Genomic DNA, 112,861 nt, shown 5'->3' with positions numbered 1-112,861 from the left:
TGCGGGTCGACGGGCCAGCCCATGGTGGTGTGCCGTACATCGTCGCGGGGGCACTCGGCGACGCGGATGTCGGTGGCCGTACGGGTTGCCGGGTCCGGGTCACGGTAGGGCGCGTCGGCGACGGTGATCGGGCGGTAGTAGTTGATGCCGACGAAGTCCGACGGGGTGCCGATCAGCGCCAGGTCGCCGTCCAGGCGCCAGGAGCCGTCGGCCTGCGGCCCCCAGGTCTCCGCCGCACCGCGCGGATAGCGCCCGGCGAACAGCGGGTCGAGCCAGGTCTCGTTGTGCAGCGTCTCGGCCCGCCGCAGGGCAGCGTGGTCGGCCGCCGAGTCGGTGGCGGGCAGCAGCCGGTCGGGGTTGAGGGTGATGCCGGCCTCGGCCACTCCTGCCGCGCGCAGGGCACGCACGGCCAGCCCGTGCCCGACCAGCAGATGGTGTGCGGCGGCGAGGGCGCCGCGGCCCTCCCGCGCGCCGGGTGCGTGCCGGCCGGTGGCGTAGCCGAGGAAGGCGCTGCAGAACGGCTCGTTGAGGGTGATCCAGCGGGGTATCCGGTCGCCGAGCCGGGCGGCGACCAGCGCCGCGTACTCGGCGAAGCGCTGCGCCGTCTCCCGCACCCGCCAGCCGCCCCGGTCCTCCAGCGGCTGCGGCAGATCCCAGTGGTAGAGGGTGGCGGCCGGACTGATGCCCGCGGCGAGCAGTTCGTCGGTGAGCCGGTCGTAGAAGTCCAGGCCACGCCGGTTGGCGGGCCCGGTGCCGGTGGGCTGGACACGCGGCCAGGCGACGGAGAAGCGGTAGCTGCCGGCGCCCAGCTCGCGCAGCAGCGCGACGTCCTCGCGGTAGCGGTGGTAGTGGTCACAGGCCACGTCACCGCTGGCAGCTCCCTCGATCCGGCCGGGCTCGCGGCAGTAGGTGTCCCAGATGGACGGCCCACGCCCGTCCTCGTCGTGGGCCCCCTCGATCTGGTAGGCGGCGGTGGCGGCCCCGAAGACGAAGTCCGCCGGAAGCGCGGGGAAGGCGTTGCTCATTTGACCGACCCACCGGTGATCCCGGCGGCGATGTACTTCTGTGCGACGACCAGCAGCACCGCCGCGGGCACCGCGGACAGCACGGCGGTGGCCATGACGGCGCCCCAGTCGCTGACGTGGGCGCCGACGAACTGGTAGATGCCGAGTGTCACCGGCTTGACGTCGTCGGTGGTGTTGAGGGTCAGCGCGAACATGAAGTCCGACCAGGCGAACAGGAAGGTGAACAGCCCTGCCGTGATGAGGGCGTTGCGGCTCATCGGCAGGACGACGCGGACGAACGCGGTGAACCGGTTGGCACCGTCCACCAGCGCCGCCTCCACCACTTCGCCGGGGATGGAGACCATGAAGGCGCGCAGCAGCACGATGGAGAACGGCAGTCCGAGCGAGGCGTCGGCCAGGATCAGTCCGAGGTAGGAGTTGACCAACCGCAGCTCCGCGTAGGCGCTGTAGAGGGCGTTGGCGATGACGATGCCCGGCACCATCTGGGTGATGAGCGTGGTGAAGACGACGGCCTGTCCGCCGCGCAGCGAGAACTGCGCCAGCCCGTAGGCCGCGGGAGCCGCCAGAGCGAGGCACACCGCCACGGCACCCAGCGCGACGCCGAGGCTGGTGAGCAGGGACCGGCCCTGGCTGTCCAGCGCGGCGCGGAAGCTGTCGAGCCCCGGCGAGGTGGGGAACCAGTCCGCTTCGATGCCCGAGGACGGCTGCAGCGCGGTGACCAGCATCCAGTAGACGGGGAAGAGCAGCACGGCGAGGATCAGCAGCGCCGCTGCGGTGTTCCAGGCTCCGCGCATCCTGCGGGCGGTCCCGGGGCCGGTGGTGCGGGCGGTTGTCGGAGGTCTCGTGCTCACTTCGCTCACTTCCCGGTGCCGAAGTCGGCGCGGTTGGCACGCAGATAGAGCACCGCGAAGACCGCGCTGATCAGGATGAGGACATTGCCGACGACGGCACCCTGGCCGAAGTCGAGGCGCAGGAACGACATCTGGTAGGTGACGGTGCCCAGGGTCTGGGTGGCGTCGGCGGGGCCGCCCGAGGTGAGGGCGAGGATCAGGTCGAGGATCTTCACCGTCGACATGAAGCCCAGTACGAGGACGACCGTGATCACGGGCCGGAGCAGCGGCAGCGTGACGGAGCGGAACACCCGCCACGGCCCGGCGCCGTCCAGCGAAGCCGCCTCGTACAACTCGCGGGGGATCTCCTGGAGTCCGCCGTAGAGGATGACCATGTTGAACGGGATGCCGATCCAGATGTTGACGAGCACGGCCGCCAGCAGTGCCACATCGGGGCTGCTCAGCCAGGGCACGCCACCGTCGGTCAGACCCAGTGTCTGCAGGGCCGCGTTGAGGACGCCGTGCTCCTGGTCGAGGATGCGCCGCCACACCACGGCGGCCACGACCATCGGCACCAGCCACGGCAGCAGCAGCACCGCCCGTACGAAGCGGGAGAGGCGGAAGCGGCGGGAGAAGAAGACGGCCAGCGCCAGCCCGAGGGTGAACTGTCCCAGCAGCGAACCCGCCGTGAACAGCGCCGTGTGCCACAGCGCGTCGGTGAACAGCGGGTCGGAGAAGACGGCCCGCCAGTTGTCGAGGCCGTTGAACGGTGCCTCGCCGGTGAAGTAGGTGGTGGGCGTGTAGTGCTGGAAACTCATCAGCACGTTGCGCACCAGCGGGTAGCCGAAGAAGGCGGCCATGTAGAGCAGCGCGGGCGCGATGAAGAGCCAGCGCAGCAGTGTGGTGCGACGGCCGCCGGCCCGGCCGCGGGCGACCGCTCCGGAGTCGCCTGCGGCCGGTGCGGAGACGGACGGGGCTGTGACGGTACTCATGCTGGGCTCCTCACTCCCCCGCCGTCGCCTGCCGCTGGGCACGGCGCAGGGCCGCCTCCGGGCTGCTGCCGCCGGTGAGTACGGACTGGAAGGCGCCGGCCAGCGCGTCGCTCACCGCCGGCCAGCGGGTGCCGACCTTCGCGGTGCGGGAGCGCGCCGTGGTCACCAGGTCGGCGAACGGGGCGAGCTTGGGGTTCTGTCGGGCGTACGTGCGCGCGGCGGCGGCACGCGTGGGGACGTTGTTGACGGCCTCGCCCCAGTCGAGCTGGTTTCCCGGTGTGTTGAGGCAGTTGAGAATCTTGGCGGCGTTCTTCTCACGCTCGCTGTCGTCGCTCTTGGGGACGGTCATCACGGTGCCGCCGACCGGGGTGACGGCCTTGCCGCCCGCTTCGGGGACGGGGAACCTGGCGACGGCCCAGTCCACCTTGTGCTGCGCTTCCAGCACCGGCACCTGCCAGGGCCCGTTGACCATCATCGCGGTGCGGCCCGCGACGAACTGGTCGTTGACGTCCTGCTGGTTCCAGTTGACGACGGCCTTGGAGACGGACTTGTCCGCCACCATGTCCTTCCACAGCCGCAGCGCCGCCTCGCCCTTGCCGCTGTTCAGCCGCGCCTCGTCGCCGCCCGCCGACCAGAAGAACGGCAGGAACTGGTAGACGCCGTCGGCGTTCGGGCTGGCGCTGAAGGCGAGCCCGTAGGTGCCGTTGCCGGACAGCTTCTTCGCCGCCGACCGGAGCTCCTCCCAGGTCCGGGGCACCTCGACGCCTGCCTTCTTCAGCAGGTCCGGGTTGTAGTACAGCGCCAGGGAGTTGACGGAGCGGGCGATGCCGTAGCGGGTCCCCTCGAAGGAACCGAGGGAGACCCCGCTGCGGGACAGCCCGGAGGTGCGCACCCCGAGGTCCCGCAGGCTGCGCAGCCCACCGGTCTCCGCGAACTGCGGCAGCTCGGACCCGTCGAGTTCGAGAATGTCGGGCAGCGAGTGCGAGGAAGCCATCCGCAGCGCCTTGGAGGACACCTGGTCGGCGGGCACGCTGTTCTGCTCCACGCGCAGCCCGAACTTCTTCGCACAGCGGTCGAAGAACTTCTGGTTCTTGGTGTGCTCGGCGGTATCGGTGGCCGAGTTGAGCACGGTGACGGTACCGGGCTCCGGAACGGCAGCACACCCGGTGAGCCCAAGAGCGACCACCGTGCTCGCCGTGAGCACGGAAAGTACGGGACGGAATTGCATAGCGGACAAATCTCCATTTCGGTACGAGACCCGAAGGGGGGCGCCCCGAAGGGGCGCGGGGCTGTGTTCATGTGCGGCTCCGCCGCGTGGGCGCGACCAGCCACAACGCACCTGAGCCGCCAAACAACAGCTCCACCCGAGCTCTCAACGCAGCGAAAAGGTGCTCAGCCGCATCGCATCCGAGAAGACCAGGTACACGTCGTGCCGACCGTGCGCACCCCGCAACCGCGCGGTGACGCTCTCGTACGCGTAGCGATCACCGGTACTCGGCACCGAAGCCGTACCGACCACACGCCCCCGCGGCGAGCCGAGCCGCACGGTGAGGCTCCCGCCGCCCCGCTCCTCCCGGGCGACCCGCGCGGTGAACTTCCGCGCACCGGACCCCAGCTCGACATCGCGGAAGACCACCCATGCGCCGTCCGCGACAGCGCCCACCGCCTCGCCGCGCGCCCTGCTCTCGTCCACCAGCCGAACGCCCCGGTAGTCATCGAAGTCAGCGGCCCGAGTGGTCCGGGACAGATCCCGCGGCGGAATCTCCGCACCGCGCACCCGCAGTGTCGTACGCCCCCGGATATCGCCGCAGGAAGCGCCCACCCGCAGCTCGATCTCCCCACTCTCCACGACCTCGTGCCCACGGGTGACGTCCCAGTGGGCGAGGTCGGCGGCGCGCAGCTTGAACCGCACGGTGGTGGAGCGGCCGGCCTTCACCCGGACACGTTCGAAGCCGCGCAACTGCTGCAACGGCTGCTTGTCGCGGGAGCCGCGTCGGCGGACGTAGAGCTGGACGACCTCGTCGCCGTCACGGCGGCCGGTGTTGGTGACCCGCACGGAGACGGTCACGGTGCCGTCAGGCCCCAGCGTGCGGGTGGAGAGCTGCGGTTCGCCGTACCGGAACGTGGTGTAGGAGAGCCCGTGCCCGAAGGGGTAGAGCACATCGCCGCGGAAGTAGAGATAGGTGCGGTCGGCCTTGATGACGTCGTATTCGAGGAGGTCCGGCAGGTCGTCCGCGGAGCGGTACCAGGTCTGGGTGAGCCGCCCGGCCGGGTTGTGCTCGCCGAACAGCACGTCGGCGAGGGCGTTCCCGGTCTCCTGGCCCGCGTGGGTGGTCCAGACGAGCGCGGGTATGTGTGCCTGCTCCCAGGTGATCGTCTCGGGGTAGCTGGTCTCCAGCACGACGACCGTTCGCGGGTTGGCCCGGTGGACGGCCTTGACCAGCGCGGCCTGCCCCTCGGCGAGCGCCATGTCCGTACGGTCGTGGTCCTCGCGGCCGTTGATGGCGGGCATGGTGCCGACCACGACGACGGCCACGTCCGCATCGCGTGCGGCCTCGACCGCCTCGGCCACGCCGTCGCGTACGGTCTCCACCTCGTACCGGGTGGCGTCCGCCTCGGCGACCAGTGTGACGGTCCCCTCGTCGCCTGCCTTGAGGTACTTCTTGGGGCCGAACCAGTCCGTGAGGGTGTCGTATCCGGCGTAGCGCACAAGCCATGTGCCCTCGCCGCGCTTCTCCAGCGCGAACTGCTGCTGGACGAACCAGCCGCCGGGCTGTTCCTGGTCGTTGCGGAAGACCTTGCCGTCGTAGCCGACGTACTTGGCGTTGGCGGCGCTGCGCAGGGTGACGATGCCCTGGCCCCAGTCGAAGACGTCGAACTGCGCAGTGCTGCCCGCACCTGTGCCGCTCTCGGTGAGGACGGCGCCGTCCGCGCCGCTGCCGGCGGTGAGATACGCACCCGTGGTGGCGTTTTTCACCGCGATCCGGTCGACGCCCTCTCCCCCGGTGACCTTTCCGGCCGAGCCGAGCCGCTCCTTGATGCCCTCGCGTGGGGTGACCTCGTACGGCAGGGAGCCCGAGTACCAGTCGGTGTAGAGCGTGTCGGCGAGCGGGCCGACGACGGCGACCTTCTTCAGTCTCTCGCCGTCCAGTGGAAGCAGCGCGCTGTCGCCCTCCAGCGGGGCGTTCTTCAGCAGCACGATCGCCTCCCGCGCCGTCTCGCGGGCGAGGGCGCGGTGTTCGGGGCTGTCGACGACGGACTTGGAGATCTTGCCGTACGGCCCGCCGTCGGGGTCGAACTCGCCGAGCCGGCAGCGGATGCCGAGGATGTGCCGTACGGCGGTGTCGATGTCGGACTCGCTGATCAGCCCCTTCTCCAGTGCTGTGGTGAGGGCCTTGACGGTCTTGCCGGGCTCCTTGCCGTCGGAGGTGAAGCTGTCGATGCCCGCCTTGAGCGCCGCGGCGTCCGCCTCCGCGAGGGTGGGGTAGTAGTCCTGTCCTCCGGTGAGGTTGTTGGGCGCGTCCGCGTCGGTGACATTGAGCAGGTCCTTGTCCGCCCACTTCCGTACGGCGTCGTCGAGGTCCGGGTTGACGGTGGCGGGGCGCCCGTTGACGAGGTTGTAGGAGGTCATCACGCCGGTGACGGCGTCGGCGGTCAACGCGGGCCTGAACGCGGCCTCGTAGTACTCGTGGCGGACCCGCGGGGGCAGCACCGAGTCGGAGGTGGAGCGGTTCCGCTCGGTGTTGTTGGCGAGGTAGTGCTTGATGGTGGGTGCTGTCTTCAGATAGCGCGGATGCTCGCCCTGGAGGCCGGTGCCGTAGGCGACGGAGATGGCAGCGGTCAGATACGGGTCCTCGGAGTAGCCCTCCTCGTTGCGCCCCCAGCGCGGGTCACGCAGCAGATTCACCACCGGTGCCCACAGGTTGAGGCCCCAGCCTTCGGGCCGCTCGTGCTGGAAGCCGCGCGCCTCGTCGCCGACGGCCGCTCCTACGCGCTTGATCAGCGCGGGGTTCCAGGTGCTGGCCAGGCCGAGCGCCTGTGGGAAGACGGTGGCCTTGCCGAGCCAGGCAAGTCCGTGCAGGGCCTCGGTGCCGGTGCGGAAGGAGCGGAGGCCGAGCCGGGGAACGGCGGGCTGTTGCTGGTGGAGCAGAGAGATCTTCTCGCCCCGGGTCAGCCTGCCCAGCAGGTCCTCCACCCGGTCCTCGAAGGGCAGTCCGGGGTCCTGGAACGGGTGGCCGGCGCGGGCGCCGACGCGGGCGGCCCGGCGAGAGCGCGCGGTGGCGGGCGCGGCTGCCACCAGACCCGTACCGGCCGCCGCCAGCGGGGCGGTGAGACCGAGGGCGAGGAGATGGCGTCTGGGGGTGCCCGGTTCCTGCATGGGGCTCTCCTTCGAGTGGGACGAGTCGAAGCGTTTCGACGAACGGCGCGGAAGTGAGCGGGCGGAGCAATTGGAACTGATGGCTCGTCAGTTCGGTGGCACTGGCGGGAGGGGGCAGGTGCGGTGGGGAGGAGCGACAGTCGGTCGACGGAATGGCCGGAGGGCGCGGGTCAGGATGGCGCTGTACGAGCGAGGGTCATGAGGCGGTCCCGCACGGTGCGGTGCTGGCACGCCGGGTCAGCCGCGGGGGCAGCAGCGTGGCGTCCGGTACGGACCGGCCGTTCAACTTGGCCATCAGCAGTTCCACGGCCCGCTCCCCCACCTCGTCGGCGGGGATGGCGACGGAGGTGACCGGCACCGCTGCGTTCTCCGCCAGCTCGTCCGGGCAGAGGGCGACCACCGAGAGGTCCTGCGGAATGCGCATTCCTGCCTGCTGGAACGCCTCCAGCAGCAGGGGCAGCGCGGGCTCGTTGTGCACGACGACCCCGGTCAGTCCGGGATGGTCGCGCAGCAGCCGCTCGACGGTCTCCCGTACAGCGGGCCTGGTGGGCTCGCACGGGAGCACGGTCGAGGTGATGCCGAAGCGGTGCGCCGCCGCCGTGAAGCCCGCCGCCGTGCGCTGCGCGAAGCCGGTGCCGCGCACATACACCTCGGGCGGGGAGCCCAGCAGTGCCACACACCGGTGCCCGAGCTGGGCGAGGTGGCCGACACAACTCTCACCGGTGGCGGTGAAGTCCAGGTCGATACAGGTCAGCCCGTCGGCCTCGGCAGGGAAGCCGATGAGGACCGAGGGCAGCGGGAGCGAGCGGAGCAGCGGGGTACGTGCGTCGCGCAGCTGGACGTCCATCACGATCAGCGCGTCCACGAGGGCACTGTCGGTCACCCGCCGCAGCCCGTCCTCGCCCTCCTCCTGGGTGAGCAGCAGGACATCGTGGTCGTGGCTGCGCGCGGCCGTCACCACGGCCCCGGCGAACTGCATCTGTACCGGCACATGGACGCCGCTGCGCAACGGCATCACCAGGGCCAGCACGTTGGAACGGCTGCTCGCCAGCGCCCGGGCCCCGGCGTGCGGGCGGTAGCCGAGTTCGCGGATGCTCGCCTCGACGCGGCGCTGGGTCGCGGCCGAGATCGAGCGCTTGCCGCTCAGTACGTAGGAGACGGTGCTGGGCGAGACACCGGCACGCCGGGCCACGTCCGTGATCTTGACCAACGCCCCCTCCTCACTGTTTCCGCGGGATTGTCGAATCGTTTCGACTGCGTACGTCGAAGCGATTCGGCGCGGAACAGTAAGGAGGGCGCCGGAGCCTGTCAACGGTTGTGACGGAAGATCTCCGCTGCCCTGCCGGCTGCCGGGCCGCCGACCACCGGCCGGGAATCAGTGCTGCGGCCTGCTCTCGTAGTGGGACGGATCAGGCTCCTCCGCGCCCTGCGGCTCGGTCGCGAGGTGAGGGGCCGTCACCAGCACGGTGGCGGCGGTTGACCAGCGCGTGCGGATGGCGTCTGGGCCGGCGGATCTTGCATACCCCCCGCCGCCTGGAGTCGGTCATTGAGCGCCGGCCGTGCCGGTGCTGCCGGAGAAGAGGATCGAGGCGAGCTCGTCGTCCAGGGACTCCCTGATGTGCTCGGTCAGCGCGCCCTGAGTCGCCTCCTCCAGGAGCTCGACCACGGTCCGGGCCTCGTGGACGGCCTTCGGGGGATCGGCTCCGGCACGCTGCGCGACGCGGTCGAAGAATTCCTTGCGGGTCATCCGGACCCCGGTCTGCGGAACGTCCGGCGCGTATTCGACGCGGCGCAGATGTTCTCCCAGCTCGGTCGGCAGCTGCGCGGCCAGGTGGTCGGCCAGTGGGGCCGGGATGCGTTCGGCCAGCGTCTCCAGCGTGGCGCGCGTTCCGCGCTCGGCCGCGCCCCGGCTGGGGAGGTGGGCCCGCGCCTGCATCTGTCCGATGAACTCGTCGTGTTGCATGGTGCTTCTCCTCACTAGAGCAGTGACGACACGGGACCCCTTCCAGCATGCGCGCCGCTCGTGCGGGTCGCACATTCGGGCGAGCCGCGCTTGCCGGTCGGTCCTGCCCGATCGCCCGGCGTACCCCTCAGCTCGCTGTTTACGCACCCGTCTCAGGGGTCACCCCGCAGCGCAGTCGTTCAGCGGTGTCGTTCAGGGAGGTCCGTGTGTCCACTGGGAGCGGCGCGAGCCGGGTCGCGGTCATCACCGGCTCGGACTCGGGCATCGGACGGTCGGCAGCCGTACGGCTGGCCGAGGACGGTCTGGACATCGGCGTCACCTGGCACACCGACCGGGACGGGGCCGAGGAGACCGCCGCGCTGGTACGGGAGGCCGGGCGGCGGGCGGCGGTCCGGCATCTGGATCTGACGCGGCTGCCGGAGGCGGCCGACGTGGTGGACCAGCTCGCCGACGAGCTGGGGCGCATCGACGTACTCGTCAACAACGCCGGCACCGGCACCCGCACCCCCTTTCTCGACCTGGACTTTCCCACCGTCCGGGACGTGCTCGACATCGATCTGCTGGGCCCGTTCCTGTGCTCCCAGCGCGCCGCGCGCCGGATGATCGAGCAGGGCGACGGCGGAACCGTCGTCAACATCACCAGCGTGCACGAGCACCAGCCACGGGTCGGCGCCGCGCCCTACTGCGCGGCCAAGGGCGGCCTCGGGCTGCTCACCCAGGTCATGGCGCTGGAGCTGGCTGAGCACGGGATCCGCGTCAACGCCGTGGCACCCGGCGAGATCGCCACCCCCATGACGGGCCAGGAGGACGAGGACGTACGCACCGCGCCCCGGCCCGGCGTGCCGCTGCGGCGGCCCGGGGACGCCCGCGAGGTCGCCGCCGTCATCGCCTTCCTGGCCGGCGACGATTCCACGTACGTCACCGGCGCCTCCTGGGCGGTCGACGGCGGCATGCTGCGGATGGGACCGCAGGCGGGCTCGCACCTGCCGGACGACTCCTGGCGCCGCGTCTAGGGCTGGTCCGGCCGGATCTTGCCCCGCCGTCGCCTGCTCCGGGCAGGGGCTGCCCCTGTCTGCCGCCCGCGGGCTGCGGCTTGGTTGTGATTGGGCGCGCAATCCCCGCGCCTCTTCGGAGCGCAGCGATGCCATTCCGGGTACGGGGTTACAGCTCGCGCACTACGCGTGCCGGGTTGCCCACGGCCAGGACGCCTGCCGGGAGGTCCTTGGTGACGACCGCTCCGGCGCCGACGACCGTGTCGGGGCCGATGGTGACTCCCGGGCAGACGATCACGCCGCCGCCGAGCCACACATTGTCGCCGAGGGTGATGGGCACGCCTTTCTCCCAGCCCGCGCGCCGCCGTTCGGCATCCATCTCGTGTGCCGGGGTCAGCAGCTGCACGTTGGGGCCGATCTGTACATCGCGGCCGATGGTGATGGGCGCCGCGTCCAGGAAGACGGCGCCGAAGTTGATGAACGTACCGGCACCGATCGAAATGTAAGTGCCGTAGTCGCAGCGGAACGGCGGGCGGATGTTGACGTCCTCGCCCAGGTCGCCGATCAGTTGCTCAAGTATCTTGCGCCGTTCGCCGGGGGCTGCGGGGTCGGCCGCGTTGTAGGCCGCGCACAGCTCGGCTCTGCGCACGGTGTCCGCCAACAGTTCGTCGTCATCGGGGAGATACCACTCCCCCGCCAGCATGCGCTGCTTGTTCTCGCCCATGCGAACACTCTCGCAGGCCGACGGGCGGCGGGGGCACCGAAGGGTGCCCGATCTGTGGCGACGGCCGGCCGTTCCGGGCGGCGTCGAGCACAAGCGAGCGCGGAGGCGCCCGACCGGGTCCCGCCCGGCGCCTCCCGTGGGTGGACTCCGGTGGCCCCTCCCTCAGCTCTCGGAGCCGGGACGCTCTCCCCTGGGGCCCCGGCCGCGTTCCGTCCGCGGCCCGGAGGGGCGCCAGTTCGGGTCGCGTTCCATCTCGCGCTTGGCCTCTTCGTTGGCCTCCTGCGCGTCGGCCGCGCCGCTCTTCTCCAGGTCCTTGCGACGCCGCGCACGGTGCTTGTCGTAGCTCTTGCTGCCGGGCTCCGGCACTGCGCTCACCTCACTCGCATCGACGCCCGCCGGTGCGGGCCGCCTGTGATCGCTCGCGCCCCGGGGTTCCCGGCGGGCCGAGGGGAAAACGCGGTGCTCGTCGGTCCGGCGCTCAGGCCACGTAGACGCCCGCTATATGCGCCCGGGCCGCCCGTAGTGCGTCACGGATGTCCCGGGTTCCCGTGGATACGCAGAGCGTGTACGAGACGTCCTCCAGCTCCTGCCGCCGCTCCGGCCGGGCACGGAGTGCCTCGTAGCGGGTGAGCAGCTCTCGCAGGGTGTCGGGGTGGGCCATCATGGCGACTCCTCGGTGGCGCGCGGCGGCGCTCGACGGGTGCGGGGACACTGCCGACGGGGCCCGTGGCGGGGGCCACGGAATCGGCGCAATCCGCCCGGTACCCCTCGCCAAAACGGGCAAAACAGCAGAAGCCGAGCACTTTCCCCGCACGTCACCTCTCGTTTCGTCTCCGCAGGCAGTGGGCACCCCGGCACGCAGGGACGGAAAAAAGAACCGAGCGAGCAAGCGCGAAAGGAACACGCAGGAGGCTTGAGGTGACGTGATGGATTCCGTACCCGGGGTGCCATGCTGGGTCAGTCTCACTGTCCGCGACCGGCGGGCCACCGAGGAGTTCTACAGCGCCGTACTGGGCTGGTCCTTCACCGACAGCTCTCTCGGCCCCGGATTCCGCACGGCCACCAGGGAAGGCGAACCGGTGGCGGGCTTCAACGAGGCCGCCGTCACCTGGCAGCTGCCCGTCCGCTGGACCGTTTTCTTCGCCGTCGAGAGCGCCGACCTCGCGTGTGAACGCGTCCGCGAAAGAGGCGCCACGGTCGCCGTGGGCCCACTCCGCGTGGGTGACGGCCGCGCCGCCATGGCCGCCGACCCCTCCGGGGCGGCGTTCGGTATGTGGCAGGGCGAACTGCCACGGGGCTGGGCGGTCGGCGCGGGGCACGCGCCCGCCTGGCTGGAGCTGCGCACCGGCGACGCCTTCGCGGCGGCGCTGTTCTACGGCGAAGTGCTCGAGTGGACGAAGAACCCCAGCCATGGGGTCAGCTACGAGGAGCAGAACGACGAGGTGCACATCCTGGTGGACGGCGAGACCGTCGCCGGACTGCGCGGCGGCGGCGTCGAGGCCGCTCCCGACCCCCAGGTGCGTACCCGCTGGGACGTGCACTTCCGCGCGACCGACATCGACGCGGCACTCGCCGCCGCCGAGAAGACGGGCGGCACGGTGGTCTCGCCCGTCCAGCATGCCTCGCACGGCCGGGTCGCCACGGTCCGCGATCCGGACGGCGGTCTCTTCTGCTTGCTGGGCCCCTGACGCCCCACCCGGAGGTGACCGTGACCGTCGCGGGTACCCGGGCGCGCGTACGCGGCATACGGCGTACCCGTACATGTCGTAGTCGCCGTGATCGGCGAGCAGGCCCGCACAGACAGCGGAGGTGTGGCGATGAGCCGGCAGCAGTCCAGGCGCGCGGGAGCAGAAGGTCAGGTCGTCGTGGTCACCGGCGCAAGCGGCGGGGTGGGCCGCGCGACAGCGCACGCCTTCGGAGCACGCGGCGCCGCCGTCGCACTGATCGCACGCGGCGAGGAGGGCCTGGCCCGCGCCGCGGACGACGTACGGGACGCGGGCGGCACGGCGCTGCCGCTGAACGTCGACGTCAGCGACCACACGGCGGTGGACGCGGCCGCCGACCGCATCGAGCGGGATCTGGGCCCGGTCTCGGTATGGGTGAACACCGCGTTCTCCAGCGTCTTCGCGCCGGTCACCGAGGTGAGCGCCGAAGAGTTCCGCAGGGCGACCGAGGTCACCTATCTCGGCTATGTCCACGGGACCCTGGCCGCGCTCCGCCATATGAAGCCGCGCGACGCGGGGACCGTCGTCCAGGTCGGCTCGGCGCTCGCCTACCGGGGCATCCCGCTCCAGGCGCCGTACTGCGCGGCCAAGCACGCCATCCAGGGCTTCCACGAGTCGCTGCGCTGCGAGCTGCTGCACGACAAGAGCGGTGTGCGGGTCACGATGGTGCAGCTGCCCGGCGTGAACACCCCGCAGTTCACCTGGGTCAAGTCACGACTGCCGCTCAACCCGCGCCCGATCGCGCCGGTCTACCAGCCCGAGGTGGCCGCGCGCGGCATCCTGTTCGCGGCCGACCACCCCGAGCGCAGGGAGCACTGGGTCGGCGGCTCGACGGTCGCCACCCTGCTCGGCGACAAGTTCGTGCCCGGCCTCCTCGACCGCTATCTGGCCAGGGCCGGCTTCAAGGGCCAGCAGACCGACCATGAGCGCTCACCCGCGCAGCCGGACAACCTGTGGAAGCCCGCGGACGCCCGCCACGACTACGGCGCACACGGCGAGTTCGACGACGAGGCGTCCGCGCGCAGCTACCAGCTGTGGGCCTCGCACCACCACGGCCTGCTCGCAGCCCTGGGCACTGCGGCAGCCGCAGCTGCGGGTGCCACGGCGGTGCGCCGGGCGCTGGACAGGGCGTAGGGCTTGCCCAGCGGCTTCTGGGTGGCCGCGCCCCGAGGAGGCGCGGGGCCCCCGGCTCAGGATGCTGCGCTGGACTGGAGCGACTGATGACAGACGGCACAGATCATCCGCCGCGCCTCACGCGAGGACCAGACCTGTCCGGTGCTCGTCGAGCGCCGTAGGGGTTCGGTTTCGCTGTGCAGATGGCCCCGGGCACACACCGGCGCCTTCCGTGGAGCAGTCGAAGCAGTACATGACGCCCCCTCTCTCGGTAACGGTGCGGGGCCGAGGTCAGTAGCCCAACGTGGTGCGAACGGCGAGGGTGGGGAGTCGGCCGGTGCGGAGGGTGTGCCAGGCGGTGCCGAAATCGGCGGTGATGTCGGTGGCGGTCGTCGGGCCGGCCGAGTGGGAGGTGAGGGTGGTGCGGGGGAGGTCCCAGACCGGGGAGCCGGGTGGTGCGGGCTCCTCCGGCAGCACGTCCAACACCGCCCGCGCCACCTGACCCAGCTCCAGCGCCTGGGCGAGCGCATCGGTGCGGACGGTCGCGCCGCGGCCGACGTTGAAGAAGGTCGTGCCGGACATCGCCCCGAACAGCCCGGGGCCGAACAGCCCGGCCGTCTCAGGGGTGAGCGGCAGCGCGTCGACGACCCAGCGCGCTGCGCCCAGTGCTGAGACCAGTTCGCCGGACGGGCCACCCGCACCGTCCGGGGTGCCGAGCGCGACGACCTCGTCGAAGCCGGGAGTCGGGCGCGGGGTACGGGCCACACCGACCGTACGGACGCCGCAGCGCTGGAGCGCGGCACCGATCCCCGCACCGATGCTGCCGGTGCCGAAGACGACGGCGAGGGTGCCGTCGGCCAGCTCGCTGGGCAGCCGGTTCCAGGTGCGGGACGCCTGCTGGTGCAGGAAGCCGGGGATGTTCTGGAGCTCGGCCAGCGCCCAGGCCAGCACGTACTGGCCGATCCGCTCGCCCATCCGGCCGACCGTGCGGGTCAGCAGCGTCTCGCGCGGCCACGGCGTATGCGCCTTGAGCAGCGCGTCGACCCCTGCGCTGGTGCTGTGCATCCACAACATCCGGTCGCCGACGGCGAGTTCCGGCATGGCGGGGCCCACATGCACCCGCGGCCCGGCGCCGGTGCCCACCGGCCGGCCGGTGATCTCCTCGACGCCCTCGCGCACCGCCGAGGGCAGGTCGGGGTCGACGGTGACGACGGCACCGTCGAGTTCCTGGCCGATCCGGTGGGGGTCCACGCCCGCGGTCGCCATCGGTTCTCCTCTCCGCTTCCCGGTCTGTGCCTCTGTCACGATGACGCGGTGATACGCCAGTTGCCGACCTCGCGGTACTGCGAGTCGTAGATGACCGAACCGTCGCCCGGCTCCAGCGCGTAGTGGCGCAGGTTGCCGCCCCAGTACCGCAGCACCCGGCCCAGCTCGGCCGCGGCCTCGCCCTCGCCGCGCATGTCGCTGGTGTCGACCTCGAGCACGAACTTCACGATCTCGTCTCCTTCTTCCGTGCCGGACGGGGCACACGCCCCGGGGGGCCGTGCCCCTGGCACCTTCCATCATTTCATTGAAGTCCTTTTGGGGACTTGCGACCGAAGACCTGCTGCCCCAGGGCCGGATGAGGGCAGCCGAACCCTCAAATGCCGTCGCGCCCCACGGGCCTGCCGGGGCGATCCCAGCTGCGACGAGGAATGACGCAGGGCCCCACCGCCGAGGGCGAGGCGGAGGGGCCCTATGTTCGGTCCGGCGAGGGTGGGGCAACCGTCACGGCCGAGCCTTTGCGGACTCGTGCCCGGTCTCGGGAGAAGGGACCGACGGGGTGTCAGGGCCGGGCCAGACCGCCGAGGCGTCGTCGCGGTGCGGCTCGGGCAGGCGGACGGGCCGGACGGGGACGGTGCGTGTGCGGCCCTCCGTGACCGCGGTCCACCGGGCGGGGTGGCCGGAGTAGCACAGGGTGGTGAGGACGAAGACGTCGTCGGCGTAGACCTCGACGTACTCGCCGACGGTGAGGATGCGCAAGGTGGCGGCGGGTGCGGTCAGGACCGTTTCCTCGAGCGGGGTGCCGTCGGGTCCGGTGACCCGGAGGTTCTTGCCGTCGCAGCCGACGGTGAGGGCGGGTCGGTCGCTGCCGGGGGCGGTGGTGCGCAGGGTGATCTCGACGGGTCCGGATATCTCGACGTCGCCGACCGCGTGCAGCGCCGGCTTGTCGGTCTCCTCGCCGAGCCAGGCGTTCAGGACGGGCCACCATTCCAGCCGGGGCGCCGCGTCCGGAGGTGTGACGAGGAGCTTGGGCTGGGCGATCACGCCCCGGCAGCGTGCGCCGGTGTCGGTGAGGCCGACGCGTCGCGGAGTGGTGTGCACGACGACGCGGGAGCCGTCCGGCGCCCCGATGATCCGGGGAGCGTACGAGCCGGTCGGACCGAGAGGCCCGCGCCGGGTCCAAGGTCCGCGCAGCCGGGGCGCGGTCCACGCCTCGAAGTTGCGCGTGGCGCCGATGGAGCCGATCAGCAGCCAACTGCCGTCGTCGAGGCGTTCCAGGACCGGGCATTCCAGTTCGTCGACGTCGCCGGGCGAGATGAGCGGCGGATGGACGGTCCAGTGCTCCAGGTCGTCGGAGGTGGCCCAGGCGACGCAGCCGCTGACCTCGACGGGGAGGGAGGCGTCGGCGGCGCAGACGGCCATCACCCAGCCGTCGCCCTCGTCGTCGCGGACGACGAAGGGGTCCCGCCAGCCCATACGCGCGCCGGTGCGGTACCAGCGCGGGTCCGCTTCGACGACCGGGGCGGTGCCGTGGCGGCGCCAGCCGGTGCCGTCGGTGCGGTCGGAGTACGCCAGGCCGACCGACTGGAGAGGCCAGCCGTCGTCGGTGAGGCCGCGGACGCCCGTGTAGAACATGGCCATTCCGTCGCCGTGCCGAATCGGGTGCATCGTCCACACGGCCTGCTCGTCGAAGCGGCCGGGCAGGCCGGTGCCGAAAGCGGTGCCCGCGGGCTGCCAGTGCACCAGGTCCGTGGAGGTGGCCCGGCCGTAGGAGGTCTCCATCCGCAGATGGTCGAACTCCGGTGTCCAGGGCCCCTGCAGGTGCAGCACCGCATACGTGCCGTCCTCGTCGCGCAGGAGGGCGAAGTCGTTCACCACGAGGCCGGGTGGGGCGTATCGCATGCACAGTTCCTGTCGGCTCACAGCGCCCAAACGTGTGCGCTGACCATTGACCATGAAGGTATCGCTTGAGAATCGGCCCAAGTAAATATGAACGCAAACGCTTGCGCAACAATCTGGCCGGGGTCTACGGTCTCGTCACCCACAGATCACACCGACGTGAAATCAACGGGAGGATGTGCGCCGTGACGGTCAGCATCACCGATGTCGCCCGTGCCGCCGGAGTCTCGGCGTCCACCGTGTCCCGCGCACTGCGCGGCCGTCCGGGCGTGTCGGACGAGGTGCGGGAGCAGATCGCGGCCGTCGCCGCCTCGCTGGGCTACACCGCTTCACGTTCGGCGTCCAGCCTGGCCAGCGGGCGCACCTTGACCATCGGGGTGGTCGTCCCGTACGTGGGCCGCTGGTTCTTCAGCACCGTCCTGGACGCCGCGGAACAGGTGTTCAGCAAGGCCGGGTACGACGTACTGCTCTACAACCTGGGCTCACCGGAGGCACGCAAGCGCTTCTTCACCAAGCTGCCGCTGCGCAAGCGTGTGGACGCGGTGCTGTCGCTGCTGATCCCCGAAGAAGAGGAGATCGCCGCACTGCGCTCGCTCGGGGTGCCGCTGGCCTCCACCGTGGGTGGGCCGCTGCCCGGCTTCACGGTGGTGGGCATCGACGACCGGGGCGGCGCCGAGAGCGCCGTACGGCATCTGGCCAATCTCGGCCATCGCAGGATCGGCATGATCTCCGGGAGCAGCGGGCCGCTGCACTGGACCACCCCCGTGCATCGGAGGCAGGCATATCTGGACGTCCTCGCCGACGCCGGGATAGAGCACGATCCCGCCTTGGAAGTGGACGGCGACTACACCGTCAAGGGCGGCGAGCGGGCCATGACCCGGCTGCTGGCCGCGTCCCGTCCGCCGACCGCCGTGTTCGCGCAGTCCGACGAGATGGCGATGGGGGCGCTGCGCGCCCTGCGACGGCACCGGCTGAAGGCGCCGGACGACGTGTCCGTCATCGGCTTCGACGACCACGAACTGGCCGATGTGATCGGGCTGACCACGGTCGCCCAGCCCGTCGCGGGCCAGGGCGCCGAAGCTGCCGGGCTGTTGCTCCAGCAGCTCGACGAGCCGGACTCCGAACCGCCCGGCCACGTGCAGATGCCCATTCATCTCGTACTGCGCGACACCACCGCCCCACCGAACCCGCACCGACGTCAGTAACGCCCTGGAAGTCCCGGGCCTGCGCTTCCCCTACGCCAGAGAACTCCCGAGCACTTCGAACGTCACCTCGCACCCACGCACGGAGGCACCAACCATGTTCCCCAGAACCAGAAAACCCCGGCACGCGGTCTGTACGGTCCTGGCCCTCGCCCTGCCGTTGGCGGCGCTGGCCGCCTGCGGTGGAGGCGCCACCACCGACGCCTCCGCGGAGGCGGGCAGCGGAAAGGGCACGATCAGCGTCTGGGCCCATCAGGGGCAGAAGAGCGAGGCCACCGCGATGCAGAACGCGGTGAAGTCCTTCAACTCCTCGCAGAACAAGATCAAGGCCAAGCTGAAGCTGATACCCGACAAGGACTACACCAAGACCATCACCACCACCGACGCCGCCAAGCTGCCGGACGTCATGGAGTTCGACGGCCCGACCATGGCGAACTTCGTCTACAACAAGAAGCTCGCCCCCCTCGACACATACGTCTCCGCCAAGACGATGAGCAACGCCACCAAGGCGAGCAAGGCCCAGGGCGAGATCAAGGGGAAGCACTACGGGCTGGGCATGTACGACTCCGGGCTCGGCATCTACGGCAACAAGAAGCTGCTGGACGCGGCCGGGGTGAAGTATCCCAAGGGGAAGTCCGACGACTGGACGGCGAAGGAGTTCACCGCCGCGCTCAAGGCACTGAAGGCCAAGGACTCCGACGGCAAGACCCTCGACCTGCAGGAGAGCGTCGGCTATGGCAGCGAGTGGGGCACCTACGGCTTCTCGCCGATCGTCTGGTCGGCCGGCGGTTCGCTGCTGAAGAACGGTAAGGCAGCCGGCGCCCTCGACACCCCCGCCGTGGTCGACGCCATGAAAACCTTCCAGTCCTGGAAGACCTACGTCGACGCCAACACCGACAGCAAGGCCTTCGCCAAGGGCCGCGTCGCGCTGAGCTGGGTCGGCCACTGGATGTACCCCGACTACAGCAAGGCCCTCGGTGACGATCTGGTCGTGCTGCCGCTGCCCGATTTCGGCAACGGGCCCAAGACCGGTCAGGGCTCCTGGGCCTGGGGCATCGGCGCCGACACCAAGAACGCCAAGGCGTCCGGCGCCTTCCTCGACTACCTCATGGGCGACACCAGCGTCACCGCGATGACGAAGGCCAACGGAGCGGTGCCGGCCACCAGGACCGCACTCGCCAAGAGCCCGCTGTACAAGACCGGCGGCCCGCTCCAGCTCTTCGCCGACCAGCTCGCGAAGCCGTGCGGTGACACCCGTATCACCAAGTCCTGCATCGCCGTCACCCGCCCGGTGACCGCCGGGTACCCCGTGATCACGTCGAAGTTCAGCGGGGCTCTGAACTCCATCTACGGCGGTGCCGACCCCAAGAGCGCGCTGGCCAAGGCCGCCCGCTCCATCGACCGGGACTTCTCGGACAACGCCGGCTACAAGATCCCGTAGACCGGAGGACGCATCGGCCGGGACGGGCACAGGCGAAGCGTGCCCGTCCCGGCCGGGAAAAGGACCCACCCCCGTGAAATCCGTGGAACCCGCGCAGTCCGCGCCCCCAGACCCGGAGCAGGCCCCACCCATGACCTCCGAGAAGCCCACGCGACCCGGGCCCTCGGCGCGCCCTAGGCGGAAGAACCGCGACTGGGTGCACGGCCTGGCGATGTCGGCCCCAGCTGTCGTCGGACTCATCGCCTTCGTCGGTGTGCCGTTCGGCTACGCCGTGGTGCTCTCCTTCTACAACGTGCGGCTCGGCTCTCCGCTGGCGCCGTCGTTCTTCGGCCTGGAGCAGTACCGGCGGCTGTTCACCGATCCCGACCTGTCGGGCCCGTTCCTGCGGGCGCTGCTCAACAATCTGACCTTCGCCGGGATCGTCGTACCGCTGCAGACCGCCCTCGCCCTGGCGCTGGCGATCCTGCTGAACCGCAAGCTCAAGGCCATCGGCCTCTTCCGGTCCTTCTTCTTCATGCCGGTGGTCTTCCCCATGGCGCTGGTTGCCGTGATCTGGCGGCTGATTCTTGCCCGCAGCGACCAGGGCATGCTCAACTCCGTCCTGGACGTGGTGAGTTTCGGCAACTGGGGGGCCTTCAACTGGCTCGGCGACGCCGCCACGGCCATGGCCTCGATCATCGTGCTCTCCGTCTGGCAAGGCGTCGGCTTCCAGATGGTCATTCTGCTCGCCGGGCTCCAGCAGATACCCACCGAGCTCTACGAAGCCGCCCGGCTCGACCGCGCCTCCCGCTGGCAGCAGTTCCGCCACGTCACCCTGCCCGGCATCCGCGGCACCCTCGTCTTCGTCGCCATGCTCACCTCGGTCCTGTCCTTCCGGGTCTTCGACCAGGTGTACATCCTCATCCGCGGCGGCGGCCTGGACGAGGAATCCACCCGCACCGTGATGTACCAGGCCGTCACCACCGCCTTCGACCAGAACAACGTCGGCCAGGCGTCGGCGATCACCGTCGTCTTCTTCGTGATCGTCGTCGTCCTGACGCTCATCCAGCGCCGCGTCGTCCGGCCCGGAAAGGAGGACTGACCCATGGGCACGAACCGCACGCATCTGCGCCGCTTCATGGATTACGCCGTACTCAGCGTGCTGGCGTTCGTCTTCACGCTGCCCGTGCTCTACCTGTTCATGGGCAGCCTCAAGCCGTCCGGCGAGGTACTCAACGGCCTGTCCGGCTTCCTGCCCACCCACCTGTCCTTCGACAACTACTTCGCCGTCCTCGACACTCTCAACTCAGAAAGCACGGGCTATTTCTGGCGCTTCATGGGCGTCTCGCTGCTGTTGGCCTTCGTGGTGGTGACGGGGGGCCTGTTCGTCAACTCGATGGCGGCGTACGGGCTGTCGCGGCTGAAGTGGCGCGGCCGGGAAGCAGTCATGACCCTCATCCTGCTGCTGATGCTGATCCCGTTCGAGTCGGTGGCCGTGCCGCTGTTCTACATGTTCAACGACCAACGCAATACGCTCCTCATCCAGGCGCTTCCGTTCGTCGCCAACGCCTTCTCCGTCTACCAGTTCCACACCTTCTTCCGCTCGATTCCGCCGAGCATCGAGGAAGCGGCCCGCATCGACGGCGCCGGCCCCTGGCGCACCTTCTTCGCCATCATCGTCCCGATGAGCAAGCCCGCGTTCGCGTCCGTCGCCATCCTCACCTTCCTCATCCAGTGGGGCTCCTTCCTGTGGCCGGTCCTGATGGTGTCCGACCCCTCGGTACGCCCCCTCCCCCTGGAAATGAGCGTCTTCCAGGGTCAAGAACCCCTTGACTGGGGTCAGACCCTCGCCTTCGGCGTCCTCCTGGTCCTTCCCGTCCTCGTGGTCTTCGCCTTCTTCCAGCGGTGGTTCGTCCAGGGCGTCGCCAGCTCCGCCGTCAAAGGCTGAACCAGCGGCACGGAATGTATGGAAGGAGCCACGGATTCCGGGGGAACATAGGCACCATGCAAAGTGATCTCTTCGCTACGAAGAACATGGCGCAGCCCAGTCCCACACCGGGGATGGAGCTGCAGAACGAGAAGTGCGTGAAGTACACGGTGAACGGCGAGTGCTACGCGCGGCAGGGGGCCATGGTGGCCTTCCGGGGGAACCTCCGGTTCGAGAAGAAGGGCCAGGGGGTCGGCAACTTCCTCAAGCGTCAGGTCACCGGGGAGGGGCTGGCGCTGATGTCGGTCAGCGGCCAGGGCGAGGCGTGGTTCGCGCACGAGGCGGAGAACTGCTTCATCATCGACATAGCGCCCGGCGACTCGCTCACCGTCAACGGCCGCAACGTGCTGGTCTTCGACGCCGGTCTGCACTACGAGATCGGCATCGTCAAAGGCGCGGGCATGGCCGGTGGCGGCCTGTTCAACAGCGTCTTCTCGGGCCAGGGCAGGCTCGGTGTCATCTGTGAGGGCACGCCGATCGTCATCCCCGTGTCGCAGCAGGCGCCGGTGTTCGTGGACACCGACGCGGTGGTGGGCTGGAGCGCCCAGCTGCAGACCTCACTGCACCGCTCGCAGAGCTTCGGTTCCATGATCCGCGGCGGTTCGGGCGAGGCGGTGCAGCTCAGACTGGACGGGGAGGGCTTCGTCATCGTCCGCCCCAGCGAGAAGCAGCCGGCTACCGCCGGTAATTGATGCCGGACGTTGTGGTTGCAGCCGCCCCCTGTTCCTCCCCCAGAATCCGGACCCGTGGAGGGGGCCAGGGGGCGAAGCCCGCTGAACCTTCTCCCGCCGCAACGGCGCGACCGGCAACGGCGCGAGTCCGGCGGCTGGAGGACGGCCGCAACCACAAGGCCGACTGCCGAACAACGGCTCCGCGAGCTCAGACCGCCGCCATTCCGGCGCGAGCCAGCTCGCGCCGGGCCCGCATGAAGGGCCGGGGCCGGTTGGCCGCGAGGACTGCCGTGGTGGTGCCGTCCCGCTCGTAGACGGCGAGGAAGCTGCGGTCCTCCGGCGAGCCCTCCACCACCCGCACGGTGTCGTCCGGGCCACGGCGGCCCGCGAGCTGGAGCCGGATGCCGTACTGGTCGGACCAGAAGTACGGCAGCGCCGAGTACGTCTCCACCGTCGTACCGGCCAGCAGATTGCGCGCGGCGACGGCCGGGGCTTCCATGGCGCTGGTCCAGTGCTCGGCCCGGTGCCCGGCGCTGCGGGCCACGTCACCCACGGCCACCACGCCCGGTACCGGGGTGACGCCGCCCGCGTCGCAGACGACGCCGTCGTCCAGCGGCAGGCCGGAGCCCTCCAGCCAGCCGGTGGCGGGGCGTACGCCGATTCCGACGACGACCACGTCGGCCGGAAGGAACCGGCCGTCGGCCAGCTCCACCCAGCCGACCCGGCGCTGTCCGCCACCGGCCGCGGCGGACCGGCCGCCGTCCGGGTGCAGTGCGCGCACCCCGGTGCCGGTGAGCAGGGTGACCCCGTGGTCGGTGTGCAGGTCGGCGCAGAACTCGGCCATGCGGGCGCCGAGTTGGGGCAGCAGCGGCTGTGCGGCGGCCTCGACGACGGTGACGCTGTGGCCGAGGGTGGCACAGGACGAGGCGACCTCGGCACCGATGAAGCCGGCGCCGATCACGACGACCCGTACCTGTCCCCGGCTGAGCTCCTCGCGGAGCGCGGCGGCGTCGTCCAGGGTGCGCAGGGTGTGCACTCCCGCCAGCGGCTCACCGGGCAGGGTGCGGGGAACCGCGCCGGTGGCCAGGACGACGCCGTCGGTGGACAGCCTGCGGCCGTCCGTGAGCGTGACCGTACGGGAGGGCGGGTCGAGGCCCTCGGCCCGGGTGCCCAGCAGCCAGTCGGCGTCCAGTTCCCCGATCTCCTCGGCGTCGGCGAGGGCCAGCCGTTCGGCGGTCAGCGCGCCGGTCAGGAATTCCTTGGAGAGTGGAGGGCGATCGTAGGGTCGATGGTGCTCTTCCCCTACGATCACCAGCCTGCCGTCGTAGCCCTCGGCGCGCAGCGCGAGTGCGGCATGGAGTCCTGCCAGGGAGGCGCCGATCACGGTGATGGTGTTCATGCGGCGCTCCCTTGTCCGGCTGCGGCGGTGTGCGGTGCTTGTGTGGTCCGGTCGGACTCGACATGTACCCATACGGTGCCGTCCAGCACGCTCACCGGGTGGGTACGCACGGGCTTGCGAGCGGGGAGGCAGGTGGGACGGCCGGTGCGCAGGTCGAATGAAGCGGCGTGCAGCGGGCATTCGACCAGACAGCCCTCGAGCCAGCCTTCCGACAGGGACGCGTCCTGATGGGTGCAGGTGTCGTCGATTGCGTAGAGCTCGCCGTCGGCGTTGAAGACGGCGATGGGAGGTTCGAGGTCGAGACGGACGGACTCACCTGCGGGCAGGTCCTCAATGCGGCAGACGGGTATCACTGTGATTCACCTCGCGAGCACGTTCGAGTGAGCATGGTCAGCCGGCCCCGGTGCCGGTTGGCCGGGAAGGTGCGGGGGAGACACTTCGCTACTATCCGAGTTCCGTATCGCGCACGATAGAGCGTGATGCGCAACAGAATCCAAGCGGGGAGGCTTCACGTCAAGCACCCGCCGACGACCTCCGCAGATAGTGGAGAGGAACGGCAGCCTCCGGAGAACGGCGCGCGGCCACGCACCGGCAACCGGGAACCACAACCAGGCCAGCAGGCGGTGACGTTGAGCAGATGAGTGAAAAGACGGAGGACACAGCGACAGGCAGGCAGCCCAGAGGCGCGGCTGCCTCGGTCCAGTCGGTCGACCGCGCGGTGAGCGTGCTGGAGATCCTGGCCCGGCACGGCGATGCGGGTGTGACCGAGATCGCCGAGGAACTGGGCGTCCACAAATCGACGGCATTCCGGCTGCTGGGCGTCCTGGAGGCCCGAGGGCTGGTCTCCCAGGAGCAGGACCGCGGCAAGTACTACCTGGGCCCGGGCGTGCTGAGGCTGGCCGGAGCCGCGGCGTCCCGGCTGGACATCTCGCAGGAGGGCGCGCCCGTCTGCCGTGAGCTGGCCGAGGACGCCGGGGAGACGGCGAACATCGCCGTTCTGGACGACGACGCCGCGGTCAACATCATGCAGGCGCGCGGCTCGTCCTCGGTCACCGCACAGAACTGGCTGGGCAGACGGACTCCGCTGCACGCCACCTCCAGCGGCAAGGCGCTGCTGGCGCACCAGCCGAAATCGGTGCAGGAGAGCGTGCTGTCGCGGAAGCTGCCACGGCTGACGGAGTCGACCGTGGTCTCGCCGGCGGAGCTGCGCTCGGAGCTGAAGTCGGTGGTCAAAACCGGTTTCGCCATGGCGAGGGACGAGCTGGAGCTCGGGCTGCACGCGGTGGCGGCTCCGGTGCGGGCGCACGACGGGAAGGTCATCGGCGCGATCAGCGTCTCCGGGCCCTCCTACCGGCTGGAGGAGGAGCGGCTCCAGGAGGTGGCCAAGCGCACGATGGCGGCGGCGCAGGACCTCTCGCGCCGGATGGGTTATGCCTACTGAGTCCACCGAAGCCGGCGACGGCCGTCCGAGGGCCGCTGTGGAACCGGCTCGAAACCGCCGCGGAACAGCCGTCGAAAAGTACAAATTTCTGATGGGGCGTCAGCGCTAGCACCGCTCCGACCTCCCATAACTGCGGGTCCGGCATCGGCCGGGCCCGCAGTGTCTTTTTCTGATGCCCTGTCATGAACCACTGATCCACAACTCTTGACGGGCGAGGTTCGGCGTTCTCAATATGTCTCCCATAGCGCAACCAGTCGTGCACTACGCAACAACTGCGAGGTCTGGGAATGCCATACGAGGTCCGCGCTGTCGTCGCGATGAAGAAGGACGCCCCGGCCGAGGTGCAGACGGTCCTGGTACCGGACCCCGGCCCGGGCGAGGTCCTCGTCTCCATCCAGGCATGCGGTGTCTGCCACACCGATCTGCACTACCGGGAAGGCGCCGTCGGCGACGACTTCCCGTTCCTCCTCGGCCACGAGGCCGCGGGCGTCGTCGAACAGACGGGCCCCGGCGTCACCGATCTGCGCCCCGGCGACTTCGTCGTGCTCGCCTGGCGCGCACCGTGCGGAAGCTGCCGCTCCTGCCGCAAGGGGCGGCCCTGGTACTGCTTCGACTCGCGCAACGCCCGGCAGCCGATGACGCTGCTGGACGGCACCCCGCTCAGCCCGGCGCTCGGCATCGGCGCTTTCGCCGAAAAGACGCTGGTCGCCGCGGGGCAGGCCGTCAAGGTCGACCCGGCAGCGCGGCCCGAGGCAGCCGGACTCATCGGCTGCGGGGTGATGGCCGGCTGGGGCGCCGCCGTGCACACCGGGGGCGTCTCCTACGGGGACACCGTCGCCGTCATCGGCTGCGGTGGTGTCGGCAACGCGGCCATCGCGGCGGCCTCGCTGGCCGGGGCCCGCCGGATCATCGCCGTCGACATCGACGACAACAAGCTGGATGTGGCCACCCAGTTCGGAGCCACGCACAGCGTCAACTCGCGCGGCACCGACCCCGTCGAGGCCGTCCGCGAGCTGACCGGCGGCCACGGTGCGGACGTCGTCATCGAGGCGGTCGGCCGCCCGGAGACCTATCTGCAGGGCTTCGCGATGCGGGACCTGGCGGGCGTGCTCGTCCAGGCCGGCGTCCCGGCTCCGGATGTGACGATCGAGCTTCCGTTCCAGGAGCTGTTCTCGCGGGGCGGCGCCCTCAAGTCGTCCTGGTACGGGGACTGCCTGCCCAGCAGGGACTTCCCGGTCCTGATCGACCTCTATCTCAGCGGCAAGCTCGACCTGGGCGCCTTCGTCACCGAGACGATCGCGCTGGACGAGGTCGAGGTCGCCTTCGAGCGGATGCAGCGCGGCAAGGTGCTGCGATCGGTGGTGGTCCTGTGAACAACACTCCTGACCCGGCTGTGCACTCCCCCACTCCGGAAGAAGCCCGGCCGCGCGACGAGCGCGTCGTCATCGTCGGCGCCGGAATCGTGGGCTGCTCGCTGGCCGACGAGCTGACGGCGCGCGGCTGGACCGACGTCACCGTCCTCGAACAGGGCCCGCTGGCGGCTCCCGGCGGTTCCACTTCCCACGCGCCCGGCCTCGTCTTCCGTACCAGCCCCTCCAGGGCACTCACGCAGTACGCGCGCTACACCGTGGAGAAGTTCAGCTCCTTGCGCAATGCGGGGCGGCCGTGCTTCCTGCCGGTGGGCGGTCTCGAGGTGGCCACGACCGAGGCCCGCCTGCTGGATCTGCACCGCAAGGCCGGGCTCGCCGCCTCTTGGGGCGTGGAAGGCGAACTCGTCTCTCCCGCGCGGTGCGCCGAGCTCTTCCCGATGCTCGACCCGGACACCGTGCTCGGCGGCTTCCACACCCCCGGCGACGGGCTGGCCCGCGCCATCGACGCCTGTCTGGCCCAGATCGAGCGTGCCTCGCAGCGCGGGGCCCGCTTCCTGGACCGGCACACCGTCACCGGCATCGAACGCGAGGGCGGCAGGGTTACCGGTGTCGTCACCGACCGGGGCACCTTCCCGGCCGACCACGTGGTCTCCGCCGCCGGATTCTGGGGGCCGGTCATCGGCGCCATGGCCGGGGTGGACGTACCGCTGCTGCCGCTCGCCCACCAGTACGCCAGGACGGCGCCGCTGCCTCAGCTGGCGGGCGCCGGGGCCGGTGGTGACGAGGCGGTCCGGCCCATCCTGCGCCACCAGGACCACGACCTCTACTACCGCGAACACCTCGACCCGACGGGCGGCCCCGGCCGGATCGGCATCGGTACCTACGCACACCGTCCGCTGCCCGTCGACCCGCACACGATCCTGCCCTACGACGAAGCCCCCAAGATGCCGTCGTCGCTGCCCTTCACGGCGGAGGACTTCGCACCCAGCTGGGACGAGACCGGACGGCTGCTGCCCGCGCTGGGCGACTCCCAGGTGGAGGAGGGCTTCAACGGCGTCTTCTCCTTCACCCCCGACGGGATGCCGCTGCTGGGCGAGTCCAACACGGTGCGCGGCTTCTGGCTGGCCGAAGCCGTCTGGGTCACGCACTCGGCCGGCGCCGCGCGGGCCGTCGCCGAGCTGATGACGGACGGCCGCACCACGGTCGACGTCCACGAGTGCGATCCGCACCGCTTCGAGAAGGCCCAGCGCTCCCCCGCGTATGTGCGCGAGCGGGGCGAACGCAGCTTCGTCGAGGTGTACGACGTGATCCACCCGCTCCAGCCGCCCGGCCCGGGCCGGCCCCTGCGCACCAGCCCCTTCTACCCCCGGCAGCAGGAACTGGGCGCCTACTTCCTGGAGTCGGGCGGCTGGGAGCGGCCCCACTGGTACGAGGCGAACGCGCCGCTGGTGGCCGGGCTCGGCCTCGAGCTGCCGGAGCGCGACAGCTGGTCGGCCCAGCACTGGTCGCCGATCGCCGCTGCCGAGGCCAAGCTGACCCGCGAGAAGGTCGCGCTGTACGACATGACGCCGCTGCGGCGGCTGGAGGTCACCGGGCCCGGCTCACTCGCCTTCCTCCAGCGGATGACCAGCAACAACCTCAAGAAGCGCACCGGCTCGGTCACCTACACGCTGCTGCTCGACGAGAACGGCGGCATACGCAGCGACCTGACCGCCGCCCGGCTGGGCCCGGACCGCTGGCAGCTCGGCGCCAACAGCCCGGCCGACCTGGAGTGGCTGCTCAGCCACGCTCCCGAGGACGTACAGGTCCGGGACATCACCTCCGGCACCTGCTGCATCGGGGTGTGGGGCCCGCTGGCCCGGGAGCTGGTGCAGCCGCTCACCCCCGCGGACTTCTCGCACGAGGCGTTCGGCTACTTCAAGGCACGTCAGACCTATGTGGGCCACGTTCCGGTGACCGCGCTGCGGGTCAGTTACGTCGGCGAGCTGGGCTGGGAGCTGTACACGGATGCCGACGTGGGACTGCGGCTGTGGGACACCCTGTGGGAGGCCGGACAGCGGCTCGGCGTCATCGCCGCGGGCCGCAGCGCCTTCAACAGCCTCCGGCTGGAGAAGGGGTACCGCGCCTGGGGCGCCGACATGACCACCGAGCACACCCCCGAGGAGGCCGGCGTGGGCTTCGCCGTCCGTCCCGCGAAGGGCGACTTCGTCGGGCGGGACGCGCTGGCCGAACGCGGCGACCCCACCCGGAAGCTGGTGTGCCTCACCCTCGACGACCCCGCCGCGGTCGTCATGGGCAGCGAGCCCGTGCAGGTCGACGGGGTCGTCGCCGGATATGTGACCAGCGCTTCGTACGGCTACAGCGTGGGGCGGTGCGTCGCCTACGCGTGGGTGCCGGCCGACGCTGCCGTGCCGGGTACCTCGGTCGCCGTCGAGTACTTCGGCGAAAAGGTGGCGGCAACGGTCGCCGCGGAGCCGCTGTTCGACCCCGAGATGGCCCGTATCCGCCGCTGACCCCCGAGGAGGCCCGCAGTGTCGCAATCCCGCGATGTCATCGTCATCGGTCTCGGCGGTATGGGCAGTGCCGCTGCCTGTCACCTGGCAGCCCGCGGCCACCGGGTCCTCGGGCTGGAGCGCTTCGGCCCGGCCCACAACCGCGGCTCCAGTCACGGCGGTTCCCGCATCATCCGCCAGTCCTACTTCGAGGACCCCGCCTACGTCCCCCTCCTCCTCCGCTCCTACGAACTGTTCGCCAAGCTGGAACGCGACACCGGCCGTACCCTCGCCACCCTGTGCGGCGGCGTGATGATGGGCCGCCCGGACAGCCGCACCGTCTCCGGCAGCCTGCACTCGGCCCGGCAGTGGGGCCTCCCCCATGAGCTGCTGGACGCGGCGGAGGTACGGCGCCGCTTCCCGACCCTCACACCGGCGGACGACGAGGTGGCCCTCTACGAGGAGCACGCCGGTTTCGTCCGCCCCGAGGCGACCGTCACCGCCCATGTGCAGCTTGCCCAGCGGGCCGGTGCCGAGCTGCGGTTCGAGGAGCCGGTGACCCGCTGGGAGGTGCTGCCGGGCGGCAGAGGCGTACGGGTGCACACGGCGGACGACGTCTACACCGCCGGGCATCTGGTGGTATGCCCCGGCGCGTGGGCACCGCGCCTGCTCGCCGATCTCGGCGTCGGCTTCGCCATCGAGCGGCAGGTCATGTACTGGTTCCACCCCCAGGGTGGCACCGCCCCGTTCGCGCCGGAGCAGCATCCCGTCTATGTGTGGGAGGACTCAGACGGCGTGCAGATCTACGGGTTCCCGGCGATCGAGGGGCCGGACGGAGGGGCGAAGGTCGCTTTCTTCCGCAAGGGCTCGCTGTGCGACCCGGAGACCGTCGACCGCACGGTGTCCGAGGCGGAGGCCGAGGCGATGGCGGCGCAGTTGCGGCCCCGTATCCCCGATCTGCCGGGGCGGCTGCGCAAGGCCGTCACCTGTATGTACACCACCACCCCCGACGAGCACTTCGTGCTGGCCCGGCACCCGGAGCACCCGGACGCGGTGACCGTGGCCTGCGGATTCTCCGGGCACGGCTTCAAGTTCGTACCCGTCGTCGGGGAGATCGTCGCCGACCTGGCGCTCACCGGCACCACCGAGCACCCGATCGCTCTGTTCGACCCGCTCAGGGAGCCCCTGAGGGCTCCGCACCGCCAGTTCGCCACTCCCGAGGGAGAAACCACGACATGACGACCGTTGTCGGCAGCCTGCTGGCGACCCTGCCAGGAGACCGCTACACCGATCCGGAGAACTTCCGGCGCGAGCAGGAGCGCATCTTCGAGACCGAGTGGTTCTGCGCGGTCCGCTCGGCAGACCTGGACAAGCCCGGTGCCTACCGCACTGTTCAAGTGGGCCGGGAAAGCGTGCTGATCACCCGCAACCGGCGCGGCGAGCTGCGGGCCTTCCTCAACGTGTGCCGGCACCGCGGCGCCCGGCTGTGCACCCAGCAGGCGGGCGAGGTACGGCGCAGCCTGCAGTGCCCGTACCACGCGTGGACCTACGACCTGGACGGCAAGCTGACCGCGGCCCCCAATCTGACCCGGATGCCGGATGTGGACCGTACCGAGTACGGGCTGCACACGGTGCAGCTGCGCGAGTGGCTGGGCTATGCGTGGGTGTGCCTGGCCGCCGAGCCGCCCTCGTTCGAGGACTCGGTGATGGGGGATGTCGTCGACCGGCTGGGCGGCACCGATGTGATCGGGCACTACGCGATCGAGTCGCTGGCACTCGGCCGACGGCACACCTACGACGTGGCGGCCAACTGGAAGCTCATCATCGAGAACTTCATGGAGTGCTACCACTGCGCCACCATTCACCCCGAACTCACCGAAGTGCTCCCGGAGTTCGCCGACGGATTCGCCGCACAGTACTACGTGGGACACGGTCCCGAGTTCGCCGCCGAGGCCGAAGGCTTCACGGTGGACGGCAGCGCCGGCTTCGAGCGGCTTCCCGGCGTCCCGGACACGCACGACCGCCGCTACTACGCCATCACCATCCGGCCGCAGGTGTTCGTGAACCTGGTGCCCGACCATGTGATCGTCCACCGGATGTTCCCGATGGCCGAGGACCGCACGGTGATCGAGTGCGACTGGCTTTACGCACCGGAGGTGATCGCCTCCGGCGCCGATGTCTCACACTCGGTGGAACTGTTCCACCGGGTCAACGTCCAGGACTTCGACGCCTGCGAACGCACCCAGCCCGCGATGGCCTCCCGCGCCTACCGGAACGGCGGGGTCCTGGTCCCCAGCGAACACCACATCGGTGAGTTCCACACCTGGGTCACCGACCGGCTGACCGACCCGGGCTGAGCGCCCACGCGGCGGCGTGATGGGGTGGGGCGTATGGACAGTACGCCCCACCCCTCCCCCGCTGCCCGGGCGCTCGCGGCGGCGCGGCTCGTCGTCTTCGACTGTGACGGGGTGCTGGTCGACACGGAGCGGATCGGACCCGAGGTGATCGCCGCGATGGCGACGGCGGCGGGATGGCCGCTGACCCCGGCCGACGTGCTGGAGAAGTTTCTGGGCACCCCTGAGCCGTATCTGCTGGCGCAGGTGCGGGCGCACGCCACGGTGCCCGTGGACGACAGCTGGCTCGTGGAGTACCGCTCCCGGGTCGCCGCCGCCTTCGACGCGGCTCCGCACACGATGCCGGGCGTCCCTGCGCTGCTGGACGCGCTGGATACGCGTGCCCTCCCGTACTGCGTCGCCAGCAGCGGCAGCCACCCGCGCATCCGCCACTCGCTGACGGCAACCGGCCTGTGGGAGCGCTTCACGGGCCGCGTCTTCAGCGCGGACGACGTACGCGAGGGCAAGCCGGCACCCGATCTGTTCCTGCACGCGGCAGCCGCCTGCGGGATACCACCCGCGGAGTGCCTGGTGATCGAGGACAGCCCGGCAGGCATTCGTGCAGCGCGCGCCGCCGGCATGCCGGTGCTCGGCTACACGGGCGGCCCCACCCCGGCGGCCTGGCTCGCGGATGCGACAGCGGGCACTCTGGAGGACCTTCGCGACCTGCTGGCGGAACCCATCCAGGAGAGTCGCTCCTGAGCGGGGCGCGCCTCAGTTGAAGGCGCCCGCGCGGGCCGCTCGGGAGGCCACCTCCGCCAACCGGTGCGCGAGGGAGGGGTCGACCGGCTGCTGGGTGACGAGCAGCCGGTAGTAGACCGGTGCGCTCACCGCCTCGATGACCTCCAGCGGGTTCGTCCTCCCGGGCACCTCTCCGCGGGCGATGGCACGCTCCACGATGCCGGCCACCTGCCGGGTCCGTGCCGCGAAAAAGTCGCGCATCACCTGGGTGCTGTCGGGGTGTTCACCGACCGCGGCGACCATGCGGGTGAGCAGGTTGCGGTTCCGTGTGGAGGTGTAGAGGGTCAGGACGCCCTCGGCCAGCAGCCGGAGATCCTCCTCCAGGCTGCCGGTGTCCGGGACCGCGATGTCCTGGGCCACGTACTCGAAGAGGTCCATCACCACCCCCTGCACCGAGCCCCAGCGGCGGCGGATCGTCGTGGCGTGCACCCCCGCGCGAGCCGACAGCTTCTCCACGCTGAGCCCCCCGTACTCCCCCCTTCCCAGTTCCTCAAGTGCTGCCTCCAGCACTGCTGCCCGCGTCCGGGCCGTCCGGCCGCCGGGCCGTACCGATCCGTGAGCCGGCCGTTGCTGCACAAATCCACCCCGCACGCTTCCTCTGGTCCACCAGACCTGCCGCGGTCCCACGGCCTGGCCCGGACGCTGCCGTTCCGCGGCACCGCGGGAGCCAGTGTCCCGCACTCGGCGAGTCAGCTGTGTGCTAGCGTCCACAGCCATTAACGCACTATTCCACGCGTTAAGTTCGCAGCCACGCCGCGCTGTCCCCTGCCCCCCTGTTCATGAATGAGACTCACCGATGCGTACCAAGCTCACGCTCGCCCTCGTTGCGGCGCTCGTCTCCCCTCAGCGTCGTCACCGGCTGCGGCCCGGACTCGGAAAGCGACGCGGAGACCTCCGCCAAAGGGCCGGCGGGAGACCCGTCGAAGCGTGAGAAGGACGGTGCGGCGAAGCCTGCGACCGGGCTGCCGCGCGTCGGGTCCCTCAAGGAGGTGGAGACCTTCATGGGAAAGACCCAACTGCCGTGCTACGGAATGAGCACCGACCAGATGGACGACCGGCTCCCCGCCGACGGCTTCGTCGACGACGTCTCCGAGAGTGCTCCGCCTTCCGAACAGCAGGAGGCAGCAGCCTGGAGCATCAAGGAGGAGGGCGTCTGCGGCGAGGACTGGACCAACAGCTACATGGTCTACCTCACCAAGAACATGAAGGCCTTCCAGCAGCGCTACAAGGAGTACGTCCTGGACAACGACAGGTCGGGCGGCAGCAGTTCGCTCACCTCAGGACGCTTCCTGGTCGGGGACAACTTCGCCGTCGACCCCGCCGCGAAGATCAGGGACAGCGGACTGCTCTCCACGAAGCTGCTCCTGCTGAACTGCGACCCGGAGCTGAAGGTCCCCAGCGGCTACACCAAGCGGCCCGCCCTCGTCGAAGGCTGCGTCCTGACCAACTACGTCGCCACCTGACCCTCACACCACACCGACCCGGCAGGAGGAAGGACGCGGCGCCGGACCACCAGGTCATGACGTTCCCCAGCTCGTCGCCTGTCCGACGACCGGCTTCGCTGTGGCGTACGTGGCCGGCCCGGCGCTGTGGACGTACGCGAGTCGGCAACGGCTGCTGTCAATGGCGGACATGGCCGAACGCCGCTTCCGCTCCTGGCCGGTGGGGATATTGGTGGCGGTCACGGCGACCGTTTTCATCGTTCCCTACGCACAGGTGCAGATCCGGGGATGCTGGTGGGGCTCGGGGGCGACCGCCCGTTCCCGGAGCAGAAATCGGTGAACCCCAGGAGGAGCAAGCGTGGACGTGACCAGGTTCGAGGTTCCCGGACTGACGCAGCCCGTCGAGATCCTGGTGGACCGCTGGGGCGTTCCGCATCTGTACGCCGCCTCGCGGGCCGACCTGTTCCTCGCGCAGGGCTTCAACGCGGCCCGCGAGCGGCTCTTCCAGCTCGACCTGTGGCGGCGGCGGGGGCTGGGGCTGCTGGCCGAGGTGTTCGGCGAGAGCTACGTCGAGCATGACCGGGCGGCCCGGCTGTTCCTGTACCGCGGCGACATGGCCGAGGAGTGGGCGGCGTACGGGCCGGGGACGGAGGAGATGGCACGCTCCTTCGTCGCGGGGATCAACGCGTATGTCGCGGCAGTGCGCGGAGCCGACTCCCTCCCGCCCGAGTTCGCGGCCCTCGACTATGCACCGTCCTACTGGCACCACGACGATCTGGCCCGCATCCGCACACACGGCCTCTTTTACAACCTCCGCGAAGAGGTGGCCCGGGTCCGTACGCTCCGCGACTTCGGCCCCGAGGTGGAGGAACTGCGCAAGGTCCGCGAGCCGGAGGGCCACGAGCTCCGCGTTCCCGAGGGCCTGGATCCGGACGTCATCCCGGACGACGTGCTCCGCGTCTACGATCTGGCCACCACCCCGCCCTGGGCCACCGACACCCCGCCCCGCCAGGGTCTGGACGGCAGCAACAACTGGGTGCTGGCGCCCTCCCGCACCGCCACCGGGCGACCGCTGCTGGCCAACGATCCGCACCGGGCCGTCACCCTCCCCTCGCTCCGCTACCTCGCCCATCTGTCCGCACCCGGGCTGGATGTGATCGGTGCAGGCGAACCGGCCCTGCCGGGGATCTCCATAGGGCACAACGGCCACATCGCGTTCGGCCTGACGATCTTCCCGATCGATCAGGAGGACCTGTACGTCTACCGGACCCGTTCCGACGACCCGCGCTCCTACGCGTACCGGGACGGCTGGGAGCGGATGACGTGCGTCACCGAACAGATCCCGGTCCGGGACGCGGAGCCGGTGCCCGCCCGGATGTGGTTCACCCGGCACGGCCCCGTCATCCGGGAACACCCCGAGAAGCAGGCCGCCTTCGCGGTGCGCGCCGCGTGGCTGGGGCCCGGGATGGCGCCGTATCTGGGCAGCGCGAGCTATATGGGCGCCGAGAGCCCGGACGCGTTCACTGCGGCAATGCGGCGCTGGGGCGCACCGGGCGAGAACCAGGTGTACGCGGCACCCGACGGGACGATCGGCTGGCGCCCGGCCGGGCGCGTCCCGCGGCGGCGCGGCTGGGACGGCACGCTGCCGGTGCCGGGCGACGGGCGCTTCGAGTGGGACGGCTTCCTGGCAGCGGACGAGCTGCCCAGCGAACGCGACCCGGCCCAGGGCTGGTTCGCCACCGCCAACCAGCTCAATCTGCCGCCTGACTATCCGCACGCCGAGCGGCCCGTCACCCACGACTGGTACGCGCCCTTCCGCTACCAGCGGTGCGCCGAGGCCCTCGCGGCACGGGACGACTGGAGCACCGAGGACTGCGTACGGCTGCAGACCGACTACGTCAGTCTGCCCGCGCGTCAGGTCCTGCCGCTGCTCGCGGAGCTGGAGAGCGCCGACCCCCGGGTACGGACGGGGCTGAGACTGCTCCGCGGCTGGGACGGCACGCTGCGCGCCGACTCGGCCGCGGCAGCGCTGTTCGAGGTGTGGTTCCGCCACCATCTGCGGCCCGCGCTGCTGCGGCGGGCGCTGCGTGGACTGGTGCCGGCGGCGCGGCTGGAGGAGGCGCTGGCGCGGGTGCAGCCCGTGGAGAGCGACTCGGGCGATCCGCGGGTGGAGTTGCGGCTGCTGGCCGCGCCCGATCCGGACGGCACACGCGGGCAGCTGCTGTCGGCGAGCCTCGGGGAGGCGGTGACGGCGGTCGCCGGGCTGCTGGGTGAGGACCCGGCCGGCTGGTCCTGGGGCGCCCTGCACCGCGCCGAGCTGCGCCACCCGGTGGCCCAACTGCTGGCCCACCAGGGGGTGACGGAGGCTCCCGGCTGGTGCGGCCTCGGTCCGCTCCCGCGCGGCGGCAGCGGCGACACGGTGGGCGCCGCTGCGTATCTGCCGGACTTCCGGCAGAACGGCGGGGCGAGCTTCCGGATGGTGGTGGACGTCGGCGCGTGGGACAACTCCCTCGCCATGAACTCCCCCGGCCAGTCCGGCGATCCCCGCTCCCCGCACTACGGGGATCTGTTCGCCGCGTGGGCCGCGGACGGCGCCTTCCCTCTCGTCTACTCCCGCTCTCGCGTCGAGGAGGAGACGACGCAGCGGCTTCTCCTCCACCCCGGTGCCGGGTAGGGCTGCCCCTGCCTGATGCTCGCGGGCTGCGGGTGCGTTTGTGGCTGAGCGCGCAGTTCCCCGCGCCCCTTACGGGGCGCGTCTACCTGCTGTGCTTGGGCAGTCTGCGCCAGGGGCGCAGGGTGGGCAAGCGCAGCCCTCTATGCCGGGGATCACTCCTTCGCGGAGCCGGTCAGCATGCCCTGGATGAAACGGCGCTGCAGCAGCAGATAGACCAGGACGACGGGCAGCGCGATCAGCGTCGCGGAGGCGGCCAACAGGGCCGTATCCGAAGCGTGCTGCCCCTGGAAGAAGGCGAGGCCGAGCGGGACCGTACGGTGCGCCTCGTCGCTCACCATGACCAGCGCCATCAGAAACTCGTTCCAGGTCCACATGAAGACGATGACGGTCAGCGTGGAGAATGCAGGCCGCCCCATCGGCACCAGGATGCGGGTGAGCGTCGACCAGGGGGTGGCCCCGTCGAGGCGGGCCGCCTCCAGCAGGGAGCGCGGGGTGTTGCGGAAGTACGTCCGCATCCAGAAGACGCCGAAGGCGAGGGACTGGGCGGTCTGCGGCAGGATCAGGCCCCAGTAGGTGTTGGTGAGGCCCCAGTGCCGCAGGTCGAAGTAGAGCGGGACGATCACCGCTTCCTGCGGCAGGGTGAGCCCCGTCACGAACAGGTAGAACACCCAGTTGGAGCCGGGGAAGCGCATGGTGCCGAAGGCGTAGGCCGCCAGCGTGGCCAGCACCGTGGTGGCGGCCACCACCGCGACGGCCACCAGTACGGAACTGAGCAGATAGCTGCCGAAGTGGCCGCGGGTCCAGGCGTCTGCGAAGTTGTGCCAGTTGAGGCCGTCCGGCAGGGCGAAGCCGGTGTCCAGCGAGTCCTGGCCGGCCAGCGCGGTGGAGAGGATTCCGGCGACGGGGGTCAGGGCGATCAGCGCGAACAGGCCGAGGATGCCGTAGGTGACGCCGCGTTCGGTACGGGAAGTGTTCATCGGCTCCGGCCCTCCACGAGCCTGGTGACCACGATGGTCAGCGTGAAGATCACGGCGGTGAGGGCGATGCCCATGGCCGACGCCGAGCCGACCTCGCCGCTCTCGAAGGCGCGGCGGTAGACCTCGTACGCCGGCACGGAGGTGGCATTGCCCGGGCCGCCGCTGGTGGTGATGTAGATCAGGTCGAAGTTGCGCAGCGCCGCGACCATGGTCAGCGTGAGCGCGACGGCGACCTCGGCCCGCAGCCCCGGCAGGGTGACGGTGAAGAACTCCCGTACCGGGCCCGCGCCGTCGATGCGGGCCGCCTCGTACAGCTCGCGCGGGATGCGCTGGGCTCCGGCGAGGAACAGCACCAGACACAACCCCGTCTCCACCCAGGTGCCGACTGCGCCCACGGCGGGCAGCGCCCAGGTGTCGTCGCCGAGCCAGGACCGGGCCAGGCCGCCGAGGCCCAGGGCACCGAGAATGTCGTTCAGCAGCCCGTCGGGAGCCAGCACCGCGCGCCAGGCGACGCCGACCACGACCATGGCCAGCACCTGTGGCAGGAACAGCACGGTGCGGAAGAAGGTCATACCGCGGATGCGGAAGCGGGTCAGCGCCGCGGTGAGCAACAGCCCGATCGACACGGGCAGTACGGCATAGAACAGCAGCAGCACCGCGGCGTGCGCGAACGGGGCGCGCAGCTCGGGGTCGGTGAGCAGGTCCCGGTAGTTGTCGAGACCTGCCCAGCTCGCGCGGGTCAGCCCGTCCCAGTGCAGCAGCGACAGCCAGGCGGTCTGGCCGAGCGGCCACAACAGGAACACCCCGAACACGGCGAGCGCGGGCAGGACGTACAGATAGCCCACCGCCCTGGGCTCGCCGGGTGCCTGCCGCCGGTAGCGGGCGGCGACACGGCGCAGCACGGCGGGTCTCTCCTGGGTCCCCGTGCTCATTTCTCGTCCTCGCCGTCAGCACGCTGCTGGGCGCGGAAGTCCGCGTATTCCTTCTGCATCCGCCCGGCGAATCCGTCGGGGCTGAGTTTGCCGCTGAGGACGCCTTGGAGGTCGGCGGAGAGGGTGTCGTAGAAGGTGGGCGTGGTGTAGTCGAGGTAGGGCACCAGCCCGTCGGCGGCGTTCAGCTTTCCCCAGCCGGCGAACATCTGGCCGCTCGCGGTGTCCGGGTCGAGCTTCTCGGCGGCCTTGCCGGGCACGACGGGCAGCACGCCCTCCTCGGTCATCACCTTCGAGGCGTGTGCGTTCGTGAGGAAGTCGAGGTAGGCGGCGGCGACTTCGGGGTGGTCGGACTTGGAGGTGATGGACCAGGGCAGGCCCTCCCCGCCGGTGGTGACCGGCTGCTGCCCGGCGGCCGGGGGCGGTGGCATGAAGCCGAGGTCCTCGCCCATGGGCTTGCGCAGGTCGGCGAGCTGCCAGGTGCCGGTGATCAGGAAGGCGCCCTTGCCGTCGGCGAACTGCTTGGCGGCGTCGTCGTAGCCCTTGCCGTTGGCGCCCTTGGGGAAGTAGCCCTTCTCTGCCCAGTCGGCGAGGGTGCGGGCCGCGTTGCGGGTGGCGTCGGTGTCGAAGCCCCCGCCACGGCCGAAGACCGTCTCGCGGACCGGCTCGGCGCTGCCCGCCGCCTGGCCCTGGAGCACGCCGAAGGTGTGGATGGCGGGGTACTTGTCGAGGTTGCCGAACTGCACCGGCAGCTCACCGTCCCGCTTCAGCTTCGGCAGCGCGCCGGTGAGGTCCTGCCAGGTCTTCGGCGGCTCGACGCCCACCTTCCGCAGCACCTTCTTGTTGTAGTAGACGCCGATGTACTCGCCTTCCTGGGAGATCCCGTACAGCTGGCCGGTGCCGAACCGCTTGCCGTCGGGCGAGACCCGGTTGAGGTTGAGCAGGGTCTGCGGGAAGCGGGTGTTCCAGCTGTAGAGGCCGGCGTAGCTGTCCAGCGGGGCGAGCATCCCGGCGCGGGCGAAGGCCACCATGTCGGAGTAGCCCTGGTTGGCCTGGACGACGTCGGGCGGATTGTCGCCGCTCAGGGCAAGCTTGAGGGTCTTCTTCAGGTCGTTGAAGCTGCGTGCCACGCGCTTGATGGTGACGTTGGGGTACTTCTTCTCGAACTCCTTGTTGAGGCGCTCGATCTCGGCGTTCGACCCGCCGCGTACCTGCTGGTCCCACACCGTGAGGGTGACCTTGCCGGCCTTGCCCGGGTCGGGTATGGCGGTGGCTGCCGCGCCGCCGGAGCCTGCGGCGCCGGAACCGTCCGTCCCCGGCACGCAGGCGGCGGCCAGCAGCAGGGCGCCGAGCGCGGTGATGGAGCGGCGCAGTCGCCCCCTCCTGTGGTGCTGGTGCGCGTTCATCGTTGTACCCCCTCCTTGATGCTTCGCCTGCTGGGTTGGGGCTGTCCCTGACTGTTCGTCGCAGACTGCGGCTTTCGTAGTGGCTGAGCGCGCAGTTCCCCGCGCCCCTTCGGGGCGCTTTGCCCTCTCATGAACGGAAGCCGATGGTGGGGGTGGCGCGCAGCGGCCAGTCGCTGCTGCCGCCGGGCAACAGGTCGTCCAGGAAGGAATAGCGCCGCATCACTTCCTGGCTCTGGCCGCCGATCCGCCGCGCGTACTGCCACCAGGCGGCCACCTCGCTCCAGCCGGGCGCTGAGAGGGAGCCGCCGAAGTGCTGTACGGACAGCGCCGCGGTCAGATTGGCGAAGGCCAGCCGGTCGGCGAGCGGCCAGCCGGCCAGCGTCGCGGTGGTGAATCCGGCCATGAACACATCCCCGGCGCCGGTGGGATCGAGCGCGTCGACCTCCAGCGCGGGTACGTCGGCGTGTTCGCCGGTGGTCCCGTCGACGGCGACCGCGCCGCCGGAGCCCTTGGTCACCACGGCGACGGGCACCAGTTCGGCCAGCGCCCGCACGGCCGCCTCGGGGCTGTCGGTGCGGGTGTAGTGCATGGCCTCGGTGGCGTTCGGCAGGAACGCGTGGCACAGCGACAGATCGGCCAGGGTGTCCGGGTCCCAGGCGCCGGTCTCGTCCCAGCCGGTGTCGGCGAAGAGCAGGCTGCCTTCGGAGTGCGCCTGCCGCACCCAGTCCCCCACCCGGCCGGGCGACAGCGAGGTGACGCAGGCCCGGGACCGTGGCCGGGAGGCGACGCTGACGCACGGTTTGGGCGCCGCGTGGCCGTGGCTGACCATGGTGCGCTCGCCGTCGTACGCCATCGAGACGGTGACCGGCGAGTGCCAGCCCTTCGCCCGGTGGGAGGGCGCCAGGTCGATGCCCTCGCTGCCGGAGAGGGCCTCCCAGCAGTAGTCGCCGTACATGTCGTCGCCGAAGGCCGCCGCGAGCGCGGTGCGCAGCCCGAGCCTGCGCAGCGCGGTCGCCATGTTGGCGACTCCGCCCGGGCTGGAGCCCATGCCGCGGGCCCAGGTCTCGGTGCCGCGCACGGGGGCGTGGTCGAGGCCGGTGAAGACGATGTCGAGGAAGACCGTTCCGGTGAGGAACACATCGGTCTCGGGGCCGCCGTCCGAGCGGAGGGCGGCGAGCGGGTCCAACCAGCTCCCGGTCGGTGCAGGTTGGGCGCTCCCAGTGGTACTCAAGGCCGCTCGCCCCTCTCAGCTATGGCCAGAATTCAGCTTTTCCGTGATTGGTTTGAGCGATACCTTGCACGCTTTCCGGCCCGGATTGCAAGAGGTCGGTCACACTCGCGCAAAGACGCTCAAGCGCGCTAGGGTGCTGGTCATGTTGCGCGAAACCCGGCACGAGAAGCTGCTGCGGATCCTCCGCGAAGAGGGAGTGCTGCCCGTCGTCGAGATCGCCCGGCGGCTCCAGGTCAGCGAGGCCACCGCGCGGCGCGACGTGTCCGACCTCTCCGGGGCCGGACGGCTGCGCCGGGTGTACGGCGGCGCCATCGCCCGCGAACCCGTCGAGCGGCCCTTCGCTGAGGAGGAGGTGGACGACCTTCCGGCCAAGGAGGCCGTCGCAGCCGGCGCCGCACAGCTGATCCAGAACGGCGAGACGGTGCTGCTCGACATCGGCACCACCACCCTGCAGCTCGCGCGGCTGCTGCACGGCCGGAAGATCACCGTCGTCACCTCCAGCCTCGCCGTCTACGAGGAGCTCCGCTCCGACGCCGAGGTGTCCCTCGTCCTGCTGGGCGGCGAAGTGCGGCGCAACTACCGCTCCCTGGTCGGCCAGCTGACCCAGGCCGCGCTGCGCGAGATCTACGCCGACCGCGTCTTCCTCGGCACCAGCGGAGTGCTGGCCGACGGCCGGGTGCTGGACACCACCGAGGTCGAGGTCCCCGTCAAACGGGCCATGCTGAGCTCGGCCCGCCAGGCGGTGCTGCTGGCCACCCCGCGCAAGTTCCCCGGCACCGGCAGCGCCCGCGTCTGCCAGGCCGGGGACATCGACATGCTGATCACCGGCCAGGAGACCGACCCGGCCACCCTCGCCACGTTCCGCGAGGCCGATGTGGAGGTAGTACAGGTATGACGGGAATGACGGGTGCCACGGGCACGGCCGGTGCCGACGGGATGCGGCTCACCGTGCTCGGCGGTGGCGGGTTCCGGGTTCCGCTGGTCCACCGTGCGCTGCTGGAGGACGCCCAGGGGCCCGACACCGCCGGGCGCTGCACCGAGCTGGTCCTCCACGACACCGATCCCGGCCGGCTGAACGCCATCGGCGCCGTCCTCGCCGAGCAGACAGCGCAGCACGCGGGCCCGGCGCCCGCCGTACGCACCACCACCGATCTGGACGAGGCGCTGGCAGGCACCGACTTCGTCTTCAGCGCCATCCGCGTCGGCGGCCTCGCCGGACGGGTGCGCGATGAGCAACTCCCGCTGGCCGAAGGGCTGCTGGGCCAGGAGACCGTCGGCGCCGGCGGAGTACTCTACGGGCTGCGTACCGTGCCGGTGGCCACCCACATCGCCGAACGCGTCGCAGCGGTCGCCCCGCAGGCGTGGGTCATCAACTTCACCAACCCGGCCGGCATGGTCACCGAGGCCATGAGCCGCGTGCTGGGCGACCGCGTCATCGGCATCTGCGACTCGCCTGTCGGACTGTGCCGCCGCGCAGCACGTGCCGTCGGCGCCGACCCGGACCGCGCCGACTACGACTACGTGGGCCTCAATCACCTCGGCTGGCTGCGCCGCATCGTGGTCGACGGCACCGACCGGATGCCCGCGCTGCTGGAGGACGCCCCGGCGCTGGAGTCGTTCGAGGAGGGCAAGCTCTTCGGCGCCGAGTGGCTGCGCGCGCTGGGCGCCCTGCCCAACGAATATCTGCACTACTACTACCACCACCGCGAGGCCCTCACCGCGATCCGCGAAGCGGACGCCACCCGGGGCGAGTTCCTCGCCCGCCAGCAGCAGAGCTTCTACGCGAAGCTGTCCGGCGGAAACGGCGGAAACGGCGAAAACAGTGGAAACGGCAAAACCGGTGGAAGTGCCGGGAGCAGCACCGGCAGCGCCTTCCAGGCGTGGGACGAGACCCGCCGCGAACGCGAGGAGACGTACATGGCCGAGAGCCGCCAGGCGTCCGGCGGCTGGCAGCGCGACAGCTGCGACCTCGACGGCGGGGGCTACGACCGCGTCGCCCTCGCCCTGATGCGGGCCATCGCACGTAACCAGCGCACCACCCTGATCCTCAACGTCCGCAACCGCGGCGCCGTGCCCGGCGTCGACGCCGACGCCGTGGTGGAGGTGCCGTGTCTGGTCGATGCCGGCGGGGCCCGCCCACTGGCGACCGGCCCGGTCGCCCCGGACCAGCTGGGGCTGATGCTCCAGCTCAAGGCCGTGGAACGCAGCGCGATCGAGGCGGCGACCGGCAACTCCCGCCGGGCCGCCCTGCGCGCCCTGGCCCTCCACCCCCTGGTCGACTCCGTGCACGCCGCGGGGCGCCTGCTGGACGCGGCAGGTCCGCTGCGGGCTTAGAACCGGATGCCCAGGCATATGCCGACTTGCCTCCGCAATCACTCTCCGCGCTCGTTTTGCCCACCGACCACCTCCGGTCCCACTAGGCTCACCGGTCGGATCGGGGCACGTGCTTGGCCGTCGACGCGGAGGAGAAGAAGGTGCGCAGGGCAGTCTCGGGAGTGGCCTTGGTCATGGCTGGTGTTCTGCTGACCGGCTGCGGCAGTGTTTCGGGGGACGGAAAGGGCGGTGGCGACAAACCGGCCTCGGCCGCGAAGTCGAAGAAGAAGGCCGGGCCGCCCGAGACCCACGAGGTGACCCTCGAGGTGCAGGGCACCGGCTCCTCGCAGATCGGCTGGGCAGCGGGCTCCAGCCACTTCGAGACGGCCACGCTGCCCTGGAAGAAGACGACCGAAGTCACGCTCAAAGGGGCCGAGTTGAAGGTCGGCGTACAGCTGTACGTCACCCCGCAGGCGGTGAAGGGGGCCGGCGGCAAGTTCGTCTTCCCCCCGTGCGTTCTCAAGGTCGACGGCAAGAAGGTGAATGCGAACGCCGGTGGTAAGAGCTCGCAGGGCTGCAAGTACACATTGAAGGGTTCCTGAGCCTCTGAGAGCGCATGTGCGCTACTTGGAGCGGGCCCGATGCCCACCGCCCGGCTTGAGGGACGAGATCCGGGCCCCGCCCGGTTTGCGGCCGGGAGCGGTGTGCCGGGGATGCAGCGGGCAGTGCCCCGCCTTGTGCTTCTTGGCACGGGTCCGCATCACATGGGCCATCGCCTGGTGGTTGGCGTCGCTGATGACGGCCAGCAGGCCGCCCATGATGGCGGTGTTCTTGCCGAAGTGGATCCGCTGGGCGGCGCGCTGCCCGGGATCCTCCTCCTCCCAGAACGAGTGCCCGGCCAGGGTGGTGGGCAGCAGTGAGGCCGCCAGCGCCAGCGCGGCGGTCCGCGGGATGCGCCCCGTGGTGAGCAGCGCACCGGCCACCACCTGTACGGCAGCGTTCACCCGTACGAGCGTCACATCGTCGCCCGGCAGCGGGACCTTCTCACGCAGCTTGTCCAGGAAGGGCGCCGCCATCCCGGCCGGGGGCTCGGGATCGCTCAGCGTTCCCACTCCCGCATTGACGAAGAACACGCCGAGAAGCGGGCGGGAGACCAGTTGCAGAGGTGTCATGCGGGGTCCCTTGGGTGCGGGCGGACGGAGGGGCGGCGGAGGTGCCGTCATCGCCATGTCACGCGTACCACGGCCAACCCGCAACCCGGAACCCTCCGTACGGCGCACGGCTCACTCCCGCGGGCCGCCCGGCGCCCGCCCGCGCAGGCCGTCGAGGGGCCCGCGGGGTGCTCACCCGGATGCCGGTGGTGGCGGTGCGGCCCGGGGTGCCGGGGTGGAGGGTGGCCGGGAGCGGACAGTGAGCGGGAGGTCGAACGGATGGGCGGCGAGTTCGAGGGCATGGCCGCGCTGGTCACCGGCGCCGCCTCCGGTATCGGACTGGCCGTGGCCCGTCGGCTCGCGCAGGCGGGTGCCTCGGTCCTCGTCGCGGACTACGACGAGGACGGCGCCCAGCTGGCGGCGGGCGAGCTGGAGACCGCGGGGGCGCGCGCCGAGGCGCTGGTCGTCGATGTCACCGAGCCGGACTCGGTACGCGACGCCGTGCGGTTCACCACCGAGACCTTCGGCTCGCTCGATCTGGCGGTGAACAACGCGGGCGTGTGCGGTCCTTCGTTGCCGACCGGCGAGTACGAGGTCACCGCCTGGGACCGGATCATCGCCACCAACCTCAGCGGCGTCTTCTACGGGCTGCGGTACCAGCTGCCCGTGATGTCCGCGGCGGGCCGGGGCGCGATCGTCAACATGTCGTCCGTCCTGGGCAGCAACGGCTTCGCCGGCAGCCCCGCCGAGTCGGCCGCCAAGCACGGCATCGTCGGCCTCACCAAGACGGCTGCGCTCGAATACGCCGACAAGGGCGTACGCATCAACGCCGTCGGCCCGGGCTTCATCGACTCGCCACTGCTGCGGGAGACGGACAACCCGATGCGCGAGCGTCTGGTCTCCCTGCATCCGCAGGGGCGCCTCGGCACGGCGGAGGAGGTGGCGGAGCTGACGGCTTTCCTCCTCTCGGACCGCGCCTCCTTCATCCAGGGCAGCTACCACCTCGCGGACGGCGGATACGCGGCGCAGTGACGGCCCGGGGTCTCACACCGGCCCCAGGCCGGCCTCCGCGAGGTGGCGGGCCACTTCGGCGCGGTCCTCGTCGGTGAGGGGGCGCATGGGCAACGGGGTGGTGGCCGTGGCGATGACGCCGCGTCGGCGCAGGGCCTCCTTGAAGGCGCCGATGGCCGCCGAGTAGTTGCCGATCCGGGCGGGATCGCCCACCCGGGTCAGCCCGAACAGCCGCCGCAGCCGGGCCTGTTCCGCCGCGACGTCCTTGGCGTCACCGCGCCGCGCCGCCCGGTGGAGGGCGAGATAGCCGTGCGGGTCGACGTTGCCGAGGCCCGGCACGATGCCGTCGGCGCCCAGCGCGAGGCCCGTGTCGGCCATCGTCTCGGAGCCGGTGAGCACCGCAAAGCCGTTGCCGCGTGCGCCGTTGGCCTCGGTGAGTTCGAGGAGGGTACGCAGTTCGTCGAGGTCGCCGCTGCTGTCCTTGAGGCCGGCGAGCACCCCGTCGGCGGCGAGCTCGGCCGCGACCTGGGCGGGCAGCTTGCGCTGCACGTTGCCGGGGATGTCGTAGGCCCACAGCGGCAGTTCGACGGCGTCCCGCACGGCGCGGAAATGGTCGGCCATCTCGCCCGGATGGGTGGGCGAGTAGAAGGGCACGGTGGCAACGACGGCGTCCGCACCCGCGTCCCGCGCGGCGCGCGCCTGTGCGATGACCCGGTTGGTGGTCATGTCGACAGCCCCCGCCAGTACGGGAACGGAGCCGTCGGCCACCCGCCGTACGACGCGCAGCGCCGCCAGTCTCGTCTCGTCCGTGTGGTAGGCGAGTTCGCCGGTCGACCCGTTGACGAACAGCCCGTCGACCCCGGCATCCAGCAGGAACCCGCACAACCGCTCCAGCGAGCCCACATCCAGCTCACGGGTCTCGGTCAGCGGCGTACACAGCGGCGGGATCACCCCGCTGAGGGCCGTACGGTCCGCAGTCCCGGATCCGGGCGAGGGCTGGACGCTCATGGGTCAGTGCCTCCTCAGTCGTGTTCGGCAAGATTCTTCCCGCCGTCACGGCGGGAACCCCGACGGCGAGGGTGTGGCGGCACCGCCCGGCCGGAAGCCGGGGGAGGTGGTTCGACGGCAGCAACCGGAACGTCCGCCCGGACCAACCGCTGCATCCGCAGCGGTGCGTCGACCGCGATCAACACGATCACCACCAGGGTGAGGGAGAACGTCAGCCAGGCGAGGGAGGGACCGAGGCTGTGTCCGCCCGCCAGCGAGGCGCCCAGCACGGGCGCCACCGCACCGCCGAGCGAGCCGACGTTGTAGGTGAAGCCGAGCCCGGCCGCGCGCTCCGTGGTACCGAAGTAGCCGCCGATCAGCTTCGGCAGCAGACCGGAGATGCCCTGCGCGAACATCTGCTGGAAGAACAGCAGCAGCGCGAGCCACACCGTCTGGCCGCGGTCCATGGCGAAGACCGGCAGCACGAAGAGCATCGACACGCACAGCGAGGCCACATAGGTGCGCCGGGTGCCCCATCGGTCGCCGAGGAATCCCACCAGCACACAGCCGGCCACGTTCCCGAACCCGGCGAAGAACAGCATGTCGCTGACGGTTCCCGGGGAGAAGTCCAGGTCCTTCTTGAGGTAGGTGGGCAGCAGCGCCTGGATGGGCCAGGAGTACAGGAAGGCGCAGAAGACGGTGACCATCAGCATCACCATCATCGGCGTACGCCCCCGGGCGAACTGCGCGGCGAACAGCACGAATCCGACGGCGGCGAGCAGGGCGAGCGGCCAGGCGAAACCCCCGGCGCGCTCGGTGAACAGCAGGAACAGACCGAGTCCGACGGCAACGGTGAGGGCGTGGTTCAGCGGGGCGCGGCGGCCGCGGTAGAGGATGGTGACGAAGTCCCGCCGCGTTCCCGGCCGGTTCGCCGCGCTCGCCGTCTCCGTTCCGGCGGCGGCCGTGGCGCGGGCCTGCTCCCAGTCGTGGGACTCCTTCAGCCCGCGCCGCATCCACAGGGCCAGCGCGATGGGGACGACGCCGAGGATGAACATCGCCCGCCAGCCCCAGGCGGGCACCACGAAGCGGTAGACCTGCCCGGCGATGATGGCCCCGACCGCGTACCCGGAAATGAGCAGCGCGCTCGCGCGGTTGCGGGCCGCGGCGGGCCAGCTCTCGATGACATAGGTGGCGCTCGCGGAGTACTCACCCGCCATGCCGAGGCCGAGCAACAGCCGCGCGGCGAACATCGACCAGTAGCCCCAGGAGAGTCCGCAGGCCAGCGAACCGACGGAGTACAGCAGGATGCTGAGGATCATCGCCGGCTTGCGGCCGTACCTGTCCCCCACCGCGCCGATGGCCAGCCCGCCGAACCAGCGGGAGATGAAGGCGGCGGAGACGAGCGTCGCCGCGGTGACGGTCGACAGCTCGAAGGCGTCGGCAACTTCCGTGAGCACCAGGGTGATCAGGACGAAGTCGAAGCCGTCCATGAGGTAGCCGAGCCAGGCGGCGAAGAGCGTCTTGCCGTCACGTCTCGTCAGTCTCGCCATCGCGGGGCGCCCTCCTCGGCGGCCGGAAAGGATCAGACGTAGGACATGGGATGTCCTGTCGTTGCGGGACGCTACATGCGCCTGCCGGACGGGGACAAGGGGTTGTTCCGGCCCCCGGGGCACGGGAGTTGGCCCGACGGGACCGCGGGAACGGCTCAGCCGGTCGTGGCCGGCGCCACCGCCTCCGCCTTTCTGGTCCGCCACAGTTGAGCGCCGACGCCGGACGCGAGCACCACGACGCAGGCGGAGAAGACCAGCCCCGCGTTACGCAGCCCGAGCCCGGTGCTGAGCGCACCCACCCCGACGACCGGCAGCGAGATTCCCAGATACGCGACGACGAACAGCGCCGAGATGGTGCCGCCCCGGTGTTCCTCGGGCGCCCGGGTGCTGACCGCCGCCATGGCCGACCGGAACGCGAGCCCTTGCCCGACTCCCCCGGTGACCGCCCCCGTCACCAGCAGCACCAGCGAGCCGAGCAACAACGACAGCCCCACCTGCGCCATGCCGACGACCAGCCCCAGACAGCCGAGCGGCAGCGCCACCGGGGCGCCGATCCGGCCCGTCAGCGACTGCCCGAGCAGCGAGGCGCAGAAGACGGAGAAGACGACAGCACCGGATGCCGCCAGATTGCCGATGTGCAGGGTTCCGGTCATGAAGCCCGGCGAGACCGCGGTGAACAGGCCGAAGACGGCGAAGCCGGTGAAGCAGGCCAGCCCGGCGGGGACGAACACCGGCCGCACCTCGCGCGGCACTTCCATCCCGCGTGGCCGCAGCCGGGGCCGGGGACTGCGCGTACGTACGGTCTCGGGCAGCGCCAGGGTCAGCGCGAACCCGATGGCCAGCAGCGCCAGATGAGTGACGAAGGGCAGGGTGAGCGGGCGGGGCGCGTACTGCGCGAGAAGGCCCGCCAGCAGCGGTCCGCAGCCGAGCCCTCCCATGTTCGCGGCGGTCGCGGCGAAGCCCCGGCTGCTGCTGGGCGCCAGTTCGAGGACGGCCGCGGTCGCCGCTCCGCTGAACAGCCCGGCGGCGAACCCGGACAGCAGCCGTCCGGAGAACAGCAGCGGCAGCCCGCCCTCCAGCAGGAAGCACCCGGCGCTGGCCGCCGAGAGGACGAGCGCCGCGAACAGCACGGGCCGGCGCCCGAGTTTGTCGGAGAAGTCGCCGGCGACCAGCAGCGAGGCGATCACGCCGACGGCGTAGACGGCGAAGACGATCGTCACCATCAGTTCGCCGAATCCGAGCTCCTGCCGGTAGAGGCCGTAGAGCGGGGTCGGCAGCGTGGTGCCTGCCATTCCGACGGCGAAGACGAAGGTCGCCGCCGCGTACCACAACAGGCCACGCCGGGGCTCGTTGTCGTGTTCAGCGCTGTGCGATGTCACAGCCGTGCCCCTGAAAGATCACTGCCGCCGCTCCGGCGGCCCCCTACCCGGCCCAGGTGTAGCGGACCACGCCCGCGATCCTGCGGTGCTCGGCCAGCGCACCGTCGGCCACGAAGACCACCTCGGCCTCGGTGGACAGCGCCGACTCCACCGTCTCGTCCACGATGTCGTCGCGTACCTCGCCCGACTCGTCACTCACCGCGTCGTCGGCGACGGGTGAGAGGTGACCGCCGGTCAGCCGCACCTTCTGCCGGTACGGTTCCTCGACGGCCAGCAGCGCCAGCCGGCCCTCCTGGGCCGCCCGCCACACCTCGTCGATCCCCGCGGCGAACTCCTTGCGGCCGATCGCGTCGCCGAGCCGGCGGAGCGCCTCGTCGGCCCGGCCCTGCACCAACTCGGCGCGCGCAGGAGCGACGGCGTCGTACACCACCGAGGCCCGCGCATTGGCCAGCCCGCCCTTGGGCACGGTGGCCAGCGCGTTACGGGACGCGTGCGCACCCACATCGGCCAGCGCCGTCAGCCCGTGCTGGAGCCCGGCTACGAGCAAGGGCCTGGGCTCGGTCTCCAGCACCTTGGCCACGCCGGCATCCACGTCCCGCAGATGCTGCAGCTCGGCCTCGTCGCGGTAGCCGGTGGTGAAGTCGCCGGTGCGGGAAGCGCGCTCCCGTTCGGAGACGTTGGGCTCATGTTCGACGGGGAAGCCGTAGCGGTGCTCCTCGGTGAGCTGTTCGCCCATCCCGTTCCACAGCCTGGCCTTCTCCTCGTCGAAGGTGAGCACCCAGTACGGGCGGTTCTGGGCCCGGGCAGCGACGAGGTTGCGGGTGAGGAACGTGTCGTTGATGACGATGCGTTCGGTGTCGGCACGCCGGGTCAGATGCCAGAACTGGTGCTCTCCCTGAGCGGCGAAGACGACCAGCGTGTCGAGCGCGTACATCAGGTCCAGCTCGTTCTCGGCCTGCTCCAGCTGCTTGATCACATCGGCCCGCACCGCCGCCGGGACCTGCGGGTCCTCGGCGAGCCGCCGCCCGGTCTCGGCGATGAGATTGCGCAGCCGCACCGGGTCCTGCAGCTTGTCCGGCTTGGTGCGGTGAGTGGGAAGCACCAGGGTGACCGCGGGGTAGGGGCGCGGCTTCCGCAGATTGGCGAGGACCTCGTTGGTCAGGTCGTTGGTGCGCATCCGTACCTCGTTCCGGAAGGGGACGACGACCGCACCCTCCAGCATCTCTCCGGACCCCGCGCTCCGCACCTCGGAGCCCGCCGCGAGGCCGGGCCACCAGGCAGGATGCCGCGCCGGGAGTACGGACGTAACCTGGATGGGGCGCCCTGTACGTGGGGGAAGGAGCGACTTGTGAAGTCTGATACTCACCCCGACTACCACGAGGTGGTCTTCCGTGACCGGGCGGCCGGTTTCGCGTTTCTGACGCGTTCGACGGCCACCAGCGACACCACGATCGAGTGGGACGACGGGCACATATACCCCCTCGTCGACGTGGAGATCTCCTCCGAAAGCCATCCGTTCCACACCGGTAAGGCGCGAGTCGTGGACTCCGAAGGCCGGATCGCCAGGTTCCGCCAGCGCTACGAGGGAACGACGCCGGACAACATCCTGCACGCCGCTCCCGACAGCGAGCCCACCCCCGAGGACCTCGTCCTCGCCACCGGCCGCGATCTGTCGGAGGAGAACCTCCGGTGGGCCCGCGAGCGCATTGCGGCCGAGGGCAGGGCCGCGCTGGATCGGCGCTTGCCCTGACCCTCATGGGCTTACCCGGCATCGGGGGCTGCGCTTGCCCCTGCGCCCTGGGTATCCCCTGCTCGAAGAGCTCGGGGGAGCACCCGCAGCCCGCGTACATCGGGCAGGGGCACCCCGCGTCGGGAACTCAGTCGGCGACGGTGAAGCGCTCCCTCACGTGCCTCGGGTTCTCGATCTCGTCGAGGACGGCGACGGCGTAGTCCTCCATGGAGATGTGGCTCTCGCCGTTCTCGTCCACCACGAGGTCGTCCTTGCCGATGCGGTAGGTGCCGGTGCGGGCGCCGGGTTCGATGGTTGCGGCGGGGCTGATGTTGGTCCAGCGGATGTCGTGGACGCCGCGCAGATAGTCGAGGGCCTCACCGTGCGCGTGCATGATCTGGAGGATCGTGTCGGGCAGTCCCTCGGTGTCCCACACCCGGGAGCCGTCGGGCTTGCGCAGCGACCCGGCGCCGCCGACGAACACCAGCGACGGCGCTCCGGCACCGAGCGAACGCAGCCCGGTGACCAGCGACTCGGCGGCGGGCCCGATGGTGGCCAGATGACCGGGGCCGTTCTTGCCGCCTACCGCGCTGACCACGACGTCCGCGTTCCCGCCGACAGCCGCAACGGACTCGGGCGAGAGCACATCGCCGGTGAGGACGGTGACGGCCTCCCTGGAGGCGACGAACTTGCTGGGGTCGCGGACGACGGCGACGACCTGGTGGCCACGGTCCAGCGCCTCGCGGACGATCCTGCTGCCGATGTTGCCGTTGGCCCCGAAGACGGCGATGTTCGCCATGGTGGTACTCCTGTTGCGCTGTGCGGACGAGGGTGGGGGGAGCGCCGAACGGGTGGCATATTTCCGCCACTGTTCGCACCGGGTTCTCCCTGCCGGGAGGCCGACACCTCGAAGCTAACCGGGCAGCGAGCACCCCGCGAGGTAAGGTCACGACCAGCCATGGTGAGAACCGGACACTCCACCGCATCCGCGTCCGCCGCTGTCCCCGAGCTCCCGTACGCCCCGCCGCCGGGCGTCGCGACCACAGGGCTGGAGGTGATGACGCTGTCCGAGCTGCGCGACCGCGCGGCGCGCGCCGGCCAGCGGCTGGCCGACCCGCAGCGGCCCGGCTTCCACCAGCTCTTCGCCGTGGAGTCGGGGAGGCTGCGCCAGTTCGTCGACTTCACCGAGCACACCACCCCGGCCGGCGGATGGCTGTGGGTCCGCCCCGGGCAGGTGCAGCAGTACGACGACCTGGACGACGCCGAGGGCACGCTGATCCTCTTCCAGCCCACCTTCCCCGACCCAACGACGGCGGCGTTCGTGGGCCTGGACGAGGCGTCGGGCGCGGTGGCCCGGCACCCGTACGACGAGTACGCCCGCGCGGTCCGGATCGCCCTGGATCATCTGCGCTTCGAGTTCGCCGCGGAACGCCGCCCGGCCGCGCAGGGTGCCCACACGGAGGTGCCCGCGCAGGGTGCCCACACAGAGGTGCTGCGGCATCTGCTGGCGGTCCTGCTGCTGCGGCTGGTCCGGCTGGTGGAGCCGGACGGCCGGGCGGCGGACGCGGTCCCCTCGGAGACCTTCCGCCGGTTCCGCGCCGCCGTCGAGCAGGACTTCGCCCGCACCCGCCGGGTCGCCGACTACGCGCATGCCCTCGGCTACTCGCCCCGTACCCTCTCCCGGGCCACCCGCGCCGCGGTCGGGCTGGGCGCCAAGGAGTTCGTGGACCGCCGCGTCGTTCTGGAGGCCAAGCGGCTGCTGGCCCACACCGACCGCTCCGCGGCGCGGATCGCCGCCGCCCTCGGCTTCGCCGACGCCACCAACTTCGCCAAGTTCTTCCATCAGCGCGCCGGCACCGCCCCGGGCGCCTTCCGCGCCTCGGTACGGCGCTGAGGAAGGAGCCCCTGCTCGATGCCCGCAGACTGCGGGTGCTTCGTGGCTGGGCGCGCCGTTCCCCGCGCCCCTTCGGGGCGCACACGTTCCCCTGCGCGCGGACCAGCTCTACGCCGGGAGCTTCAGCTCCAGTTCGGCCGTCAGCCGGATGTCGGCCGCGCTGCGGCCGACGGCGAAGTGCTGCGGGCCCGGGCACGGGTGCCAGGTCAGATGGGTGTCGTCCCAGGTCTGGACGACGCGCAGCGGGACCTGGAGGTGTGCTTCGACCGCGCCGCCTGCCGGGGCCTCGACCACCGCGAAGGACGCCAGCCTGCGGTCCGGGCCCTCGGGACCGAGGTAGAGCTGGACGACCTCGCGGCCTGCGCGGGGGCCGATGTTGCGGACGCGGACGGTGGTCCGGGCGACCGGCCGGTACGGATCGCCGTCGGCGGCGGCCTCCAGCGCGGTGATGTTCAGGGACTCGTACTCCCACCGGGTGTAGCCCAGCCCGTGCCCGAACCAGTAGGCGGGCTCGGGCCCTGCCGCATGCCTCCAGGCGCGGTAGCCGATGTACGGGCCTTCGGCGTACGGCAGTTGGCCGTCGCTGTCCGGCACGACCTGGCGTACCGGCACATCGTCCTCCGCGTCCGGCCAGGTCGTCGGCAACCGCCCGCCCGGCTCGGCGGCACCCAGCAGCACGTCGGCAAGGGCTTCGCCGCCCGCCTCGCCCGGGAACCAGCACAGCAGTAGGGCCGCCACGTCCTCGCGCCACGGCATCAGTACGGGGGCGCCCGCGTTGACCACCACCACGGTGCGGGGGTTGGCATGGGCGACGCGCGCCACCAGTTCGTCCTGGCTGCCCGGCAGGGCGAGGGTTTCGCGGTCGACGCCCTCGCTCTCGGTCTCGTCCGTGGTGCCGACGAACACCACCGCGCAGTCCGCCTCGGCCGCCGTACGCGCCGCCCGCTCGATCAGCTCCTCCTCGGACACGGCGGGCGCGCCGTAGCCGAGTTCGAAGGAGACCAGCCCGAACAGGCCGCCCACGCCATGCGCGGGGACGGAGTGCAGCAGGCGGACGGGCAGCGGGGCTTGTTCCGCCTCCGCGTCCAGCATGAACGTCCGCTGCGGCGGGTGGAGGAAAGCGGCGGCCGGGTCCTCGCTCTCGGCCTGGAGCTCCGCGTCGTACAGCACCCGGTTCCCCGCCTCCAGCCTGAAGTGGCCCACGCCGCGCACCGCGAGCCGGTGGGTGCCGCTCTCGCGTGGTGTGAACTCGCCGACCAGTTCGACGCGGCCCAGGTCGGCGAAGGAGACCCCGCCGGGCAGGCTGCCCATCCACCGCACGCTGCCGTCGCGCTGCTCCGCGCGGGCGAGTTCGGCGTCGTCCAGGCCGTGCAGGACGGCGGTCAGCCGGAAGCCGTCGGCGTCCGACGCCGGGGCCAGCCGCGAGCGGGGGTCGGGGCCCGGTTCGTAGGTGACCTCGGTACCGGCCGGGACCGCGGCGCGCAACGCGTCCAGCGGGGTGCTGACCTGTTCGGGGAAGACCTGCGAGCTGCCTCCGCCGCCGAACCGGGGTGCGGAGGCGTGCAGTCCGCTGACGGCGATCCGGCGTACGGCACCGTCGGGAGACTCCGCGGAGCCGCCCGTTCCGAGCGGGAGCACAGCGTTTCCCGCGTACTCGTTGCGCAGCAGGACGAAGGAGCGCGCGGCCAGGTCGCGTACGGTGGCGGGGCCGTCGAGCGGTGCGGGCAGCGCGGGGCCGGGGACGGCGGGCGGCGCACCGTCCAGGAGGCCGACGCGGGCGGCGAGCAGCAGCACCCGGCGGGCGAGCACATCCACCGTCTTCTCGGCCACCCGGCCCTCGCGGACGGCTGCGACCAGATGTTCGCCGTAGACGGTGTCCGGGCCCGGCATGGCCAGGTCGAGGCCGCCGCGTACGCAGCCGAGGGTGGAGCGGGCGCCGGTCCAGTCGGAGACCAGCGCCCCGTCGAAGCCCCACTCGCCGCGCAGCACCCCGTTGTTGAGCACATCGTGCTCGCTCATCGTCACGCCGTTGACGCTGTTGTACGCCGCCATCAGGAGCCAGGGCCGGGTGGAGCGCACAATGCGCTCGAAGGGTTCGAGATACAGCTCGCGCAGGGTGCGGCCGTCGGCGCGTACGTCGACGGAGAAGCGGTCGGTCTCCGCGTCGTTGGCCACATAGTGCTTGGGGGTCGCGGCGACGCCGCCCTGCTGGAGGCCCGCGACGAGTGCGGCGCCCAGCACGCCGGTCAGCTGCGGGTCCTCGGAGTACGCCTCGAAGTGCCGCCCGGCGTAGGGCGTGCGGTGCAGATTGACGGTGGGGGCCAGCACCGCGTGGGCGCCCTTGCGGCGGGCCTCCTGAGCGAGCAGCAGCCCGACGGTGCGGGCGGCCTCGGTGTCCCAGGTGGCGCCGATCGCGGTGGGCGACGGCAGCGCGATGCTGGGATCCTCGGGCGTCCAGTTCTCGCCGCGCACCCCGGCCGGACCGTCCGAGAGGACGAGCCTGCCGAAACCCGTCGCCGACCCGGCCCCGACCGGGCCGACCGACCACATGTCCGCGCCCCCGAGCAGCGCCACCTTCGTCGGCAGGTCCAGCGCGGCGAGCGCGGCCTCGACGGCGGCAGCACGCTGGAGGTCGGCATCCCGGGAATCGGCGGCATGCCGGGGAGCACAGTCCATACGACTCACATCGCTCATGTCGCTCTTGTCGATCACTGGTTGCCAGCCTCTCAGATCCGGTGCTCCGGAGCCCTGCGAAAGCAGTCGGAGTCGTCACGACGCAGGACGGGTCGGCAGCCGCGCGGACCGTATGGCACAGCCCGGTCCCAGCCGGTCGTGACGACAACGGAAATCATGAAGAATCCGCAGGTCACAGCGGTGTTATCGGTTTTGACAACGGTCACCGATGCAGCCTTTGCACCCCCGGGGTGCGGTGGGTTTCACTGCACTCAGCCCGGCACCGCGAGGGGGCGGCGCACCTCGGTCGGCGCGGAGCGGTGGGACCCCCGACCGGGGGCCGGGGAATCACGAAGGGTGACCGATGGGGAGGACTGACGTGGACGCGAGAGACCAGCACGACAGCGCGCAGCCGGGCCATGCGCACGGGCACAGCGGGCACGGGCACGCGCACGCCGGGCACACGCACGGCATCTCGGTCGGGGCCGACCGCCGCTGGCTGTCGATGGCGCTGGCGCTGATCCTCGCGTTCATCGTCGTCGAGGCGGCCATCGCCGTGCTGGCGGGCTCCCTCGCGCTGCTGTCGGACGCGGCACACATGCTCACCGACGCGGTCTCGATCGTGCTGGCACTGGTCGCGATGCGGCTGTCGGCCCGGCCCGCACGCGGCGGTTACACCTTCGGGCTCAAGCGGGCCGAGATCCTCTCCGCCCATGCGAACGGGCTCACCCTGATACTGGCCGGCGGCTGGCTGGGCTACGAGGCCGTACGCAGGCTGATCAGCCCGCCGGAGGTGACCGGCTGGCTGGTGGTGAGCACGGCGCTGGTGGGCATCGCGGTGAACCTCCTGGCCACCTGGTTCCTGTCGCGGGCGAACCGCTCCTCGCTCAATATCGAGGGCGCCTACCAGCACATACTCAACGACCTGTTCGCCTTCATCGGCACCGCGGTGGCCGGTCTCGTGATCCTGGTCACCGGCTATGCGCGGGCCGACGCCATCGCCACGCTGCTCGTCGTCGGGCTGATGCTGAAGGCCGGCTACGGGCTGCTGCGCGACTCGGGCCGCATCTTCCTGGAGGCGGCACCGGTCGGCCTCGACCCGGACGAGGTGGGCGACGAACTGGCCGCTGCCGAGTCGGTGACCGAGGTGCACGACCTGCACATCTGGACGATCACCTCGGGGGAGCCCGCGCTGTCGGCGCACGTTCTGGTGGAGCCGGGCGGCGACTGTCACCGGGTCCGCCGCGACCTGGACCGCATGCTGGCCGAGCGGCACGGACTGACCCACACCACGCTCCAGATCGACCACGCGGACCGGCTGCCGGCCGGCGCCCACGCGCTGTCCGCCGCCCCGGCCGCTGCGGGGCACTGCGCGGCCCCGCACGGCCCCGTGCACCACGACGGGCCGCACGAGCACTGAGGCGGCGAGGGCCGCGCGCACCGAGGCCGCGCGGAGAGGGCCGTTCGGCCCCTGCTGGGCGGGGCGGGCGTGGGGCACTCTGAGGAAGTCCCCGGGCGTCTCCCCGTCAGACGCCCGGGCCTGTGCCACCGCTGGGCAGCCGCCCGCGGCCTGTGGGGGGTCCGCGGGCGGCATTCAGCGGCCCGATCCTCGGCGGGCCTGCTCCCAGCAGCGGCGCATCTTGCACGGGCCTCGCTGCCAGTGGGGGCTCGGCGTGGATGACGGCGATCCGGAGTCGGGGGGCTCGGGCCACCGGATCGCCGGTCCGCGTCCGCCGTTGCGGCCCTCAGATCCTGCGCACCCGGCATGGGTGCCGCGCTCCGAAGGGGCGCGGGGAACTGCGCGACAAGCCACAAACACAGCCGCAGCCTGCAGGCATCGGACAGGGGCACCCCCTTCCCAGCACCAGGCGAAGGGGCACCCTCTCCGCGGCTCGGCGGCACCCCTGCGCATCTCCCTTTGCCGCGGGCATTGATTTCTCCTTACGCGTGAGTAAGTTGACTGTCCTGTCACCAAGCGCGGCGCACGCAGCGCATCGGCACCACACCCGCACCCGCGAACAGGAGCCGAAGAGATGGGCGTCTGGAAGGACCTCAGGACAGCGAAACGGCGCGGCGACCTGGCGTCACGTGGCCCGGTGAAGGTGATCAAGGAGGACGGCACCGTACGCGAGGCACGCGCCGAGCCCCTGGTCCCGCCCGTCACCTCCGGAAGCCTCGCCGACCTCCCCTTCACCAACGCCGAAGAAGCACCCGACACGGTCGTCATCCGCCGCAAAGCCGGGGAGGCATGGCTCCCGGTGTCCGCCGCCGAGTTCGCCCGCGAGGTCGCCCGGACGGCGAAGGGTCTGGTCGCGGCGGGGCTGGAGCCCGGGGACCGGGTCGGGCTGATGTGCCGTACGCGGTACGAGTGGTGTGTGCTGGACTTCGCCGTCTGGGCGTCCGGCGGCCAGACGGTGCCGATCTACGCCACCTCCTCCACCGAGCAGATCGAGTGGATCCTGCGCGACTCGGACGCCGCCTTCCTGTTCGTCGAGACGGCCGAGCACGCCGCCACCGCCGAACCCGCGCTGGCGGCGCAGCCGCGGCGGCCACGGCTGTGGCAGATCGACCCGGTCGCGGGCTCCCGGCCCGCGCTCGCCCAACTCGCCGACGACGGGCGGCAGATACCCGACACCGAGCTCACCGAGCGCCGCGCCGCCCTCGGCCCCGACACCGTCGCCACCCTCTGCTACACCTCCGGCACCACCGGCAAGCCCAAGGGCTGTGTGCTCAGCCACGGCAATCTGCACGCCGAGGCCGCCAACACCGTCGAACTGCTGCACCCGGTCTTCAAAGAGGTCACCGGCCAGACGGCTTCCACCCTGCTCTTCCTGCCCCTCGCGCACATCCTGGGCCGCACGATCCAGCTCGCCTGTCTGTACGCCCGGATCGAGTTCGGGCACTTCCCCAGCATCAAGCCTGACGAACTCCGCCCCGAACTGCGCTCCTACCGGCCGACGTTCGTCGTCGGCGTGCCCTACCTCTTCGAGAAGATCCACGACACGGGGCGGGAGACGGCGGAGAAGCTGGGGCGCGGCTCCTCCTTCGACCGTGCCGACCGGATCGCGGTGCGCTTCGGCGAGGCGTATCTGCACAAGTTCCTGGGCACCGGCAACGGGCCTTCGCCGGGGCTGTATCTGGCCTGGGGCCTGTACGACCTGCTGGTCTACCGGCGTATCCGCAAGGAGTTGGGCGGCAGACTGCGCTATGCCATCAGCGGCGGCTCACCGCTGGACCGCCGTCTCAACCTGTTCTTCTACGCGGCCGGCATCGTCATCTACGAGGGCTACGGGCTCACCGAGACGACTGCCGCCGCCACCGTCACGCCTCCGCTCGGCCCGCGCCCGGGCACCGTCGGCCGTCCGGTACCGGGCACGGCGGTACGCATCGCCGACGACGGCGAAGTACTCATCAAGGGCGGCATCGTCTTCGGCTCGTACCGGAACCGGCCGGAGGCGAGCGCCGAGGTGCTGTCCGACGGCTGGTTCGCCACCGGTGACCTCGGGGAGCTGGACGAGGACGGGTATCTGACCATCGTCGGCCGCAAGAAGGACATTCTCATCACCAGCGGTGGCAAGAACGTCTCCCCCGCTCCGCTGGAGGACCGGCTGCGCAGCCGTCCACCGGTGGCGCAGTGCATGGTCGTCGGCGACGGCCGCCGTTACGTGAGCGCGCTGGTCACCCTCGACCCGGAGGCGGTCGCACACTGGCTCCGGGTGCGCAAGCGGCCCGCCGACACCCCGCTCGCCGAGCTGCGCGACGACCCGGAGCTGGTCGCCGCGGTGCAGCGTGCCGTCGACTACGCGAACGAGGCGGTCTCCACCGCCGAGTCCATCCGCCGATTCCGCATCATCGACGGCGAGTTCACCGAGGAGAACGGGCTGCTGACCCCGTCCCTGAAGGTGAAACGGCAGGCCGTGGCCGAGGCGTACGCGGCCGAGATCGACGCCCTCTACAGCGAACGGGGTCCCGAGCAGTAGGGCGCGCGCGTTCCCGGGTCACGGACCGAGGAAGGGATGGGCATGCGTGCTCGGATGCGGCTACGTCCACGTGTACGTTCCCTGCGTCCCGTACGTCCGGCACCATGGCTGGTCCCCGCGCCGGCGACGGCAACCACTCTCGCGGTTCCAGGACGAGTCGCCGCCCGGCCGGTGAGATGCCGTGCGCGGGCCTCACTCCGGGAGGGGCGGCATCGGTGTGCTCAGCGGGAGGCCGAGGCTCGCCCGATGGGTGAGCCAGGGGGTGGGGCGGTAGCGAGGGTCGCCCGTTTCGGTGTGGAGGGCCCGCAAGAGGGAGCACATGCGGGCCCCTCCCACCGTGTCGGCCCAGGCCAGCGGACCCCGCGGATAGCCGAGGCCGAGGGTGACGGCCACGTCGATATCGGCAGGCGCGGCGATTCCGCGCTCGGCGATACCGGTGGCGACATTCACGATCGACGCCAACAGCCGCTGAGCGACGGAGCCGGCGGTGTCCCGTACGACGGACACCGCATGACCGTCCCGGGCGAGCACGGCGACGGCGTCCCGTACGGCGTCCTCCCGCGTGGCGGCCGTCACCGCCAGTACCCGGCGCGGGGTGCCGAGCGACAGCGGGTCCACCCCCAGGGTGCGTTCCGCGGGCAGTCCGTTCTCGGCGATCGTGGTCGCCACCGAGGTGCCCCAGGCCGGCACCAGGACCAGGGCATCGTTCGGCGAAGCCGCCGCGGAGGCGAGGTCGGCGAGTTCGGCGCCGGTGACGCGAACGGCCCGCGCGGGGTCGCCGCCCTCGATCCGGGGTTCGGGGAGCGAGGGCCCCGCCTCTCCCTCGCCGTACGCGTAGAAACCCCGCAGGGACTTGCGCCCGTACCGCCCGGCCGCGACCCGGTTGGCCGGCAGATAGGAGGGGCGCAACCGGTCGGCGTGGCGGAAGCCGTCCCAGACGGTGTCCATCACGGAGGCCGTCACATCCAGCCCCGTCAGGTCCATCAGCTCGAACGGCCCCATGCGCAGCCCGAGCACGTCACGCGCGATCCGGTCGATCGCCGCGTGCCCCGCGACGGACTCCTCCAGCAGCGCGAACGCCTCGGTCACCAGTCCGCGCCCCGCGTGGTTGACGAGGAAGCCAGGGGTGTCGGCCACTGTGACCGGCCGGTGCCCCGAGTCCGCCACGAGTGCGGCCAGCAACTCGGGCACGCCCTCGCGGGTGGCGGCACCGGGCACCACCTCGACCAGCTTCATCAGAGGCACGGGATTGAAGAAGTGCAGTCCGGCCAGCCGCCCCGGGTCGGCGAGCCGGGCGCCGATCCGGGTGACGGACAGCGACGAGGTGTTGGTGGCGAAGACGGTCGCGTCGGGCAGCACCCGCTCCAGGCCGGTGAACAGCTCCGCCTTGACCTCCAGGTCCTCCAGCACGGCCTCGATCACCAGCTCCGGAGCCTCGCCGTCCGCGGCGGAGTCGGACGCGGAGTCGTAGGGCGAGTCCAGTGCCACCAGCGCTGCCGCCGCGCGGTCGGCCGCCGCGCGGCTCGTCCGGCCCTTCTCCACCGCCCGCTCCAGCATGGCGCGGGTGAACGAGACGGCGTCGGCCACCGCTTCGGGCCGCGCGTCGGCAAGTTCCACCGTGTGTCCGGCCGTCACCGCCCACTGTGCGATGCCGCGCCCCATGGTGCCGGCTCCGACCACCCTGATCCGCATGAACGGCTCCCTCTCCTCACTGCGCGCGGTCCCACGTCGGCAGCGACCATTGATCTGCATTCAGGGCCAAATTAGAGTCTTTTCAAGACGAGCAACAGATGAGTGGCCTCCGGGCCGCCCTCTCCGGAAAGTGAGCCCGCCGTGGAGCTGCGCTACCTCGCCGCGTTCGTCGCCGTGGCCGAGGAGCTGCACTTCGGCCGGGCCGCCATGCGGCTGAACATGGCTCAGCCGCCGCTCAGCCAGCAGATCCGCCAGCTGGAGAAGGAGCTCGGGGTGCAGCTGTTCGAGCGCAGCACCCGCTCGGTGCGGCTGACCAGCGCGGGCGATTCCTTTCTGGCGCCGGTCCGCAAGGTGCTGGCCGATCTGGATGCCGCCACCCGGGTCGCCAAGGCCGCGGGGCGCGGTGAGTTCGGCCGGGTGAGCGTGGGCTTCGCAGGGGCCTCCAGCCACACCGCCCTTCCCCTGCTGACCCGTGCGGTCCGCACCGCGCACCCCGGTATCGAGCTGGTGATGCAGGGCCAGAACTATGCGAACCGGGCCCTAGCCCGGGTCGCCGAGGGCTCCCTCGATCTCGGTTTCGTACGGCTTCCGGTGGCCCGGCCGGGCGTGGAGACCCGGGTGATCGCCGAGGAGGAACTGCTCTGCGCGCTCGCCTCCGACCATCCGCTGGCCCGCCAGGAGCGGGTCGACGTCGCAGACCTGGCAGGCGAGCCGTTCGTCAGCTTCCCGGCCGACACCGGCTCCAGCCTGCGCGATGTGACGTTCCAGACCTGCGAGCGCGCGGGGCACATCCCCCGCGTCGTGCAGGAGGCGCCGGACTCGTACACGATTCTCGCGCTGGTCGCGATGGGCGTCGGGGTGACCCTCACGCTCACCTCCTGCACCCACATCCAGCAGACCGGCCTGGTCTACCGCCCGCTCGCGGGGCCGCCCGTGGTGCTCCGTCCGGCGCTCGCCTGGCGCCCTGACAACCCGTCCGCCGCGCTGCGCAGCGTGCTCGATGTGGCCCGCGAGGTCCTGCCCACCCCTCCCGCGCGCTCCAGGGACCAGCGACGGGGGACCGAGTGACCGACGCAGCCCGCCCCTTCATCGAAGCCGGAAAGGCCCCAGCATGTCCGTCAGCTCCGACAGCCCCGACATCGTCATCTGCTCACCCCTGCGCACCCCCATCGGCCGGTTCGGCGGCGCACTGGCGGGGCAGCGCCCGCAGACGCTGGCAGCCCTGCTGATCTCCGAGATCGTGTCGCGTACGGGCATCGATCCGGCCCGGGTCGACGAGGTGATCCTCGGCCACGCCTACCCCACCTCGGAGGCTCCGGCCCTGGGCCGGGTGGCGGCGCTGGACGCGGGCCTGCCGGAGTCGGTGACGGGCACTCAGGTCGACCGGCGCTGCGGTTCAGGGCTCCAGGCGGTGCTGGACGCCGCGATGCAGATACGGGCCGGGTTCAGTCAGGTCGTCATCGCGGGCGGCGCCGAGGTGATGAGCGCGGCGCCGTACTACACGCACGAAGGCCGCTGGGGCATCCAGGGCCCGGGGCTGACACTGCACGACTCCCTCGCCCGCGGCCGGATCACCGCGGGCGGCGAGAACCATCCGGTGCCCGGCGGGATGATCGAGACGGCCGAGAACCTGCGCCGGGAGTTCTCCGTCAGCCGCGAGGAGCAGGACGCGCTGGCGCTCCGCTCCCAGCAGCGCGCCGGACGGGCCCTGGCCGAGGGCAGGTTCGAGGCGGAGACGGTGCCGGTGACCGTACGGACCCGCAAGGGCGAGACGCGGGTCGGGACGGACGAGCACCCCCGCCCGGACACCACCGCCGAACAGCTCGCCGCGCTGCGGCCCGTACGGCTCAGGGAGGACCCGGAGGCCACCGTGACCGCGGGCAACGCCAGCGGCCAGAACGACGCAGCGGCCGGCTGCCTGGTCACCGGCGCGGAGACCGCCGAGCGGCTCGGGCTGCGGCCGCTGGTGCGGCTGGTCTCCTTCGCCCGGGCAGGCGTGCCCGCCGCGACGATGGGCCTGGGCCCGGTACAGGCCACCCGGGACGCGCTGGCCAAGGCCGGGCTCGGACTGGCGGACATGGACCTCATCGAGCTGAACGAGGCGTTCGCCGCGCAAGTCCTCGCCTGCACCCGCGCTCTCGGGCTGACCGAGCGGGACCACGAGCAGCGGATCAACGTCAACGGCTCCGGGATCTCCCTCGGCCACCCGGTGGGCGCCACCGGCGCGCGCATCCTGACGACTCTGGCCCATGAGATGCGGCGCGGTGGCGCCCGCTACGGCCTGGAGACGATGTGCATCGGCGGCGGCCAGGGCCTCGCCGCGATCTTCGAGCGCGTCGCCGCTCCAAACTGACTCCGAGAACCCTGCGTACCCCGCGTGGGGGCTGCGCTTGCCAGCCCTGCGCCCTGGGGGTACCCCCTGCTCGAAGAGCTTGGGGGAGCAGACCTCCCAAGCGCAAGAGCTGGCCCTGAAAGGGGCGCGGGGAACTGCGCGACCAGCCACAACTCACCCGCAGTCTGCGGATGTCAGCAAGGGGCAGCCCCTCCCCAGCACCGGAGAGGGCGAACAAGCGCTAGCGCGAGGCGAGGCGGCGCACGGCTGGCTCCGCGGACCCATCGCCCGGCAGCTCGTCGGCGATCTGCCGCAGCATGTCGCGCGTCTGCGACGGCGGCATCGAGCGGGTCACCAGGCGATCGGTGACGCGGCGATACGCCTCGATGTCGGCGTCGTCCTCGAGGTAGGTGGCGCTGTGCAGCTGCTCCAGGTAAACGATGTCGGGCAGTTCGCTCTCGGGCAGCCGCAGCAGCGTGACGGGGCCACCCGCTGCTGCGTGTCCGCCCGCGCTGAACGGCATGATCTGCACCGTCACATGCGGCAGCTCGCTCATCGCGCTCAGGTGCCGCAGCTGGGCCCGCATCGTGGCGGCTCCGCCGACGGGGCGGCGCAGCGCGGCCTCGTCGATGACGGCCCATACATGCGGGGCGCGGGGACCGTAGAGGATCTGCTGGCGCCGCATCCGCAGGTCGACACGGCGCTGGATGCCCGCCTCGGGCTCCTCCCCGTGGGCCAGTTCGATGACGGCGCGGGCGTACCCGCTGGTCTGGAGAAGGCCGGGTACGAACTGCACCTCGAAGGTGCGGATCACGCTGGCCGCCTGTTCCAGGCCCAGGTAGCTGTGCAGCCAGCGGGGCACCACCCCTTGGAAGGAGTGCCACCAGCCTGGCGTATTGGCCTGCTGGGCCAGCGCGGTCAGTACCGCGCGCTCGCTCTCGTCCGTGACGCCGTAGATGGTGAGCAGGTCCGCGACGTCCCGCAGGGCACAGCCGATGCGGCCCTGCTCCAGCTCCTGGATCCGCTGATGGGTGACCCGAATGGCCTCCGCGGCCTCTCGGCGGGATATGTACTGTGCCTCGCGCAGCCTCCGCAGCCTGATCCCCAGCACCATCCGGGGCACCGCCGGGGATGCGCCGCCCCCTTCCGTCGTACCGTTCTGCACGGCGTCTCTGGCGGCCGGCTCACCGCCAGTGACGTCAGTGATGCGCATACCGCTGCTCCCGTACCGTAGCCGCATTGGTCTCGCCACCTTCCAAGTTTCCCTCCCCGCTCCGATGTGGCCTCATTGGGGTACCTGCCCAACTAGCCCTGAAGTCAGGCACGTCGTACCCAGGCTTGTTGCCGTTGGCACATCCCGGGCGGCTTGAGGGCTCCCGGCGCACGGCGACTTGCCCTGATCGCGAACGGGGAGTAAACGCCTCGTGCATGGGAACGACACGGCGGACGCCGGGCGGCGAAACAGACACCGCATCGCGGACCACAGCGGACAAGACGGGGCAACCCGGCCGGCGACGGGAGCGGGACCCCGGGCGTGCCCAGGAGCGGGCGCGTGCCGCCGCGGCGCGGCTCACCCGGGCCGGAGTGCACGGCACGGCGCTCACCTGGGTGGACAACGCGGGGCTCACCCGGGTGAAGGCCGTACCGGCGAACCGGCTGCCGCAGGCCGTCGGCGCGGGCGTGGGCATGTCCCCGTGCTTCGACGTCTATCTGGTCGACGACTCCATGACGGCCAGCGAGCACATCGGTGGCCCTGACGGAGATCTGCGGCTGGTTCCGGATCTGGACCGACTGACGGTGCTCTCGGCGCAGCCCGGCTGGGCCTGGGCGCCGGTGGACCGCTACGAGCAGGACGGCCGGCCGTACGCAGCCTGCCAGCGGGGATTCGCCCGGCGGATGGCCGAACGAGCGCTGGCCGAGCACGGCATCGAGCTGCGGACGGGGTTCGAGACCGAGTGGGTGGCCGTGCGCGGCCCGCTGCCGGGAGCGGGCGGCGAGCCGGCGTATCCGACGAGCGGCCCGGCCTACGGCATGGCGCGGCTGGTGGAGACCTCGGACTATCTGCGCGACATCCTCGCGGCGCTCACCTCGCAGGGCGTCGAGGTGCTCCAGATCCACCCTGAGTACGCCGCGGGCCAGTTCGAGGTGTCGGTCGCACCCTCCGACCCGGTGGGCGCCGCGGACCTGGCGGTGCTGGTGCGGGAGACGGTACGCGCGGTCTCGCTGCGGCACGGGCTGACCGCGTCGTTCGCGCCGGTGGTCGACCCAGGCGGGGTGGGCAGCGGCGGGCATCTGCATCTGAGCCTGTGGCGGGAGGGCCGGAATCTGTGCGCGGGCGGCGAGGGGCCGTTCGGGATGACGCGGGATTGCGAAGCGTTCCTGGCCGGGGTGTTGCGGGAACTGCCCGCGCTGCTGGCGCTCGGCGCCCCCTCCCCCGCCAGCTATCTGCGGCTGCGCCCGTCCCGCTGGGCGGGCGCCTTCCAGTGCTGGGGCCTGGAGAACCGGGAGGCCGCGCTCCGCTTCATCGCGGGCAGCGGTTCCGCCGCGGACAGCGCGAACGCCGAGGTCAAGTGCGTGGACTCGGCGGCCAACCCGTATCTGCTGGTGGGCGGCGTCATCGCGGCGGGGCTGGCCGGTCTCGGCGACCTCGCCGGCGCCGACCCGGCCGCCGCCCGATTGCCCGCACCTGTGACGGGTGACCCGGTGCAGTTGGACCCCATGCCCCGGCGGCTGCCTGGCTCGCTCGGCGATGCACTGGCACGCTTCGAGAATTCCCAGGTGCTGCGCCCGGCCTTGGGTGAGCCACTGTTCGGCGCCATTCGCGCGGTGCGCGCGGGCGAGATCGAGCTGTTCGAGGGGACGAGCGAGCAGGAGATCGCCGCGGCGACCCGGGGGAGGTACTGAATGCCGACGTCTGCGCCCGCGTTTCCGCCGCTGATCGATCAGCACTGCCACGGAGTGCTCCGGGCCGGCCCGGACCCGGCCGCGTTCGAGGGATATCTGACGGAGGCCCACGTCCCGCGGCGCCCCGCCCCTGCCGCCGGCTCCACCGCGGAGGAGACCGGCCCTCCGGTCAGCTACTTCGACACCCAGCTGGGCTTCGCCGTACGGCGCTGCTGCGCACCGGTGCTCGACCTGGATCCGCACTGCGACCCTGCGGCATATCTGCGCCGGCGCGCCGAGCTGGGCACCACGGAGGTGACCGGCAGGCTGCTGCGCGCCAGCGGTATCTCCGCGTTCCTCGTGGACACCGGGCTGCCCGGCTCGCTGCTCACCCCGGGCGAGCTGGCCGAGACCGCGACCGCCGAGGCCCACGAGATCGTCCGTCTCGAACGGCTGGCCGAGCGAGCTGCGGACACCGCTCGCGACACCCACACCTTTCTGGCCGAGGTCTCCGACGGCGTACGCGAATCGGCCCGCACGGCACGCGGCTTCAAGTCCGTGGTCGCCTACCGCTGCGGCCTGGACCTCGACCCCGCGCCTCCCGGTACCTCGGAGATCTACGCCGCGGCCGACGGCTGGCTGGCCTCCCGGGTGCAGGGCGGCAGGCTCTCCGACCCCGTACTGGAGCGGCATCTGCTGTGGTCGGCCGTACGGACCGGGCTCCCCCTCCAGCTGCACACCGGCTTCGGCGACCCGGATCTGCGGCTGGACCGCTGCGATCCGCTGCTGCTGACCGACTTCATCCGCGCGGTAGCCCCCTACGGTGCCCCGCTGATCCTCCTCCACTGCTACCCCTACCACCGCGGCGCCGGCTATCTGGCCGCCGTCTTCCCCCACGTCTACGCCGACTTCGGCCTCACCCTCAGTCACACCGGCGCCCGCGCCCGCCAGGTGCTCGCGGAGCTGCTCGAACTCACCCCGTTCGGCAAACTCCTCTTCTCCACCGACGCCTACGGCATCCCTGAGCTGTATCTGGTCGGCGCCCGTCTCTTCCGCGAGGCGATGACTGACCTGACGGAGCAGTGGGTCGCACGGGGCGAGTGGTCACCGTCGGACGCGGAAAGGGTGACGGCCATGATCGCGGGCGGCACCGCGAGGCGGCTGTACGGACTGTGAACCCTCCACAGAGGTGCCCCTCGCCACCAGGGAGGGGCGAGGGGCACTCAGAACTCAGGCGTCAGCCGATGTTGACGTCGACACACGCATAGAACGCGTTCGCTGTGTCGGCGACGTTCCACACCGCCAGCACGGTCTGCCGGCCCGAGTGGTTGCCGAAGTCGACGTTGTGCGACAGCTGCGACGGCGGCTGCTCGCCGCCCTGGTCGAACTCCGCGATCTTCTGGCCGTCGATGAAGTACTGCCAGGTGGTCGTGCGGTGTGCCGCGGTCAGCGTCCAGTTGAAGGTTGCGGACTTGCCGACATCGGCCACGTTCCAGCCGTGGTTGTCGTCGCGCAGCTCGGCCCACTCGTCGTGGCCGCCCGCGCAGTCCTGGAGCCCCTTGGGACCCTCGACGCTCTGCGGCTCGTACTTGATGGAGCCGCACTCGACGACTCCGGCGGCGCACTGGGCCTGCCGGCTGGCCGGGTCGCTGACGTAGCCATGGGCGCTGGCGGGGGTCACGGAGAGGCCGAGGACGAGCAGGGGGGAGAGTCCGGCACCGATGAGGGCGGCCAACTTCCTTTTCTTATGCATGTCAACTCCTTCGGCGGCAGGACCGGCCCGCCGAGGCGCACACGCGCCGGGGCATACGCATGCCGAGGCTCGCGCGGCCGGTCCCGGTGGGGGCATCCGATTGGTCTAGACTTTAACCACTGTCTGTCCACGGTCAAGACATCGGACACCACCGATGACGGACAGCCGGGAAGCCCTCTCACATACCGCGGGTGAGCACCAACACGGCCATATCGTCCTGCCGTTGGCCTCCGGTCCACTCGGTGACCGCCTTCACCAGCACGTCGGCCAGTTCGTCCGCACGGCGCAGTCCGGTGCCGCCGAGCCCTCGCTGTACGTCGAAGAAGTCGCCCTCGGCGTTGCGGGCCTCGGTGACCCCGTCGGTGACCAGCACCAGCGAGTCGTCGGGCGCGAACGGGAAGGTCTCCTCGACGGGCGCGCCGTTCGGGGAGTCGAGCCCGGTGGAGAGCGGCAGTTCGGGGTGGGTCGGCTCCAGACAGGTGACGCAGTCGTCATGCAGCAGATAGGGCGGCGGATGGCCCCGGTTGAGCACGGTGATCGTGTCGCCGCTGGGCGGGATCTGGACGAGCAGCGCGGTGACGAACCCCTCGATGTCGTCATCCGTGTCCCGGCGCCGCTCGCCCTCCCGGTCCAGGGCCCGGTCGAGCCGGTCGGCCAGGTCGTGCAGGGTCGGGGCGTGCTCGGCGGCCTCGCGGAAGGCACCCACCGCGACCGAGACGGCGGAGACGGCGGGCAGCCCCTTGCCGCGCACATCGCCGATCATCGCCCGGATGCCGAACGGGGTCTCCTGGAGCGCGTACAGATCACCGCCGATCGCGGCACCGATCTGGGCGGCCACATAGCGGTCGGCCACGGTGAGCGGCCCCACGTCGGTGGGCGGCGCGGGCAGCACCGCACGCTGCGCCGCCTCGGCGACGTTCAACGCGACGGCCAGATTGCGGCCCTGCCGGTCGACGAGCCACTTGATCCACAGTCCCACGAGACTGACGACCAGCACCGCGGCCACATCGGTGAGCAGCGCCGACGGGTCGCGGCCCGCGTATCCGGCCGCGCCCGCCGTTGCCAGGCTTGCCGCGAGCGCGAACAGCACGCTGGACCGGAAGGAGTAGCTCATGCCCGCCACCATCGAGGTACAGGCCAGCAGCGGCAGCCCGTAGTACGGCTTAGGGCCGAACACGTTCGCCGCCACACCGCCGAGCAGCAGCAGCGGCGGCGCCACATACGGCACTCTGCCCAGTCCATCCGCGGGGCCGCCCACCCTGCCCTCCCTGTCCCTGTCCGTCCGACGCGTACGCAGAGCCGGCGCCCTGTCGTGGCGATTCTCCCATTTGAGTACATTTCCGCACGGTCATGGAGAAACGGGAGGACAGCACAGGCCGGCGGTGGCGCCCGCGACCCCTGGGCCTGCCGGGGTGCGGGCGCCGAGATTCACCCGTTCGGTCCGCGAGCCGCTCCGGGGCTCACAGCAAGGGGCGCAGCTGCTCCCAGGCCCAGGAGCCCAGCGTGGTGGGCGTGGTGGTCAGCGGCGTCCTGACGTCCTCCGGTTCGAAGCCGTCCCGCATCCACGCCGACATCCCCACGATGCCCTCCACCTGCTTGTCCCCCAGACCCGCTGCCCGCAGTGCCGCGCGCAGCTCGTCGTCGGAGATCCGCTCGGCACGCACCGGGCGCCCGAGCACGGCGCCGAGCACAGCGGCTGCCTGCACATAGGTCAGATCCTCGGGGCCGTGCACCGCTTGGACCTGCCGTCCGCTCCAGGCGCCCGACAGCAGCCGCGCGACGGCGACGTCGCCGATGTCGCGCGGGTCGACCCAGGGCATCGGGTGGTCCAGCGGCAGCGTCGTACGCAGCACGCCGTCCTCGCGCAGCGCGGCCACCTCGCCCAGCAGATTGGTGTAGAAGAAGCCGCAGCGCAGGTGGAGCACCGTCGCCCCGGTCGCGTCCAGCAGCTCCTCGGTACGGCCCAGCCCGTCGATCTCCCCCGCACCCGACCGCACCTCGGCGCCGCCGCTGCTGAGGAAGACGGTGCGGCCGATGCCGTTCTCGCGCACTGCCCGCGCCGCGTTCGCTCCCATCCTGGCGTACCCGGCCACCGGGTCCTCGTCGCCGGTCGGCGGGTCCACCCAGAACAGCGCCTCGGCGCCCTCCGTGGCCCGTACGACCGCGTCCCCGTCGCCCTGGTCGCAGCGGACGACATCCGCGCGCTCGCGCACGTCCGCCGCCAGCCGGGCCGGGTCGCGTACCAGCAGGGTGGGGCGGACCCCGGCCTGGAGCAGCAGCTGGACGACGCGTGAGCCGACGTGCCCGGTAGGTGTGGTCACCGCGATCTTCATGATCCTCATCATCCTGTTCCGGATCGTTCGTGGTCTGTGCCGTTGGTGGTCTGTGCCGATCGTCAGCCAAGACGATCCGGCGGCGGACCACGACCGGGTTTCCGGCCCGGCGCGGCGGTCCGCTACCCCCGGCCGGGGGCAGCGGACCGGTTCGTACGGCAGATATGTGTGACGCACGACACCCGACAGACCTCGTGGAGGCCCACCGTGCCCGCACCCGCACCGCACCGTGCGCACCACGCCGAGCGCAGTCACGCCTCAGGACCGTCGACGACCCCGCTGCTGGGCAACACCAACGGGGAGAACCTGGACCGCACCGTCGCCCTGCACCCGGACCGCGACGCGCTGGTGGACGTGAGCAACGAACGGCGGTGGAGTTACCGGCAGTTCGCCGCCGACGTCGAAGCGCTCGCACCCCGCACCGGGAACGGCCCCGGCCACGCCACCGAACGGATCGCCACGGGAGGGCACGCGGGCCCGCGACGTACTGGACGGCATCGCCGCCACCCTCTCCGCCGACGACCCGGTCAACATCCAGTACACAGGGCCGGGCACTCGCCGCGCACCTGCTCGATCATCGCCGCGTAGTCGGAGCCCTTGTGTACCCCGCAGGACGCCGGCCAGGGCAGCGCGGACCGCCCGCGTCTGACGCCGCGTGAGCTCGATGTCCTCTCGTACGTCGCGCTCGGCTGCACCAACGCCGAGGCCGCCTCGTATCTGGACCTGGAGCCGGAGACGGTCAAGGCGTATCTGCGCAGCGCCACCCGTAAGCTCGGCGTCCCCGGGGTGGTGGTGAGGGCGGCTGGGGAACGGGGAGAGAAATCGATTTCCCGCCGCCGCTACGTCCATGCACCTGCTTCTTGCCGCAATTGCCGCCGAGCGGCGGAAGGTTGTCCGGCGACCGGTTGAAATCCATTTCAGGCGCAGTAAAGTGCACTCGGCGTCGAAAGTGAGGGAGACCGGTGGCAACCATCAGTGATGTGGCGCGCGCTGCCGGGGTCTCCCCCGCGACGGTCTCCCGCGTCTTCAACGGGGGCCGGGTCACCGCGGACCGCGCGCGGCGGGTGCGCGAGGCGGCCGACGCGCTCGGCTTCTCGCCCAACCGGGTCGCCCGCTCCCTGCGGGTCCAGCGGGCCAGCGTCATCGGCCTGCTGATCCCCGACATCGCCAACCCGTTCTTCACCGCTCTTGCCCGCGGGGTGGAGGACGCGGCGCAGCGCACCAATCTCTCCGTCGTCCTCTGCAACACGGACGAGGACGTGGACAAGGAGCGCCGCTATCTGGAGGTCGCCCTCGCCGAACAGATGGCCGGTGTCGTCGTGGCCGCCGCGTCCCGTAAACACACCGATCTCTCGGCGGCGGCGGCGCGCGGTATGCCCGTGGTCGCCGTCGACCGTCGGCCGCGGGCGGCGCAGGTGGACGCGGTGATGGTCGACAACCAGCACGGCGCCGAGGAGGCCACGGCCCATCTGCTGGAGCGGGGCTACCGCAGGATCGCCTGTGTGACGGGCCCGGCGGGTGCCTCGACCTCGGAGGACCGGCTGGCGGGCTACCGCGCGGCACTGCGCGAAGCGGACGTGCCCGACGACTGGATCCGCGCCCACACGCGGCACGCCGACTTCCGCGAAGAGGGCGGCTGTACGGCCATGAAGGAGCTGCTCGGCCTTCGCACACCGCCGGACGCGGTGTTCGTGGCCAACAATCTGATGACCGTCGGCGCGCTGCGGGCGCTGCACGAGGCGGGCATCGAACCGCCGGCCTTCGGTGTCCTCTCCTTCGGCGACGTGCCCTGGGCCTCCCTGGTCCGCCCGTCGCTGAGCACCGTCCATCTGCCCGCCTACGACCTGGGCGAGGCCGCCGCGACACTCCTCCAGGAACGCATCGCCGGTTCCGCCAAACCCCTCCAGACGGTGGTGCTGCGTACCGCCCTGGAACCCCGAAACAGCACCGCGGGCCCCGGCTAGCCCCGATCGGCGGATCGACTCGGGGCGGGGTCGTTCGTTAACCCCCACATGATCACTGCACAACGACACCCCCTTGCGTCCCTGGCGACACCGCTGCACCACGGAGAGGCGGGCGCGCGATGAGCAAGCGGCAGAAAGGACGCAAGCACCGCAAGGTCAACCGCACCCCGCGCCCGGTCGGCTCCACCACCCCGGCGAGGGCCACCCGGGCGACAGCGACCAGCCGGGCGGCGGCAACCCGGGCCCCGGCCGCCCGCCCCGAAGCACCCACGCCCCGCCCGGCACCGGCACCGGAGTCCGCGCCCGCCCCTGCACCGGAAACTGCACCCGTCCCCACATCGGCATCCGCGCCCGAATCCGCAGCGGCATCCGCGCCCGGATCCGCAGCGGAGTCCGCGCCCACCACCGAGGCGGTGAGCGAACTCTTCCGTACGCCCGCGCGTGACGGGGGGCTCGGGCAGAGTGCGGGCCGTACGTGGGACCGCGTACGGGCGGCGGGCGCGTCGGGCAGGACAGTCGAGGAGCTGTCGGCCAGCGTGGGTTATCAGGAGCGCACCGTGCTCAAGCACCTCCAGGGCCTGGCCGAGCACGGGCTGGTCGAGCGGTACGACGCCGACCGCTGGCGCGCCCTGCCCACCGGCGGCACCGGCGGGCAGGGCGCCGCAGCGGACGAGGCCCGGGTGCCGCAGCGCGCCTGAGGTCTGTGTCCGTCCCCTTCCGCGGTTCGGTACGGCGCCGGACGCCGTGCCGAACCGCCCGTCCCGGAGCCCGTATGACTGCCCCTCACTCCCCCGAACCGGCCGGCCGCATCCTCGTCGCGGGGATCGGCAATATCTTCCTGGGCGACGACGGTTTCGGCGTCGAGGTCGTACAGCGGCTGGCGCGCCATCCGCTGCCCGCATCCGTCGAGCTCCTCGACATCGGCGTGCGGGGCGTCCACCTGGCCTACCAAGTGCTGGACGGCTGCGACACGTTGATCCTGGTGGATGCCGTGCACCGCGGCGGCGCGCCCGGCACGGTGCGGCTGATCGAGGTGACCGGGCAGGACCGTGCTGCGCCGGCCGGGGTGCCGGTGGTGGACGGGCACCGTATGTCGCCGGATGCCGTGCTCGCTCTGCTGGAGACGCTGCGCGAGGGCACCGGCGGCTGCGTGCCCCGGCGGGTGTTCGTCGTCGGCTGCGAACCCGCCGAGCTGGCGGAGGGCATCGGGCTCAGCCCGCCGGTGGCCGCCGCGGCGGACGAGGCGGTGGAGCTGGTGCTGCGGCTGCTGGAAGACGGACCGGCCGCCCCGCAAGGCGGGGCGGCCGAACGGCGGACGGCCGCGCCGGACAGCGGCGTGGCGACGAAGGGGCGGCCGTCGGCGCCCCTGTAATGGTGCGGGCCGCAGCCTGGTCCGCACCGCGCAGGGGAAGTGACCGATGCACGAGATGTCCATCGCGATGGCAGTGGTCTGCCAGGTCGAGGAGGCGGCACGGGCACACGACGCCGTGGGCGTCGAGGCGGTCACCCTGTGCGTGGGCGAGCTCGCCGGCGTCGTCCCCGAAGCACTGCGTTTCTCGTTCGGCCTCGCCTGCGAAGGCACCGTGCTGGCCGGCGCCGAGTTGGTGACCGAGCACGTGCCGGGGCGCGCACGGTGTACGTCCTGCACGGACGAGTGGGCCACGGGCATGCCGCCGCGGCTGTGCTGTGGGCAGTGCGGCGACTCCCGTACCGAGCTGCTGTCCGGCCGTGAGCTGCGGATCGCCACCGTGCGGTGGGCCGAGGATTCACGGCGTGCCCTAGCCCTTGAGGAGCTGTGAAGCCATGTGCCGCCTCGCCGATCTGCAACAGGCCGTGCTGGCGCGGAACGACGGCCGCGCCGAGCGGCTGCGCGCCGAGCTGACCGCGCGTGGGACAGCCGTCGTCAATCTGCTCTCCAGCCCGGGCAGCGGCAAGACGGCGCTGCTGGAGGCGGAGTTGCGGCTGGCGCGGGAGCGGGGTGTGCCGGCGGCCGCGCTGACCGCGGACCTGGCCACCGAGAACGACGCACGGCGGCTGGCGCGCTCCGGGGTGCCCGTCAAGCAGGTGCTCACCGACGGGCTGTGCCACCTGGAGGCGGAGATGCTCGCCGGGCATCTGAGCGGATGGCTGCCCGAGGGAACACGGCTGTTGTTCGTCGAGAACGTAGGCAACCTGGTGTGCCCCGCCTCCTACGACCTGGGCGAATCGCTGCGTGTGGTACTGGCCTCGGTCACCGAGGGCGAGGACAAGCCGCTGAAGTACCCCACGGCTTTCGGGCTGGCGCAGCTGGTCGTGATCACCAAGCAGGATCTGGCGCAGCCGGCCGGTTTCGACCGGGAAGCGTTCCTCGCCAACGTACGGCAGGTCAACCCCGGCGTGGAGGTCCTCGCCACCTCGGTACGGAGCGGGCTGAACCTGGGCGTGCTGCTGGAGCGGGCGCTCGCGGTGCGGGAGGGTGCCGCCGCGCACCGGCCGGTGATGGCCCGTCAGCCCACGCCGCACTCGCACTCGCACCCGCACTCGCACCCGCACCCGCACCCGCACTCGCACCCGCACGCCGAAGAGCACGCGCATGTCCAAGGCTGAGGTCTCCGAGGCCACCGGCACATCCACCGCGGGGCGCAGCCGCATCGAGGTCCGGGGCGTGGTGCAGGGCGTGGGATTCCGCCCGTATGTGTACGCACTCGCCGGGCGGCTGGGGCTCTCCGGCCATGTCACCAACACCGGAGAGGGCGTGGTGGCCGAGGTGGAGGGTACCTGGGAGGCGGTCGCCGCCTTCCGGGAGCGGATCGGGGCCGAGGCGCCGCCGCTGGCCGTCGTCGAGTCGGTGACGCACCAGCCGCTGCCTCCGCAGGGCACCTCGGGGTTCCGTATCGTCGCCTCCCGCTCGGGCGGGGCGCGCCGCACGCTGGTTGCGCCGGACACCGCCACCTGCGAGGCGTGTCTGCGGGAGATGACCGACCCCCGGGACCGCCGCTACCGGCACCCCTTCCTCACCTGCACCGACTGCGGGCCGCGCTTCACCATCGTCACCGGCCTGCCCTACGACCGGGCCAACACCACGATGGCGCGGTTCGCGATGTGCGAGCGGTGTGCCCGCGAGTACGACGACCCGGCCGACCGGCGCTTCCACGCCCAGCCGGTCTCCTGTCACGACTGCGGGCCTCGGGCCCGGCTGCTGGTGCCCGCGGCGCCGGATCCGGGCTGGACCGAACTCCCCGGCGACCCGGTCACGGAGGCCCGGCGGCTGCTGGCGGGCGGCGCCGTCGTGGCCGTGAAGGGGCTGGGCGGCTACCACTTGGCGTGCGACGCGGGCAACGAGGAAGCCGTACGGCTGCTGCGCCGCCGCAAGGCACGCGGGGACAAGCCGTTCGCGGTGCTGGCCCGCGCGGTGGCCGACATCGAACACCTCGCCGTGGTCGGACCGGCCGAGCGTGCGCTGCTGACCGGCAGCCGCCGCCCGATCGTGCTGCTGCGCCGGCGTGCGCAGGCTGCCGTCGGCGGACCCGCGCTCGCCGCCGCTGTGGCACCCGGGAGCCCTGATCTCGGCGTCATGCTCCCCTACACCCCGCTGCACCATCTGCTCCTGGGCGGGCTTCCCGGCGACCCACCGGGGCCGCGGCTGCTGGTGCTGACCAGCGGCAACCTCGGCGGCGAACCCATCGTCACCGGCGAGGAGGAGGCACTGGAGCGGCTGGCGCATCTCGCGGACGCCTTCCTCACCCACGACCGGCCCATCCAGGTGCCGTGCGACGACTCCGTGGTGCGTGTGTGCGCGGGCCAGGAGCTCCCGGTACGCCGCTCGCGGGGGTACGCGCCGCTGCCGCTCACCCTGCCGGTGCCGGTACGGCCCTCGCTGGCGGTCGGCGGGGATCTGAAGAACACCTTCTGCCTCGGCAAGGGGCGGCTCGCCTGGCTGTCGGCCCACATCGGCGATATGGACGACCTCGCGACCCTGCGGGCTTTCGAGCGCGCCGAGCAGCAGTTGGAGGGCATCACCGGGGTCACCCCGAAGCTGCTGGTCGCGGACCGCCACCCCGGGTACCGGTCGGCGCGGTGGGCGGAACGGAACGCGGGCGGCCGGCCGCTGCACCGCGTCCAGCATCATCACGCCCATATCGCCTCCGTCCTGGCCGAGCACGGGCTGGACGGCTCCCGGCCCGTGCTCGGCGTCGCCTTCGACGGGACCGGGTACGGGGACGACGGCGCTGTGTGGGGCGGTGAGTTCCTGCTCGCGGACTACGACGGCTTCAGCCGGTTCGCGCATCTGCGGTATGCGCCGCTGTCCGGCGGTGACGCCGCCGTCCGCCGCCCCTACCGCACTGCGCTGGCCCGGCTGTGGGCCGCGGAGCTCCCGTGGGATGCGGACCTGCCGTGCGTGGCGGCCTGCCCGGATGCGGAACGGCGGGTGCTGGAGCGCCAGTTGGAGCGCGGCATCGGCTGTGTGCCCGCCTCCAGCATGGGTCGGCTCTTCGACGCGGTGTCCTCGCTGGTGGGGGTCTGCCATCGGGCCGGTTACGAGGCGCAGGCGGCGATCGAACTGGAGGCGGCGGCTGCGGCGTGCGGTGAAGTCGGGGCCTACGCCTTTCCGCTGCGCCCTGGGGGTGCGGACGGTGCGTTGCTGGCCGATCCCGGTCCGCTGCTTGCCGCCGTGGTCGACGAACTGCGCGCGGGGGTTGCGCGGGAGGTGATCGCGGCGCGCTTCCACGCGGCCGTCGCGGCGCTGGTCCGCCGTACCTGTGCGGCGGCGCGCGAGCAGTACGGGGTCGACACGGTGGCGCTGAGCGGCGGTGTGTTCGCCAACCGCCTGCTGTCCGAAGCCTGTGTGAGCGGGCTGCGCGCCGACGGCTTCACGGTGCTGCGGCACCGGCTGGTCCCACCGGGGGACGGCGGGCTGGCCTTGGGTCAGCTCATGGTCGCGGCACGCGAGACGGCGGACGAGACCGCACGCAGGGCAGGTTCCCCGCCGCCGGCCGGTTCAGCGGCGCACTGATCCACCGTCGATGAGGAGAAGCCATGTGTCTGGCGGTACCCGGCAAGGTCCTGCAGATCGAGGAGCGTGACGGCACGCGGATGGCGTCCGTCGACTTCGGCGGCGTGATCAAGGAGGTGTGTCTGGAGTACGTGCCAGACCTGCGGGTCGGCGAATACACGATCGTCCACGTCGGCTTCGCGCTGCAACGGCTGGACGAGGAGTCGGCCCGGCAGACCCTCGAACTGTTCGAGAATCTCGGACTGCTGGAGGAGGAGTTCGGCGATCCCTGGCAGGCGGCGGAGGACGCACAGCGGGCCGAGGACGCACAGCGGGCCGAGGACGTACCGCGGCCCGGCGGCGCACAGCAGCCCGGCGACGACGCACGGCGGGAGGTACGGCTGTGAAGTACATCGACGAGTTCCAGGACCCGGAGCTGGCCGAACGGCTGCTGGAGGACATCCACGCCACCGTCACCAGGCCCTGGGCGCTGATGGAGGTGTGCGGCGGACAGACGCACTCCATCATCCGGCACGGCATCGACCAGCTGCTGCCCGACGAGGTCGAGCTGATCCACGGCCCCGGGTGCCCGGTGTGTGTCACCCCGCTCGAACTGATCGACAAGGCGCTGGAGATCGCATCCCGGCCGGAGGTGATCTTCTGCTCGTTCGGCGACATGCTGCGGGTGCCGGGGACCGGCAGGGATCTGTTCCAGGTCCGTTCGGAGGGCGGTGACGTGCGCGTCGTCTACTCACCGCTGGACGCGCTGACCCTCGCGCGGGAGAACCCGGACCGCGAGGTCGTCTTCTTCGGCATCGGCTTCGAGACCACGGCCCCGCCGAACGCCATGGCTGTGCACCAGGCGGCGAAGCTGGGGCTGCGCAACTTCAGTCTGCTGGTCTCCCATGTGCGGGTACCGCCGGCCATCGAGGCGATCATGAGCGCGCCGGACTGCCGGGTGCGGGCCTTTCTGGCGGCCGGACATGTGTGCAGCGTGATGGGCACCGAGGAGTATCCGGCGCTGGCGGAGCGCTTCGAGGTGCCCATCGTCGTCACCGGGTTCGAGCCGCTGGACATCCTGGAGGGCGTACGCCGGGCTGTACGGCAGCTGGAGGCGGGCCGGCACACGGTCGAGAACGCCTATCCGCGCGCGGTCGTGGCACAGGGCAACCCGGCGGCCAGGGCGATGCTGGACGAGGTGTTCACCACCACCGACCGCGGCTGGCGCGGCATCGGCGTCATCCCGGACAGCGGCTGGCGGCTGGCGCCGCGCTACCGGGAGTACGACGCGGAGTACCGCTTCAGCGTCGGCGGCATCACCACCCGGGAGCCCGCGGCCTGCCGCAGCGGCGAGGTGCTGCAAGGACTGCTGAAGCCGTACGAGTGCGAGGCGTTCGGCACCGTCTGCACCCCGCGCACTCCGCTCGGCGCCACGATGGTCTCCAGCGAGGGTGCGTGCGCCGCCTACTACCTCTACCGCCGGCTCGGCGGACCGACGACCGCGCCACTGGAGGCGAGCACCCTTGACTAGCACCGAGGCCATCGAGCCGGCGGCGGACGCCGACGGCGCCGCGCGCCCCGCACCCGACTTCTCCGGCTGGACCTGCCCGGCACCACTGCGCGGCGGGCAGCGGATCGTGCTGGGCCACGGCGGGGGCGGCGCGCTCTCGGCGGAGTTGGTGGAGCACGTCTTCGTGCCCGCGTTCGGGGGACGCGCGCTCTCGACCCTCGCCGACTCCGCGGCGCTGGAGATCGACGGGGCCCGGCTGGCGTTCTCCACCGACTCCTTCGTGGTGCGGCCGCTGTTCTTCCCCGGCGGCAGCATCGGCGACCTGGCCGTCAACGGAACCGTCAACGACCTGGCGATGAGCGGAGCGCGGCCCGCCTATCTCTCCTGCGGCTTCATCCTGGAGGAGGGAGTGGAGGTCGGGTCGGTGGCGCGGATCGCCGAGGCGCTGGGCGCGGCGGCCCGTACGGCCGGGGTCGAGGTCGCCACCGGGGACACCAAGGTCGTGGAGGCGGGGCGTGGCGACGGTGTCTATCTGAACACCGCCGGGATCGGGGTGATCCCGCACGGCGTCGACATCCGCCCGCAGCGCGCCGCGCCCGGCGATGTGGTCATCGTCAGCGGAGCGATCGGCCTGCACGGGGTCGCGGTGCTGAGCCGGCGCGAGGGGCTGGAGTTCGAGGTCGGCATCGAGAGCGACTGCGCGGCCCTGGGCGGTCTGGTGGCGGACATGCTGGCCGTCACCCGCGAGCTGCATGTGCTCCGCGACCCCACCCGCGGCGGTGTCGCCGCGGCCCTCAACGAGATCGCGGCGGCCGCCTCGGTCGGCGTCGTCCTCCAGGAGCGGGCGGTCCCGGTGCCCGAACAGGTCGCCGCCGCTTGCTCGATGCTGGGACTGGACCCGATGTACGTGGCGAACGAGGGCAAGCTGCTGGCGTTCGTACCGCGCGCGGAGGCGGACGCCGTGCTCGCCGCGATGCGCCGCCATCCGCTCGGTGCGGAGGCGGCGGTGATCGGCGAATGCGTCCCGGACCACCCCGGGATGGTCGTGGCCCGCACCGGGCTGGGCGGCACCCGGGTTGTGGACCTGCCGCTGGGCGAACAGCTCCCCCGAATCTGCTGAGCGGCAGCTGCCGAGCCGTAACTGCTGAGCCGTATGTGCCGAGTCGTATGTGCCGGGTCGAGCCCCGAAGCACACGAACGAACCATCACCAGGAGGTCGTGGTGCGGATCCTGCTCATCGCGAGCGCCTTCAACAGTCTGACCCAACGTGTCCAGGCCGAACTGCGGGACGCCCGCCACACCGTCGCCACCGAGGTGGTCCGCGACGGCGACGAGGTGCGCCGCGCGGTGGACCGGCACGCCCCGGACCTGGTGGTCGCGCCGATGCTGCGGACCACCGTGCCGCGGGACGTGTGGTCGCGGCTGACCTGTCTGATCGTGCACCCGGGCCCACCGGGTGACCGCGGCCCCTCCTCCCTCGACCGGGCCGTGCACGAGGGCCGCATCCGCTGGGGGGTTACGGTGCTCCAGGCCGAGGCGGAGCTGGACGCCGGGGCCATCTGGGCCTCGGCGGAGTGCACCCTGCAGGAGGGGATCAGCAAGAGCGATCTGTACCGGGGCGAGGTGGCCGACGCGGCGCTCGAAGCGCTCCGGAACGCGGTGGCCCGGTTCGCCGCCGGCGGGTACCGGCCGCGGGCGCAGGACGACATCGAGGCGTCGGCCGCGCCACAGCTGCGCCAAACCGAGCGCCGGATCGACTGGCAGACCTTCCGGACGCTCGACGTACTGCGGACCCTGCGCGCCGCGGACTCGCAGCCCGGCGTGCTGGACGAGCTGCTGGGCGAGGAGTGGTACCTGCACGGCGGGCACGCCGAGGACCAGCTGCACGGCACCCCGGGCGAGATCCTCGCCACCCGCGCGGGCGCGATCTGCCGGGCCACGGTCGACGGTGCGGTGTGGATCCCGCAGCTGCGGCCACGCCGCTCGGCCGACGGCCGCAGGACGTTCAAGCTCCCCGCGACGCTGGCGCTGGGCAGCCGGCTCCCGGACGTACCGGAGCGGCCGGCGCCGCTCGAACTCGCGCCCGAGCGGCTGACGCACACCGAGATCCGCTACCGGGAGCGGAACGGCGTCGGGTTCGTCCGCTTCTCCTTTCCCGGCGGGGCGATGAGTACGGTGCAGTGCCGCCGGCTGCTGGCCGCCTACCGGTACGCGTGCACCCGGCCGACCCGCGTGGTGGTGCTGGGCGGCGCGCGGGACTTCTTCTCCAACGGCATCCACCTGGGCGTCATCGAAGCGGCCCGGGACTCCGCCGCCGAGGGCTGGGCCAACATCCAGGCCATCGACGACGTCGTCGAGGCGGTGCTGACCACCACCGACCGGCTGGTGGTGGCCGCGCTGGGCGGCAATGCGGCAGCCGGCGGAGCGATGCTGGCCGCCGCAGCCGACGAAGTGTGGTGCAGGGCGGGCGCGGTCCTCAATCCGCACTACCGGCTCATGGGTCTGCCGGGTTCGGAGTTCTGGACGTACACCCTGCCGCGCCGCGTCGGACCCGAGATCACCGAGGCGCTGATGCGGGACGCCGAACCGATGAGCGCCGCAACCGCGCGCCGGATCGGGCTGGTGGACCGGGTGCTGCCGACCTCACCGAGCGGGTTTGCGCCGCGGGTCGCGGAGCTGGCGGCGGCGCTCGCCGAGGACCCGGCCACCCACCAGCGGCTCGCGGTGAAGAAGACCAACCGTGCCCGCGACGAGGCCACCGAGCCGCTGGCCGCCTACCGCGACCGGGAGCTGGCCGCGATGCACCGCGTCCTCTTCGACCCGGCAGCCCCGCACCACGCACTCCGCGCGGCGTTCCTCCGCAAGGAGCCTCCACCGACCGCGGCACCCGCCCTGCGGGGGTAGGCCGTCCGGCCCCCGCCTGTACTGGGTAGGGGCTGCCCCTGTCCGGCGTCCGCAGGCTGCGGCTTGCGTTGTGGCTGTTCGCGCAGTTCCCCGCGCCCCTTACGGGGCCCGCGCCGGAGGGCCGGGTGCGCGTCGGAGGATGGGTGCATGCTCGACGACTTGGACCGTGCTCTGATCCACGCGCTGCACATCGACGGCCGTGCGCCCTTCAGCCGGATCGCCGCAGCCCTCGGTGTCTCCCCGCAGACCGTCTCCCGGCGCTACCGGCGGCTGCGCACCGAGGCGGGGCTCCGGGTCGTGGGACTCCCGGACCCGCACCAGGCGGGGCAGACCCAGTGGCTGGTTCGGCTCACTGCCGCAGCGCGCTCCGCGCAGGACCTGGCGCACGCGCTGGCCCGCAGGGCGGACACCTCGTGGGTGAAGCTCACCGCCGGGGGCACCGAGATCGTCGCGGTCATCCACACCCGGACCGACACCGGTCACGCCCGCACCGACGCCGGTCACACCCGCACCGACGCGGGTCATACACGGTCCGACGCCGCCGCCGGCAACTCCTTGCTGCTGCACGACATCTCGCGGACCAGCGCCATCACCGCGGTGTCCGCGCACTGTCTGCTGCACACCTATCTCGGCGGCCCGAGCAACTGGCGCCGCAGCTCCGAAGCGCTCGATACGGAGCAGCAGCGCATGCTGCGCTCGCCGGCGGTGGAGACGTCGTACGTTCCCGTACCGCGCCGGGTCGGCGAGGGCGACGCCGCGTTGCTGCTCGCGCTGCAGAAGGACGGGCGGGCCGGCCATGCGGAACTCGCGCGGGCGACCGGCTGGTCCCCGGTCACCGTGGCGCGCCGGCTCGCAGATCTGCGGGCGGGCGGCGCTCTCTTCTTCGACGTCGAGGTCGATGCCGGGCTGTTCGGCGCGAACACCAGGGCTCTGCTGTGGATGTCGGTGAGCCCGGCACGCCTGGAGCGGGTGGCGACGACGCTGGCCGGCCACGACGAGCTGGCCTTCGTGGCCGCGACCACGGGCCCCACCAATCTGGTGGCACAGGCGCTCTGCCGCGACCCCGCCGACCTGCACCACTACCTCACCCGGCGGCTCGGCTCCCTCGGCGCGATCCGCACCCTGGAGTCGAGCCCGGTGCTGCGGAACCTCAAGGCGGCGAGCCCGGTCCTCTCCGCCCAGGCCCGTGCCGGGCACCGGGCCGCACCGGCGCGCGGCCGGACCTGAGGGCAGGCCCCTCAGCTGCTGCCCGAGGCTGCCCGCGGCCGATGGGCTGTCCCGGCGTCGGCTGCGGCATCCTCGCGGGTCATCGCCCGGCTCGTGGCGTAGCTGACCACCACCAGCGCAACGGCGGACCAGAAGGCGACCTGTACGGCGTGCAGTGCACCCGGAGCGCCCCTGGACCCGGCGCTGCCGAGGTAGACGCTGCCGAGGGCCGCCACCCCGAGTGTGGCGCCGAGTTGCTGGACCGCGTTCAGCAGCCCGGCGGCCGAGCCCACCTCCTGCGGCAGCAGCGGCTTCAGGGCGAGGGTGAAGAACGGGGGGGTGAACAGCCCCGCACCGAGCCCGACGACGCCGAGCGCACCCAGCAGCAGCGTCGGAAAGTCCCTCGGGTCGGCGGTGTGGTAGACGGCGACGGCGGCGAGCATGCCGAGCAGCAGTACGGCGAGGCCGAGGGACATCACGCGGTGCCCGTAGCGACGCACCAGATGCGCACCGGCCACCCAGGACGCGAGGGCAAGGCCGACCGACCACGGGGCGAGGGTCAGTCCCGCCGTCAGAGCGTCACTACCCAGTCCCAACTGGAGCTGGAGCACGACGACCAGCAGCAGCCCGTTGGTCACCGCGAAGAAGGACATGGACGTCAGCAGGGCGGCAGGAAAGCCGCGGTGGGCGAACAGGCTCGGCTCCACCAGCGGGCTGCGGCCCGCGGCTGCGGCCCGGCGCTGCTGCCGTACGAAACCGGCCAGCAAGCACAGCCCGGCCGCCACGGTCCCCCAACTCCACAGGGACATCGCGGCGATGTCCGCACCGATCAGAGGGTGGACGACGAGCCCGGTGCCGAGCATCGCCAGCACGGTGCCGGTCACGTCGAGGCCGGGCCGCTTCGGGGCGCGGTCCTCCTTGAGCTTGGGCGAGAGCCCGAGGACGACCAGCGACACGGGAACGTTCACCAGGAACGCGGCCCGCCATGACGAGCCGAACAGGTCGGCGTGCGTCAGCACCCCGCCGAGCACCGGTCCGCAGACGGCCGCCAGGCCCATCACGGGCCCGATGCTGCCGAGGGCCTGGGACACCTCGGGGCCGGAGAACATCGCTTTGATCAGGCCGATCGTCTGCGGAACGATCATTGCGGCGGCTGCTCCCTGCACCACCCGGCAGGCGATCAGGACGCCTGCTGCGGGCGCCAGGGCGCAGGCGAGGGACGCGGCCATGAACGCCACCACGCCGGTCACGAACAGCCGCCGCCGGCCCGCGATGTCGCCGAGTCGGCCACCGGTGATCAGCAGCACCGCGAAGGGCAGGGTGTAGGCCGTGGTGAACCACTGGATGTCGGAGACGGAGCCGCCCAGGTCCGCATGAATGGCCGGGGCTGCGACCTGTACGACGGTCGCGTCCAGCAGATTCATCGCCTCACCGAGCAGCAGCGCTGCGAGCCCCGGCCAGCGCCATCTGTACGCCGTGGAAACAGAGATCGGCGCGGGCGTGTGCTCAGCGGTCATCGTGGTTCCTCTCCACCGTTCGACTCCACCGTTGTTCGACACCGGCCCGGCCTGCCTGTCGGTCAGCAGATCATCGGGTCGGCCACGAGCCAGCGTGGAGCCGGACTCCCGGGGGCTCCAGCCAGGGCCGGGAGCGGGAAGATTTCTTCCGTCGGAGAGGTTCGCAGCAGCGATTTACGCCACCGGGGAGGTGTGTAGGCACACGAACGCCCCGCCGGGGGCGGGGCGTTCGGTGTGACAACGGCGAAACCCGCGCGGATCGGCGGGCGGGTTGCGTCAGTCGGAGACGCAGCTGTTGCCGAACGCCGGGTTGAGGAGTCCGACGATGTTGACGGTGTTGCCGCACACCTGGATCGGCACGTGCAACGGCACCTGCACGACGTTGCCGGAGAGAACCCCCGGTGACTTCGCTGCGGCGCCCTGAGCCCCGGAGTCGGCGGACGCGGCCGTGGCCCCGCCGAGAACGGCGGTGGCGGCCAGACCAGAGGCGACAACCGCGGTACGGATGCGCATGGTGATCCTCCCTTGTTCTATGTGCCAGACGCGGACAAGGGTGCACCCGCCCCCGAACCCGGTATTCCGTCGCCACGCCCAACAGGGCGGCCGCCCACCCGATCGGAGGAGTTCCCCGCCAACAGCACGCCACCGCCCCGCCGCTGCGCGGCCACCGGTGTTGCGCAGCCGTACGCGCGCCGTCTCGGCCGTAGCCGTCAGCGACGCTACTCCCGGTCGGTGCGGCCGAGTCCGTGGCCGAAGGGGAAGGTGGGGGCGGCTGCACCTCGTCGCGCCAGGCCAGCTCCACCGGGGAGCCGGAGTTGACGACGACGGTGCGTGGGTTGGCGGCGGCAATACGCGGGACGAGTTCGTCCTGCCGTCCGGGAAGCTGCCCCTCGCCTGCACGCACCCGGCCAACTGCGGTACCTCGGCGGGGAGTTACCCGTCCCGGCCCAGGTAGTGGACGCTCCGCGCGAAGCCGTTGCGGGCTGCGGGATTCCCGTGCGGGGGTCGGCGCCCATGGCGTGGTGGACCTCGACGTCGTCGGGAGCGCGGCACGCAGGCCCGGTGCCGCGGGCCACCGTCCAGTCGGAGACGTTGCAGCCGCCGAAGCCCCACTCCCTCCGCGCGGCGGGCGGGCGGCGAGGACGGCACGGAGGACGCCGTAGAGCCGGAGTGAGCCTCAGCTGACGGGCCGGCTGCGCCATTCGAGTCCGTTCTGCCGTGTCATTCATATATTGCTCTGTAATGCCCGGTCGACTGACGAGGATGAGCGCGTCCCTGCTCTTCCGGACCTTCACGGAGGTTTCATGCGCACGCGCCTTCCCACGCGCTCCCTCGCCGTCGGCCTGGCCGCTCTCGGCCTCGCCGCCGCCGGTGCCGCCTCGGCTTCGGCCAGTGAAGAGGGAAATCACCACAAGCCCCATAAAGGGGTAAACATCCACGTCACAGACAACGACCACATCATCAACGACTCCGTCTCCCAGTTCAGCATCAACGGCCCCTTTGGCTCCAACTTCTCCTGAGCCGACCGCACTTCTGATCCGGGACGTCGGCTGCACACCCGACGGCCGCACATGACGGGCGTGGAGAGGCCACTCCGAACCTCCAAGGACGAGCCTCTCCACGCCACTTGCCTCTTCAGCAGCGCGTCACCAGGAGGACTTGGTGACTCCCGGCAGATAGCCGGCGTGCACCTGTTCACGGAAGCGCACGCGGGAGAGCCCGAAGGCGCGCAGATGGCCGCGGGGACGGCCGTCCACACTGTCCCGATTGCGCACCCGGGTGGCGCTGGCGTCGCGGGGCTGCCGCCGCAACTCCGCCAGCGCCGCGCGCCGTTCGGCGTCCGTCGACGCGGGGGCGCGCAGGATCTCCTTGAGTTCCGCCCGACGGGCCGCGTAGCGCTCCACCGTCGCCCGGCGCTGCTCGTTCTTCGCGATCTTGCTCTTCTTCGCCATCAGACCCGCCCTCCTCGGGCGCGGATGCGGGCCACGGCCCGCTCGACGCCGATCACGTCCACGGTCTTGATGCCCTTGGTGCTCAACGTCAGCCGTACGTAACGGCCTTCGCTCGGCAGCCAGTAGCGCTTGCGCTGCACGTTGGGGTCGAAGCGGCGGGATGTGCGCCGGTGGGAGTGGGAGACGGTCTTCCCGAAACGCGGTTGCGCTCCGGTGAGCTGACAGTGGGCCGACACGGGTGTTACCTACCTCTCGCTTGGCTCAGTTGGAAATGATTTCCATTAACAATATAGTGGCCGTCATGGCTCGCAACGAACTACGCCCCCTCGTCAAGCTCCGCTCCACCGCGGGCACCGGCTACACCTACGTGACCCGCAAGAACCGGCGGAACGACCCCGACCGGCTGACCCTGCGCAAGTACGACCCGCGCGCCCGCCGCCACGTCGACTTCCGCGAAGAGCGCTGACGCAGCCGACCGATCCGAGGGAGAGGCACCCCATGAAGCCCGGAATCCACCCCGCGTACGGCCCTGTCGTCTTCCGCGACAAGAGCGCCGACTTCGCTTTCCTGACCCGCTCCACCCGCACCGGCGAGCAGACGATCCAGTGGGAGGACGGCAACACCTACCCCGTCATCGACGTGGAGATCTCCTCGCGGAGCCACCCCTTCTACACGGGCACGGCCCGCGTCGTGGACAGCGCGGGCCGCGTGGAGCGGTTCGAGCGCCGTTACGGCCGCAACGGACAGGACGGACGGGCGGGAGCAGGCCGGTGACCAGCGACGAGCGACCGCAGCTGCCCGTGGTCCTCGTCGCGGGCATGCACGCCGAAGCACGCCGCCGGGTCGTCGGCCGGCTCCTCGCCGCCGTACCGGGCAGTGTGGCGCTGCACCACGATCTGGCGTCCGCTGCGGACGGCACCGTGACGCGTACCGTGCGCGACACCTCGGGCACCGTCTCGTGCGGTGAGGCGCCGCTCGTCAACGACTGCGCCTGCTGTGCCCTGCGCGAAGACCTGATGCCGGAGCTGTTCCGGCTGGCCGGGACCGCGCAGCTCGCGATCGTGGAACTGTGGGACTCCGTCGAGCCCAAGGCCATGGCCGAATCCGTCGCGGCGCACGGTGGGGACACCGTCGGGCTGACCAACGTGATCACCGCGGTCGACCCGGCACTGGTGCTGCCCTGCCTCGCCAACGGCGACGACCTGGCCGAGGCCGGGCTCGCCGCCGCGGCCACCGATCAGCGCACGATCGCGGACACCCTGGCCCGGCAGCTGGAGTACGCGCCAGTGCTTGCGCTCGTCGACGAGCACGAGGCGGACGACGAGGACCGGGCACTGCTCGGCCAACTCCACCCCACGGCACGGCAGGTGTCCGTCGATTCGCCGGAGCTGGCCCGGCTCGTCTTCGCGGGCTTCGACATCGAGGCGGCCGCGGCCGCCCAGCACCCGTCCTGCGCGCTGCTGCCGCAGGAGGCGGACGAGGCGGGCGTGGCCACTCTCGTCTGGCGGGGCCACCGGCCCTTCCACCCGGGCCGGCTCTACCAGGCGCTGGAGGATCTGACCTGCGCGGCGGCGCGCAGCCGCGGCCGATTCTGGCTCGCGGACCGGCCCGACACCCTGCTGGGCTGGGACGCGGCCGGGGGCGCCCTGAGCGTGGAGACCGCGGGGCCGTGGCTCGCCTCGCTGCCGGACGCCGCATGGGAGCTGGTGCCTCCGATGCGCCGGGCCGCCGCGGCGCTGGACTGGCATCCCCGGCACGGCGACCGCTGCCAGCACCTGGTCTTCACCTCACCGGGACTGGACCGCGAGGGACTCACCCGGCTGCTGGAAACCTGTCTGCTGACCGACGCGGAGTACGCCGCGGGGCGCGAGGGCTGGAAGCGCTTCCCCGCCGCCTTCGACGACCTCCTCGACCCCGTCTCCTGACGTCCACGAACACGAACACGCACGAACACGAAGGAAGTCTCATGCCCCGCCGCAGCCCCGACCGCAAGCAGCAGCGCCCCCGTCCCAATCCGCTGGACGCGGCCGGTATCACCTACATCGACTACAAGGACACCGACCTGCTGCGGAAGTTCATCTCCGACCGCGGCAAGATCCGCAGCCGCCGCGTCACCCGCGTCACCTCTCAGCAGCAGCGTCAACTCGCCAGGGCCATCAAGAACGCCCGCGAAATGGCCCTCCTCCCCTACTCGAGCCGCTGATCGCTGCTGCTGACCGGCCGTCTTGCCCATCGTCACCGGCTGCTGGGTGCGGCGGCCGTCCCGGAGAGCGCACGCAGCGTGCGTGAGCGCAGCTGTCCGTACACCGGTCTGCCGATCGGGCCATAGATACGGCGGCAGGGGGTACCGCGTGACGGGAGAGAGCACTGGTCCAGCGGCACGAAGGAGCTGACCATGAGGTACGACGAGTTCCTGGCCCAGGTCCGCGAGCGCGGCGAGTACCAGAACCGGGCGGAGGCCGAAGAGGTCACCAAGGCGGTACTGAGCGTCCTCGCCTCCCGGATCACCCCCGTCAAGGCCGAGGAGCTGGCCGCCCAGCTGCCCGGCCCGCTGGGACCGGTCGTGGCCGAGGCCGGCGAGGATCCGCCGGAGACATACGGCGTGGAGCAGTTCTGCGCCCACGTCGCCGAACGCACCCACGCCCGGCCCCGCACCGCGGAGTGGGACGCCAGCGCGGTCCTGTCCACCCTCGCCGACGCCGTATCCGGCGGCGAGCTCAACCAACTGCTCAGCCAGCTGCCCAGCGGATACGCTGCGCTGTTCGGCAAAGTCGAACTGAGCCGGTGACCATGCGTCGAACACCGGCCCACTACCGGCGGGCGGCGAGCGTGGCGAGGGCGCTATCGATCTCGGCGCGGGCATGCGGAGCGGCAGCGGCGCCGGTCTCGACGGTGACCGTGACGCGCACCCCGCGGGGCCGCGCGTCGGTGACGTAGAGCTGGCCGGCGCAGTCGCCGTCGGGCCCGGAGGACCGCCAGATCGCGGTGCGGCTGTCCGGGTCCACCTCGACCGGCACATCCCGCTGCACGAGCTGACCGGCGACGTACGCGAACACCGCGTCCGCGGTCTCCGCGTCAACGGTGGTGGTCCGTTCGTACCGCACCCTCACAGGATGCGCACTGCGGCCCTCACGACGCGACCGGAGCGGGGAGGGCGAGGCTGAGGGCGAAGCGGTGCCCGGGGTCGGTCCACCAGCGGTGCAGCCGCATCCCGGCGGCGGCGAGCTCGGCGCGTACGCCCTGTCGCCGGAACTTCGCCGAGACCTCGGTGCGCAGCTCCTCACCGGGCTGGAAGTCGATGCTCAGATCGACGGCGGGCAGCTTGACGCCGAGCGCCCTCCGGGCCCGCAGCCGCATCTCGATCCACTCGTTCTCGCTGTCCCACACGGCGACGTGGGTGAAGTCGTCCGGGTCGAAGTCGGCGCCGAGTTCGCGGTTGAGAACGTGGAGGACGTTCTTGTTGAAGGCGGCGGTGACGCCGTCCGGATCGTCGTACGCGGCGACCAGGGTGGCGGGGTCCTTGACCAGATCCGTACCCAGCAGCAGGGCGTCCTGCGGGCCGAGGCGGGTCCGCAGGGAGGCCAGGAACCGGGCGCGCTCGGCGGGCAGCAGATTGCCGATGGTGCCGCCGAGGAAGGCGATGACCTTGGGCTCCGGGCAGCGGGGCAGTGGCAGCCGGTGCTGGAAGTCTGCGACCAAGGCGTGCACGGTCACCCCGGGATGGTCGGCGAGCAGGGCCTGCCCGGCGTCGGCCAGCGCGGACTCGCTGACGTCGACGGGCACATAGGTCAGCGGGGTGCCGAGTGCGTCCAGCAGCAGCCGGGTCTTGTACGAGGAGCCGGAGCCCAGTTCGACCAGCGTGCGGGCGCCGGTGATCCCGGCTATCCCGGTTGCCGCCTGCTGGAGTATCCAGGCTTCTGCGCGGGTGGGGTAGTAGACGGGGAGCGTGGTGATCTGTTCGAACAGTTCGCTGCCGCGTGCGTCGTAGAACCACTTGGGCGGCAGTGTCTTGGGGAAGCGGGTCAGCCCTTGGGTGACGTCGGTGGCCAGTGCGGCCGCGGTGGCGTTCGCGGGCAGGGTGCGGGTGAGGGTGAACCGGGAGTTGGGGGTCACGCGTGAGACTCCTTCAGGGCGGTCAGTTCGATGCCGCCGGGGTCGCCGGTGAGCAGATGGGCGTCGGGGACCGGTCGCCAGCCGGGGTCCGTGTCGTGCGGTTCGGAGGCGACGGTGAGCGAGCAATCGGGCTCCAGCAGGTACCAGAGCGTGTCGCCGCAGGCGGTGGCGGCCAGCGTGCGGCCGTCGGTCAGCAGGAAGTTGAGGCGGGATCCGGGCGCCGCGGCGGCCAGTTGCGCGGCGGCCTCGGCGAGGGCCGCACCGGGCCCGGTACCGGCCCGCAGCAGGTGCAGGACGAGCGCCCAGGCCAGCGCCGAGTCGCAGCGGGCCTCCAGGCCCAGCAGCTCCTGCGGCGGCAGCTCGCCCGCGATCCGGGCGACCGAGGCGGGCCAGCCGGCCAGGGCTCCGTTGTGGCTGAAGAGCCACGGTCCCGCGGTGTAGGGAGCGGCGGCCGACTCACCCGCCGCGCAGCCGGTCGTCGCGTCCCGTACGGCGGCCAGCAGCGCGGACGAGCTCACGACCCGGCACAGGTCGGGGAAGAAGCCGTCCGCCCAGATCGGCCCGGCGCGGCGGTAGCGCGCCGGTACCGGATCTCCTTCGGCGTACCAGCCCACGCCGAAGCCGTCGGCGTTGACGGTGCCGTGTTCCTGACGGCGCGGCGCCCACGACTGGCGGTGCAGCGAGTACGGCGGCGCCAGCAGCAGCTCCCCCAGCGGGCGGGCGGGGCCCAGATGCCCCAGGTGCCGGCACATCAGCGGCCGCCCGGCGCTCGGTCCTGAACGCGTCGGGCGCTCACGCCAGTTCCTCCGGAAGGGGGGTGCGGGCGGTGCGGAACCCGGCGAAGATCTGCCGGCGCACCGGGTAGTCCCAGTTGCGGAAGGTCGCGCGGGCGACCACCGGGTCCGTACCGAAGCAGCCGCCCCGCAGCACCTTGTAGGAGGGGCCGAAGAAGACTTCCGAGTACTCCCGGTAGGGAAAGGCGGTGAAGCCCGGGTAGGGCGCGAAGTCGCTGGACGTCCACTCCCACACCTCTCCCATCAGCTGCCGTACGCCCAGCGCCGAGGCTCCGGCGGGGTAGCCGCCCACGGGTGCGGGGCCCAGGTGCCGCTGGCCCAGGTTGGCGCGGTCGGGTCCGGGGGGTGACTCGCCCCAGGGGAAGCGGCGGCTGCGGCCGGTGTCCGGGTCGTGGCGGGCCGCCTTCTCCCACTCGGCCTCGGTGGGCAGCCGCCGGCCCGCCCATCGGGCGTAGGCGTCGGCCTCGTACCAGCTCACATGCATCACCGGTGCCGCCTCCGGTACCGGTTCGCGCACTCCGAAGCGGCGGTGCCACCAGCCGTCCTGCTCCCGTTTCCAGAACAGCGGTGCCCGCAGCCCGGTGCGCCGCACATGGTCCCAGCCCGCGGGAGTCCACCAGCGTGGGTCTGCGTAGCAGCCGTCCTCGATGAAGCGGAGGTAGGCGCCGTTGCTGACCGGCAGGGTGTCGATGCAGAAGGCCGGCACCTCCCGGCGGTGGGCGGGCCGCTCGTTGTCCAGCGCCCATGGGTCGTCGTCGGTGCCCATGGTGAAGGGGCCCGCGGGAACGAGCACTTCGTGCGGGAGCACCGTCGTCCCGGCCGGCGCTGCGGGTGGCGGCGGCGCGGTCAGCGCTGCCGGGCCGCGCCGCAACTGGTGGGTGATGAGCATGGTCTCGGCGTGCTGCTGCTCGTGCTGGGCGATCATGCCGAACGCGAACCCCTCCGCCACCAGCGGGTGCCCCGCCAGTTCCGCGTGCTCCAGTATCCGGAAGACGTGCCCGCGGACCTTCGCCAGGTAGGCGCGGGCCTCGTCGGGCGGCAGCAGCGGCAGCGAGGGGCGCTCGGCGCGGGGGTGTTCGAAGGCGTCGTAGAGCGAGTCGATCTCCGGCCGCAGCGGCGCCTGACCGCCCACGGCACGCAGCAGCCACTGCTCCTCCTGGTTGCCGATGTGCGCCATGTCCCACACCAGTGGGGACATCAACGGCGAGTGCTGCGCCGTCAGTTCGGCGTCCTCCACACAGTCGGAGAGCGCCAGCGTGCGCGTACGGGCGCGGGTGAGGGCATCGAAGGCGTGGGCGCGCAGCGCGGCGCGCCCCTCAGCAGCGGTCACCATGGCTCTCCCTGCTGTCCGGGGTGGTCTCGGGCTGTCCGGGGGTGGTCTCGCGGCGCCCTTGGGCGGTCTCGGGCTGTCCTTGGGGGGTCCCGGGCTCGTCGAGCCGGTCGTCGGCCGGGCATCTGCCGGGCACCACGTAGCGTGCGGTGAACTCCTCGACGGCAGCGCGCACCTGTCGTCCCGCGCCCAGCCGGGGCAGTGCCCGGCGGGCGAGGTCGAAGCAGTCGCGGGCTGCGGCGTGCAGCTCGGGGTCGGTCAGCGCGTCCCGGGCTGCGCGCTCCCAGAGGGCGTTGCGGGGGGCCGGTCCCTCGGCTGCGAGGTCGGCCAGCGGCTTGACGACGCGGTAGGCGCTCTCGCTCGCCTCTGCGTCGTCGAAGAGCGCCGTGGTCACCGCGAGGGGCACCATCCAGCCGTCCGGGCCCGGCTGTGCGTCGATCATCCGCAGCTCCAGGTGTCCCCGGGGACGCACGGGCGGAAAGAGCGTCGTCAGGTGGTAGACGAGATCGTCCAGCCGGGGCGGCCGGAGCCGGTGGCGGCCGGGCCCGGCGCGGGTGCTCCGCCGGATCCACTGCCGGAACGTCATCCCGTCCCCGGGCACCGTCCATGGGCCCTGAGCGGTACGGACGCAGAGCAACGGCGCGTCCAGCACGTACCGCGCCCAAGCTTCCCGTGGGTTGCGGCCGTTGCCGGGCGGCGCGAGGTTGCGGTAGCCGTCGAGCGAGGCCCATACGCCCTGCCGGGCCGAACGCCATCCGGGCCAGGGTCCCTCGGTGGTCGGCGAGTTGGCGAACGCCGCCGTGAGGACGGCGCCCAGCAGATGCGCCAGCAGCCAGCGGCGGCTGTAGCCGAACGGTCCCGGCTCGGCGGTGCCCGCGTCGAGGCAGATCTGCACGGAGGCGGAGGAGCACATCATTGCGCGCCCTGCCGGCCCTGTGCGGTCGAAGTACGCCTCCATGGCGCGATAGCGCCGGTCCTCCAGCAGCCGGAGGGGCGGGCGGGGATCGAGGCCGTGGCCGACGAGGGCGATGCCGTGCCGGCGCAGATGTTCGCGGGCGGCGGCGAGATCGGTGGCGACCGCCCGGACGCAGGCGGCGAGCGAGGCGGCGGGCTGGGAGCTGAACTCCAGCTGTCCGCCGGGCTCCAGGGAGATCGCGGAGCTCAGCGGTACGCCGCGGAGCGCGGTGGCGGCGGCGCGGAGGCTGCTCGCCCCGATCCGGACGCCGGACTGCGCGGGGACCCGGGCCGGATCTTCGGGGGGCGGGGACGGAGGGGGCGGGGTGTGCGGTGCGGTGTGCTTGCCGAGACCGCCATGTGCGGGCGGCAGCGGACGGACCAGCCATTCGAGTTCGACCCCGACGCGGTGCGGTGGCCCGGTCTTGAAGCAGATGCCGTGTACGTATGCGAGCGCCGCCGCCTCGCTGAGCGGTTCGATCGCGTGCTGGTTTCTTCTGCCGGTCATCGTCGGCCACCCCTCGCCGAGCGGTTGGTCTTCCGGAGCCGTTCGGCGCGGAACGCGAGCTGCCCGGCTCCACCAAAGCCGGTCCCCATTCCTGCCCTGGAGAACACCTCACCGGCTGCCCCACCGCTCAAATCCGGCCGCAGCACAATCGCCCGCGGCACAGGCCACGGGGACGCCAAGAGGGGTCGGGCCCGGCACCGGGTCCTGTCAGGACCCGGTGGAGTACGCCGCAGGCCCTCGCGGGTCCACGCGGTGCCGGAAGGGCTCAGCCCGGAACGTCCATGCGCTGGGTGCCGATGACCGACAGCAGCCGCAGGGCCTCCTCGGGCGGTCAACAGCCTGACGGAGTCGGCTGGGGTCACCTACGGTCCGGAGGGCATCCGGGTCAACGCCATCGCGCCGGGCGGCACCCTGACCGAGATGGTGCGCGCCTGGGAGGAGAGCTCCCCCGGCATCGTCGAGCGTATGAAAGCGGGCACTCCGCTGGGGCGCACGGCCGACCCCGAAGAGATCGCCCAGCTGCCGCCTGGCTGCTGAGCGACCGCTCCTCCTTTGTGACGGGCACGGTCCTGCGGGTCGACGGGGGTGCCCTGGCCTGAGCCGCGTTCCCGGTCGGCCTCCCCCAGGGCCTGTTTAGCCGTACGGGCGGGGGCCACCCGACGGGAGTGGTGGAGCAGCAGACACGGCCGGAGCGTGCCGGCCCGGAGCTGATTGTGCTGGTCGGCCTACAGGCTGTCGGAAAATCCGCCTTCTACCGGCAGCGCCTCTCGGGCGGTGACAACGGCGGTCACATCCTGGTGAGCAAGGACCGGTTCCCCCGTTCCGCCAAGCACAAGCAGCAGCGTCAGCTGCGGCTGATCGACGAAGCGCTGGCGGCCGGGCAAGCCGTCGCGGTCGACAACACCAACCCCTCACCGCACGAGTGGCGCCCTCTGGTGGCCCTCGCCCGTGCCCACGGCGCACGGGTGACGGCGTACTGGTTCCCGCCGGACCTCGCCGCCTCGCTGCGCCGCAACGCCGCACGGGAAGGCCGTGCCCGCGTACCGGACGTCGGCGTACGCGCCACCCACGAGCGGCTGCGCAGGCCGTCCCTTGCGGACGGGTTCGACGCCGTGCTGGAGGTGCGGTTCGACGGCCGCGGCGGTTTCGACGTACGAGAGGCGCAAGACGTACGAGAGGGGCGATGAGGACGGCGAAGCCCTTCCGTTCACCGCTGTTCCGTTCAGCGCTGCGCCGCCCACCTGCCCGGTGGGTGGTCCGGCAATGTCAGATCGGCGACCAGTCCGTAGTGATCGCTCGCCTGCACACCGTTCACCGGTTGCACCAGGACCCGCTCGCAGGAGGAGACCCGGAGGGTGGGCCCGTGGGCGCCGCAGCGCACCAGGATGTGGTCGATACGGCGGTCCACCGCGGTCGGCATGTCACCTTGCCGTACGAGGGGATTACGGGGGCTGAAAGTGGGCCCGGGCTCGCCGGGATGCACGGCCGACCAGGCGTCCTGGAAGCAGACCCCGCTGCCGTCCAGCGACTGCAGTCCCCGCAGGAACCGGAGGCTCGCGGCGTCCGGCGTGGCGTCGAGATCTCCGAGCAGGACGGTGTGGCGTACGCCGGGCCGGGTGGCCTGCTCGGCGAGACGGGTGGCGGCGAGGGCCTGGAGCTCCCGTTCACGCTCATAGTCGTAGGGCCAGCTCGGCTTGTGGTGGACCACCAGGAGCGTGCCGAGCGGTTCGGGGAGCGGCAGCTCGGCGGCGACGGCTCCGCACCATTCGGTGTCCGCCGTGCGTCCGGTGACCTGGAGCGGGTCCGTCGCGACGGGGCCGAAGGGGCTGCGCGCTGCCAGCACGGCTCCCACGCCGTCGGCGGACCACCGCGGGTGCGGGGCGGTGTACCAGCCGTCCTCGGCGAGGGCTGCCACGTCCTGGCGGGTGACCTCCTGGAGTGCGAGCACATCGGGGCGCAGCCGCCGGAGCTCCCGGGCCAGGACCGCGCGCCGGGCGGTGCCGTCGGCGTACTGGGGGGCCAGTACGTTCATCGTCATCACCCGCGTCCCGAGGACCACGTCGCTCACTCCTTCACCAGGCCGACGGAGAGGTACCTGCCGGGTGCGTACCCGGCTGCGCCGGCACCGGCCCGGGTGTGTTGCCATGGCTGTGCCGGGAACGGTCCCGGGAATGTGGACCCGGACAAGATTGTTTTCCGGCGCCAGGGCGCGGCCCGTCCTGATGCCCCCATGGCAGGAGACAGCATGAGCACGATCGAGCTGACCAAAGAAAACTTCGAGGAGACGATCTCTGACAACGACTTCGTCCTGATCGACTTCTGGGCCTCCTGGTGCGGCCCGTGCCGCAGCTTCGCGCCGGTGTACGAGGCCGCGGCCGAGCGGCACTCGGACCTGACCTTCGCCAAGGTCGACACGGAAGCCCAGCAGGAGCTCGCGGCCGCCTTCGAGGTGCAGTCCATCCCGACCCTCGCGATCATCCGGGACCGCACCCTGGTGTTCTCGCAGCCCGGCGCGCTGCCCGAGGCAACGCTGGAGGACCTGATCGGCCAGGCCCGGCAGCTGGACATGGCCGAGGTACGGCGCGCCGCCGAGGCCCAGGCAGCCCAGGCCGACGGCGGCCCGGAGGGCACCGGCGCCTGAAGCGCGCGGGTGGCCGTCGCGCACGTTCCCGCCGCAACGCTGCCCCAGGGCCGTCCGGCGGTGCCGTAGTACCCCCGACTGCGGGCACTGCGGCACCGTCGGCCGCGCTCACGTAGCGCTGGGCCCGCCGACCTGAGCGGGAAGGGCGCGTCACCGGCCGCCGAGTGCCTCTTCCAGGTCGTAGCGCACCGGCTGCTCCAGCTGTTCATAGGTGCACGAGCCGGGTTCGCGGTCCGGGCGCCAGCGGCGGAAGAGCACTGTGTGCCGGAAGCGCTGCCCCTCCATGTGGTCGTAGGCCACCTCGCACACCCGCTCGGGCCGCAGCGGCACCCAGGAGGCGTCCTTGCCGCCGCTCCATCTGCTCGGGGCACCCGGCATCCGGCCCTCCTCGTGCGCGGCTCCCCTTTCTCCGGCGGACTCCCAGCGGGCCCATGGGTGCTCCTCGGGGCGGTCCATGCCCAGCGGTGCCAGCTCACGCATCAGCTCACGCCTGCGGGTGGCCGGGAAGGAGGACGAGGCGCCCACGTACTGGAGCGCTCCGGAGGCGTCGTAGAGGCCGAGCAGCAGGGAACCGAGCGACTCGGAACCGCTCTTGTGCGGGCGCAGTCCGGCCAGTACGCAGTCGGCCGTGCGCTCGTGCTTGACCTTGAGCATCACCCGCTCCCCCGGCCGGTACGGCAGGTCGGTGCGCTTGGCCACCACGCCGTCGAGCCCGGCGCCCTCGTACTGCGCGAACCAGTCCCTGGCGACCGCGCTGTCATAGGTCACCGGCGCCAGATACAGCGGAGGACGGGTCCGCTGGAGCGCCGTCTCCAGCATCCGCCGCCGCTCGGCCAGCGGCGCCGCCATGACGTCGGCGTCGTCCAGGGCCAGCAGGTCGAAGGCGACGAAGGAGGCCGGCGTCCGCTCGGCCAGCAGCCGCACCCGGGAGGTGGCCGGGTGGATGCGCTGCTGGAGCGCCTCGAAGTCCAGCCGGCCGCCCAGCGGCAGCACGATCTCGCCGTCCAGTACGCAGCGCTGCGGCATCCGCTCCTGGAGCCCGTCGACCAGCTCGGGGAAGTAGCGGACCAGGGATTTCCCGGTCCGGCTGATCAGCTCCACCTCGTCGCCGTCCCGGAAGACCAGGCAGCGGAAGCCGTCCCACTTGGCCTCGTACTGCATGCCCTCCGGGACGGCGGAAACCGGCTTGGCGAGCATCGGTTTCACTGGCGGCAACACCGGGAGATCCACACCCTCGATTCTGCGCCGGACGGACGGGGCCCGCATGTGGCGCGGACCCGTGAGCGCTGCCGTCCTCGATGGGCGACCATGAAGCCATGCTGCTGGCAGACATCGCCCGGACGTCTGCTCGGATCGCGCAGGCCGCCGGCCGCAACGAGAAGGTCACGCTGCTCGCCGAGCTGTTCCGGCGGGCCGAGCCCTCCGAGGTGCCCGTTGTCGTCACCTACCTGGCCGGACGCCTCCCGCAGCGCCGTACGGGTGTGGGCTGGCGCAGCCTGCAAGAGCTGCCGCCGCCCGCCGCAGAGCCCACCCTGACCATCACCCGCACGGACACGGCGTTCTCCCGGATCGCCGAGATCGGCGGCAAGGGCGCACAGGCCGAACGCAAGCGGCAGCTCGACGCGCTGCTGGCCGCGGCCACCGGCGACGAGCAGCGCTTCCTCGTACGGCTGATCGGAGGCGAACTGCGGCAGGGCGCACTGGACGCCTTCGCCGTCGAAGGGCTGGCCGCAGCCGTGGCGGCCGACCCGGTCGAGGTACGGCGCGCGGTGATGCTCGGCGGTTCGCTCGGCACTGTCGCACAGGCGCTGCTGGCCGAGGGCCCCGACGCGCTGGCCCGGTTCCGGCTGGAGGTGGGCAGGCCAGTGCTGCCGATGCTGGCGCACACCGCCAAGGACGTCGACGAGGCGCTCGACAAGCTGGGCCCGTGCGCGGTGGAGGAGAAGCTGGACGGCATCCGGGTGCAGGTGCACAAGGACGGCGACGAGGTACGGGTCTACACCCGCACCCTGGACGAGATCACCGACCGGCTCCCGGAGGCCGCGGAGGTCGCCCGCAGGGCCGACGCTGCGCAGGTGGTGCTGGACGGAGAGGTGATCGCCCTCAAGGAGGACGGCTGGCCCCGGCCGTTCCAGGAGGTCTCCGGGCGTGTCGCCTCCCGCCTCGACGTGGCGGGAGCCAGCAGCGAACTGCCGCTGCACCCGGTCTTCTTCGACGTGCTCTATCTGGACGGCCAGGACCTGCTCGACCAGCCGTCGATCGAGCGGCACGCCGCGCTGGCCCGGGTGCTGCCCGAGGAGCTGCGGGTGCGCCGGGTGCCGGTGCCCGACCCGGCCGATCCGGGGACCCGCACCGCCGTACGGGAGTTCGCGGACGAAGTGCTGGCCCGCGGGCACGAGGGTGTGGTGGTCAAGGCGCTCGACTCGGGGTACTCCGCCGGCCGCCGCGGGGCCTCGTGGCTGAAGGTCAAGCCGGTGCACACCCTCGACCTGGTGGTGCTCGGCGCGGAGTGGGGGCACGGGAGGCGCGCGGGCAAGCTGTCGAACCTGCACCTGGGGGCGCGGCGCGCGGACGGCACCTTCGCGATGCTCGGCAAGACCTTCAAGGGGCTGACCGACGCGCTGCTGGCCTGGCAGACGGAGCGGCTGGGTCAGCTGGCCGTTCAGGAGAAGCCCTGGGGGGTCCTGGTGGCGCCCGAACTGGTGGTGGAGATCGCCTTCGACGGGGTGCAGCGCTCCACCCGCTATCCGGAGGGCGTCACCCTGCGGTTCGCCCGGGTGGTGCGGTACCGGGACGACAAGCGCCCGGAAGAGGCCGACACGGTGGAGACGGTAACCGGGCTGCTGCCGTGAGGTGTCACAGCTCCGCGCGGATGCGGGCGGCCACCTGGCGGGCCTCCGACTCGTCCGCATAGCGGTTGCGGGGCCAGAAGAAGCCGCGCAGCCCGTCCTTGCGCCTGCGCGGCACCACGTGCATGTGCAGATGCGGTACCGACTGGCTGACGCGGTTGTTGCCCGCGACGAACGACCCGTCCGCCTCCATCGCCCGCTCGACGGCGCCCGTGACGCGGCGTACGGCGGTGAAGTACGGACCGACGGACTCCTCGGGCAGGTCGGTCAGCGTCTCCACATGGCTGCGGGGCACGACCAGGGTGTGGCCGGGGAAGAGGGGGCGCTGGTCGAGGAAGGCGACGACCTCGCCGTCCTCATGGACGCGGTGGGCGGGTGCCGTGCCTGTGACGATCCGGCAGAAGGCGCACGCGCTGTCCTGGGCCTCGGCGTCAGCTCCCATGGCGGTCAGCTCCCATGGCGTCAGTCCCCATGGCGTCAGTTCAGCGTGCGCGGGTCGGGGCCGACGCGGGTGCCGGTCTCCAGGCGCTGGATCTCCCGCAGGTCCTCGCCGTCCAGCTCGAAGTCGAAGACGGCGATGTTCTCCCTGATCCGGGAGGGGGTGACGGACTTGGGGATGACGACGTTGCCGAGCTGGATGTGCCAGCGCAGCACCACCTGCGCAGGCGTCTTGCCGTGCTTGGCGGCGGCCTTGCGGACGACGGGGTCGTCCAGGACGCCGTTGCCGCGGCCCAGCGGGGACCACGCCTCGGTGACGATGTCGTGCTTCGCGTCGAAGATCCGCAGCTCCGGCTGCTGGAGCCGGGGGTGCAGCTCCACCTGGTTGACGGCAGGCACCACGCCGGTCTCGTCGAAGAGCCGCTGGAGGTGCTCCGACTCGAAATTGGAGACGCCGACGGCCCCGGCACGGCCGCTGTCGTGGATCTCGGCCAGCGCCCGCCAGGTCTGCACGTACAGCTCCCGGCCCGGCGCCGGCCAGTGGATGAGGTAGAGATCGACGTGGTCGAGACCGAGCCGCTCCAGCGAGTCGTCGAAGGCACGCAGTGCAGTGTCGTGGCCCTGATCGGTGTTCCAGAGCTTGGTGGTGACGAACAGTTCCTCGCGCGGGATGCCGGACTCGCGCAGCGCCTTTCCGGTGCCGCCCTCGTTGCCGTAGAGGGCCGCCGTGTCGACGCTGCGGTATCCGGCCTCCAGCGCGGCGGAGACGGTGGCCGCTGCCTCGTCGTCCGGCACCTGGTACACGCCGAATCCGAGCTGCGGCATCTCCGTTCCGCTGTTCAGCAGGACGGAGGGGACGTGTGCGCTGCTCACTGTGCGACCTCAGCTCTCTTCGGGGCCTTCGGGCGTCGTCCGTCAGCCGGGGTATCCGGTCTGCCGAGGTCCATTCACGCATACGACCACCGGGCTTGCTGGGTCTCTCGTCCCCGCAAGCCCGGTGGTGTGTTGTGGTGCTGTCCCGGCGCTACGGCCTCCGGGCCTGCCCGGCCTGTTCAGCCCTCCTGGGTCTGCACGGTCGCCTCGCCCGCACGGGCCCCGGGGACCGGCGCGGCGGTCTCCCTCTCGCGGGGCACGGGCAGCACCGCGTACAGCAGTGCGGCCAGCAGGGCCGTGGCCGCCCAGCCCAGGCCGTTCTCGCCGATCCAGGTGGAGACCAGCGGGCCGGTGAACCAGTCGCACTTGGTGAAGCCGAGTCCGAGCAGCAGCGCGACGCCCCAGGCCGTCATGGCCTGCCAGCAGTAGCCGCCGACGTACCAGTAGCGGCTGCTGCGCGAGGTGTCGACCAGCCCGGCGGGGTCGTAGCGGACGGCCCGGTTGCGGCGCCGCAGCATGTCGATCCCGTAGACGCCGACCCAGGCGGAGAAGGAGACCGCGAGCAGCGAGAGGAAGGAGATGAACGAGCCGTAGAAGCTCTTGGCGACCAGCATCAGCAGCAGACCGCCGACCAGGCTGATGACCGCGTTGACACTGACGGCCCACGCACGCGGCAGCTTCACACCCATGGTCTGCGCCGTGAAGCCTGCGGAGTACATCGACAGGCTGTTGATCAGCAGCATCCCGATCACCGCGATGACCAGGTACGGCACGGCCAGCCACATCGGCAGCGCCTCGCCGAGGAAGGAGACCGGGTCGTCGGTCTTGGCAAGCGCCGGGTTCTTCACCGCCATCACGCCACCCATCAGCACCATCGGCACCAGCACCAGCAGCGCGCCGGAGAGGGTGGTGCCGAAGATCTTGCCTCCGGAGGCGCTGTGCGGCAGATAGCGGGCGAAGTCGGGCCCGGTGGGGATCCAGCTGATACCGCCGGCCGCGATGGTGCCGATGCCCGCGATGAGCATGGCGGTGCTGCCCGCGGGCCGGGAGAACACCTCGCCCCAGTCCATGGTGGTGATCAGATAGCCGAGGACGAGAACGGTGAAGAGCCCGAAGAAGTAGGTCGACCAGGTGTTGCAGAAGTTGAGGACCTTCCGGCCCATGCCGCTGACCAGGAACGTCACGCCTACGAACAGCAGCAGCGTGACGACGATGAGCGGAGTGTTGCTCCGGATGCCGAAGAGCAGCCGGAGCACCGTGAGGACCGCATAGGTGCCGGTGACGGCGTTGATCGTCTCCCAGCCGAAGCGCGCGACCCACAGGATCATGCCGGGGAAGTAGTTGCCCCGCACCCCGAAGGTGGCCCGCGAGAGCATCGCGCCGGGTGCGCCGCCCCACTTGCCGGAGACGGACAGCAGCCCGACCAGCCCGAAGGAGACGCCACCGGCGACGGCGGCGGCGAGCAGCACCTGCCAGAAGTTGAGTCCGTTGAAGACGACGAGCCCGGCGCCCATGGTGAGCAGCAACACACTGATGTTGGCGGCCACCCAGGTGGGGAACAGCTCGCGGACCCGGCCGCGCCGTTCGTGGTCAGGGACGGGCTCGATGCCGCGGCTCTCGACGGTCTCGTCGACAACGGCTGTCTCCGGGGTGGCGGAGGGGGACGTGGGGACGGAGGAGTGCGCCTGGGCGGCGCCGTCGGCGTTGGCAACGCCGGGGGAGACTGCCATGGGTGAGGCTCCGTGCGTGGTTCTCTGGTGCGACGTGCGTCATTGCAGGGTCGTGACCTGGGGGCACCCCGCGGCGGAAGGCCGGGAGGCGACTGAGGGGGGACTCTACGCGCGTTGCAAGACGCCCCCTATCGTACAGAGTCACACGATCGGCCCCCTCGAAGTCGGGTGATCGTCCAAGGGGGCCGGGTGCGGGCCCGTCGGATCCGGAAGCGGATCCGACGGGGCACGGGCCACGGGCCACGCCAGGGCAGGCGGCTCCGCCAGGGCAAGCTGCTCCGCCGGGGCACGGGCCCGCCGGGGCACGGGCCCGCCAGGGCAAGCTGCTCCGCCGGGGCCTGATCCGGCTTTCCGCCGGTGCGGGCCGGATCAGGGCACGGGTATCAGCGCCACCGAGCATTTGGCGTGCTGGAGGACAGCGTTCACGACGGGGCTCACCTGGAGGCCGAGGCGCCGGTGGTCACGGCGTGCGCCCAACACGATCAGATCGGCGGTTTCGCTCAGCTTGATCAGCTGCTCGGCCGCCGAGCCCTGGTGCTGCTCGGCCGACACCTGAACGTCCGGGTAGCGGTCATGGAACGGCGCGACCGTCTGCTCCAGGAGCCGCTCCGCGCTCCTGGTCTCCTCCGTCGGCTCCTTCGGCGACAGCCGCTTCGACACGCCGGGCAGCATGGGATAGGTCCAGGCGTGCACCACCCACAGCGTCGAGCCGGTATCCCGCGCCGAGCGGAAGGCGAACTCGACCGGCTCCAGCTCCCCGGCCCGCTTCAGTCCCACGACCGTCTCACCGGGAGTCGCACCGGCCTCGGGTACCTCGCCGCGTACGACCATCAACGGTCCTGCGGCGTGTGCGGCCAGCCGCAGGCTGACCGAGCCGAGCAGCAGCCCCCGGAAGCCGCCGTGACCGCGGGTGCCCACGACGGTCAGGTCCGCGGTGCGGCTGGCACGCACCAGTGCATCGGCCGCCGGTTCGCTCGCCCCGGTCGCGATCACCGTCAGCCCCGGTACGCGCTCCCGGGCCCGCTCGGCTCCGTTCTCCGCCACCTCCCGGGTGGCCTGGCGCATCCGCTCCCGGTCGGCGTCCGTCTCGGGGACGACACTGCGCCGGGCCGGCACCGTGCCGCACAGCACCTCCAGCTCGGCGCCGCGACGGTTCGCCTCGTCGGTGGCCCGGTCCAGCGCGCGGAGAGAGTGCGGGGAACCGTCGACGCCGACCACCACACGGGCGGATGCGGGCGTTCCTGCGGGGGGCTCGTTGGTCTCCGACATGTCCGTCCGTCCTCTCGCGTCGTCCTCACGTCCCTGCGCGGGTACCCCGTGTGCTCGGGGCACACGGGGTACCTACCCGCGGGGCACCTTCTCCCCAAGAAGAAGGCACGGCACCAAGGTGCGGCGGCGGGCGGTCAGGTCGGCCCTCGTGCCGTCGCGACGGAAAGGCCACCGCCTCTCTCGACGCGGAGCTGGAGAGCGTCGTCCGCGACCTCGGCCACGAGCTTGTCGCCCGGCGCCACTTCGCCGCCGAGGAGGAAGGAGGCGAGCCGGTTGTCGAGCTCGGTCCGGATGGTCCTGCGCAGCGCTCCGGCACCGGACTCGGGCTGGTAACCGTGGTCGGTCAGCAGCCGCTCGGCGGGCTCGGTGACCTCCAGGGCGATCTCCTGGGCCCGCAGCCGGCGCACGCTCGCATCCAACAGGAGCTCCACGATCTGTCCCATATTGTCCTCGGTGGGCGACCGGAAGACGACCGTGTCGTCGATACGGTCGAGGAACTCGGGCGGGAAGTGGGCGCGCAGCTGCTCTCGGAGCTGACCCCGGATCCCGTCCACATCGCCCTGATGGGCAAGGAGCAGCGGGGAGCCGACGCTGCTCGTCATGACGACCAGCGCGTTGCGGAAGTCGGCGGTGCGGCCCTGCGCATCGGTGAGCCGCCCGCCGTCCAGCAGCTGCTGCAACGTGCTGAAGACCTCGGGGTGCGCCTCGTCCACGTCGTCGAACAGCACGACGCCGGAGGGGCGGCGCCGCACCCGCTCGATGAGGCGGGAAAGGGTGGGCCGTTCCCGGAACTCGCCCATGTCGATACGGATCAGCCGCTCCTCGGAGCCGAAGAGCAACTCGGCCAGCACCTTGGCCAGTTCGTTCCTGCTCACTCCGGTGGGGCCGAGGAACAGGAAGGAGCCGGCGGGCCGGTGCGGATCGGCCAGGCGGGAGCGGTTGCGGCGTACGGCCTCGGCGACGGCGGTGACCGCCTCCTGCTGGCCGACGACGCGGGAGCGCAGTGTGTCCTCCAGCTTGAGCAGCCGCTCCTTCTCGCTCTCGGCCAGCGGGGAGGCGGGAAGACCGGTGTGCCGGGAGAGGACGTCGGCGATGTCGTCGACTTCGACGGTCAGCACGCCCTCGCGGCGCTCCTCGACCCCCGCCAGTTCTGCCTCGGCCTGGGCGATCCGCCGCTCGCGTTCGGCGGCCCGGTCGAAGTCCTCGTCGGCAACCGCCTCTTCCTGCTCGCGGCGGAGCTTGACCAGCCTGTCCTCTCTGCTGATCACGTCCACGGAACGACCCAGCGAGCGCAGCCGCACTTGCGCTCCTGCGGTGTCCACCAGGTCGACGGCCTTGTCAGGCAGCAACCGGTCGATGAGGTAGCTGTCGGACAGTTCGGCGGCGGCCCGCAGCGCCTCACGGGTGAAGCGCACCTGGTGGTGCGCCTCGTAGGAGCCCCGCAGTCCGTCGAGGATCTGCACGGTCTCCTCGATGCCCGGCTCGGCGACCAGGACCGGCTCGAAGCGCTGCTCCAGCGCCGCGTCCCGCTCCAGGTTCTGGCGGTACTCACCCAGCGTCGCCGCGCCGACGACCTGCAGCTGGCCGCGGGCCAGGGCCGGTTCGAGGACGTTGCCGACGTCCATGGCTCCCTCGCCGCCGAAGCCGGCGCCGAGGACGGTGTGCGGCTCGTCGACGAAGAGGATGACCGACGCGGACTCCTCCTGGGCCTCGTCGACGACCTTCCGCAGCCGCTCCTCGAACTCGCCCCGGTCCCCGGATCCGGCCACCAGCCCGGGCAGATCGAGCTCGACGACCCGTGCACCGACGAGGCCGACGGGGACGTCGTCCGCGGCGATGCGCTGTGCGACGCCCTCGACGACGGCGGTCTTGCCCACGTCCGGCTCACCGAGCAGTACGGGGTTGTTCTTGGTGCGCCGGGAGAGGATCTCCAGGGCCTGGTCCACCTCGTCGGCGCGTCCGACCACCACGTCGGGCCCGCCCGTGCGGGCCTCCTGGGTCAGATCCCGGCCGTAGGCGTCCAGCGTGGGGGTGCCGCTCCGGATCCGGAACGGCACCGTACCGCCCTCCCGGCGCCCCGCGGCCTCCGCGTCCCTGCCCAGCCGGCGAAGGTCGCCGCCCTGGCTCTCCAGCAGCCGGCCGGCGCCCGAGTCCGGGTCGTCCAGCAGTGCGCGCAGCAGGTGCTCGGGCCCACTGTGGGAGACCCCGGCAGCTCTGGAGTACCCGTACGCGGCGAGCAGTGCGCGCTTGGCCGCGGGGGTGAGTCCCGGCTCGGCGGAGGGGGTGCCGCTCTCGCCGGGGAGCGCCGCCGCCACGGCCTCGGCGAGCTGGTCCGGGTCGATCCCGGCGCGGCTGAGGAGCCCGCGGGAGGGGTGGGTCCGGGTGGCGGCCCACAGCAGGTGCTCGGTGTCCAGTTCGGCGCTGCCGTCCTGGCGGGCGCGGGACGAGGCCCTCACGAGCAGTTCGCGGGCGGAGTCGGTGAGCAGCCGCCCGCTCGGCACCGGCCCGGTCGTGGGCGGTTCGGAGGGTGGCGAGGTCCCGAAGAAGCTGTCGAGCAGGTCGGAGAACGGGTCGGCACCGCCGGGGGCGCCGAAGGGCGACATGGTCATGGGTATGCCTCCGCTGCCGCGGACCGGTGTCCCTGACGGGGTTCGCTCCGCTCCACTACAGCAGCAGCGCCCGGGGCCCGCAAAAGGGACGGAGCTCAATGAAAACCGAGGAACTAATTTAACCGAGTTACATTTTCTCTGATACGGTCGCCGTATGACCGAACACCCCGCCGGGCTGCGCGAGCGCAAGCGGCAGCGCACCTACCGGGCGATCTCCGACGCGGCCGTCGCCCTCTTCCTGGAGAAGGGTTTCGACGCCGTCTCCGTCTCCGAGATCGCCGAGGCCGCCGAGGTCTCGAAACCGACCCTCTTCCGCTACTTCCCCGCCAAGGAGGACATGGCCCTCTACCGCTTCGCCGACCACGAGGACGAGGCCGCTCGTGTGGTCGCCGGACGGGGCGAGGGGGTGCGGCCCCTCACCGCGCTGGAGGACCACTTCCTGGCCGGGCTGCAGGCCCGCGATCCGGTCACCGGACTGTGCGACGCACCGGAAGTGCTCGCTTTCCACCGGCTGCTGTACGGCACCCCGAGCCTGGTCGCCCGGCTGCACTCCTACACCGCACGCTCCGAACAAGCCCTGGCGGCCCGGCTGGCCGAGGAGACGGCAACGGACAAGGACGCATCCGCGGACCAGGACGCATCCGCGCTGACGGCACAGCTGGCCGCCGGACAGATCGTGACCACCCAGCGGGTGCTCGCGATGGCGAACTGGCGCCGCATCTCGCAGGGTGCGAGTGCCGACAGTGTCTTCGAGTCGGCCTCCGAGGACGCCCGGCACGCCTTCGCGCTGCTGCGCACCGGGCTGACGCCGTTCGCCTGACCCGAACCGATCACGGCCCGTAGAAGAGAAGGGAGCACCGCCCCATGCCGGGGGAGCACACCGCGGAGCACACCGCCGAGGAGGAAGCCCTCCACGCCGAACTGGCCGCAGAACGCGCCTACACCGACCGCTGCCGCGCCACGCTGGACCGTACGAACGCCGCAGCACAGCACCGGGTGCTGGAGGGTGCCGGGGTACTGACCAGGCAGCACTCCGGCGAGGCGGCGGGCGAGGGTGTCGCGGGCGACGGAGCCGGTGCGGAGGCGCTGGGCCGCTATCTGCGCAGCCAGGCCAAGGAGTTGCGGGAGGAGCCGGACGGGCCGCCCTTCTTCGGCCGGCTCGACTTCAGCGACGAGGGAGCCGACGGCGAGGAGGCCGGCGAACACCGCGGCCAGCGCTACTACATCGGCCGCCGCCGGGTCAGCGAACACCCCTCGGCCCCGCCGCTGGTACTGGACTGGCGCGCCCCCGTCGCGCGCGCCTTCTACCAGGCCACCGCCCTGGAACCGCAGGGCGTCCGCTCCCGGCGCCGGTTCGGCTGGGCGCCGGGCGGTACGGGCACCGCAGCGGACCTGACGGGACTGGAGGACGAAACCCTGGAAGAGGCGGGAAGCGGCGATGCAGCAGCAGCCGGATCGGCTCTCAGCTCCCGCATCGTCGCCGTCGAGATCGAACGCCCACGGGTGGGGCCGATGCGCGACATCGTCGCAACCATCCAGCCCGAACAGGACGACCTGGTGCGCTCGGGCCCGGACCACTCGCTCTGTGTGCAGGGCGCGCCCGGCACCGGGAAGACCGCCGTCGGACTGCACCGCGCCGCGTATCTGCTCTACACCTATCCGCGCCGGATCGAGCGCGGCGGCATGCTTGTCGTCGGCCCCAACCAGGCGTTCCTCGGCTACATTTCGGCCGTACTGCCCGCGCTGGGCGAGGTGGGGGTGCACCAGTGCACGGTGCGGGACCTGCTGCCGGACCACCCGGTGCGGGCCGAGGACAGCCCGGAGGCGGTGGAGCTCAAGCACAGCGCACGAATGGCAACCGTGCTGCGGCGGGCCCTCTACGCACGCGTACGGCTGCCGGACGGGCCGGTGGCGGTGCCGGACGGCTCCTACCGCTGGCGGCTCGCCGAGGACGACCTGCGCGCCGTCGTCGAAGAGACCTTGGCACAGCAGCCGCCGTACGAGGTCGGCAGGGAGCGGGTGCGGGCGCGTACTGTGGCGCTGCTGCGGAACCAGGCCGAGCGCCGCGCGGGGCCGCCCGGCGGCGAGTGGCTGCGCCGGATGGGCAGGAAGAAGGAGCTCACCGGGTTTCTCGACTCCGTCTGGCCGCGGGTGAAACCGGAAGAGGTCGTCGCCGGACTGCTGGGCGACGCGGGGGACTTGGCCCGCGCTGCCGACGGACTGCTGAGCGAGGACGAACAGCGGATGCTGCTGTGGCAGGGGCGCCGCCCCAGGTCACCGCGTACGGCACGCTGGTCGGACGCAGACGTGCTGCTGCTGGACGAGGTGGCCGGACTGATCGCCCACCCCGAGGAGAGCTACCGGCATGTGGTGGTGGACGAGGCGCAGGACCTCTCCCCCATGCAGTGCCGCGTCCTGGCCCGCCGCTGCCGCTTCGGCTCGCTGACCGTGCTGGGCGATCTGGCGCAGGGCACCACGCCCTGGGCGGCCCGCGACTGGCCGGAGCAGCTGGCACACCTCGGAGCCCCCGAGGCAGCCGTCACCCCGTTGACCACCGGATTCCGGGTACCGTCCGAACTGCTGGCGGCTGCCAACCGGTTGCTGGATTCGCTGGCGGTGCGGGTACCGCCCGCGCGCTCGCTGCGTACGGGCGGGAAACTGGAGACGCTGCGGGTACCCAGCGCTGCACTGACCGGGGCTGTGGCGGAGCGGGTCGCCGCCGCCCTCGGCCGGGAGGGCTCGGTCGGGGTGATCGCGGCCGGCGAGCGGGTCGCGGCCGTGCGTGAGGCGCTGGAGACCGCCGGGATCGCGGCCGGAACGCCGGGCGGGGACGGGGAGTTGGCACGGGTCACGGTGGTGGGCGCCGAGCTGGCCAAGGGCCTGGAGTACGACCACGTCGTACTGGTGGAGCCTGCCGAGATAGCGCACAGCGGTCCGCGCGGACTCCAGCGCCTCTATGTCGCGCTCACCCGCGCGGTGTCACGGCTGGAGATCCTGCACGCGGCCGAGCTGCCGGAGGCCCTGCGTGGCTGAGGTGACACCGGCAGGGGTACGGGCAGAGGTGCAGGCGGGCGCCGTCAGACCACGGAGCCAGTCCGGCCGATCGGCGATCTCCAGCAGCAGGAGCAGCCGGGTGAGCGGGTGGTCGCAACTGGGGCCGTCGTCCGCCAGGTCCGCAGGGGCGGGGAGTTCGGCGCCTGGTGTAGTCACTGGGACTCCTGTAGACGGACGGAAGATCGTGAACTCCGTTGACCGCTGGTGCAGTTGAGTCGCGCTCAAGGGCCGCGGGTGGAGTACGACGGGCATTGTGGCGGTTCCGTACTTACTTCTGCAAGTACATCTGCAAGTACATCTGCAATCACGCTCGGCTGTGAGACGCTTCCAGACGTCGCAACCGCTCACGGGGGAAGCAAGTGACGTAGGGAGAGACGTACATGCAGATCGAGAACGGTATCGAGGCCACGAAGATCGAAGGCGCGGTCTGGCGCAAGAGCCGCCGCAGCAACCCCAACGGCAACTGTGTCGAGGTCGCCACTCTTCCCGGCCAGGGAGTCGCCGTCCGCAACTCCCGCTTCCCGTCGGGCCCCGCCCTGGTCTACACACCGGCCGAGATCGCGGCGTTCGTCCAGGGCGCCAAGGACGGCGACTTCGACGACCTGCTGGACGCCCAGAGCTGACCGCCCCCACGGCGGTTGCCCACGGCTCAGCCGTGAGGCACAACTGAACAAGCATCACGGGCGCCGCCGCCGCACGACACGGACGTGTGGCGGCGGTTCATGTACACCAGATCCCTGCGCACGGTGCGGCCGAGCCGGTTCACCTGCGGTGGTTCAGATCCTCGCCACCCGGCCTCGAAAACCGGCCGCGTAACCGGTATGGCTGTACGCTCGATCGGCGGAGTGGGACACTGAGCATCCGTACAGTCACTCAGGGAAGCAAGGCGGGCGAGATGGGAGCACAGCCGCGACGCGAGGCGTCGCCCGGACGCATCCTGGTCCACCCCAGAGGTGGGCCCACGATTCTGCGCATCGTCCTGGGCACCCAACTGCGCCGGCTGCGCGAGGAGCGGGGCATCTCCCGCGAGGCGGCGGGCGAGGCGATCCGCGGCTCACACGCCAAGATCAGCCGCCTGGAGCTGGGCCGCGTCGGCTGCAAAGAGCGCGATGTCGCCGATCTGTTGACGCTGTACGAGGTGTGGGACCAGCAGGAGCGCGAGGAGTATCTGGAGCTGGCCCGGCAGGCGGGCTCACCGGGCTGGTGGCAGAAGTACAGCGATGTGATGTCGCCGTGGTTCGACCGGCTGCTCGGGCTGGAAGAGGCCGCCGCCATGATCCGCACCTACGAGGTGCAGTTCGTGCCCGGCCTCCTGCAGACCCGGGACTACGCCCGCGAGGTCATCCGGCTCGGCCACCCCCGGGACGACAGCCGGCGCAGCGAGCGCCGTATCGAACTGCGCATGGAGCGCCAGGCAATCCTGGAGAAGCCGCATTCGCCGCGCCTGTGGGCCGTGATGGACGAGGCGGCGCTGCGCCGCCCGCTGGGCTCACGGCAGGTGATGCGCGCTCAGCTGGAACGGCTCATCGAGGCCACCCAACAGCCGAACATCACGCTGCAGATCGCCCCGTTCAGCATGGGCGGACTCGCCGCGGCCGGCGGACCGGTCACCATCCTCCGCTTTCTGGAGCCCGATCTCCCGGACATCGTCTACCTCGAACAGCTGACCTCTTCCCTCTACTTGGAGAAGCGCGACGAGGTCGAGGGCTATCTCGTGGTCATGGACCGGCTGTGCGCAATGGCCGAGCCACCCTCCGGAACGGCCGCGTTCCTGGAGAAGTTGCTGGCCGAGTACTGAACGTACTGGTACCGAGCGGGCGCGATGGTGCCGCGCCCGCCGGCTCCCGGCCGGTTACGGCTTCCGTGCCACGCCGCCGAACTCGAACCAGGTCTCGTCCTCCAGCTGGCGCGCGCACAGATCGGAGTCGGGACGCCAGTCGTTGATCTCGACCAGTCCCGGTTCCAGCAGCTCCAGCCCCGCGAAGTACGGCTCGACGTCCTGAGGTTCACGCACCCGGCCCCAGTTGCCGTTGGTGCTGCTGTTCATGAAATCGGTGACGAAGTCGCGGGTCTCCTTGTCGTGGCTCACCAGTTGGTTGAGCACGACGAAGCTGCCGGAGGGCACCCGCTCCAGGGTGCGGCGTACGACGGCGGCCGGATCGGAGTCGTCGGGGATGCAGTGCATCACCGAGATGAAGAGCAGCGCGACGGGCTCGGACAGGTCGATCAGCCGGCGCACCTCGGGGCTGTCGAAGATTGTTTCCGTGTCGCGCATATCGGCCTGGATCACCGCCGTGTTGGCGTTCTCCTCCAGCAGCGCCCGGCCGTGGGCGAGCACGATGGGGTCGTTGTCGACGTAGACGACGCGGGCTTCCGGATCCGTGCGCTGCGCGACCTGGTGAACGTTGTCCTGGGTGGGCAGCCCTGAGCCGTGATCGAGGAACTGGCGGATGCCATAGTCCTCCGCCAGGATGCGTACGACCCGCTGGAGGAAGCGTCGGTTGTTGCGCGCGAGAGCCCCGGTACGCGGCACTTTCTCGTCCAGCGCCGCGACAGCCTCGCGGTCGACGGCGTAGTTGTCCTTGCCGCCCAGATAGTGGTCGTACATCCGGGCCACGCTCGGGACGGTGATGTCCACCCCGTGCATCGCATTACCGGTCGTCTCTTCCCGCATGTGTGCCCCACTGTTTTCACCGGCGCACCGCACGCCGGCCGTGCGGACGCCTGTCCTCGCGGGGAAGCATGCCATGGGAGTCCGGCCCGGACCAACGTCAAGTCGCTTTTACACACCGGAAATTGACACGACGGGGTACAGGATGAGAGGGCCGACCGAGGCCCCGGGAGATACCCGGCGCCCGTGCGCCGGGATCCGGAGCGGCGGGCGGTGACAGTGAGTGATCAGCTGGAGCAGACGGTCATAGGACGCTGGTCATGCCCAGTTCCGCCCAGACGACGCGGCCGCACCGGCCGCCGTGCGCCGAGACGCCCCAGCGCTGGGCGAGGGCGCCGACGAGCTGCAGTCCGCGGCCGTTCACCTCGTCCGAGGTCGCGCTGCGGGGCTGCGGCGCGCAGCTCTGCGTGCCCTCGTCGGTGACCTCTATCCGCAGCCGGTCGCCGTCCAGGTGGATACGGCAACCTATGCGGACGGTGTCCGTGTGCAGTACGGCGTTGGTGACGAACTCGGAGATGACCAACTGCGCTGTGTGGCCGAGGTCCTCAGGAAAGCCCCAGTGGTGCAACCGGCTGCGGAGCCGGGCGCGGGCCCGGGCGACCGACGAGGTGTGAGCGGGGAGCTCGAATCCCTCCTGACGCGTTTCCACGGCCGGTACGGCCGAC

General features: G+C 71.6%; 103 protein-coding genes and 3 pseudogenes (1 of these 106 cut by a window edge). 55 read left to right on the top strand and 51 right to left on the bottom strand.

The features are described from left to right. The 7 genes from ACTWP9_RS05540 to ACTWP9_RS05510 form a co-directional block, all read right to left on the bottom strand. Positions 1-1,025: the 5' portion of a GH1 family beta-glucosidase gene (locus ACTWP9_RS05540; RefSeq protein ID WP_443244820.1), read on the bottom strand. It extends 409 nt beyond the left edge of the window; 1,025 of the gene's 1,434 nt are visible here — the first part of the coding sequence; the start codon lies at positions 1,023-1,025; its stop codon lies beyond the left edge, outside the window. Next, complete coding sequence (locus ACTWP9_RS05535; protein WP_443244849.1) at positions 1,022-1,819, bottom strand: carbohydrate ABC transporter permease; 798 nt, start codon at positions 1,817-1,819, stop codon at positions 1,022-1,024. The genes ACTWP9_RS05540 and ACTWP9_RS05535 overlap by 4 nt, the downstream gene beginning before the upstream one ends. Before the next feature lie 62 nt (positions 1,820-1,881). Next, a complete protein-coding gene (locus ACTWP9_RS05530; RefSeq protein ID WP_443244819.1) occupies positions 1,882-2,847 on the bottom strand; it encodes a carbohydrate ABC transporter permease in 966 nt (321 codons plus the stop codon). Positions 2,848-2,857: 10 nt separating this feature from the next. Next, positions 2,858-4,075: a sugar ABC transporter substrate-binding protein gene (locus ACTWP9_RS05525; protein WP_443244818.1), complete on the bottom strand. Its 1,218-nt coding sequence runs from the start codon at positions 4,073-4,075 to the stop codon at positions 2,858-2,860. A 144-nt stretch (positions 4,076-4,219) separates the two neighbouring features. Further along, entirely contained in the window at positions 4,220-7,225 is a 3,006-nt protein-coding gene (locus ACTWP9_RS05520; protein WP_443244817.1) for a glycoside hydrolase family 3 C-terminal domain-containing protein, read from the bottom strand. A 196-nt stretch (positions 7,226-7,421) separates the two neighbouring features. Continuing rightward, entirely contained in the window at positions 7,422-8,435 is a 1,014-nt protein-coding gene (locus ACTWP9_RS05515; protein WP_443244816.1) for a LacI family DNA-binding transcriptional regulator, read from the bottom strand. Between the two features lie 333 nt (positions 8,436-8,768). Further along, the gene (locus ACTWP9_RS05510; protein ID WP_443244815.1) at positions 8,769-9,188 is read right to left on the bottom strand and encodes a DUF2267 domain-containing protein; all 420 of its coding nucleotides are present in this window, start codon (positions 9,186-9,188) and stop codon (positions 8,769-8,771) included. A gap of 206 nt (positions 9,189-9,394) precedes the next feature. Here ACTWP9_RS05510 and ACTWP9_RS05505 point away from each other — a divergent pair, with 206 nt between their 5' ends. Further along, entirely contained in the window at positions 9,395-10,201 is an 807-nt protein-coding gene (locus ACTWP9_RS05505; RefSeq protein WP_443244814.1) for an SDR family oxidoreductase, read from the top strand. A 148-nt stretch (positions 10,202-10,349) separates the two neighbouring features. Here the strand turns inward: ACTWP9_RS05505 and ACTWP9_RS05500 are convergent, their stop codons facing one another. The 3 genes from ACTWP9_RS05500 to ACTWP9_RS05490 all read right to left on the bottom strand — a co-directional run bounded on the left by ACTWP9_RS05500 (position 10,350) and on the right by ACTWP9_RS05490 (position 11,568). Beyond that, positions 10,350-10,904, bottom strand: a complete 555-nt coding sequence (locus ACTWP9_RS05500; protein ID WP_443244813.1) for a sugar O-acetyltransferase — start codon at positions 10,902-10,904, stop codon at positions 10,350-10,352. Between the two features lie 162 nt (positions 10,905-11,066). Next, the gene (locus ACTWP9_RS05495; RefSeq protein ID WP_443244812.1) at positions 11,067-11,279 is read right to left on the bottom strand and encodes a hypothetical protein; all 213 of its coding nucleotides are present in this window, start codon (positions 11,277-11,279) and stop codon (positions 11,067-11,069) included. 103 nt (positions 11,280-11,382) lie between these two features. Next, positions 11,383-11,568: a DUF5133 domain-containing protein gene (locus ACTWP9_RS05490; protein WP_443244811.1), complete on the bottom strand. Its 186-nt coding sequence runs from the start codon at positions 11,566-11,568 to the stop codon at positions 11,383-11,385. A 262-nt stretch (positions 11,569-11,830) separates the two neighbouring features. On the opposite strand from ACTWP9_RS05490, the gene ACTWP9_RS05485 reads away from it, so the two are divergent. Beyond that, the gene (locus ACTWP9_RS05485) at positions 11,831-12,592 is read left to right on the top strand and encodes a VOC family protein (protein ID WP_443244810.1); all 762 of its coding nucleotides are present in this window, start codon (positions 11,831-11,833) and stop codon (positions 12,590-12,592) included. Between the two features lie 129 nt (positions 12,593-12,721). Then, entirely contained in the window at positions 12,722-13,762 is a 1,041-nt protein-coding gene (locus tag ACTWP9_RS05480) for an SDR family oxidoreductase (protein ID WP_443244809.1), read from the top strand. Positions 13,763-14,032: 270 nt separating this feature from the next. Here ACTWP9_RS05480 and ACTWP9_RS05475 read toward each other — a convergent pair whose 3' ends face one another. The 3 genes from ACTWP9_RS05475 to ACTWP9_RS05465 form a co-directional block, all read right to left on the bottom strand. Continuing rightward, on the bottom strand, positions 14,033-15,007 hold the full coding sequence (locus tag ACTWP9_RS05475; RefSeq protein ID WP_443244808.1) for an NAD(P)-dependent oxidoreductase: 975 nt from the start codon (positions 15,005-15,007) through the stop codon (positions 14,033-14,035). A 35-nt stretch (positions 15,008-15,042) separates the two neighbouring features. Next, positions 15,043-15,234, bottom strand: coding sequence for a hypothetical protein (locus tag ACTWP9_RS05470; protein ID WP_099885443.1), 192 nt, complete (start codon positions 15,232-15,234; stop codon positions 15,043-15,045). Between the two features lie 274 nt (positions 15,235-15,508). Continuing rightward, positions 15,509-16,906, bottom strand: a complete 1,398-nt coding sequence (locus tag ACTWP9_RS05465) for a mucin-1 (protein WP_443244807.1) — start codon at positions 16,904-16,906, stop codon at positions 15,509-15,511. 182 nt (positions 16,907-17,088) lie between these two features. Between ACTWP9_RS05465 and ACTWP9_RS05460 the strand changes: the two genes are divergently transcribed. From ACTWP9_RS05460 to ACTWP9_RS05440, 5 genes are all read left to right on the top strand, one after another. Next, positions 17,089-18,108, top strand: a complete 1,020-nt coding sequence (locus ACTWP9_RS05460; protein ID WP_443244806.1) for a LacI family DNA-binding transcriptional regulator — start codon at positions 17,089-17,091, stop codon at positions 18,106-18,108. A 94-nt stretch (positions 18,109-18,202) separates the two neighbouring features. Continuing rightward, positions 18,203-19,546 (top strand): ABC transporter substrate-binding protein, encoded by a 1,344-nt coding sequence (locus ACTWP9_RS05455; protein ID WP_443244805.1) that lies wholly within the window; start codon positions 18,203-18,205, stop codon positions 19,544-19,546. 211 nt (positions 19,547-19,757) lie between these two features. Beyond that, a complete protein-coding gene (locus ACTWP9_RS05450; protein WP_443244804.1) occupies positions 19,758-20,627 on the top strand; it encodes a carbohydrate ABC transporter permease in 870 nt (289 codons plus the stop codon). Positions 20,628-20,630: 3 nt separating this feature from the next. Further along, positions 20,631-21,473, top strand: a complete 843-nt coding sequence (locus ACTWP9_RS05445) for a carbohydrate ABC transporter permease (protein WP_443244803.1) — start codon at positions 20,631-20,633, stop codon at positions 21,471-21,473. A gap of 56 nt (positions 21,474-21,529) precedes the next feature. Beyond that, positions 21,530-22,204, top strand: coding sequence for an AIM24 family protein (locus tag ACTWP9_RS05440; protein ID WP_443244802.1), 675 nt, complete (start codon positions 21,530-21,532; stop codon positions 22,202-22,204). Positions 22,205-22,391: 187 nt separating this feature from the next. Here the strand turns inward: ACTWP9_RS05440 and ACTWP9_RS05435 are convergent, their stop codons facing one another. Next, a complete protein-coding gene (locus ACTWP9_RS05435; protein WP_443244801.1) occupies positions 22,392-23,582 on the bottom strand; it encodes an NAD(P)/FAD-dependent oxidoreductase in 1,191 nt (396 codons plus the stop codon). Next, positions 23,579-23,935, bottom strand: coding sequence for a bifunctional 3-phenylpropionate/cinnamic acid dioxygenase ferredoxin subunit (locus tag ACTWP9_RS05430; protein WP_443244800.1), 357 nt, complete (start codon positions 23,933-23,935; stop codon positions 23,579-23,581). The genes ACTWP9_RS05435 and ACTWP9_RS05430 overlap by 4 nt, the downstream gene beginning before the upstream one ends. Before the next feature lie 284 nt (positions 23,936-24,219). Between ACTWP9_RS05430 and ACTWP9_RS05425 the strand changes: the two genes are divergently transcribed. The 6 genes from ACTWP9_RS05425 (at position 24,220) to ACTWP9_RS05400 (ending at position 31,980) form a co-directional block, all read left to right on the top strand. After that, positions 24,220-25,023, top strand: a complete 804-nt coding sequence (locus tag ACTWP9_RS05425) for an IclR family transcriptional regulator (protein WP_443244799.1) — start codon at positions 24,220-24,222, stop codon at positions 25,021-25,023. A gap of 287 nt (positions 25,024-25,310) precedes the next feature. Further along, the gene (locus ACTWP9_RS05420) at positions 25,311-26,396 is read left to right on the top strand and encodes an S-(hydroxymethyl)mycothiol dehydrogenase (RefSeq protein ID WP_443244798.1); all 1,086 of its coding nucleotides are present in this window, start codon (positions 25,311-25,313) and stop codon (positions 26,394-26,396) included. Next, on the top strand, positions 26,393-28,906 hold the full coding sequence (locus tag ACTWP9_RS05415; protein ID WP_443244797.1) for a GcvT family protein: 2,514 nt from the start codon (positions 26,393-26,395) through the stop codon (positions 28,904-28,906). Before ACTWP9_RS05420 ends, ACTWP9_RS05415 begins: the two co-directional genes overlap by 4 nt. A gap of 18 nt (positions 28,907-28,924) precedes the next feature. Continuing rightward, positions 28,925-30,124, top strand: a complete 1,200-nt coding sequence (gene solA / locus ACTWP9_RS05410) for an N-methyl-L-tryptophan oxidase (protein ID WP_443244796.1) — start codon at positions 28,925-28,927, stop codon at positions 30,122-30,124. After that, on the top strand, positions 30,121-31,242 hold the full coding sequence (locus ACTWP9_RS05405) for an aromatic ring-hydroxylating oxygenase subunit alpha (protein ID WP_443244795.1): 1,122 nt from the start codon (positions 30,121-30,123) through the stop codon (positions 31,240-31,242). The genes solA and ACTWP9_RS05405 overlap by 4 nt, the downstream gene beginning before the upstream one ends. A gap of 33 nt (positions 31,243-31,275) precedes the next feature. Continuing rightward, on the top strand, positions 31,276-31,980 hold the full coding sequence (locus ACTWP9_RS05400; protein ID WP_443244794.1) for an HAD family hydrolase: 705 nt from the start codon (positions 31,276-31,278) through the stop codon (positions 31,978-31,980). Positions 31,981-31,992: 12 nt separating this feature from the next. Here ACTWP9_RS05400 and ACTWP9_RS05395 read toward each other — a convergent pair whose 3' ends face one another. Continuing rightward, positions 31,993-32,475: a TetR-like C-terminal domain-containing protein gene (locus ACTWP9_RS05395; protein ID WP_443244793.1), complete on the bottom strand. Its 483-nt coding sequence runs from the start codon at positions 32,473-32,475 to the stop codon at positions 31,993-31,995. Between the two features lie 368 nt (positions 32,476-32,843). Here ACTWP9_RS05395 and ACTWP9_RS05390 point away from each other — a divergent pair, with 368 nt between their 5' ends. Then, entirely contained in the window at positions 32,844-33,482 is a 639-nt protein-coding gene (locus tag ACTWP9_RS05390; RefSeq protein ID WP_443244792.1) for a hypothetical protein, read from the top strand. Between the two features lie 337 nt (positions 33,483-33,819). Continuing rightward, positions 33,820-36,135, top strand: a complete 2,316-nt coding sequence (locus tag ACTWP9_RS05385) for a penicillin acylase family protein (protein WP_443244791.1) — start codon at positions 33,820-33,822, stop codon at positions 36,133-36,135. A 152-nt stretch (positions 36,136-36,287) separates the two neighbouring features. On the opposite strand, the gene ACTWP9_RS05380 is transcribed toward ACTWP9_RS05385, so the two are convergent. The 4 genes from ACTWP9_RS05380 to ACTWP9_RS05365 form a co-directional block, all read right to left on the bottom strand. Then, entirely contained in the window at positions 36,288-37,112 is an 825-nt protein-coding gene (locus tag ACTWP9_RS05380; RefSeq protein ID WP_443244790.1) for a carbohydrate ABC transporter permease, read from the bottom strand. Beyond that, positions 37,109-38,044 carry a carbohydrate ABC transporter permease gene (locus ACTWP9_RS05375; RefSeq protein WP_443244789.1) on the bottom strand — a complete coding sequence of 312 codons (936 nt, stop codon included), beginning with the start codon at positions 38,042-38,044 and terminating at the stop codon, positions 37,109-37,111. Before ACTWP9_RS05375 ends, ACTWP9_RS05380 begins: the two co-directional genes overlap by 4 nt. Continuing rightward, positions 38,041-39,447 (bottom strand): ABC transporter substrate-binding protein, encoded by a 1,407-nt coding sequence (locus tag ACTWP9_RS05370; protein ID WP_443244788.1) that lies wholly within the window; start codon positions 39,445-39,447, stop codon positions 38,041-38,043. Before ACTWP9_RS05370 ends, ACTWP9_RS05375 begins: the two co-directional genes overlap by 4 nt. A 127-nt stretch (positions 39,448-39,574) precedes the next feature. After that, positions 39,575-40,678 (bottom strand): PfkB family carbohydrate kinase, encoded by a 1,104-nt coding sequence (locus tag ACTWP9_RS05365; protein WP_443244787.1) that lies wholly within the window; start codon positions 40,676-40,678, stop codon positions 39,575-39,577. 142 nt (positions 40,679-40,820) lie between these two features. Between ACTWP9_RS05365 and ACTWP9_RS05360 the strand changes: the two genes are divergently transcribed. From ACTWP9_RS05360 to ACTWP9_RS05350, 3 genes are all read left to right on the top strand, one after another. Then, a complete protein-coding gene (locus ACTWP9_RS05360) occupies positions 40,821-41,573 on the top strand; it encodes a DeoR/GlpR family DNA-binding transcription regulator (RefSeq protein WP_443244786.1) in 753 nt (250 codons plus the stop codon). 41 nt (positions 41,574-41,614) lie between these two features. Then, on the top strand, positions 41,615-43,012 hold the full coding sequence (locus tag ACTWP9_RS05355; protein WP_443244848.1) for a 6-phospho-beta-glucosidase: 1,398 nt from the start codon (positions 41,615-41,617) through the stop codon (positions 43,010-43,012). 173 nt (positions 43,013-43,185) lie between these two features. Then, the gene (locus tag ACTWP9_RS05350; RefSeq protein WP_443244785.1) at positions 43,186-43,593 is read left to right on the top strand and encodes a hypothetical protein; all 408 of its coding nucleotides are present in this window, start codon (positions 43,186-43,188) and stop codon (positions 43,591-43,593) included. A 21-nt stretch (positions 43,594-43,614) separates the two neighbouring features. On the opposite strand, the gene ACTWP9_RS05345 is transcribed toward ACTWP9_RS05350, so the two are convergent. After that, entirely contained in the window at positions 43,615-44,163 is a 549-nt protein-coding gene (locus ACTWP9_RS05345) for a DoxX family protein (RefSeq protein WP_443244784.1), read from the bottom strand. Positions 44,164-44,421: 258 nt separating this feature from the next. Between ACTWP9_RS05345 and ACTWP9_RS05340 the strand changes: the two genes are divergently transcribed. Further along, positions 44,422-45,174 (top strand): SDR family NAD(P)-dependent oxidoreductase, encoded by a 753-nt coding sequence (locus ACTWP9_RS05340; RefSeq protein ID WP_443244783.1) that lies wholly within the window; start codon positions 44,422-44,424, stop codon positions 45,172-45,174. Between the two features lie 12 nt (positions 45,175-45,186). On the opposite strand, the gene ACTWP9_RS05335 is transcribed toward ACTWP9_RS05340, so the two are convergent. From ACTWP9_RS05335 to ACTWP9_RS05320, 4 genes are all read right to left on the bottom strand, one after another. Continuing rightward, positions 45,187-46,161, bottom strand: coding sequence for a dihydrodipicolinate synthase family protein (locus tag ACTWP9_RS05335; protein ID WP_443244782.1), 975 nt, complete (start codon positions 46,159-46,161; stop codon positions 45,187-45,189). Between the two features lie 14 nt (positions 46,162-46,175). Next, entirely contained in the window at positions 46,176-47,690 is a 1,515-nt protein-coding gene (locus ACTWP9_RS05330; RefSeq protein ID WP_443244781.1) for a sialate:H+ symport family MFS transporter, read from the bottom strand. A 155-nt stretch (positions 47,691-47,845) separates the two neighbouring features. Further along, positions 47,846-49,069 carry an MFS transporter gene (locus ACTWP9_RS05325; protein WP_443244780.1) on the bottom strand — a complete coding sequence of 408 codons (1,224 nt, stop codon included), beginning with the start codon at positions 49,067-49,069 and terminating at the stop codon, positions 47,846-47,848. 43 nt (positions 49,070-49,112) lie between these two features. After that, positions 49,113-50,291, bottom strand: a complete 1,179-nt coding sequence (locus ACTWP9_RS05320) for a baeRF3 domain-containing protein (protein WP_443244779.1) — start codon at positions 50,289-50,291, stop codon at positions 49,113-49,115. Positions 50,292-50,417: 126 nt separating this feature from the next. Here ACTWP9_RS05320 and ACTWP9_RS05315 point away from each other — a divergent pair. After that, positions 50,418-50,663, top strand: a pseudogene (locus ACTWP9_RS05315) (type B 50S ribosomal protein L31); the annotation flags it as partial. Between the two features lie 283 nt (positions 50,664-50,946). Here the strand turns inward: ACTWP9_RS05315 and ACTWP9_RS05310 are convergent. Continuing rightward, the gene (locus tag ACTWP9_RS05310) at positions 50,947-51,597 is read right to left on the bottom strand and encodes an NAD(P)-dependent oxidoreductase (protein WP_443244778.1); all 651 of its coding nucleotides are present in this window, start codon (positions 51,595-51,597) and stop codon (positions 50,947-50,949) included. Positions 51,598-51,756: 159 nt separating this feature from the next. On the opposite strand from ACTWP9_RS05310, the gene ACTWP9_RS05305 reads away from it, so the two are divergent. Further along, on the top strand, positions 51,757-52,692 hold the full coding sequence (locus ACTWP9_RS05305; protein ID WP_443244777.1) for a helix-turn-helix domain-containing protein: 936 nt from the start codon (positions 51,757-51,759) through the stop codon (positions 52,690-52,692). A gap of 108 nt (positions 52,693-52,800) precedes the next feature. Here the strand turns inward: ACTWP9_RS05305 and ACTWP9_RS05300 are convergent, their stop codons facing one another. Beyond that, positions 52,801-55,368: a glycoside hydrolase family 3 C-terminal domain-containing protein gene (locus ACTWP9_RS05300; RefSeq protein ID WP_443244847.1), complete on the bottom strand. Its 2,568-nt coding sequence runs from the start codon at positions 55,366-55,368 to the stop codon at positions 52,801-52,803. Positions 55,369-55,744: 376 nt separating this feature from the next. Between ACTWP9_RS05300 and ACTWP9_RS05295 the strand changes: the two genes are divergently transcribed. Together ACTWP9_RS05295 and ACTWP9_RS05290 are read left to right on the top strand one after the other, a co-directional pair. Continuing rightward, positions 55,745-56,785, top strand: a complete 1,041-nt coding sequence (locus ACTWP9_RS05295; protein ID WP_443244776.1) for a cation diffusion facilitator family transporter — start codon at positions 55,745-55,747, stop codon at positions 56,783-56,785. Positions 56,786-57,398: 613 nt separating this feature from the next. Further along, positions 57,399-59,345, top strand: a complete 1,947-nt coding sequence (locus ACTWP9_RS05290; RefSeq protein ID WP_443244775.1) for an AMP-dependent synthetase/ligase — start codon at positions 57,399-57,401, stop codon at positions 59,343-59,345. A 192-nt stretch (positions 59,346-59,537) separates the two neighbouring features. Here ACTWP9_RS05290 and ACTWP9_RS05285 read toward each other — a convergent pair whose 3' ends face one another. Beyond that, positions 59,538-61,037 (bottom strand): 3-hydroxyacyl-CoA dehydrogenase, encoded by a 1,500-nt coding sequence (locus ACTWP9_RS05285; RefSeq protein ID WP_443244774.1) that lies wholly within the window; start codon positions 61,035-61,037, stop codon positions 59,538-59,540. Positions 61,038-61,178: 141 nt separating this feature from the next. Here ACTWP9_RS05285 and ACTWP9_RS05280 point away from each other — a divergent pair, with 141 nt between their 5' ends. Both ACTWP9_RS05280 and ACTWP9_RS05275 read left to right on the top strand, forming a co-directional pair. Continuing rightward, a complete protein-coding gene (locus tag ACTWP9_RS05280; protein ID WP_443244773.1) occupies positions 61,179-62,105 on the top strand; it encodes a LysR family transcriptional regulator in 927 nt (308 codons plus the stop codon). Positions 62,106-62,148: 43 nt separating this feature from the next. Continuing rightward, complete coding sequence (locus ACTWP9_RS05275; protein WP_443244772.1) at positions 62,149-63,390, top strand: acetyl-CoA C-acetyltransferase; 1,242 nt, start codon at positions 62,149-62,151, stop codon at positions 63,388-63,390. Positions 63,391-63,610: 220 nt separating this feature from the next. Here ACTWP9_RS05275 and ACTWP9_RS05270 read toward each other — a convergent pair whose 3' ends face one another. Beyond that, positions 63,611-64,582 carry a helix-turn-helix domain-containing protein gene (locus tag ACTWP9_RS05270; protein WP_443244771.1) on the bottom strand — a complete coding sequence of 324 codons (972 nt, stop codon included), beginning with the start codon at positions 64,580-64,582 and terminating at the stop codon, positions 63,611-63,613. A gap of 215 nt (positions 64,583-64,797) precedes the next feature. On the opposite strand from ACTWP9_RS05270, the gene ACTWP9_RS05265 reads away from it, so the two are divergent. Beyond that, positions 64,798-66,273, top strand: coding sequence for a glutamine synthetase (locus ACTWP9_RS05265; protein ID WP_443244770.1), 1,476 nt, complete (start codon positions 64,798-64,800; stop codon positions 66,271-66,273). After that, positions 66,274-67,428, top strand: coding sequence for an amidohydrolase family protein (locus ACTWP9_RS05260; RefSeq protein ID WP_443244769.1), 1,155 nt, complete (start codon positions 66,274-66,276; stop codon positions 67,426-67,428). A gap of 61 nt (positions 67,429-67,489) precedes the next feature. On the opposite strand, the gene ACTWP9_RS05255 is transcribed toward ACTWP9_RS05260, so the two are convergent. The 3 genes from ACTWP9_RS05255 to ACTWP9_RS05245 all read right to left on the bottom strand — a co-directional run bounded on the left by ACTWP9_RS05255 (position 67,490) and on the right by ACTWP9_RS05245 (position 70,338). Beyond that, positions 67,490-68,005, bottom strand: coding sequence for a lytic polysaccharide monooxygenase auxiliary activity family 9 protein (locus ACTWP9_RS05255; RefSeq protein ID WP_443244768.1), 516 nt, complete (start codon positions 68,003-68,005; stop codon positions 67,490-67,492). Positions 68,006-68,183: 178 nt separating this feature from the next. Continuing rightward, positions 68,184-69,263, bottom strand: a complete 1,080-nt coding sequence (locus ACTWP9_RS05250) for a PP2C family protein-serine/threonine phosphatase (protein WP_443244767.1) — start codon at positions 69,261-69,263, stop codon at positions 68,184-68,186. Between the two features lie 202 nt (positions 69,264-69,465). Then, positions 69,466-70,338 carry an NmrA family NAD(P)-binding protein gene (locus tag ACTWP9_RS05245; RefSeq protein ID WP_443244766.1) on the bottom strand — a complete coding sequence of 291 codons (873 nt, stop codon included), beginning with the start codon at positions 70,336-70,338 and terminating at the stop codon, positions 69,466-69,468. A gap of 207 nt (positions 70,339-70,545) precedes the next feature. Between ACTWP9_RS05245 and ACTWP9_RS05240 the strand changes: the two genes are divergently transcribed. The 13 genes and pseudogenes from ACTWP9_RS05240 to ACTWP9_RS05180 all read left to right on the top strand — a co-directional run bounded on the left by ACTWP9_RS05240 (position 70,546) and on the right by ACTWP9_RS05180 (position 82,915). Further along, the gene (locus tag ACTWP9_RS05240) at positions 70,546-70,926 is read left to right on the top strand and encodes a hypothetical protein (protein WP_443244765.1); all 381 of its coding nucleotides are present in this window, start codon (positions 70,546-70,548) and stop codon (positions 70,924-70,926) included. A gap of 39 nt (positions 70,927-70,965) precedes the next feature. Further along, positions 70,966-71,247 (top strand): annotated as a pseudogene (locus ACTWP9_RS05235) (response regulator transcription factor); the annotation flags it as partial. Positions 71,248-71,300: 53 nt separating this feature from the next. Continuing rightward, the gene (locus ACTWP9_RS05230; RefSeq protein ID WP_443244764.1) at positions 71,301-72,302 is read left to right on the top strand and encodes a LacI family DNA-binding transcriptional regulator; all 1,002 of its coding nucleotides are present in this window, start codon (positions 71,301-71,303) and stop codon (positions 72,300-72,302) included. 119 nt (positions 72,303-72,421) lie between these two features. After that, complete coding sequence (locus ACTWP9_RS05225) at positions 72,422-73,000, top strand: hypothetical protein (RefSeq protein WP_443244763.1); 579 nt, start codon at positions 72,422-72,424, stop codon at positions 72,998-73,000. Between the two features lie 74 nt (positions 73,001-73,074). Beyond that, complete coding sequence (locus tag ACTWP9_RS05220; protein ID WP_443244762.1) at positions 73,075-73,674, top strand: hydrogenase maturation protease; 600 nt, start codon at positions 73,075-73,077, stop codon at positions 73,672-73,674. Between the two features lie 46 nt (positions 73,675-73,720). Next, the gene (locus ACTWP9_RS05215) at positions 73,721-74,101 is read left to right on the top strand and encodes a hydrogenase maturation nickel metallochaperone HypA/HybF (protein WP_443244761.1); all 381 of its coding nucleotides are present in this window, start codon (positions 73,721-73,723) and stop codon (positions 74,099-74,101) included. A gap of 4 nt (positions 74,102-74,105) precedes the next feature. Then, positions 74,106-74,888, top strand: coding sequence for a hydrogenase nickel incorporation protein HypB (hypB, locus tag ACTWP9_RS05210; RefSeq protein ID WP_443244760.1), 783 nt, complete (start codon positions 74,106-74,108; stop codon positions 74,886-74,888). After that, positions 74,875-77,295, top strand: coding sequence for a carbamoyltransferase HypF (hypF, locus tag ACTWP9_RS05205; protein WP_443244759.1), 2,421 nt, complete (start codon positions 74,875-74,877; stop codon positions 77,293-77,295). The genes hypB and hypF overlap by 14 nt, the downstream gene beginning before the upstream one ends. A gap of 23 nt (positions 77,296-77,318) precedes the next feature. Beyond that, positions 77,319-77,681: a HypC/HybG/HupF family hydrogenase formation chaperone gene (locus tag ACTWP9_RS05200; RefSeq protein ID WP_443244758.1), complete on the top strand. Its 363-nt coding sequence runs from the start codon at positions 77,319-77,321 to the stop codon at positions 77,679-77,681. Continuing rightward, positions 77,678-78,805, top strand: coding sequence for a hydrogenase formation protein HypD (gene hypD / locus ACTWP9_RS05195; RefSeq protein WP_443244757.1), 1,128 nt, complete (start codon positions 77,678-77,680; stop codon positions 78,803-78,805). The genes ACTWP9_RS05200 and hypD overlap by 4 nt, the downstream gene beginning before the upstream one ends. Before the next feature lie 10 nt (positions 78,806-78,815). After that, positions 78,816-79,904: a hydrogenase expression/formation protein HypE gene (gene hypE, locus ACTWP9_RS05190; protein ID WP_443244846.1), complete on the top strand. Its 1,089-nt coding sequence runs from the start codon at positions 78,816-78,818 to the stop codon at positions 79,902-79,904. A 101-nt stretch (positions 79,905-80,005) separates the two neighbouring features. Beyond that, on the top strand, positions 80,006-81,688 hold the full coding sequence (locus tag ACTWP9_RS05185) for an enoyl-CoA hydratase-related protein (protein ID WP_443244756.1): 1,683 nt from the start codon (positions 80,006-80,008) through the stop codon (positions 81,686-81,688). A gap of 147 nt (positions 81,689-81,835) precedes the next feature. After that, positions 81,836-82,915 carry an Lrp/AsnC family transcriptional regulator gene (locus ACTWP9_RS05180; protein WP_443244755.1) on the top strand — a complete coding sequence of 360 codons (1,080 nt, stop codon included), beginning with the start codon at positions 81,836-81,838 and terminating at the stop codon, positions 82,913-82,915. Between the two features lie 11 nt (positions 82,916-82,926). On the opposite strand, the gene ACTWP9_RS05175 is transcribed toward ACTWP9_RS05180, so the two are convergent. Beyond that, positions 82,927-84,411, bottom strand: a complete 1,485-nt coding sequence (locus ACTWP9_RS05175; protein ID WP_443244754.1) for an MFS transporter — start codon at positions 84,409-84,411, stop codon at positions 82,927-82,929. A gap of 276 nt (positions 84,412-84,687) precedes the next feature. After that, entirely contained in the window at positions 84,688-84,924 is a 237-nt protein-coding gene (locus tag ACTWP9_RS05170; protein WP_443244753.1) for a chaplin, read from the bottom strand. 791 nt (positions 84,925-85,715) lie between these two features. Between ACTWP9_RS05170 and ACTWP9_RS05165 the strand changes: the two genes are divergently transcribed. Further along, positions 85,716-85,931 (top strand): hypothetical protein, encoded by a 216-nt coding sequence (locus ACTWP9_RS05165; protein ID WP_443244752.1) that lies wholly within the window; start codon positions 85,716-85,718, stop codon positions 85,929-85,931. 126 nt (positions 85,932-86,057) lie between these two features. On the opposite strand, the gene rpsN is transcribed toward ACTWP9_RS05165, so the two are convergent. Further along, on the bottom strand, positions 86,058-86,363 hold the full coding sequence (gene rpsN, locus ACTWP9_RS05160) for a 30S ribosomal protein S14 (protein ID WP_443244751.1): 306 nt from the start codon (positions 86,361-86,363) through the stop codon (positions 86,058-86,060). Beyond that, positions 86,363-86,599, bottom strand: coding sequence for a 50S ribosomal protein L28 (rpmB, locus tag ACTWP9_RS05155; RefSeq protein ID WP_433097505.1), 237 nt, complete (start codon positions 86,597-86,599; stop codon positions 86,363-86,365). The genes rpsN and rpmB overlap by 1 nt, the downstream gene beginning before the upstream one ends. 65 nt (positions 86,600-86,664) lie before the next feature. Between rpmB and rpmG the strand changes: the two genes are divergently transcribed. The 5 genes from rpmG to ACTWP9_RS05130 all read left to right on the top strand — a co-directional run bounded on the left by rpmG (position 86,665) and on the right by ACTWP9_RS05130 (position 89,151). Further along, positions 86,665-86,829, top strand: coding sequence for a 50S ribosomal protein L33 (rpmG, locus tag ACTWP9_RS05150; protein WP_099885384.1), 165 nt, complete (start codon positions 86,665-86,667; stop codon positions 86,827-86,829). Between the two features lie 32 nt (positions 86,830-86,861). Next, positions 86,862-87,137 (top strand): type B 50S ribosomal protein L31, encoded by a 276-nt coding sequence (locus ACTWP9_RS05145; RefSeq protein ID WP_443244750.1) that lies wholly within the window; start codon positions 86,862-86,864, stop codon positions 87,135-87,137. 44 nt (positions 87,138-87,181) lie between these two features. After that, positions 87,182-88,288: a CobW family GTP-binding protein gene (locus tag ACTWP9_RS05140; protein ID WP_443244845.1), complete on the top strand. Its 1,107-nt coding sequence runs from the start codon at positions 87,182-87,184 to the stop codon at positions 88,286-88,288. 41 nt (positions 88,289-88,329) lie between these two features. Beyond that, positions 88,330-88,566, top strand: a complete 237-nt coding sequence (gene rpsR / locus ACTWP9_RS05135) for a 30S ribosomal protein S18 (RefSeq protein WP_443244749.1) — start codon at positions 88,330-88,332, stop codon at positions 88,564-88,566. Between the two features lie 192 nt (positions 88,567-88,758). Then, positions 88,759-89,151 carry a DUF2267 domain-containing protein gene (locus ACTWP9_RS05130; protein WP_443244748.1) on the top strand — a complete coding sequence of 131 codons (393 nt, stop codon included), beginning with the start codon at positions 88,759-88,761 and terminating at the stop codon, positions 89,149-89,151. Positions 89,152-89,173: 22 nt separating this feature from the next. Here the strand turns inward: ACTWP9_RS05130 and ACTWP9_RS05125 are convergent, their stop codons facing one another. From ACTWP9_RS05125 to egtA, 5 genes are read right to left on the bottom strand one after another with little or no spacing between them, the layout of a single operon-like run. Beyond that, the gene (locus ACTWP9_RS05125) at positions 89,174-89,467 is read right to left on the bottom strand and encodes a hypothetical protein (RefSeq protein ID WP_443244747.1); all 294 of its coding nucleotides are present in this window, start codon (positions 89,465-89,467) and stop codon (positions 89,174-89,176) included. Between the two features lie 25 nt (positions 89,468-89,492). Next, entirely contained in the window at positions 89,493-90,476 is a 984-nt protein-coding gene (gene egtD, locus ACTWP9_RS05120) for an L-histidine N(alpha)-methyltransferase (protein ID WP_443244746.1), read from the bottom strand. Continuing rightward, positions 90,473-91,228 (bottom strand): ergothioneine biosynthesis protein EgtC, encoded by a 756-nt coding sequence (gene egtC / locus ACTWP9_RS05115; RefSeq protein WP_443244745.1) that lies wholly within the window; start codon positions 91,226-91,228, stop codon positions 90,473-90,475. Before egtC ends, egtD begins: the two co-directional genes overlap by 4 nt. A 40-nt stretch (positions 91,229-91,268) precedes the next feature. Next, entirely contained in the window at positions 91,269-92,603 is a 1,335-nt protein-coding gene (egtB, locus tag ACTWP9_RS05110) for an ergothioneine biosynthesis protein EgtB (RefSeq protein WP_443244744.1), read from the bottom strand. Next, on the bottom strand, positions 92,587-94,062 hold the full coding sequence (egtA, locus tag ACTWP9_RS05105) for an ergothioneine biosynthesis glutamate--cysteine ligase EgtA (RefSeq protein ID WP_443244743.1): 1,476 nt from the start codon (positions 94,060-94,062) through the stop codon (positions 92,587-92,589). The genes egtB and egtA overlap by 17 nt, the downstream gene beginning before the upstream one ends. A gap of 324 nt (positions 94,063-94,386) precedes the next feature. On the opposite strand from egtA, the pseudogene ACTWP9_RS05100 reads away from it, so the two are divergent. Both ACTWP9_RS05100 and ACTWP9_RS05095 read left to right on the top strand, forming a co-directional pair. Beyond that, positions 94,387-94,661, top strand: a pseudogene (locus tag ACTWP9_RS05100) (SDR family NAD(P)-dependent oxidoreductase); the annotation flags it as partial. Between the two features lie 69 nt (positions 94,662-94,730). Beyond that, positions 94,731-95,249, top strand: a complete 519-nt coding sequence (locus tag ACTWP9_RS05095; RefSeq protein ID WP_443244742.1) for an AAA family ATPase — start codon at positions 94,731-94,733, stop codon at positions 95,247-95,249. A 35-nt stretch (positions 95,250-95,284) separates the two neighbouring features. On the opposite strand, the gene ACTWP9_RS05090 is transcribed toward ACTWP9_RS05095, so the two are convergent. Beyond that, positions 95,285-96,121, bottom strand: coding sequence for an endonuclease/exonuclease/phosphatase family protein (locus ACTWP9_RS05090; RefSeq protein WP_443244741.1), 837 nt, complete (start codon positions 96,119-96,121; stop codon positions 95,285-95,287). A gap of 186 nt (positions 96,122-96,307) precedes the next feature. On the opposite strand from ACTWP9_RS05090, the gene trxA reads away from it, so the two are divergent. Continuing rightward, complete coding sequence (trxA, locus tag ACTWP9_RS05085; RefSeq protein ID WP_443244740.1) at positions 96,308-96,703, top strand: thioredoxin; 396 nt, start codon at positions 96,308-96,310, stop codon at positions 96,701-96,703. A gap of 150 nt (positions 96,704-96,853) precedes the next feature. Here trxA and ACTWP9_RS05080 read toward each other — a convergent pair whose 3' ends face one another. Continuing rightward, positions 96,854-97,933 carry an ATP-dependent DNA ligase gene (locus ACTWP9_RS05080; protein ID WP_443244739.1) on the bottom strand — a complete coding sequence of 360 codons (1,080 nt, stop codon included), beginning with the start codon at positions 97,931-97,933 and terminating at the stop codon, positions 96,854-96,856. An 86-nt stretch (positions 97,934-98,019) separates the two neighbouring features. On the opposite strand from ACTWP9_RS05080, the gene ACTWP9_RS05075 reads away from it, so the two are divergent. Beyond that, complete coding sequence (locus tag ACTWP9_RS05075) at positions 98,020-99,555, top strand: ATP-dependent DNA ligase (RefSeq protein ID WP_443244738.1); 1,536 nt, start codon at positions 98,020-98,022, stop codon at positions 99,553-99,555. A 4-nt stretch (positions 99,556-99,559) separates the two neighbouring features. On the opposite strand, the gene ACTWP9_RS05070 is transcribed toward ACTWP9_RS05075, so the two are convergent. The 5 genes from ACTWP9_RS05070 to ACTWP9_RS05050 all read right to left on the bottom strand — a co-directional run bounded on the left by ACTWP9_RS05070 (position 99,560) and on the right by ACTWP9_RS05050 (position 106,471). Beyond that, positions 99,560-99,994 carry an HIT family protein gene (locus ACTWP9_RS05070; RefSeq protein WP_443244737.1) on the bottom strand — a complete coding sequence of 145 codons (435 nt, stop codon included), beginning with the start codon at positions 99,992-99,994 and terminating at the stop codon, positions 99,560-99,562. A 35-nt stretch (positions 99,995-100,029) separates the two neighbouring features. Beyond that, positions 100,030-100,815: an aldo/keto reductase gene (locus tag ACTWP9_RS05065; protein ID WP_443244844.1), complete on the bottom strand. Its 786-nt coding sequence runs from the start codon at positions 100,813-100,815 to the stop codon at positions 100,030-100,032. 227 nt (positions 100,816-101,042) lie between these two features. After that, positions 101,043-102,593 carry a purine-cytosine permease family protein gene (locus ACTWP9_RS05060; protein WP_443244736.1) on the bottom strand — a complete coding sequence of 517 codons (1,551 nt, stop codon included), beginning with the start codon at positions 102,591-102,593 and terminating at the stop codon, positions 101,043-101,045. Between the two features lie 369 nt (positions 102,594-102,962). Then, a complete protein-coding gene (locus ACTWP9_RS05055) occupies positions 102,963-103,862 on the bottom strand; it encodes a universal stress protein (protein WP_443244735.1) in 900 nt (299 codons plus the stop codon). Positions 103,863-103,996: 134 nt separating this feature from the next. Further along, the gene (locus ACTWP9_RS05050) at positions 103,997-106,471 is read right to left on the bottom strand and encodes an ATP-dependent Clp protease ATP-binding subunit (protein ID WP_443244734.1); all 2,475 of its coding nucleotides are present in this window, start codon (positions 106,469-106,471) and stop codon (positions 103,997-103,999) included. Positions 106,472-106,625: 154 nt separating this feature from the next. On the opposite strand from ACTWP9_RS05050, the gene ACTWP9_RS05045 reads away from it, so the two are divergent. Next, positions 106,626-107,291, top strand: coding sequence for a TetR/AcrR family transcriptional regulator (locus ACTWP9_RS05045; protein WP_443244733.1), 666 nt, complete (start codon positions 106,626-106,628; stop codon positions 107,289-107,291). Between the two features lie 44 nt (positions 107,292-107,335). Next, positions 107,336-109,504 carry a HelD family protein gene (locus ACTWP9_RS05040; protein WP_443244732.1) on the top strand — a complete coding sequence of 723 codons (2,169 nt, stop codon included), beginning with the start codon at positions 107,336-107,338 and terminating at the stop codon, positions 109,502-109,504. Here the strand turns inward: ACTWP9_RS05040 and ACTWP9_RS05035 are convergent. After that, a complete protein-coding gene (locus tag ACTWP9_RS05035) occupies positions 109,451-109,681 on the bottom strand; it encodes a hypothetical protein (RefSeq protein WP_443244731.1) in 231 nt (76 codons plus the stop codon). The genes ACTWP9_RS05040 and ACTWP9_RS05035 overlap by 54 nt on opposite strands. A 224-nt stretch (positions 109,682-109,905) precedes the next feature. Here ACTWP9_RS05035 and ACTWP9_RS05030 point away from each other — a divergent pair, with 224 nt between their 5' ends. Both ACTWP9_RS05030 and ACTWP9_RS05025 read left to right on the top strand, forming a co-directional pair. Then, on the top strand, positions 109,906-110,148 hold the full coding sequence (locus ACTWP9_RS05030) for a DUF397 domain-containing protein (RefSeq protein ID WP_433097567.1): 243 nt from the start codon (positions 109,906-109,908) through the stop codon (positions 110,146-110,148). A 272-nt stretch (positions 110,149-110,420) separates the two neighbouring features. Then, on the top strand, positions 110,421-111,323 hold the full coding sequence (locus tag ACTWP9_RS05025) for a helix-turn-helix domain-containing protein (protein WP_443244730.1): 903 nt from the start codon (positions 110,421-110,423) through the stop codon (positions 111,321-111,323). A gap of 54 nt (positions 111,324-111,377) precedes the next feature. Here the strand turns inward: ACTWP9_RS05025 and ACTWP9_RS05020 are convergent, their stop codons facing one another. Beyond that, entirely contained in the window at positions 111,378-112,199 is an 822-nt protein-coding gene (locus tag ACTWP9_RS05020) for an SAM-dependent methyltransferase (RefSeq protein WP_443244729.1), read from the bottom strand. A gap of 241 nt (positions 112,200-112,440) precedes the next feature. Beyond that, on the bottom strand, positions 112,441-112,845 hold the full coding sequence (locus ACTWP9_RS05015) for an ATP-binding protein (protein WP_443244728.1): 405 nt from the start codon (positions 112,843-112,845) through the stop codon (positions 112,441-112,443). Positions 112,846-112,861 lie beyond the last annotated feature (16 nt).

Origin of the sequence: Streptomyces sp. 3N207, assembly GCF_052246355.1 — a bacterium.
GTDB lineage: Bacteria > Actinomycetota > Actinomycetes > Streptomycetales > Streptomycetaceae > Streptomyces.
Note: the sequence above shows the minus strand (reverse complement) of the source record. Positions and strands in the feature narration are given on the sequence as shown.

Coding starts and splice junctions, on each gene's coding strand:
- ACTWP9_RS05425 (WP_443244799.1), top strand. CDS start 24,220: ATGAGTGAAAAGACGGAGGACACAGCGACAGGCAGGCAGCCCAGAGGC.
- ACTWP9_RS05025 (WP_443244730.1), top strand. CDS start 110,421: ATGGGAGCACAGCCGCGACGCGAGGCGTCGCCCGGACGCATCCTGGTC.
- ACTWP9_RS05535 (WP_443244849.1), bottom strand. CDS start 1,819: ATGCGCGGAGCCTGGAACACCGCAGCGGCGCTGCTGATCCTCGCCGTG.
- ACTWP9_RS05345 (WP_443244784.1), bottom strand. CDS start 44,163: ATGACACCTCTGCAACTGGTCTCCCGCCCGCTTCTCGGCGTGTTCTTC.
- ACTWP9_RS05480 (WP_443244809.1), top strand. CDS start 12,722: ATGAGCCGGCAGCAGTCCAGGCGCGCGGGAGCAGAAGGTCAGGTCGTC.
- ACTWP9_RS05360 (WP_443244786.1), top strand. CDS start 40,821: ATGTTGCGCGAAACCCGGCACGAGAAGCTGCTGCGGATCCTCCGCGAA.
- ACTWP9_RS05045 (WP_443244733.1), top strand. CDS start 106,626: ATGACCGAACACCCCGCCGGGCTGCGCGAGCGCAAGCGGCAGCGCACC.
- rpsR (WP_443244749.1), top strand. CDS start 88,330: ATGCCCCGCCGCAGCCCCGACCGCAAGCAGCAGCGCCCCCGTCCCAAT.
- trxA (WP_443244740.1), top strand. CDS start 96,308: ATGAGCACGATCGAGCTGACCAAAGAAAACTTCGAGGAGACGATCTCT.
- ACTWP9_RS05075 (WP_443244738.1), top strand. CDS start 98,020: ATGCTGCTGGCAGACATCGCCCGGACGTCTGCTCGGATCGCGCAGGCC.
- ACTWP9_RS05070 (WP_443244737.1), bottom strand. CDS start 99,994: ATGGGAGCTGACGCCGAGGCCCAGGACAGCGCGTGCGCCTTCTGCCGG.
- ACTWP9_RS05375 (WP_443244789.1), bottom strand. CDS start 38,044: ATGAGCACGGGGACCCAGGAGAGACCCGCCGTGCTGCGCCGTGTCGCC.
- ACTWP9_RS05440 (WP_443244802.1), top strand. CDS start 21,530: ATGCAAAGTGATCTCTTCGCTACGAAGAACATGGCGCAGCCCAGTCCC.
- ACTWP9_RS05020 (WP_443244729.1), bottom strand. CDS start 112,199: ATGCGGGAAGAGACGACCGGTAATGCGATGCACGGGGTGGACATCACC.
- ACTWP9_RS05335 (WP_443244782.1), bottom strand. CDS start 46,161: ATGAGCGTCCAGCCCTCGCCCGGATCCGGGACTGCGGACCGTACGGCC.
- ACTWP9_RS05445 (WP_443244803.1), top strand. CDS start 20,631: ATGGGCACGAACCGCACGCATCTGCGCCGCTTCATGGATTACGCCGTA.
- ACTWP9_RS05530 (WP_443244819.1), bottom strand. CDS start 2,847: ATGAGTACCGTCACAGCCCCGTCCGTCTCCGCACCGGCCGCAGGCGAC.
- ACTWP9_RS05130 (WP_443244748.1), top strand. CDS start 88,759: ATGAGGTACGACGAGTTCCTGGCCCAGGTCCGCGAGCGCGGCGAGTAC.
- ACTWP9_RS05055 (WP_443244735.1), bottom strand. CDS start 103,862: ATGTCGGAGACCAACGAGCCCCCCGCAGGAACGCCCGCATCCGCCCGT.
- ACTWP9_RS05500 (WP_443244813.1), bottom strand. CDS start 10,904: ATGGGCGAGAACAAGCAGCGCATGCTGGCGGGGGAGTGGTATCTCCCC.
- ACTWP9_RS05170 (WP_443244753.1), bottom strand. CDS start 84,924: ATGCGCATCCGTACCGCGGTTGTCGCCTCTGGTCTGGCCGCCACCGCC.
- ACTWP9_RS05225 (WP_443244763.1), top strand. CDS start 72,422: ATGAGCAAGCGGCAGAAAGGACGCAAGCACCGCAAGGTCAACCGCACC.
- ACTWP9_RS05330 (WP_443244781.1), bottom strand. CDS start 47,690: ATGGCGAGACTGACGAGACGTGACGGCAAGACGCTCTTCGCCGCCTGG.
- ACTWP9_RS05340 (WP_443244783.1), top strand. CDS start 44,422: ATGGGCGGCGAGTTCGAGGGCATGGCCGCGCTGGTCACCGGCGCCGCC.
- ACTWP9_RS05255 (WP_443244768.1), bottom strand. CDS start 68,005: ATGCATAAGAAAAGGAAGTTGGCCGCCCTCATCGGTGCCGGACTCTCC.
- ACTWP9_RS05300 (WP_443244847.1), bottom strand. CDS start 55,368: ATGGACTGTGCTCCCCGGCATGCCGCCGATTCCCGGGATGCCGACCTC.
- ACTWP9_RS05065 (WP_443244844.1), bottom strand. CDS start 100,815: ATGCCGCAGCTCGGATTCGGCGTGTACCAGGTGCCGGACGACGAGGCA.
- ACTWP9_RS05485 (WP_443244810.1), top strand. CDS start 11,831: ATGGATTCCGTACCCGGGGTGCCATGCTGGGTCAGTCTCACTGTCCGC.
- ACTWP9_RS05355 (WP_443244848.1), top strand. CDS start 41,615: ATGCGGCTCACCGTGCTCGGCGGTGGCGGGTTCCGGGTTCCGCTGGTC.
- ACTWP9_RS05320 (WP_443244779.1), bottom strand. CDS start 50,291: ATGCTGGAGGGTGCGGTCGTCGTCCCCTTCCGGAACGAGGTACGGATG.
- ACTWP9_RS05520 (WP_443244817.1), bottom strand. CDS start 7,225: ATGCAGGAACCGGGCACCCCCAGACGCCATCTCCTCGCCCTCGGTCTC.
- ACTWP9_RS05435 (WP_443244801.1), bottom strand. CDS start 23,582: ATGAACACCATCACCGTGATCGGCGCCTCCCTGGCAGGACTCCATGCC.
- ACTWP9_RS05260 (WP_443244769.1), top strand. CDS start 66,274: ATGCCGACGTCTGCGCCCGCGTTTCCGCCGCTGATCGATCAGCACTGC.
- ACTWP9_RS05060 (WP_443244736.1), bottom strand. CDS start 102,593: ATGGCAGTCTCCCCCGGCGTTGCCAACGCCGACGGCGCCGCCCAGGCG.
- ACTWP9_RS05455 (WP_443244805.1), top strand. CDS start 18,203: ATGTTCCCCAGAACCAGAAAACCCCGGCACGCGGTCTGTACGGTCCTG.
- ACTWP9_RS05305 (WP_443244777.1), top strand. CDS start 51,757: ATGGTGAGAACCGGACACTCCACCGCATCCGCGTCCGCCGCTGTCCCC.
- rpsN (WP_443244751.1), bottom strand. CDS start 86,363: ATGGCGAAGAAGAGCAAGATCGCGAAGAACGAGCAGCGCCGGGCGACG.
- ACTWP9_RS05285 (WP_443244774.1), bottom strand. CDS start 61,037: ATGCGGATCAGGGTGGTCGGAGCCGGCACCATGGGGCGCGGCATCGCA.
- ACTWP9_RS05275 (WP_443244772.1), top strand. CDS start 62,149: ATGTCCGTCAGCTCCGACAGCCCCGACATCGTCATCTGCTCACCCCTG.
- ACTWP9_RS05490 (WP_443244811.1), bottom strand. CDS start 11,568: ATGATGGCCCACCCCGACACCCTGCGAGAGCTGCTCACCCGCTACGAG.
- hypF (WP_443244759.1), top strand. CDS start 74,875: ATGTCCAAGGCTGAGGTCTCCGAGGCCACCGGCACATCCACCGCGGGG.
- ACTWP9_RS05050 (WP_443244734.1), bottom strand. CDS start 106,471: ATGACCATGTCGCCCTTCGGCGCCCCCGGCGGTGCCGACCCGTTCTCC.
- ACTWP9_RS05245 (WP_443244766.1), bottom strand. CDS start 70,338: ATGAAGATCGCGGTGACCACACCTACCGGGCACGTCGGCTCACGCGTC.
- ACTWP9_RS05525 (WP_443244818.1), bottom strand. CDS start 4,075: ATGCAATTCCGTCCCGTACTTTCCGTGCTCACGGCGAGCACGGTGGTC.
- ACTWP9_RS05165 (WP_443244752.1), top strand. CDS start 85,716: ATGCGCACGCGCCTTCCCACGCGCTCCCTCGCCGTCGGCCTGGCCGCT.
- ACTWP9_RS05400 (WP_443244794.1), top strand. CDS start 31,276: ATGGACAGTACGCCCCACCCCTCCCCCGCTGCCCGGGCGCTCGCGGCG.
- rpmG (WP_099885384.1), top strand. CDS start 86,665: ATGGCTCGCAACGAACTACGCCCCCTCGTCAAGCTCCGCTCCACCGCG.
- ACTWP9_RS05175 (WP_443244754.1), bottom strand. CDS start 84,411: ATGACCGCTGAGCACACGCCCGCGCCGATCTCTGTTTCCACGGCGTAC.
- ACTWP9_RS05200 (WP_443244758.1), top strand. CDS start 77,319: ATGTGTCTGGCGGTACCCGGCAAGGTCCTGCAGATCGAGGAGCGTGAC.
- ACTWP9_RS05310 (WP_443244778.1), bottom strand. CDS start 51,597: ATGGCGAACATCGCCGTCTTCGGGGCCAACGGCAACATCGGCAGCAGG.
- ACTWP9_RS05370 (WP_443244788.1), bottom strand. CDS start 39,447: ATGAACGCGCACCAGCACCACAGGAGGGGGCGACTGCGCCGCTCCATC.
- ACTWP9_RS05270 (WP_443244771.1), bottom strand. CDS start 64,582: ATGCGCATCACTGACGTCACTGGCGGTGAGCCGGCCGCCAGAGACGCC.
- ACTWP9_RS05450 (WP_443244804.1), top strand. CDS start 19,758: ATGTCGGCCCCAGCTGTCGTCGGACTCATCGCCTTCGTCGGTGTGCCG.
- ACTWP9_RS05265 (WP_443244770.1), top strand. CDS start 64,798: ATGGGAACGACACGGCGGACGCCGGGCGGCGAAACAGACACCGCATCG.
- ACTWP9_RS05510 (WP_443244815.1), bottom strand. CDS start 9,188: ATGCAACACGACGAGTTCATCGGACAGATGCAGGCGCGGGCCCACCTC.
- ACTWP9_RS05220 (WP_443244762.1), top strand. CDS start 73,075: ATGACTGCCCCTCACTCCCCCGAACCGGCCGGCCGCATCCTCGTCGCG.
- ACTWP9_RS05040 (WP_443244732.1), top strand. CDS start 107,336: ATGCCGGGGGAGCACACCGCGGAGCACACCGCCGAGGAGGAAGCCCTC.
- ACTWP9_RS05475 (WP_443244808.1), bottom strand. CDS start 15,007: ATGGCGACCGCGGGCGTGGACCCCCACCGGATCGGCCAGGAACTCGAC.
- ACTWP9_RS05405 (WP_443244795.1), top strand. CDS start 30,121: ATGACGACCGTTGTCGGCAGCCTGCTGGCGACCCTGCCAGGAGACCGC.
- egtA (WP_443244743.1), bottom strand. CDS start 94,062: ATGACCGGCAGAAGAAACCAGCACGCGATCGAACCGCTCAGCGAGGCG.
- ACTWP9_RS05420 (WP_443244798.1), top strand. CDS start 25,311: ATGCCATACGAGGTCCGCGCTGTCGTCGCGATGAAGAAGGACGCCCCG.
- ACTWP9_RS05465 (WP_443244807.1), bottom strand. CDS start 16,906: ATGCGATACGCCCCACCCGGCCTCGTGGTGAACGACTTCGCCCTCCTG.
- ACTWP9_RS05180 (WP_443244755.1), top strand. CDS start 81,836: ATGCTCGACGACTTGGACCGTGCTCTGATCCACGCGCTGCACATCGAC.
- egtB (WP_443244744.1), bottom strand. CDS start 92,603: ATGGTGACCGCTGCTGAGGGGCGCGCCGCGCTGCGCGCCCACGCCTTC.
- ACTWP9_RS05030 (WP_433097567.1), top strand. CDS start 109,906: ATGCAGATCGAGAACGGTATCGAGGCCACGAAGATCGAAGGCGCGGTC.
- ACTWP9_RS05350 (WP_443244785.1), top strand. CDS start 43,186: ATGGCTGGTGTTCTGCTGACCGGCTGCGGCAGTGTTTCGGGGGACGGA.
- ACTWP9_RS05380 (WP_443244790.1), bottom strand. CDS start 37,112: ATGAACACTTCCCGTACCGAACGCGGCGTCACCTACGGCATCCTCGGC.
- ACTWP9_RS05145 (WP_443244750.1), top strand. CDS start 86,862: ATGAAGCCCGGAATCCACCCCGCGTACGGCCCTGTCGTCTTCCGCGAC.
- hypB (WP_443244760.1), top strand. CDS start 74,106: ATGTGCCGCCTCGCCGATCTGCAACAGGCCGTGCTGGCGCGGAACGAC.
- ACTWP9_RS05140 (WP_443244845.1), top strand. CDS start 87,182: ATGCACGCCGAAGCACGCCGCCGGGTCGTCGGCCGGCTCCTCGCCGCC.
- ACTWP9_RS05290 (WP_443244775.1), top strand. CDS start 57,399: ATGGGCGTCTGGAAGGACCTCAGGACAGCGAAACGGCGCGGCGACCTG.
- egtC (WP_443244745.1), bottom strand. CDS start 91,228: ATGTGCCGGCACCTGGGGCATCTGGGCCCCGCCCGCCCGCTGGGGGAG.
- ACTWP9_RS05215 (WP_443244761.1), top strand. CDS start 73,721: ATGCACGAGATGTCCATCGCGATGGCAGTGGTCTGCCAGGTCGAGGAG.